The organism is Luteimonas sp. MC1750 (genome assembly GCF_016615955.1).
Classification (GTDB): Bacteria; Pseudomonadota; Gammaproteobacteria; order Xanthomonadales; family Xanthomonadaceae; genus Luteimonas.
In genome coordinates this window covers 2547883-2661628 of record NZ_CP067113.1, presented here as the reverse complement: position 1 = coordinate 2661628, position 113746 = coordinate 2547883, and the positions used below count along the sequence as shown (strand labels likewise).

At 70.7% G+C, this 113746-nt stretch carries 103 protein-coding genes, 3 tRNA genes, 3 rRNA genes, 1 other RNA gene, 1 pseudogene and 1 riboswitch (2 of these 112 running past the window's edge); of the genes and pseudogenes, 67 read left to right on the top strand and 44 right to left on the bottom strand.

Annotated features, from left to right (window positions below; translation table 11 throughout):
• The 4 genes from JGR68_RS12490 to JGR68_RS12475 all read left to right on the top strand — a co-directional run.
• Positions 1-115 carry the 3' portion of a hypothetical protein gene (locus JGR68_RS12490; protein ID WP_199362354.1) on the top strand. 362 nt of this gene lie to the left of the window's left edge, so only the last 115 of its 477 coding nucleotides appear in the window; its start codon lies off the left edge, out of view; its stop codon occupies positions 113-115.
• A gap of 67 nt (positions 116-182) precedes the next feature.
• Positions 183-992, top strand: a complete 810-nt coding sequence (locus JGR68_RS12485) for an NrdJb (protein ID WP_199362353.1) — start codon at positions 183-185, stop codon at positions 990-992.
• Positions 993-1060: 68 nt separating this feature from the next.
• Entirely contained in the window at positions 1061-2155 is a 1095-nt protein-coding gene (locus tag JGR68_RS12480) for a hypothetical protein (RefSeq protein ID WP_199362352.1), read from the top strand.
• Positions 2156-2183: 28 nt separating this feature from the next.
• Positions 2184-2648 (top strand): YbjN domain-containing protein, encoded by a 465-nt coding sequence (locus JGR68_RS12475; protein WP_199362351.1) that lies wholly within the window; start codon positions 2184-2186, stop codon positions 2646-2648.
• A gap of 45 nt (positions 2649-2693) precedes the next feature.
• Here JGR68_RS12475 and JGR68_RS12470 read toward each other — a convergent pair whose 3' ends face one another.
• Complete coding sequence (locus JGR68_RS12470) at positions 2694-2966, bottom strand: hypothetical protein (protein ID WP_199362350.1); 273 nt, start codon at positions 2964-2966, stop codon at positions 2694-2696.
• A gap of 105 nt (positions 2967-3071) precedes the next feature.
• On the opposite strand from JGR68_RS12470, the gene JGR68_RS12465 reads away from it, so the two are divergent.
• Positions 3072-3464 carry a hypothetical protein gene (locus tag JGR68_RS12465; protein ID WP_199362349.1) on the top strand — a complete coding sequence of 131 codons (393 nt, stop codon included), beginning with the start codon at positions 3072-3074 and terminating at the stop codon, positions 3462-3464.
• Here the strand turns inward: JGR68_RS12465 and JGR68_RS12460 are convergent, their stop codons facing one another.
• Complete coding sequence (locus JGR68_RS12460; protein WP_199362348.1) at positions 3465-4637, bottom strand: PQQ-dependent sugar dehydrogenase; 1173 nt, start codon at positions 4635-4637, stop codon at positions 3465-3467.
• A gap of 197 nt (positions 4638-4834) precedes the next feature.
• On the opposite strand from JGR68_RS12460, the gene JGR68_RS12455 reads away from it, so the two are divergent.
• The 11 genes from JGR68_RS12455 to JGR68_RS12405 all read left to right on the top strand — a co-directional run bounded on the left by JGR68_RS12455 (position 4835) and on the right by JGR68_RS12405 (position 14598).
• A complete protein-coding gene (locus JGR68_RS12455; RefSeq protein WP_199362347.1) occupies positions 4835-5233 on the top strand; it encodes an EF-hand domain-containing protein in 399 nt (132 codons plus the stop codon).
• 87 nt (positions 5234-5320) lie between these two features.
• Complete coding sequence (locus JGR68_RS12450; protein ID WP_199362346.1) at positions 5321-6034, top strand: HAD family hydrolase; 714 nt, start codon at positions 5321-5323, stop codon at positions 6032-6034.
• 34 nt (positions 6035-6068) lie between these two features.
• Positions 6069-6491, top strand: coding sequence for a copper resistance protein NlpE N-terminal domain-containing protein (locus JGR68_RS12445; RefSeq protein ID WP_199362345.1), 423 nt, complete (start codon positions 6069-6071; stop codon positions 6489-6491).
• Between the two features lie 12 nt (positions 6492-6503).
• Positions 6504-6980, top strand: coding sequence for a hypothetical protein (locus tag JGR68_RS12440; protein ID WP_199362344.1), 477 nt, complete (start codon positions 6504-6506; stop codon positions 6978-6980).
• A 49-nt stretch (positions 6981-7029) separates the two neighbouring features.
• Positions 7030-9321 (top strand): heavy metal translocating P-type ATPase, encoded by a 2292-nt coding sequence (locus JGR68_RS12435; protein WP_199362343.1) that lies wholly within the window; start codon positions 7030-7032, stop codon positions 9319-9321.
• Positions 9322-9355: 34 nt separating this feature from the next.
• Positions 9356-9769 (top strand): Cu(I)-responsive transcriptional regulator, encoded by a 414-nt coding sequence (gene cueR / locus JGR68_RS12430; protein WP_199362342.1) that lies wholly within the window; start codon positions 9356-9358, stop codon positions 9767-9769.
• 94 nt (positions 9770-9863) lie between these two features.
• Positions 9864-10922: a tRNA dihydrouridine(20/20a) synthase DusA gene (dusA, locus tag JGR68_RS12425; protein WP_199362341.1), complete on the top strand. Its 1059-nt coding sequence runs from the start codon at positions 9864-9866 to the stop codon at positions 10920-10922.
• Entirely contained in the window at positions 10909-11841 is a 933-nt protein-coding gene (locus JGR68_RS12420) for an arginine deiminase-related protein (protein ID WP_234446518.1), read from the top strand. The genes dusA and JGR68_RS12420 overlap by 14 nt, the downstream gene beginning before the upstream one ends.
• Positions 11842-12007: 166 nt before the next feature.
• Positions 12008-12379 (top strand): hypothetical protein, encoded by a 372-nt coding sequence (locus tag JGR68_RS14155; RefSeq protein ID WP_343224986.1) that lies wholly within the window; start codon positions 12008-12010, stop codon positions 12377-12379.
• 67 nt (positions 12380-12446) lie between these two features.
• Entirely contained in the window at positions 12447-13133 is a 687-nt protein-coding gene (locus JGR68_RS12410) for a response regulator transcription factor (RefSeq protein ID WP_199362340.1), read from the top strand.
• Positions 13134-13176: 43 nt separating this feature from the next.
• Positions 13177-14598 carry a sensor histidine kinase gene (locus JGR68_RS12405; protein ID WP_234446517.1) on the top strand — a complete coding sequence of 474 codons (1422 nt, stop codon included), beginning with the start codon at positions 13177-13179 and terminating at the stop codon, positions 14596-14598.
• 22 nt (positions 14599-14620) lie between these two features.
• Here the strand turns inward: JGR68_RS12405 and JGR68_RS12400 are convergent, their stop codons facing one another.
• Positions 14621-15427, bottom strand: coding sequence for a M90 family metallopeptidase (locus tag JGR68_RS12400; protein WP_199362647.1), 807 nt, complete (start codon positions 15425-15427; stop codon positions 14621-14623).
• Entirely contained in the window at positions 15394-15660 is a 267-nt protein-coding gene (locus JGR68_RS12395; protein ID WP_199362683.1) for a hypothetical protein, read from the bottom strand. The genes JGR68_RS12400 and JGR68_RS12395 overlap by 34 nt, the downstream gene beginning before the upstream one ends.
• Before the next feature lie 148 nt (positions 15661-15808).
• Between JGR68_RS12395 and birA the strand changes: the two genes are divergently transcribed.
• The 10 genes from birA to JGR68_RS12350 all read left to right on the top strand — a co-directional run bounded on the left by birA (position 15809) and on the right by JGR68_RS12350 (position 22794).
• Positions 15809-16804: a bifunctional biotin--[acetyl-CoA-carboxylase] ligase/biotin operon repressor BirA gene (gene birA / locus JGR68_RS12390; RefSeq protein WP_199362646.1), complete on the top strand. Its 996-nt coding sequence runs from the start codon at positions 15809-15811 to the stop codon at positions 16802-16804.
• Complete coding sequence (locus tag JGR68_RS12385; protein WP_199362339.1) at positions 16801-17541, top strand: type III pantothenate kinase; 741 nt, start codon at positions 16801-16803, stop codon at positions 17539-17541. Before birA ends, JGR68_RS12385 begins: the two co-directional genes overlap by 4 nt.
• Positions 17542-17550: 9 nt before the next feature.
• Complete coding sequence (locus JGR68_RS12380; RefSeq protein WP_199362338.1) at positions 17551-18414, top strand: SPOR domain-containing protein; 864 nt, start codon at positions 17551-17553, stop codon at positions 18412-18414.
• A gap of 27 nt (positions 18415-18441) precedes the next feature.
• Positions 18442-18517, top strand: a tRNA-Thr gene (locus tag JGR68_RS12375).
• A gap of 26 nt (positions 18518-18543) precedes the next feature.
• On the top strand, positions 18544-19464 hold the full coding sequence (rocF, locus tag JGR68_RS12370; RefSeq protein ID WP_199362337.1) for an arginase: 921 nt from the start codon (positions 18544-18546) through the stop codon (positions 19462-19464).
• A gap of 135 nt (positions 19465-19599) precedes the next feature.
• Entirely contained in the window at positions 19600-19755 is a 156-nt protein-coding gene (locus JGR68_RS12365) for an entericidin A/B family lipoprotein (RefSeq protein ID WP_199362336.1), read from the top strand.
• Positions 19756-19880: 125 nt separating this feature from the next.
• Positions 19881-20081, top strand: a complete 201-nt coding sequence (locus JGR68_RS12360; protein ID WP_199362335.1) for a CsbD family protein — start codon at positions 19881-19883, stop codon at positions 20079-20081.
• A gap of 123 nt (positions 20082-20204) precedes the next feature.
• Positions 20205-21530, top strand: a complete 1326-nt coding sequence (locus JGR68_RS12355) for a tryptophan--tRNA ligase (protein ID WP_199362334.1) — start codon at positions 20205-20207, stop codon at positions 21528-21530.
• Entirely contained in the window at positions 21527-21850 is a 324-nt protein-coding gene (locus tag JGR68_RS14075; protein WP_234446516.1) for a hypothetical protein, read from the top strand. The genes JGR68_RS12355 and JGR68_RS14075 overlap by 4 nt, the downstream gene beginning before the upstream one ends.
• Entirely contained in the window at positions 21847-22794 is a 948-nt protein-coding gene (locus JGR68_RS12350; RefSeq protein WP_234446515.1) for an MBL fold metallo-hydrolase, read from the top strand. Before JGR68_RS14075 ends, JGR68_RS12350 begins: the two co-directional genes overlap by 4 nt.
• A gap of 30 nt (positions 22795-22824) precedes the next feature.
• On the opposite strand, the gene JGR68_RS12345 is transcribed toward JGR68_RS12350, so the two are convergent.
• From JGR68_RS12345 to JGR68_RS12325, 5 genes are all read right to left on the bottom strand, one after another.
• Complete coding sequence (locus JGR68_RS12345; RefSeq protein ID WP_199362332.1) at positions 22825-23208, bottom strand: VOC family protein; 384 nt, start codon at positions 23206-23208, stop codon at positions 22825-22827.
• A 72-nt stretch (positions 23209-23280) separates the two neighbouring features.
• Entirely contained in the window at positions 23281-24771 is a 1491-nt protein-coding gene (locus JGR68_RS12340; RefSeq protein ID WP_199362331.1) for a dihydrolipoamide acetyltransferase family protein, read from the bottom strand.
• A 144-nt stretch (positions 24772-24915) separates the two neighbouring features.
• Positions 24916-25923 carry an alpha-ketoacid dehydrogenase subunit beta gene (locus JGR68_RS12335; protein WP_199362330.1) on the bottom strand — a complete coding sequence of 336 codons (1008 nt, stop codon included), beginning with the start codon at positions 25921-25923 and terminating at the stop codon, positions 24916-24918.
• Positions 25920-26993 (bottom strand): pyruvate dehydrogenase (acetyl-transferring) E1 component subunit alpha, encoded by a 1074-nt coding sequence (gene pdhA / locus JGR68_RS12330; RefSeq protein WP_199362329.1) that lies wholly within the window; start codon positions 26991-26993, stop codon positions 25920-25922. The genes JGR68_RS12335 and pdhA overlap by 4 nt, the downstream gene beginning before the upstream one ends.
• A 159-nt stretch (positions 26994-27152) precedes the next feature.
• Positions 27153-30827, bottom strand: a complete 3675-nt coding sequence (locus JGR68_RS12325) for a Calx-beta domain-containing protein (protein WP_199362328.1) — start codon at positions 30825-30827, stop codon at positions 27153-27155.
• 138 nt (positions 30828-30965) lie between these two features.
• Between JGR68_RS12325 and JGR68_RS12320 the strand changes: the two genes are divergently transcribed.
• The 5 genes from JGR68_RS12320 (at position 30966) to JGR68_RS12300 (ending at position 38205) form a co-directional block, all read left to right on the top strand.
• The gene (locus JGR68_RS12320) at positions 30966-31838 is read left to right on the top strand and encodes a tryptophan 2,3-dioxygenase family protein (RefSeq protein ID WP_199362327.1); all 873 of its coding nucleotides are present in this window, start codon (positions 30966-30968) and stop codon (positions 31836-31838) included.
• A gap of 6 nt (positions 31839-31844) precedes the next feature.
• Positions 31845-32531, top strand: a complete 687-nt coding sequence (locus JGR68_RS12315) for an energy-coupling factor ABC transporter permease (RefSeq protein ID WP_199362326.1) — start codon at positions 31845-31847, stop codon at positions 32529-32531.
• A 63-nt stretch (positions 32532-32594) separates the two neighbouring features.
• Entirely contained in the window at positions 32595-34178 is a 1584-nt protein-coding gene (locus tag JGR68_RS12310; RefSeq protein ID WP_199362325.1) for an AbgT family transporter, read from the top strand.
• A 196-nt stretch (positions 34179-34374) separates the two neighbouring features.
• The gene (locus tag JGR68_RS12305) at positions 34375-35868 is read left to right on the top strand and encodes an oligopeptide:H+ symporter (protein ID WP_234446656.1); all 1494 of its coding nucleotides are present in this window, start codon (positions 34375-34377) and stop codon (positions 35866-35868) included.
• 762 nt (positions 35869-36630) lie between these two features.
• Positions 36631-38205, top strand: coding sequence for a peptide MFS transporter (locus tag JGR68_RS12300; protein ID WP_234446514.1), 1575 nt, complete (start codon positions 36631-36633; stop codon positions 38203-38205).
• Positions 38206-38274: 69 nt separating this feature from the next.
• Here JGR68_RS12300 and JGR68_RS12295 read toward each other — a convergent pair whose 3' ends face one another.
• On the bottom strand, positions 38275-39882 hold the full coding sequence (locus JGR68_RS12295; protein WP_199362322.1) for a sulfotransferase: 1608 nt from the start codon (positions 39880-39882) through the stop codon (positions 38275-38277).
• Between the two features lie 12 nt (positions 39883-39894).
• Positions 39895-40371: a MarR family transcriptional regulator gene (locus tag JGR68_RS12290; protein WP_199362321.1), complete on the bottom strand. Its 477-nt coding sequence runs from the start codon at positions 40369-40371 to the stop codon at positions 39895-39897.
• A gap of 78 nt (positions 40372-40449) precedes the next feature.
• On the opposite strand from JGR68_RS12290, the gene hppD reads away from it, so the two are divergent.
• From hppD to JGR68_RS12270, 4 genes are all read left to right on the top strand, one after another.
• A complete protein-coding gene (hppD, locus tag JGR68_RS12285) occupies positions 40450-41550 on the top strand; it encodes a 4-hydroxyphenylpyruvate dioxygenase (protein ID WP_199362320.1) in 1101 nt (366 codons plus the stop codon).
• 372 nt (positions 41551-41922) lie between these two features.
• The gene (gene hmgA, locus JGR68_RS12280) at positions 41923-43218 is read left to right on the top strand and encodes a homogentisate 1,2-dioxygenase (RefSeq protein ID WP_199362645.1); all 1296 of its coding nucleotides are present in this window, start codon (positions 41923-41925) and stop codon (positions 43216-43218) included.
• An 86-nt stretch (positions 43219-43304) separates the two neighbouring features.
• Entirely contained in the window at positions 43305-43931 is a 627-nt protein-coding gene (locus JGR68_RS12275) for a lectin (RefSeq protein ID WP_207750184.1), read from the top strand.
• 73 nt (positions 43932-44004) lie between these two features.
• Positions 44005-44958 (top strand): sodium:calcium antiporter, encoded by a 954-nt coding sequence (locus tag JGR68_RS12270; RefSeq protein WP_199362319.1) that lies wholly within the window; start codon positions 44005-44007, stop codon positions 44956-44958.
• A gap of 74 nt (positions 44959-45032) precedes the next feature.
• On the opposite strand, the pseudogene JGR68_RS12265 reads toward JGR68_RS12270, so the two are convergent.
• The 6 genes and pseudogenes from JGR68_RS12265 to JGR68_RS12240 all read right to left on the bottom strand — a co-directional run.
• Positions 45033-45344 (bottom strand): annotated as a pseudogene (locus JGR68_RS12265) (Na+/H+ antiporter subunit G); the annotation flags it as partial.
• Positions 45341-45583: a K+/H+ antiporter subunit F gene (locus tag JGR68_RS12260; RefSeq protein WP_234446655.1), complete on the bottom strand. Its 243-nt coding sequence runs from the start codon at positions 45581-45583 to the stop codon at positions 45341-45343. The pseudogene JGR68_RS12265 and the gene JGR68_RS12260, both read right to left, overlap by 4 nt.
• 68 nt (positions 45584-45651) lie before the next feature.
• Positions 45652-46095 (bottom strand): Na+/H+ antiporter subunit E, encoded by a 444-nt coding sequence (locus JGR68_RS12255; protein ID WP_199362642.1) that lies wholly within the window; start codon positions 46093-46095, stop codon positions 45652-45654.
• Positions 46096-46139: 44 nt separating this feature from the next.
• On the bottom strand, positions 46140-47690 hold the full coding sequence (locus tag JGR68_RS12250) for a monovalent cation/H+ antiporter subunit D (protein ID WP_199362317.1): 1551 nt from the start codon (positions 47688-47690) through the stop codon (positions 46140-46142).
• Positions 47690-48049 (bottom strand): Na+/H+ antiporter subunit C, encoded by a 360-nt coding sequence (locus tag JGR68_RS12245; protein ID WP_199362316.1) that lies wholly within the window; start codon positions 48047-48049, stop codon positions 47690-47692. The genes JGR68_RS12250 and JGR68_RS12245 overlap by 1 nt, the downstream gene beginning before the upstream one ends.
• A complete protein-coding gene (locus JGR68_RS12240) occupies positions 48049-50880 on the bottom strand; it encodes a monovalent cation/H+ antiporter subunit A (protein WP_199362315.1) in 2832 nt (943 codons plus the stop codon). The genes JGR68_RS12245 and JGR68_RS12240 overlap by 1 nt, the downstream gene beginning before the upstream one ends.
• Positions 50881-51036: 156 nt before the next feature.
• Here JGR68_RS12240 and JGR68_RS12235 point away from each other — a divergent pair, with 156 nt between their 5' ends.
• On the top strand, positions 51037-51909 hold the full coding sequence (locus JGR68_RS12235) for an NAD-dependent epimerase/dehydratase family protein (protein ID WP_199362314.1): 873 nt from the start codon (positions 51037-51039) through the stop codon (positions 51907-51909).
• 12 nt (positions 51910-51921) lie between these two features.
• Here the strand turns inward: JGR68_RS12235 and JGR68_RS12230 are convergent, their stop codons facing one another.
• The 3 genes from JGR68_RS12230 to JGR68_RS12220 all read right to left on the bottom strand — a co-directional run bounded on the left by JGR68_RS12230 (position 51922) and on the right by JGR68_RS12220 (position 54389).
• A complete protein-coding gene (locus JGR68_RS12230; protein ID WP_199362313.1) occupies positions 51922-52809 on the bottom strand; it encodes a DMT family transporter in 888 nt (295 codons plus the stop codon).
• 29 nt (positions 52810-52838) lie between these two features.
• Positions 52839-53324, bottom strand: a complete 486-nt coding sequence (locus JGR68_RS12225; RefSeq protein ID WP_199362312.1) for an Mpo1-like protein — start codon at positions 53322-53324, stop codon at positions 52839-52841.
• Between the two features lie 63 nt (positions 53325-53387).
• Positions 53388-54389 carry a mitochondrial fission ELM1 family protein gene (locus JGR68_RS12220; protein WP_234446513.1) on the bottom strand — a complete coding sequence of 334 codons (1002 nt, stop codon included), beginning with the start codon at positions 54387-54389 and terminating at the stop codon, positions 53388-53390.
• Positions 54390-54471: 82 nt separating this feature from the next.
• Here JGR68_RS12220 and JGR68_RS12215 point away from each other — a divergent pair, with 82 nt between their 5' ends.
• From JGR68_RS12215 to JGR68_RS12195, 5 genes are all read left to right on the top strand, one after another.
• Entirely contained in the window at positions 54472-55062 is a 591-nt protein-coding gene (locus JGR68_RS12215) for a malonic semialdehyde reductase (protein ID WP_199362310.1), read from the top strand.
• The gene (locus JGR68_RS12210) at positions 55059-55940 is read left to right on the top strand and encodes a hypothetical protein (RefSeq protein ID WP_199362309.1); all 882 of its coding nucleotides are present in this window, start codon (positions 55059-55061) and stop codon (positions 55938-55940) included. Before JGR68_RS12215 ends, JGR68_RS12210 begins: the two co-directional genes overlap by 4 nt.
• A gap of 62 nt (positions 55941-56002) precedes the next feature.
• Positions 56003-56197 carry a zinc-finger domain-containing protein gene (locus JGR68_RS12205; protein ID WP_199362308.1) on the top strand — a complete coding sequence of 65 codons (195 nt, stop codon included), beginning with the start codon at positions 56003-56005 and terminating at the stop codon, positions 56195-56197.
• A gap of 25 nt (positions 56198-56222) precedes the next feature.
• Complete coding sequence (locus JGR68_RS12200) at positions 56223-57350, top strand: glycosyltransferase (RefSeq protein WP_199362307.1); 1128 nt, start codon at positions 56223-56225, stop codon at positions 57348-57350.
• Positions 57334-58695: an O-antigen ligase family protein gene (locus JGR68_RS12195; RefSeq protein ID WP_199362306.1), complete on the top strand. Its 1362-nt coding sequence runs from the start codon at positions 57334-57336 to the stop codon at positions 58693-58695. The genes JGR68_RS12200 and JGR68_RS12195 overlap by 17 nt, the downstream gene beginning before the upstream one ends.
• Here JGR68_RS12195 and lpxL read toward each other — a convergent pair.
• Positions 58689-59594 carry an LpxL/LpxP family Kdo(2)-lipid IV(A) lauroyl/palmitoleoyl acyltransferase gene (gene lpxL, locus JGR68_RS12190; RefSeq protein ID WP_199362305.1) on the bottom strand — a complete coding sequence of 302 codons (906 nt, stop codon included), beginning with the start codon at positions 59592-59594 and terminating at the stop codon, positions 58689-58691. The genes JGR68_RS12195 and lpxL overlap by 7 nt on opposite strands.
• A 68-nt stretch (positions 59595-59662) precedes the next feature.
• Between lpxL and waaA the strand changes: the two genes are divergently transcribed.
• Positions 59663-60967, top strand: a complete 1305-nt coding sequence (waaA, locus tag JGR68_RS12185; RefSeq protein ID WP_199362304.1) for a lipid IV(A) 3-deoxy-D-manno-octulosonic acid transferase — start codon at positions 59663-59665, stop codon at positions 60965-60967.
• A 25-nt stretch (positions 60968-60992) separates the two neighbouring features.
• Here the strand turns inward: waaA and JGR68_RS12180 are convergent, their stop codons facing one another.
• The 3 genes from JGR68_RS12180 to JGR68_RS12170 all read right to left on the bottom strand — a co-directional run bounded on the left by JGR68_RS12180 (position 60993) and on the right by JGR68_RS12170 (position 63808).
• The gene (locus JGR68_RS12180) at positions 60993-62342 is read right to left on the bottom strand and encodes a TolC family outer membrane protein (RefSeq protein ID WP_199362303.1); all 1350 of its coding nucleotides are present in this window, start codon (positions 62340-62342) and stop codon (positions 60993-60995) included.
• Between the two features lie 25 nt (positions 62343-62367).
• Entirely contained in the window at positions 62368-63021 is a 654-nt protein-coding gene (locus tag JGR68_RS12175) for a protein-L-isoaspartate O-methyltransferase (protein ID WP_199362302.1), read from the bottom strand.
• Positions 63022-63151: 130 nt separating this feature from the next.
• Entirely contained in the window at positions 63152-63808 is a 657-nt protein-coding gene (locus JGR68_RS12170; RefSeq protein ID WP_199362301.1) for a TetR/AcrR family transcriptional regulator, read from the bottom strand.
• 85 nt (positions 63809-63893) lie between these two features.
• Between JGR68_RS12170 and JGR68_RS12165 the strand changes: the two genes are divergently transcribed.
• A complete protein-coding gene (locus tag JGR68_RS12165; protein ID WP_234446512.1) occupies positions 63894-64991 on the top strand; it encodes an efflux RND transporter periplasmic adaptor subunit in 1098 nt (365 codons plus the stop codon).
• Positions 64988-68179, top strand: a complete 3192-nt coding sequence (locus JGR68_RS12160) for an efflux RND transporter permease subunit (protein ID WP_199362300.1) — start codon at positions 64988-64990, stop codon at positions 68177-68179. The genes JGR68_RS12165 and JGR68_RS12160 overlap by 4 nt, the downstream gene beginning before the upstream one ends.
• A 34-nt stretch (positions 68180-68213) precedes the next feature.
• On the opposite strand, the gene JGR68_RS12155 is transcribed toward JGR68_RS12160, so the two are convergent.
• Positions 68214-69161 (bottom strand): homoserine kinase, encoded by a 948-nt coding sequence (locus JGR68_RS12155; RefSeq protein WP_199362299.1) that lies wholly within the window; start codon positions 69159-69161, stop codon positions 68214-68216.
• A 178-nt stretch (positions 69162-69339) separates the two neighbouring features.
• On the opposite strand from JGR68_RS12155, the gene JGR68_RS12150 reads away from it, so the two are divergent.
• From JGR68_RS12150 to JGR68_RS12125, 6 genes are all read left to right on the top strand, one after another.
• Positions 69340-71178, top strand: coding sequence for an FAD-dependent oxidoreductase (locus JGR68_RS12150; protein ID WP_199362298.1), 1839 nt, complete (start codon positions 69340-69342; stop codon positions 71176-71178).
• Positions 71175-73013: a 2-oxoacid:acceptor oxidoreductase subunit alpha gene (locus JGR68_RS12145; RefSeq protein WP_199362297.1), complete on the top strand. Its 1839-nt coding sequence runs from the start codon at positions 71175-71177 to the stop codon at positions 73011-73013. Before JGR68_RS12150 ends, JGR68_RS12145 begins: the two co-directional genes overlap by 4 nt.
• Entirely contained in the window at positions 73010-74065 is a 1056-nt protein-coding gene (locus JGR68_RS12140; RefSeq protein WP_199362296.1) for a 2-oxoacid:ferredoxin oxidoreductase subunit beta, read from the top strand. Before JGR68_RS12145 ends, JGR68_RS12140 begins: the two co-directional genes overlap by 4 nt.
• A gap of 163 nt (positions 74066-74228) precedes the next feature.
• Positions 74229-74327: riboswitch (TPP riboswitch) on the top strand.
• Between the two features lie 82 nt (positions 74328-74409).
• Positions 74410-76329: a phosphomethylpyrimidine synthase ThiC gene (gene thiC, locus JGR68_RS12135; protein WP_199362295.1), complete on the top strand. Its 1920-nt coding sequence runs from the start codon at positions 74410-74412 to the stop codon at positions 76327-76329.
• Between the two features lie 108 nt (positions 76330-76437).
• The gene (locus JGR68_RS12130; RefSeq protein WP_199362294.1) at positions 76438-77028 is read left to right on the top strand and encodes a DUF4136 domain-containing protein; all 591 of its coding nucleotides are present in this window, start codon (positions 76438-76440) and stop codon (positions 77026-77028) included.
• Positions 77029-77045: 17 nt separating this feature from the next.
• Positions 77046-77792, top strand: coding sequence for an ion channel (locus JGR68_RS12125; protein ID WP_234446654.1), 747 nt, complete (start codon positions 77046-77048; stop codon positions 77790-77792).
• On the opposite strand, the gene ppa is transcribed toward JGR68_RS12125, so the two are convergent.
• Positions 77774-78307 carry an inorganic diphosphatase gene (gene ppa, locus JGR68_RS12120; RefSeq protein WP_199362293.1) on the bottom strand — a complete coding sequence of 178 codons (534 nt, stop codon included), beginning with the start codon at positions 78305-78307 and terminating at the stop codon, positions 77774-77776. The two genes, JGR68_RS12125 and ppa, sit on opposite strands and share 19 nt — an antisense overlap.
• Before the next feature lie 209 nt (positions 78308-78516).
• Between ppa and JGR68_RS12115 the strand changes: the two genes are divergently transcribed.
• Positions 78517-80082 (top strand): M91 family zinc metallopeptidase, encoded by a 1566-nt coding sequence (locus JGR68_RS12115; protein ID WP_199362292.1) that lies wholly within the window; start codon positions 78517-78519, stop codon positions 80080-80082.
• A 199-nt stretch (positions 80083-80281) separates the two neighbouring features.
• Positions 80282-80827: a hypothetical protein gene (locus JGR68_RS12110; RefSeq protein WP_200672692.1), complete on the top strand. Its 546-nt coding sequence runs from the start codon at positions 80282-80284 to the stop codon at positions 80825-80827.
• 112 nt (positions 80828-80939) lie between these two features.
• Here JGR68_RS12110 and JGR68_RS12105 read toward each other — a convergent pair whose 3' ends face one another.
• Entirely contained in the window at positions 80940-82970 is a 2031-nt protein-coding gene (locus tag JGR68_RS12105; protein ID WP_199362290.1) for a sodium-translocating pyrophosphatase, read from the bottom strand.
• 214 nt (positions 82971-83184) lie between these two features.
• On the opposite strand from JGR68_RS12105, the gene JGR68_RS12100 reads away from it, so the two are divergent.
• Positions 83185-83694: a hypothetical protein gene (locus tag JGR68_RS12100; RefSeq protein ID WP_199362289.1), complete on the top strand. Its 510-nt coding sequence runs from the start codon at positions 83185-83187 to the stop codon at positions 83692-83694.
• Positions 83695-83709: 15 nt separating this feature from the next.
• On the opposite strand, the gene JGR68_RS12095 is transcribed toward JGR68_RS12100, so the two are convergent.
• A complete protein-coding gene (locus tag JGR68_RS12095; RefSeq protein WP_199362288.1) occupies positions 83710-84966 on the bottom strand; it encodes a 6-phosphofructokinase in 1257 nt (418 codons plus the stop codon).
• A 137-nt stretch (positions 84967-85103) separates the two neighbouring features.
• On the opposite strand from JGR68_RS12095, the gene JGR68_RS12090 reads away from it, so the two are divergent.
• The 3 genes from JGR68_RS12090 (at position 85104) to JGR68_RS12080 (ending at position 87708) form a co-directional block, all read left to right on the top strand.
• A complete protein-coding gene (locus JGR68_RS12090; RefSeq protein WP_199362287.1) occupies positions 85104-85670 on the top strand; it encodes an adenylate kinase in 567 nt (188 codons plus the stop codon).
• Positions 85667-87043, top strand: coding sequence for a UDP-N-acetylmuramate:L-alanyl-gamma-D-glutamyl-meso-diaminopimelate ligase (gene mpl, locus JGR68_RS12085; protein ID WP_255531852.1), 1377 nt, complete (start codon positions 85667-85669; stop codon positions 87041-87043). Before JGR68_RS12090 ends, mpl begins: the two co-directional genes overlap by 4 nt.
• Before the next feature lie 92 nt (positions 87044-87135).
• Complete coding sequence (locus JGR68_RS12080) at positions 87136-87708, top strand: LON peptidase substrate-binding domain-containing protein (RefSeq protein WP_234446511.1); 573 nt, start codon at positions 87136-87138, stop codon at positions 87706-87708.
• Here JGR68_RS12080 and JGR68_RS12075 read toward each other — a convergent pair.
• Positions 87705-89729 carry a bifunctional DedA family/phosphatase PAP2 family protein gene (locus JGR68_RS12075; protein ID WP_199362285.1) on the bottom strand — a complete coding sequence of 675 codons (2025 nt, stop codon included), beginning with the start codon at positions 89727-89729 and terminating at the stop codon, positions 87705-87707. The genes JGR68_RS12080 and JGR68_RS12075 overlap by 4 nt on opposite strands.
• A gap of 27 nt (positions 89730-89756) precedes the next feature.
• Here JGR68_RS12075 and JGR68_RS12070 point away from each other — a divergent pair, with 27 nt between their 5' ends.
• Genes JGR68_RS12070 through JGR68_RS12060 form a run of 3 tightly spaced genes read left to right on the top strand, consistent with a single transcriptional unit; the run spans position 89757 to position 92522 of the window.
• Positions 89757-90422 carry a serine/threonine protein kinase gene (locus JGR68_RS12070; RefSeq protein ID WP_199362284.1) on the top strand — a complete coding sequence of 222 codons (666 nt, stop codon included), beginning with the start codon at positions 89757-89759 and terminating at the stop codon, positions 90420-90422.
• 59 nt (positions 90423-90481) lie between these two features.
• A complete protein-coding gene (locus JGR68_RS12065) occupies positions 90482-91300 on the top strand; it encodes an NAD(P)-dependent oxidoreductase (RefSeq protein WP_199362283.1) in 819 nt (272 codons plus the stop codon).
• 1 nt (position 91301) lies between these two features.
• On the top strand, positions 91302-92522 hold the full coding sequence (locus tag JGR68_RS12060; RefSeq protein ID WP_199362282.1) for an acetylornithine transaminase: 1221 nt from the start codon (positions 91302-91304) through the stop codon (positions 92520-92522).
• A gap of 8 nt (positions 92523-92530) precedes the next feature.
• Here JGR68_RS12060 and JGR68_RS12055 read toward each other — a convergent pair whose 3' ends face one another.
• The 3 genes from JGR68_RS12055 to thiE all read right to left on the bottom strand — a co-directional run bounded on the left by JGR68_RS12055 (position 92531) and on the right by thiE (position 95248).
• Positions 92531-93145: an HAD-IA family hydrolase gene (locus JGR68_RS12055; RefSeq protein WP_199362281.1), complete on the bottom strand. Its 615-nt coding sequence runs from the start codon at positions 93143-93145 to the stop codon at positions 92531-92533.
• A complete protein-coding gene (gene hemL / locus JGR68_RS12050) occupies positions 93142-94434 on the bottom strand; it encodes a glutamate-1-semialdehyde 2,1-aminomutase (RefSeq protein WP_199362280.1) in 1293 nt (430 codons plus the stop codon). Before hemL ends, JGR68_RS12055 begins: the two co-directional genes overlap by 4 nt.
• A gap of 121 nt (positions 94435-94555) precedes the next feature.
• Positions 94556-95248 carry a thiamine phosphate synthase gene (thiE, locus tag JGR68_RS12045; protein ID WP_199362279.1) on the bottom strand — a complete coding sequence of 231 codons (693 nt, stop codon included), beginning with the start codon at positions 95246-95248 and terminating at the stop codon, positions 94556-94558.
• Between the two features lie 79 nt (positions 95249-95327).
• Between thiE and JGR68_RS12040 the strand changes: the two genes are divergently transcribed.
• Positions 95328-95513: a rubredoxin gene (locus JGR68_RS12040; RefSeq protein WP_199362278.1), complete on the top strand. Its 186-nt coding sequence runs from the start codon at positions 95328-95330 to the stop codon at positions 95511-95513.
• 64 nt (positions 95514-95577) lie between these two features.
• On the opposite strand, the gene JGR68_RS12035 is transcribed toward JGR68_RS12040, so the two are convergent.
• Complete coding sequence (locus JGR68_RS12035) at positions 95578-96030, bottom strand: DUF192 domain-containing protein (protein ID WP_199362277.1); 453 nt, start codon at positions 96028-96030, stop codon at positions 95578-95580.
• A gap of 544 nt (positions 96031-96574) precedes the next feature.
• Between JGR68_RS12035 and JGR68_RS12030 the strand changes: the two genes are divergently transcribed.
• From JGR68_RS12030 to rrf, 5 genes are all read left to right on the top strand, one after another.
• A 16S ribosomal RNA gene (locus tag JGR68_RS12030) occupies positions 96575-98119 on the top strand.
• A 96-nt stretch (positions 98120-98215) separates the two neighbouring features.
• Positions 98216-98291: transfer RNA gene (locus JGR68_RS12025), tRNA-Ala, on the top strand.
• Between the two features lie 16 nt (positions 98292-98307).
• Positions 98308-98384 (top strand) — tRNA-Ile (locus JGR68_RS12020).
• A 233-nt stretch (positions 98385-98617) separates the two neighbouring features.
• Positions 98618-101498 (top strand): 23S ribosomal RNA (locus tag JGR68_RS12015).
• 175 nt (positions 101499-101673) lie between these two features.
• A 5S ribosomal RNA gene (gene rrf / locus JGR68_RS12010) occupies positions 101674-101787 on the top strand.
• The 16S, 23S and 5S rRNA genes sit together here with 2 tRNA genes alongside, the layout of an rRNA operon.
• A gap of 759 nt (positions 101788-102546) precedes the next feature.
• Here the strand turns inward: rrf and rpiA are convergent.
• The 7 genes from rpiA to JGR68_RS11975 form a co-directional block, all read right to left on the bottom strand.
• Positions 102547-103194 carry a ribose-5-phosphate isomerase RpiA gene (gene rpiA, locus JGR68_RS12005; protein WP_199359980.1) on the bottom strand — a complete coding sequence of 216 codons (648 nt, stop codon included), beginning with the start codon at positions 103192-103194 and terminating at the stop codon, positions 102547-102549.
• Complete coding sequence (locus JGR68_RS12000) at positions 103191-103673, bottom strand: EVE domain-containing protein (protein WP_199359981.1); 483 nt, start codon at positions 103671-103673, stop codon at positions 103191-103193. Before JGR68_RS12000 ends, rpiA begins: the two co-directional genes overlap by 4 nt.
• Positions 103670-104251, bottom strand: coding sequence for a 5-formyltetrahydrofolate cyclo-ligase (locus JGR68_RS11995; RefSeq protein ID WP_199359982.1), 582 nt, complete (start codon positions 104249-104251; stop codon positions 103670-103672). The genes JGR68_RS12000 and JGR68_RS11995 overlap by 4 nt, the downstream gene beginning before the upstream one ends.
• Before the next feature lie 45 nt (positions 104252-104296).
• Positions 104297-104482, bottom strand: a non-coding RNA gene (gene ssrS / locus JGR68_RS11990) — 6S RNA.
• A 93-nt stretch (positions 104483-104575) separates the two neighbouring features.
• The gene (locus JGR68_RS11985) at positions 104576-104869 is read right to left on the bottom strand and encodes a cell division protein ZapA (RefSeq protein WP_199359983.1); all 294 of its coding nucleotides are present in this window, start codon (positions 104867-104869) and stop codon (positions 104576-104578) included.
• Positions 104866-105087 carry a TIGR02449 family protein gene (locus JGR68_RS11980; RefSeq protein ID WP_199359984.1) on the bottom strand — a complete coding sequence of 74 codons (222 nt, stop codon included), beginning with the start codon at positions 105085-105087 and terminating at the stop codon, positions 104866-104868. The genes JGR68_RS11985 and JGR68_RS11980 overlap by 4 nt, the downstream gene beginning before the upstream one ends.
• A 31-nt stretch (positions 105088-105118) precedes the next feature.
• Positions 105119-107338: a GGDEF domain-containing phosphodiesterase gene (locus tag JGR68_RS11975; protein ID WP_234446510.1), complete on the bottom strand. Its 2220-nt coding sequence runs from the start codon at positions 107336-107338 to the stop codon at positions 105119-105121.
• Positions 107339-107461: 123 nt separating this feature from the next.
• Between JGR68_RS11975 and JGR68_RS11970 the strand changes: the two genes are divergently transcribed.
• Together JGR68_RS11970 and JGR68_RS11965 are read left to right on the top strand one after the other, a co-directional pair.
• On the top strand, positions 107462-108007 hold the full coding sequence (locus JGR68_RS11970; protein ID WP_199359986.1) for a UPF0149 family protein: 546 nt from the start codon (positions 107462-107464) through the stop codon (positions 108005-108007).
• Between the two features lie 22 nt (positions 108008-108029).
• Positions 108030-109346: an aminopeptidase P N-terminal domain-containing protein gene (locus JGR68_RS11965; protein WP_199359987.1), complete on the top strand. Its 1317-nt coding sequence runs from the start codon at positions 108030-108032 to the stop codon at positions 109344-109346.
• A gap of 71 nt (positions 109347-109417) precedes the next feature.
• Here the strand turns inward: JGR68_RS11965 and pepQ are convergent, their stop codons facing one another.
• The 4 genes from pepQ to hemW all read right to left on the bottom strand — a co-directional run.
• Complete coding sequence (gene pepQ, locus JGR68_RS11960) at positions 109418-110755, bottom strand: Xaa-Pro dipeptidase (protein WP_199359988.1); 1338 nt, start codon at positions 110753-110755, stop codon at positions 109418-109420.
• A 63-nt stretch (positions 110756-110818) separates the two neighbouring features.
• On the bottom strand, positions 110819-111169 hold the full coding sequence (locus tag JGR68_RS11955; RefSeq protein WP_199359989.1) for a PilZ domain-containing protein: 351 nt from the start codon (positions 111167-111169) through the stop codon (positions 110819-110821).
• Positions 111166-113199, bottom strand: a complete 2034-nt coding sequence (locus JGR68_RS11950) for a DUF1631 family protein (protein ID WP_255531896.1) — start codon at positions 113197-113199, stop codon at positions 111166-111168. The genes JGR68_RS11955 and JGR68_RS11950 overlap by 4 nt, the downstream gene beginning before the upstream one ends.
• Before the next feature lie 514 nt (positions 113200-113713).
• Positions 113714-113746: the 3' portion of a radical SAM family heme chaperone HemW gene (gene hemW / locus JGR68_RS11945; protein WP_199359990.1), read on the bottom strand. 1119 nt of this gene lie beyond the right edge of the window; the window shows 33 of its 1152 coding nt (coding positions 1120-1152); its start codon lies beyond the right edge, outside the window; its stop codon occupies positions 113714-113716.

Below are 113746 nucleotides of genomic sequence, written 5' to 3'. Positions count from 1 at the left end.
CGCCAGGACGGCCACGCCGCCGAAGCCGGCGGCCAGGACGGTCGCGGCGAAGAAGGCCGTCGTGAAGACGGCGGCCACGAAGAAGGCGCCCGCGCGCAAGCCCGCGGGCAAGTAAGACCCTCCGGCCTCCCCCGTCACCCGGGGGAGGAGCCGGCATCCCACGAATATCAGGAACACGCGTCATGGCCGTCAGGATCGAGAAGAAAATCACCGGGTACTCCGTCGCAACCGCCGATGGCGACAAGGCCGCCGCGCGCGCCGCAGCCGCCGATACCCAGGAGGCCGCCGTCGAGCGCCCTTTGGCCGAAGTCATCCAGATGCACGAGCGCATCGAGCGCCCCGAAGTGCTGGTGGGCAGCACCTACAAGATCAAGTCGCCGCTGGTCGAGCACGCCATGTACGTGACGATCAACGACATCGTGCTCAACGCCGGCAGCGAGCACGAGCAGCGCCGCCCGTTCGAGATCTTCGTCAACTCGAAGTCCATGGAACACTTCCAGTGGATCGTGGCGCTCACCCGGATCATGTCGGCCGTGTTCCGCAAGGGCGGCGACGTCACCTTCCTGGTCGAGGAGATGAAGGCGGTGTTCGATCCGCGCGGCGGCTACTTCAAGGCCGGCGGCGTGTACATGCCGTCGCTGGTGGCCGAACTCGGCGCGATCGTCGAGGACCACCTGAAGTCGATCGGCATGATCCACGACCCGGAGATGAGCGCCGCGCAGCGCGCGCTGATCGACGAGAAGCGCCGCCAATACGAGGCGCGCTCAAAAAAAAACAGTGACGCCGGCGTAGCCGCGGCCGATGCGGGTCCGGTGGGCGAGCTGCTCGCCGACCAGGGCGCCGACCGCAGCGGCGAGGACGTGGCCGTCACCGGCGAGGGCACCAGCTTCCCGCCATCGGCCACCATGTGCCACAAGTGCAGCACCAAGGCGGTGGTGGTGATGGACGGCTGCGCGACCTGCCTGAACTGCGGCTATTCCAAGTGCGGCTGAGCGCCGGCGCGCAGGCGTCCGGCTAGAATCACGCGTCGGGCGCGGGGGGCGCCACGGGGGACAAGACCATGGAACACATCCGGCGCGCCTGCGTGGCGCTGGCGCTGCTGCTTGCGCTCGCCTGGCCCGGTACGGCCGGCGCCAGGAAGAATCCGGCCCCGGCGGCGGCCGAACCGGTCCGCTGGGTGGCGCCGTGGCACCACGGCGTGGCCCTGCGCTACGCCAGCGAGGACTACGACGTGTCGGTCGGCGAAGCCGGCAAGGCGAGATCGCGGGTCACCGCCATCGAGACCATCCGCATCACCGGGGTGCTCGAGGACGGCTTCGTCCAGGCCTGGTCGTTCGACGACAGCCGCTACGAGCAGCTGGAGGGCGACGACGGCCAGGAGGCGCTGATGCGGCAGATCCTCGAGGCGCTGCCGGACCTGGTGCTGGAGGTCGAGCTGGACGCGACCGGCAACTTCGCCGCGCTCCGCAACCTGGACCAGCTGGCGGACAGCCTGCGTCCGGTGCTCCGGCCGGCCTACGACGCCGCCTTCGAGCGCGGGGTCCTCGCCGCGGGCGGCTGGCCGGATGGTGCGGAAGGCGAGGCGGCCAGGGCGCGCGGGCGCGAGTTCGCCGCCGGCATGGTTGAGCGCATGACCCGGCCCGAGGTCCTGGGCGCGCTCATGTCGCGTGATGCCCAGCAGTACAACGACATGTTCGGGGCCGAGCTCGCCGCGGGCGTGCCCTACGCGGTCGACATCGAGATCGACAGCCCCCTGGGCGGCGGCACGCTGCCGGCCCAGGTCACCCTGCTGATGCAGCCCGGCGCGCCGGGGTCGGACGAGGCCACCCTGGAGTGGACGACGCGGATGGACCGCGAGAAGTCGGCCCAGCTGGCGCTGGCGGCGGCCGAGCAGATGTACGGCATCGGCGTGTCGGCGGAGGACCGCGCGGAGGTCGCCGCCGACATGTCGATCGTCGACACCGGTCGCGCACGGTTCCGCCGTTCGACGGGGGTGACGCTGATGCTGGAGACCCAGCGCACGGTCGAGGCTGCCGGGGAGCGGCGCATCGAGCGCAGGCGCATGCGCCTGCTCGACGACGCCCATGGGCATGCCTGGCCGGACGACGGTGAACCCCGCCCGGCGGACCCGTCGGCCGAAGGCTCATTCAGCTAATCTGCGACCACCACAGGGGAGACACACGATGCACAGACTGACCGCGGGCCTGCTGGCCCCGCTGCTTGCGCTTGCCGCCGCACCCGCGCTGGCCGACACCGGACGGGGCGTTTCCGGCGCCGAGGCCATGGCCGTGCTGCAGGCGATGGAGCTGGAGCCGGAGATGCTCGAGGACAGCGTCGGCGACCCGATGATCCGGTTCCAGACCAACGGCCTCAATGCCTACCTGAACTTCTACGACTGCAACGCCGGACGCTGCGGATCGCTGCAGCTCGAGGTCGGCCTCGACCTGGAGAACGGCACCTCGCTGCAGGTCGCCAACGTCTACAACACCCGCTACCGCTACGGGCGGATGGTGCTCGACGACGAGATGGATCCGTTCCTGCACTACGACTTCGAAGTGCTGCACGCCGACCATGCGGCGCAGATCCGCAGCCAGGTCGAGATCTTCGGCCAGCTGCTGGGCGACTTCACCCGCAGCGTCGGCTTCTGACCGGTCGCCACCGGAGCGCGGTCGCGGTCCGGTGGCGACGGTGCATCAGGGGTCGCGCAGCGCCGGGAACTGGCGCGTCATGCGCACGCCGTCGGCCAGGCCCCAGCGGATCGCGATCCGCCGCAGGCGCGCGCGGGCGTGTTCTTCCAGATGCGCGGGGGCCAGCCGCATCACCGCATCGTGGCGTTCGGCCCAGGCGTTGGCATAGGCGAACAGGTCGCGATGCTTGAGCTGGAGGTCGGCCATCGCGTTCTCCAGTTCGGTGATGGCGCGATCGAGCGCGGCCGCCTGGTCATCGATGGGTGCTGCAATGGTCATCGTGTATCGCGTGAGGGCGTCGCGACCTACTATGGCAGCCTTTCGTGTTGGCGTGATGAACGGGCCCGCGGCTCCGCGCGCGCGCACCACCCCCGGGAGATGCCTGTGCGACCGATCCTGCTGCTGTTGCCGATGCTGCTCGCCGCGTGCGGACCCGCGCCGCAGGAGGCCGCGGCGCCGTCCGCCGCCGCGCCCGCGTCCCGGCTCGACTACCCGGGGAAACTGGGCATCCCGGTGCGCCTGGACATGTTGCCCGCGGCCGAAGGTGGTCGCGCGGGGCCGATCGCCGGCGCCTGGCGTGGAGAGGTCGCGTTCGATGGTGGCGCCACGGCGCGCTGCGGGATCGACCGCGGCGGGCTGGCGGAGCTGGTCCCCGGCAGCAGCCACGAGGTGCGGCTGATCTGCGCCAGCGCCGTGCAGCTGTCCGGGGACGGCCGCCGTGGCTTCCGCGTGCTGGAGGACGGACGCCCGGTCGCCTCGGGCGTCGTCCTGCCCTGATCAGCCGGCCGGCAGCAGCTTCAGCAGCCGTCCGCCTTCGCCGTCCTCGAGCAGCCACAGTCCGCCCTCGGGTCCCTGTTCGACCTCGCGGATGCGCTGTCCCATGTCGAAGCGCTCGGCCTCGCGCGCCGTCGTCCCGTCGAATTCCACGCGCACCAGCGCCTGCGAGGACAGCCCGCCGATCAGCGCGCTGCCCGTCCACTGCGGGAAGACGTCGCCGCTGTAGAAGACCAGGCTCGACGGCGAGATCACCGGCGTCCAGCCCACGGCGGGCGCGCTGAACTCCGGGCGGGTGTCATGGTCGGGAATCGGCGTGCCGTCGTAGTGGTCGCCGTTGGACACGATGGGATAGCCGTAATTGGCGCCACGCTCGACCAGGTTGAGCTCGTCGCCGCCGGCCGGGCCCATCTCCACGTCCCAGAGCCGGCCGCCGCCGTCGAAGGCCAGGCCGAGCACGTTGCGATGGCCCAGCGACCAGACCTCGGCCGCGACGCCGCCCTGCGCCGCGAAGGGATTGCCCGCCGCCGGGCGCCCGTCGTCGTCCAGGCGCAGGACCTTGCCCATGTTGGAGGCCATGTCCTGCGCGGGATCGAACTTCTGCCGTTCGCTGGAGCTGAGCCAGAGCTTGCCTTCGCCGTCGAAGGCGATGCGGTGGCCGTAGTGGCCGCGGCCATCGACCTTGGGGACCTGGCGCCAGATCACCTCGAGCCCGTCCAGGCGCGCGCCGCCGTCCTCGCCGGTCACCAGACGGGCCCGCGCCAGCGCGGCGCCGCGACGGTCGCCGCGGCCCGCTTCCGCATAGCTCAGGTAGACGATGCCGTTGTCGGCGAACCCCGGATGCGGCACGACGTCGCCGAAGCCACCCTGGCCACCGTAGTCGACGTCCGGCACGCCGGCGACGTCCTGGCTGGCGCCGCTCTCCACGTCGACCAGCTTCAGGCGACCCTTCTTCTCGGTCACCAGCAGGCGGCCGTCAGGCAGGAAGCTCATCGCCCAGGGCTCGTCGAACACCGCGATGACGTCGACCTCGAACGGCTGCCCCGCGGCGGCGGGCGCCGTCGCGCCATCGGCACCGGCGTTGGAGGCCGCGCCGGCGGCGGAGCCCGCGCTGCCGTTGCACGCGGTGGTGGCGAATGCGAGCGCCAGGGCGCTGGCCAGCAGGTGCGGTTTCATCGCGATGGACTCCGGGACCGTGTCGGAGCCCCAGTATCGTGCAGGCCGCCGCCTCGCGCACCCGTGCCTAGCGTCCCGGCGGCCGCGAGTGGTTAAAGCGGCGTTTCCCGCCGGTCCGCGCAGCGGATGCGGTTAATGCAGGGGATTGCAGGGTGTGGACCCGGATGCCCCCGCATCCGCCCTGAGGAGATTCCCCGATGAAGAATGCAACCATGCCGATCGCCGCCGTCCTCGCCCTCGGTGCCGCGCTGGCCATGCCCGTGGCCCTGGCCCAGAGCGCCATCACCCCCGAGGTCCGCGCCGCCGAAGACGCGGCCGTCGAATCGGCCGCGACCGCCCGGCAGGCGCAGGACGGCACCCCGCAGACCCAGGACGCGACCCAGACGCAGGCCCCCACCACCGACGGGCAGCCCGCCGGCCGCCAGCTCGGCTGGAACGACGTCGATGCCGACGGCAACGGCACCATTTCCCGCGAAGAGTCCGCGGCGCTGCCGGCGCTGGCGGCCGTGTTCGACGGCGCGGATGCCGATGGCGACGGCGAGCTGACCGCCGACGAGTACCGCAGCCACGCGGCCAAGGCCGGCGGCCAGGACTGACCGCCCGGCCGCCGCGCGCGGCCACCCATATCGTGCACGACGGCGGCAGGGATGCCGCCGTCGTTGCCGTTCAGGGATAATCGCCCGATGCCCCGCATCCGGATGGTCGGCTTCGACGCCGACGACACGCTCTGGCGCAGCCAGGACTACTTCGACCAGGCCCAGCGCGATTTCGAAGCCATCATCGCCGGCTACGTCGACGGCGACCCGCGCACCAGCGAACGGCTGTATGCGGTCGAGAAGGCGAACCTCGCCGTGTTTGGCTACGGCGTCAAGGGCATGGCGCTGTCGATGATCGAGTCGGCGATCGACATCACCGCAGGCCGCATCAGCGGCGCCGACGTCCATCGCATCGTCGCGCTGGCCAAGACGCTGCTGCGCCATCCGGTCGAGCTGCTGCCCGGCGTGCGCGAAGCGGTGCAGGCGGTGGCGGCCAAGGTGCCGGTGGTGCTGATCACCAAGGGCGACCTGTTCCACCAGGAGGCCAAGGTGCGCGAGTCGGGCATGTCCTCGCTGTTCCGGCGGATCGAGATCGTCAGCGAGAAGGACGTGCCGACGTATCGCCGCCTGCTCGAGGAGTTCGAGGTGGCCCCGGCCGAGTTCGTGATGGTCGGCAACTCGCTGTGCTCGGACATCGCGCCGGTGCTCGAGCTGGGAGGCTGGGGCCTGCACCTGCCCTACCACCTGACCTGGGAGCACGAGCGCGAGGCCACGCTGTCCGCCGGCGACCAGGTGCGCATGGCGACGCTCGGATCGGCGGCCGAACTACCCGCGGCACTGCGGTCGATCCTCGCCGCCTGACGCGGAGCGGTTGCGCCTGCGGCACAATCGACGCATGCCACGCCTCCACGCGCTCCTGGTCGCACTGCTTGCCGGCGTCGCCGCGGGCTGCGTGCGCGAGCCCGATGACGCGGGGACGGCTCCGCCGGTGATCGGCGAGGGCGCGGCGGAATGGCGCGGGCGCCTGCCCTGCGCCGACTGCGAGGCGATCGATACCCGCCTGGTCCTCGAGCGGCAGGCCGGCCGGGACCGCTACCGGCTGGTCGAGGTGTATGTTGCCGTCGACGGCAGCCAGAGCTTCGACGAAGCGGGCGAATGGCGGCTCGACGGCCAGCTGCTCAGCCTCGAGCCGGGCACCGGCGGGCTGCGCCGGTATGCCCTGGTCGGCGGTGGCGCGCTGCAGGTCCGAGATCCCCAAGGGCAGGTGTTCCCGGGGCGCGAACACGACCTGCTGCTGCCGGTTGGCCGGCACCCCTGACGCGGAGACCGCATGAACCTTCGATACCCGCTGCTGCTCGCCTGCCTGCTGTGGCTGCTCCTGCCGCTGGCCGCGCTGGCGCAGGACGTCCCGACGCAGGACGCCCCGGCGACGTGGACGCCCGCCACCGGCGACGCCGTGGTCGATGCCCGCCTCGGCGACATCAACCGCTATGCCGGCCGCTATCCCGACGCCTTCGTCGACGAACTGGTGCGCTATTTCGACGCCCCGCGCCCGCTGCTGGAGGACCTGCTCGGCCGCCAGGAACGCGTGCCCGGCGACCTCTACTACGCCTGCGCGCTGGCGCGGGTGTCCGGCCGCCCCTGTCGCGGCGTGATCGAGGCCTGGTCGGCCGGGCACCCGGACGGCTGGCAGGGCATCGCGAGCGACTTCGGCGTCGAGCCTGGCAGCGCCCGGGCCAGGCGGCTGCGCGAGGGGATGGCCGACAGCTATCGCCGGTGGGGCCGGCCGCTGCCCACGGACGGCTGACCCCGGGCCGCCTTGACCTTCCAGCGGTGGGAAGGTCTAGGCTGTCCCCATGGACAGACAGCAGCAGGAAAAGGCGCGCGGCCCGGCCGGCCCGCCCATCGAACTCGCCATCGAGGGCATGACCTGCGCCTCCTGCGTCGCCCGCGTCGAGCGCGCGCTGCAGGCGGTGCCGGGCGTGACCACGGCCGCGGTGAACCTCGCGACCGAGCGCGCGACGGTGCATGGCCCGACCGACTCCGTGGCCCTGCTGGCCGCCGTCGGCAAGGCCGGCTATGCCGCGCGCGCCCTCGACGCGAGCGGACCGCGCGACGACGCGGCCGAGTCCGCGAGGCGCGAGGCAGAAAGCGCGACCCTCAAGCGCGACCTGCTGCTGGCCGTGGCCCTGGCCCTGCCGGTGTTCGTGCTGGAGATGGGCGCGCACCTGGTGCCGGCCATGCACCACTGGGTGGACCAGGGCCTGGGCCTGCAGCGCAGCTGGCTGATCCAGTTCGCGCTCACCACGGCGGTGCTGGTCGGGCCGGGGCGGCGCTTCTACACCGCCGGCATCCCGGCGCTGCTGCGGCTGGCGCCGGACATGAACTCGCTGGTCGCGGTGGGCACGCTCGCGGCCTGGGGCTATTCGCTGGTCGCGACCTTCGCGCCGCGGCTGCTGCCGGCGGGCACGGTGAATGTCTATTACGAAGCCGCGGCGGTGATCGTCGCCCTGGTGCTGCTGGGCCGCTGGCTGGAAGCGCGCGCCAAGGGCCGCACCTCGGAGGCGATCAAGCGCCTGGTGGGCCTGCAGCCCAAGCTCGCCCGGGTGGTGCGCGACGGCGTCAGCGCCGAGATTCCCATTGGCGAAGTGCGGCCGGGCGACCTGGTCGAACTGCGCCCCGGCGAGCGCGTGCCGGTCGATGGCGCGGTGGTCGAGGGCCGCAGCTACGTCGACGAATCGATGATCACCGGCGAACCGGTGCCGGTGGAGAAATCAGCCGGCGCGGCCGTCGTCGGCGGCACCGTGAACCAGCAGGGCGCGCTGACCCTGCGCGCGACCGCGGTCGGCGCGCAGACGGTGCTGGCCCAGATCATCCGCCTGGTGGAGCAGGCGCAGGGGTCGAAGCTGCCGATCCAGGGCATGGTCGACCGCGTCACGCTCTGGTTCGTGCCGGCGGTGATGCTGGTGGCCCTGCTGACCTTCGTCGCCTGGATGCTGTTCGGCCCGGAGCCGGCGCTGGGGCTGGCGCTGGTGAACGCGGTCGCGGTGCTGATCATCGCCTGTCCCTGCGCCATGGGCCTGGCCACGCCGACCTCGATCATGGTCGGCACCGGCCGCGGCGCCGAGCTCGGCGTGCTGTTCCGCAAGGGCGAGGCGCTGCAGCTGCTGAAGGATGCCGCGGTGGTCGCCGTGGACAAGACCGGCACGCTGACCGAGGGGCGCCCGGCGCTGACCGACCTCGAACTGGCCGAAGGTTTCACGCGCGGCGAGGTACTGCGCCTGGTGGCCTCGGTCGAGTCGCGCTCGGAGCATCCGATCGCGCGGGCGATCGTCGCCGCGGCCGAGGGCGAAGGCATCGCGGTGCCGGAGCCGGGCGATTTCGCGTCGGTCACCGGCATGGGCGTGCATGCGCGGGTGGACGGCCATCGCGTCGAGGTGGGCGCGGACCGCTACATGCGCGCGCTGGGCCTCGAGGTCGATGCCTTCGCCGCGGTGGCCGCGCGCCTGGGCAGCGAAGGCAAGTCGCCGCTGTACGCCGCGGTCGACGGCCGGCTGGCCGCGATCATCGCGGTGGCCGACCCGGTCAAGCCCGACACCCCGGCCGCGATCGCCGCGCTGCATGCGCAGGGGCTCAAGGTCGCGATGATCACCGGCGACAACGCGCGCACCGCCCAGGCCATCGCCGCACGCCTCGGCATCGACGAGGTGGTTGCCGAGGTGCTGCCCGAAGGCAAGGTGGAAGCGGTCCGCCGGCTCAAGGCCGAACATGGCCGCCTCGCGTTCGTCGGCGACGGCATCAACGATGCGCCCGCGCTGGCCGAGGCCGACGTCGGCCTCGCGATCGGCACCGGCACCGACATCGCCATGGAAGCGGCCGACGTCGTGCTGATGTCCGGCAGCCTGCAGGGCGTGCCGAACGCGATCGCGCTGTCCAGGGCGACCATCGGCAACATCCGCCAGAACCTGTTCTGGGCCTTTGCCTACAACACCGCGCTGATTCCTGTGGCGGCCGGCGTGCTGTATCCGGCCTTCGGCATCCTGCTGTCGCCGATCCTGGCGGCGGGCGCGATGTCGCTGTCGAGCGTGTTCGTGCTCGGCAACGCGCTGCGGCTGCGGCGCTTCCAGGCGCCGGTGGTCGCGGCATGAGCGGCGCGCCCGGGCTGGCCGGGGCGCGGCGCGCGTGAACATCGGAGAGGCCGCACGTGCGTCCGGGGTGTCGGCGAAGATGATCCGCTACTACGAGGAGGCCGGGCTGGTTCCGCCGGCCGCGCGCAGCGCCGCGGGCTATCGCCTGTATGGCGATGCCGACGTGCACCGCCTGCGCTTCATCCGCCGGGCGCGCGACCTCGGGTTCGCGGTCGCCGAGATCGGCGGGCTGCTGGGGCTGTGGAGCGATCGCTCGCGCCGCAGCGCCGACGTCAAGCGGCTCGCGCAGGCGCATATCGCGGACCTCGAGGACCGCATCGCCCGGCTGCGGCAGATGGCGGACACCCTGCAGACCCTGGCCGATGGCTGCGCCGGCGACCACCGGCCGGACTGCCCGATCCTCGAGGGCTTGGAAGCGGACGCGGCCGGGGAACCCGGCGACGCGTGAACGTGGCCGGGTGGGGCCCTGCAGGCGGGCAGGGCGGCGTGTACCCTGTCGGCCCTGCGCGGCGCCTCCCGACCCTGCCAGCGCGGTGACCGGTATGACGACGACAGCCCCCCCCGACCTCGACGCAGCGGCAGCCCCGGACGCAGCCGGCCCGCGCCGCGACAGTGCGCGCTACGCGGCGTCCATCCGCCTCTCGGTCGCCCCGATGATGGATTGGACCGACTCGCACTGCCGTGTCTTCCACCGCCTGCTGGCGCCGAACGCGCGGTTGTATACCGAGATGGTGCACGCCAATGCGGTCATCCATGGCGATCGCGCCAAGCTGCTGGCGCTGGATCCGGTGGAGCATCCGGTGGCGCTGCAGCTCGGCGGCAGCGAGCCGGCGCTGCTGGCCCAGGCCGCGCGCATCGGTGCCGATCACGGTTTCGACGAGATCAACCTCAACGTCGGCTGCCCATCCGACCGGGTGCAGGCCGGGCGCTTCGGTGCCTGCCTGATGCGCGAGCCGGCGCTGGTCGCCGAGAGCGTGGCGGCGATGCGCACGGCCTGCGACGTGCCGGTGACGGTGAAGTGCCGGCTGGGCGTGGACGACGACCACGAGTACGCGCGTTTCCTCGCCTTCATCGATACGGTCGCCGCGGCGGGCTGCCGCCTGTTCGTGGTGCATGCACGCAACGCCTGGCTGAAGGGCCTGTCGCCGAAGGAGAACCGCGAGGTCCCGCCGCTGCGCTACGACTGGGCCTACGCGCTGAAGCGCGAGCGACCGGGGCTGGCGGTGGTGGTCAACGGCGGTATCGCGGATGCGGCGGAAGCCACCGCGCACCTGGACCACGTCGACGGGGCCATGCTGGGGCGCGCCGCCTACCACGACCCCTGGCTGCTGCATCGGCTGGACGCGGCCTGGTACGGCGGTGCGGTGTCCACGCGCGCCGACATGCTGCGGGCCATGCGCCCCTACGTGGAAGCGCGGCTGGCGCGGGGCGCCCAGCTGAAGCACATCAGCCGCCACTGGCTCGGCCTGTTCCAGGGCGAACGCGGCGGCCGCGCGTTCCGCCAGGTGCTGAGCGAGGGTGCGCACCGTCCCGGCGCCGACTGGTCGCTGGTGGAACGCGCGATCGCGATGACCGCCGGTGGCGGCCGTGCTGTCGCCTGACATGGCGTCGCTGACCCGCAACCCCGCCGCCTTCCTCGCCTTCGCCCGCGGCTGCCCGCCGGACTTCGGTCCGGCGACCGCGCGCGCCGCCTTCCTGGTCGCGCCCGATGGCTTCGGCCGCGCCGACGAGTCGGCCAGCGACAACCGTTACATGGCCGAGGCCGACGGCTTCGACGCCGCGCGCGCATCGGCCCAGCACCGCGAGCTGCAGCGCGCGCTGGCGACGGTGCTGCCGACGCTGTGCTTTCCCGGCGATCCGCTGGCGCCCGATGGGCTGTTCCCCAACAACGTCTTCGCCACCGCGCCCGGCGCACTGGTGGTCGGGCGCATGCGCCACCCGGTGCGCCAGCGCGAGGCGCTGCGCGCCGACATCCGCGGATTCTTCGGCGATCTCATGGGCCACGCCGTGCGCGACCTGTCGCAGCAGCCGCATGCCTGCGAACTCACCGGCGCCCTGGTCATCGATCGCGCACGCGGCCTGGGTCTGTGCGGGCTGTCCGAGCGCTGCGACGCCGAAGGGGCGCGCCTGATGCACGAGGCCCTGGGCCTGCGCGCGACCCTGATGTTCGACCTCGCCCCCGGCGAGTACCACACCAACGTCGTGCTCGCGGTGCTCGCCGGGCGTGCGGCGCTCATCTGCCCGGCGGGCTTCGCCGATCCGGCCGTACCTGACACCATCGCCGCGCTGTATGCGCCACACGCGATCCTGCTGTCGGAGGCGGAGCAGGCGGCCTTCGCCGGCAACGCCATCGCGCTCTCGCCGGACCTGGCCTGGATGAGCGAGCGCGCCGCGCAGGCGCTCTCCGCCGCGAGCCGGTGCGGACTCGCGCAGGCGGCTTTCGCGCTGCGCGACGTCGCCCTGGATGCGATCGAGGCGGCGGGAGGCTCGCTGCGCTGCTGCGTCGCCGAGATCTACTGACGGCGTCGCAAACGCGCCGCGCGCCTGTCGAACGTGAACAGGGGCGGACCGCCTCCGGAAAAGTTAAGGGGTAATTCACCGCCTGCTTCCGAGAATCACTGCATCGCTGCGGTGCGCCACGCTGCCCGCGCCCGTAACTTTCTGTATTCTTTCGGAAATGCCGCACATGACCGTCAGTCGTCCGCTTCCGCTGCTGTGCCTGCTCGCCACGCTTGCCGTGGCCGGCACCGCGCATGGCGATGACGGCCGACCCTCGCGGCGCGGCCAGGCGCAGCCGCCGCGCGCCGAGGCGCCGATCCCCGGCCTGCCGCCGCCGGCCCAGCGCAGCGCGCGCCGCGATGCGCTGTCGGATTCAGTGCGCCGGGTGCAGAGCCGCACCGGTGGCCAGGTGCTGAGCGCCGAGCGCGTGCCGTTCGACGGTCGCGACATCAACCGGGTGAAGGTGGTCGACGATCGCGGTCGCGTGCGCGTGTACATGGACGACCCGGACGCCCGTCCGCGTCGTGCGGCACGCCCTACACGCGGCGACGACGACTGAATGCGCACCCTGAGGCAACCTCTTCGCTGCGGCGGCCCAGCCACGCGGCGGCACACCGGAGACACCGATGCGCATCCTGCTTGTTGAAGACGAAGCCCCCCTGCGCGAGACCCTGGCCGCGCGCCTGAAGCGCGAGGGCTACGCCGTCGATGCCGCCCAGGACGGGGAAGAGGGCCTGTACATGGGCCGCGAAGTGCCGTTCGACGTCGGCATCATCGACCTCGGGCTGCCAAAGATGTCGGGCATGGAGCTGATCAAGGCCCTGCGCGACGAGGGCAAGCAGTTCCCGGTGCTGATCCTCACCGCCCGCTCGAGCTGGCAGGACAAGGTCGACGGCCTGAAGCAGGGCGCCGACGACTACCTGGTCAAGCCCTTCCACGTCGAGGAGCTGCTGGCGCGCATCAACGCGCTGGTGCGCCGTGCCGCGGGCTGGAGCAAGCCGACGCTGGAGTGCGGTGCGGTGGTCCTCGACCTCGCCGCGCAGACGGTGAGCGTCAACGGCGCCAACGTCGACCTGACCAGCTACGAGTACAAGGTGCTCGAGTACCTGATGATGCACGCCGGCGAGCTGGTCTCGAAGGCCGATCTCACCGAACACATCTACCAGCAGGACTTCGACCGCGACTCCAACGTGCTCGAGGTCTTCATCGGCCGCCTGCGCAAGAAGCTGGATCCGGACGGCACCCTGAAGCCGATCGAGACCGTGCGCGGTCGCGGCTACCGCTTCGCGATCCCGCGCAGCAACGAGGGTTGAGGCCGGCGGGGCGCCACGGCGCCCGGCATGGATCGGAGGCGGCGTGGGGCAGGCGCGCAAGGATCGGAGACTCGCGTGGCGGCCGCGTTCGCTGCAGGCGCGCCAGCTGCTGGCCGCGAGCCTGGGGCTGGTCGCGTTCCTGGCGGCGGCGGGCTACGCGCTCGACCGGGCCTTCGTCGATGTCGCCAGCGAGCTGCAGCGCGACCGCCTGCGCAGCTACGCGACCTCCTATGCCCGCGACATCGAGTTCGACCGCGCCGGCAACCTGATTCCCCCGTACACCCAGCCTGACGAACGCTTCGAGCGGCCCGGCAGCGGCCTGTACGCCCTGGTCGTGCTGCCCAACGGCACCTGGTCGTCGGAGTCGACCAGCGGGCCGCAGCTGCCGGACGCGGAGCTGCTCGAGGGCGGGGTCGAGAAGTTCGAGGGGCCGCTGCCGATGACCCGCGCCGACGAGACCTATGGCGAGGTGCTGCGCTACGGCAAGGGCTTCATCTGGGACCTCGAACAGCGCCCCGAGGCCGAGTTCCCGTACACCATCTACATCATGGAAGACGCCGGCCTGCTGCCACAGCAGGTGCGCGTGTTCCGCGCCGCGCTGTGGGGCTACCTCGGCATCGCCGGCATGGTCCTGCTGCTGCTGCAGGCGCTGGTGCTGCGGTGGAGCCTGCGCCCGCTGCGGCGCGTGGTGGCCGAGCTCAACAAGGTCCAGCGCGGCCAGGCCGAACGCATGAGCGAGCTGCATCCGCGCGAGCTGGAGCCGCTGACCGAGAGCATCAACGCGCTGGTGGAGAGCGAGCGCCAGAACCTCGAGCACCAGCGCAACACCATGGCCGACCTCGCGCACAGCCTGAAGACGCCGCTGGCGGTGCTGCGCACGCGCCTGGACGGCGACGCCAGCGAAGCCGAGCTGCGCGCCGACGTCGCCGACCAGGTGCGGCGCATGAACGAGCTGGTGAGCTACCAGCTGAGCCGCGGCGCGTCGGGCGGACACCAGCTGTTCGCGGCGCCGGTGGAGATCGAGCCCTATGCGGAGGCGATCGTGCGCGGGCTGGAGAAGATCTATGCCGGTAAGGGCGCGGTCTGCGAGTTCGAGATCGATCCGGCCGCGCGCTTCCATGGCGAGCCGGGCGACCTGCAGGAGCTGCTCGGCAACCTGCTGGAGAACGCCTTCAAATGGGCACGCGGGCGCGTGCTGCTGACCGTGCAGCCCGGCGCCAGCGCGCCGCGCCGGCGGCCGGGCCTGCTGGTCGCGGTGGACGACGATGGCCCCGGCATCCCGCCCGAGCGCATCGCGCACGTGCTGCAGCGCGGCGTGCGCGGCGACGAGCGCGTCCAGGGCCACGGCATCGGCCTGTCGATCGTGCAGGACATCGTGCGCAGCTACCGCGGCGAGCTGGAGGTGTCGGCCGCGCCCGAGCTGGGTGGTGCGCGCTTCCTGGTGCGGCTGCCGCCGGGGCTCTGAGCCCGCCCGGTCGCGCGTGCGCTCAGGCGCTGGCGAAGGGCGGCGTGCCGTACAGCCGGCGGAGGTGTCCGGCGACCGCCGGCAGTTCTCGCGCCAGCAGGGCCGGGTCGCTGAAGTGGTATTCGCTGCAGACCGCGAAGAATTCCTCGGGCGCCTCGGCCGCGTAGGGATCGATGCGCGTGTGCAGGCCGCGGTCGACGCGCCCGGCGAAGCCGTCATAGGCCTGCTGGAAGTCGCGCGCCCATTCGCGCTGCCAGTCGCGCGGCAGCGGCGGGGTGCCGTCGAGCACGCCGTCCAGCGCATCGAGCTTGTGCACCATCTCGTGCACGGCCACGCAGCAGCCGTCGCGCGGGCTGGCCAGGTCGGCGCTGACGTCGGCCCAGGACAGCACCAGTGGGCCGTGCTCCCAGGCCTCGCCGGCCAGGTCGTCCTCCCACTCGTGCACCACTCCGGCCGCATCGACGTGGCTGCGGTCGACCCGGAACGCGTCGGGATAGACCAGCAGCTGCGACCAGCCATGCAGGCCTTCGGCGCCGAATTCGAGGAGCGGCAGGCAGCACAGCGCGGCGAGCGTGGTGCGGGCGGCGTCGTCGAGCACCAGTCCGGCGATGGGGGTGATGGTCTTGTCGCGCAGGAAGCGCGCGGCGAGCACGCGCAGCCGTTCGGCGCGCGCGTCATCCAGTGCAGCGACCCAGGGGACGGTGGCCTGCACCGTCTGCCAGTGGCGGGGATCGATGTCGGCGGGCGGGCGCCGGAACAGGCGCCTGATCACCCTATTGACCAGCACGCCGTCGCCTAGCGGAACATTCCCGGCAGGAAGCTGTGCCAGCGCGCCGGGCGCGAGGCGTCGGCGTCCGAGCCGGTGCCGCGCGGGATCGCCGGCTTGTCCGACTCGGGGCGCCTGGCGGCACGGACCGGGTCGACGTCGGGCCCGGTGCTGGCGGGGTAGTCGGTCGAGCACGCCGAACCGTCGCCACCCGGGCCGGACATGCGCGCCTCGCGGGCCTCCGAAGGGAGGGCCAGGGACAGCAGCGTCAGGACGAGAAGGGCGCGGACGGACATGGCAGAGGCCTGTTCGGTAACCGGGTCAACCTCCGGATCATACATGCATGCGGGCCGCTGCAAGGGGGCCGGCCGTCGACGCGCGGGCCGGTGTGATAATCCGGGCATGCCGACGCCAGACGACGCCACCACCGCCCGCGCGCCCGAACTGGTGGAAAAAGCCCTGCTGCGGCGCCTGGCCGGAGGCCCGGTGTCGGGCGACGTACTCGCCCGCGAGGCCGGACTGACCCGGGCGGCGATGTGGAAGCGGATCGAGGCGCTGCGCTCGGCCGGGATCGCGATCGCCGCGCGTCCCGGACGGGGCTATGCCCTGGAGGCGCCGGTGGACCTCCTCGAGGCGGGCGCGATCGCGGACCTGCTGCCCGACGGGGTCCGCGCCGCGATCCATGGACCGGACGTCGCCTGGACGATCGATTCCACCAGCAGCGAACTGCTGCGCCGGCGCACGCCGCCGACCGGCGTGGAGGTGCTGCTGGCGGAGCGCCAGACCGGCGGCCGCGGCCGGCTGGGCCGCGCCTGGGCCTCGCCCCTCGCCGCCAACCTGTACCTGTCGCTGGCCCGGGCCTTCGACGGCGGGCTGGCGCGGCTGGGCGGCCTGGGCCTGGTGGCCGGCGTGGCGGCGGCCGAGACCCTGCATGCCCTGGGCTACGACGCGGTCCGGCTGAAGTGGCCGAACGACCTCGTTGTCGTCGAGCCCCTGACCGGTGGGCTGCGCAAGCTCGGCGGCCTGCTGGTGGAGGGCGGCGGGGAACATGCCGGTCCGGTCCGCGCGGTGGTCGGGTTGGGCCTGAACGTGCGCATGCCGGCGACGGTGGCCGCCGCCATCGACCAGCCCTGGTGCGATCTTGCGGCGCTTGGCCCGGCCGCGCCGTCGCGCAACGCGCTCGCGGCGGCCCTGGTGGTCGGCCTGGTGCCGGCACTGGCGCAGTTCGACCGGGAAGGCCTCGCGCCCTTCCTGTCGCGCTACGCCGCGCTGGACGCGCTTGCCGGTCGCCCGGTGGAGGTGCGCGCCGGAAGCACCGTGCAGGCGGGCATCGCGCTGGGGCTCGCGCCCGACGGGGCGCTGCGCGTGGCGGTCGATGGCGTGGAGCGTCATGTCCATGCGGGCGAAGCGAGCCTGCGCGTGCGCGGGGCAGCGGCATGAGCGACTGGGCCTTCGATCTCGGCAACACGCGGCTGAAGCTGGCACCGCTGGACGCGGGCGGGGCGGGTGACGTCGCGGCGTTCGCGCACGACGGCCGCAACCTCGACCCGGCCTGGGCCGCGCACCTGCCACCGCGGATCGAAGTGGCCTGGGTCGCCAGCGTCGGCCCGGCCGCACTGCGCGCCGCCTTGCTGCAGGTGCTGGTGCCGCGCGCGAGGCGGGTGGTCGAAGTGCGCGTCGAGCGCGAGATGGCCGACGTGCGCATCGGCTACGAGGATCCGTCCCGCCTCGGCGTCGACCGCGCGCTGGCGATGGTCGGCGCGCGCGGGCGCATCCCCGGCTGGGTGCTGGTGGTAGGCGTGGGCACCGCGTTGACCGTCGACCTGGTCGATGCGGATGGGCGGCACCTGGGCGGCTGCATCGCGCCATCGCCGACGCTGATGCGCGAGGCGCTGCATGCGCGTGCGCCGCAGCTGCCGCTGGATGGCGGGACCGCGACGCACTTCGCGACCGACACCGTCGATGCGCTGGCGGCGGGCTGCCTGGGTGCGGCGCTCGGCCTGGTCGAGCGCAGCCGCGAACAGGCGCGGCAACTGGCCGGTACGTCGCCGTCGATCGTGGTGCATGGCGGCGGCGCCGCGGCGCTGCTGCCCGGGCTTGCCCGGGCCGTGCACCTGCCGTCGCTGGTCATGGACGGCCTCGCGCGGCTGGCACGCCAGCCGGCAGGCCCGGGCTAGAATCCGGGCATGCCTGCACGCGCCCTGCTTGTCCTGCTGGTCATGCTCAACTTCGGAGTCGCCACCTGGTGGGTGCTGCGGCCAGGCCCCCTGCCGCCGACGCCCTGGGCCCCCGCGGAAGGCGTGCCCACGCTGCGGCTGCCGGGCGAGCCCGTGCGCGACGGCGATGACGCCGCGTCGGGGTCGGCCGCTGCTGGCGGCGCGGGAGATGTCGCCGCTGCGGTCGGCTCGACTGGCAGCGGGGTCGCGCCGCCGGAACCCGCGTCCGGAGCCGACGGAACCATCGCGGCCGCGGGAACGGATTTGCGCGACGCCGCGATCGCCGATGCCGGCGCGAGCGGCGCGACTGGCGCCTCGAACCCCGCGGCAACGACGCCCCAGCTTCCGCCCGAATCGCCCCTGCGCTGCATGAGCTTCGGTCCCTATGCCGACGCCGCGTCGGTGGCCGCCGCGCGCGGCGCGCTGCAGCCGCTGGGTGCGACGCGCACGCGCGTGCGCGACGTCATCGATGCGCCGCGTGGCTGGCGCGTGACCATGGCGGCGCAGGCCGACCGCGCCGCGGCCGATGCGCTGGCCGCGAAGATCCGCGCGGCGGGCTTCGACGACCTGCTGGTGGTCCCGTCGGGGGACGAGGCCAACGCCATCGCCCTCGGGCGCTATGGCAGCGAGCCCGCCGCGCGCCGCCGCGAGTCCACGCTGCGCGCCGCGGGCTTCCCCGCCCGCGCGCAGCCGCTGGGCGAGGCCACGACGCGCTACTGGCTCGATCTGGCCGCGGGTCCGGCCTTCGATGCGGCCGCCGCGCGCGCCGCGGCCGGTGCGTCCGACGCCCGTACGATCGATTGCGCCGGCGTGGTCGCGGCCGCGGCGCGCTAGAATGCCGCGCGCCCTCGTGGCGCATGTGCCGGCATAGCTCAGCTGGTAGAGCAACCGCCTTGTAAGCGGTAGGTCGTCCGTTCGATTCGGACTGCCGGCACCATCTTTCCGTGCCCGCTGGAGTTCCGCATGCTGAAGCCGCAGCCCGTGTCCGTCTATGGAGTGCCCACCGACGTGGGTGCCGGCACGCGCGGCGCATCGATGGGGCCCGAAGCGTTGCGCGTCGCCGGCCTGGTCGAGGCGCTGGCGGCGCGCGGGATTGACGTGGTCGATCGCGGCGACGTCGGCGGGCCGCGCAATCCCTGGACCCGGCCGGACGGCGGATACCGCCACCTCGACGAGGTCGTGGCCTGGAACCGCGCGGTGATGGAGATGTCCGCGGCCGAACTCGCGGCCGGCCGCATGCCGGTGATGCTCGGCGGCGACCACAGCCTGGCGATGGGCTCGATCACCGCGGTGGCCCGCCACTGCCGCGCGCGCGGCAAGCGCCTGCGCGTGCTCTGGATCGACGCCCACGCCGATTTCAACACCTCGGCGATCACACCGTCGGGCAATGTCCACGGCATGCCGGTCGCCTGCCTGTGCGGACTCGGCCCGGACGTCCTGGTCAACCTGGGCGGGGAAGGGCCGATGCTCGCGCCGTCCGACGTGCGCCAGATCGGCATCCGCTCGGTGGATCCGGAGGAAAAGCGCCTGGTGCGCGAGCACGGCCTCGACATCTACGACATGCGCTACATCGACGAGGTCGGCATGAAGCAGGTGATGGAAGAGGCGCTGGCCGGCCTCGACGGCGACACCCACCTGCATGTCAGCTTCGACGTCGACGTGCTCGATCCGACCATCGCGCCGGGCACCGGGACGCGCGTGCCCGGTGGCCTCGACTATCGCGAGGCCCAGCTGATGATGGAGATGATCGCCGACGCGGGCGGCGCCGACTCGCTCGACGTGGTCGAAGTGAACCCGGCGCTGGACACGCGCAACCGCACCGCGCGCCTCGCGGTCGACCTGGTCGAGAGCCTGTTCGGCAAGTCGACGCTGATGCGCGACTGAATCCGGGACTGAACGGTCGCGCGAGCCCGGCCACGCGCGTGGCCGGCGTCAACGCGGATTTCACCTCGTGCTGCGTTTCATGTCCCTGACCGGGGCGGCTGCCGCCTGCGGCACCCTGCAAAGAAGGAGATCCACATGAAGCGTATTGCGATCCTGATGATGGTTTCGATGTTCTCGATCGGCATGCTCAGCGCCTGCAACACCGTCAAGGGCGCGGGCAAGGACGTGCAGAAGGTCGGCGAGAAGGTCGAAGGCGCGGCCGACGACACCGGTGCCACCGATCCGCGCTGAACGCACGTTGCCAAGGTGAAGGCCGGCGAACGGAATCTTGACCTGGTGGTGATGCGGGTTTCGGCACTGTGGGGGCGTACCGCAGCGATGCGGTCACTTTCCCCAAGAAGATCGAGGAGCAGCGCATGAACAAGGACATCATTTCCGGCAAGTGGAGCCAGCTCAAGGGCAAGGCCCAGGCACGCTGGGGCGACCTCACCGACGACGTGTTCGACGTCGCCGAGGGCAACGGCGAATACCTGTCGGGCAAGCTGCAGGAAAAGTACGGCTGGGAGCGCGACCGCGCCGACCGCGAGGTCCGTGACTTCGAGAAGACCCTCGGCTGATCCATCGCCCGCGTCACCCGAAGGGCCGGCACATGCCGGCCCTTTTCTGTTGTGGCGGGCCGCCCGGGGCAGCGCGGGCCGCGGGATAGAATGGGCGTCAGTCCACTGGCGTCCCGTTTCCGTATGAGCCTGCGCGTCCTCACCGGCATCAAGCCCACCGGCGTTCCCCATCTCGGCAACTATGTCGGCGCGATCCGTCCGGCGGTCGCGGCCGCGTCGGCGGCCGGCACCGAGAGCTTCTTCTTCCTCGCCGACTACCACGCGCTGATCAGCACCCAGGATCCGCTGCGCGTGCAGCGCTCGACGCTGGAGATCGCGGCGAGCTGGATCGCCTGCGGGCTGGATCCGGACACGGTGGCGTTCTATCGCCAGTCCGATGTCCCCGAGACCACCGAGCTGACCTGGCTGCTGACCTGCGTCGCCGGCAAGGGCCTGCTCAACCGCGCGCATGCCTACAAGGCGGCGGTCGACCGCAACCGCGCCGAAGGCGTGGACGACGACGCCGGGGTGACCGCGGGGCTGTACATGTATCCGGTGCTGATGGCCGCCGACATCCTGCTGTTCAACGCCCACCGCGTCCCGGTCGGCCGCGACCAGGTCCAGCACATCGAGATGGCGCGTGACTTCGCGCAGCGCTTCAACCACATCTACGGCGAGCACTTCACCCTGCCGGAGGCGCTGGTGGAGGAGCAGGTCGCGACGCTGCCCGGCCTCGACGGCCGCAAGATGTCCAAGAGCTACGACAACGTGATCCCGCTGTTCGCGCCGCGCGACGAGCTGCGCCGGCTGGTGTTCTCGATCGTCACCGATTCGCGCGCGCCGGGCGAGCCGAAGGAGACCGCGGGCTCGGCCCTGTTCCAGCTCTATCAGGCCTTTGCCGATCGCGACGAGGCCGAAGCCATGCGCGCCGCCTTCGCCGGGGGCATCGCCTGGGGCGAGGCCAAGGCCCGGCTGTTCGAACGCATCGATGCCGAGCTGGCGCCGCTGCGCGAGCGTTACCAGGCCCTGGTCGCCGACCCCGCGGGACTCGAGCGGCTGCTGCGCAGGGGTGGCGAGCGCCTGCGCGACGAGCAGGCACGGCCCTTCCTGGCGCGCCTGCGCGACGCGGTGGGGCTGCGCGACCTGTCGCTGGCAACGCGCGTCGAGGCCGGCGTGGCCGACGCATCGAAGCCCGCCCTGCCGGTGTTCAAGCAGTACCGCGAAGCCGACGGCCGCTTCCACTTCAAGCTCGTCGACGGCGACCGTCTGCTGCTGCAGGGCGACGGCTTCGCGTCGCCGCGCGATGCCGGGCGCATCGTCGGCCTGCTGAAGTCGGGCGCCGCGGCGCCGCGCGTGGACGCGAACCGGCGCATGTGGCTGGACGATGCCGCGGTCGGCGCGGTGGCCGAGGGCGTGGACGTCGACGACGTGCTGGGCGCGCTGGAGCGCTTCGCGGGTGAGGGCGGATGAACCCCCTGCTCGAGGCCAACCTCACCCTGATCCTGTTCCTGCCCTGGTTCCTGATCCTGGCGACGCTGTTCTGGTTCTGGCCGCGCGAGCCACGCGGCGCCGCGCGCCGGCTCTACGACGTCGTGGCGCTGCTGCTGTCGCTGGCCGCCTTCGTGGCCAGCCTGTACTGGGTGCAGGACATCGCCGATCCCGCGCATGGCCGGATGTGGAAGCACATCCTGGCGACCGCGCTCGGCTACGGAGTCTTCCTGGGCGCGCTGCTGGTCGCGGTGCTGGTGCGCGCGCTGCTGTTCGGCCGGCGGCGGACGCCGGTGGCGTGAGCGGCGACGTCATCCTCGTCGATACCGGCTTCGGCGATCGCCCGGCGTTCTGCGCCGCATGGCTGGTGGTCGAGCAGGGGCGCGCCGCCTTCATCGACTGCGGCACCCTGCACAGCGTGCCTCGCATGCTGGCCGCGCTGGACGCCGCCGGCGTTGCGCACGACGCGGTCGATTACGTCATCGCCACCCACGTGCACCTCGACCACGCCGGTGGCGCCGGCGCGCTGCTGCGCGAGCTGCCAACGGCCACCCTGGTGGTACATCCGCGCGGCGCGCCGCACCTGGTCGATCCGGCCAGGCTCACTGCCAGCGCACGCCAGGTCTACGGCGATGCGCTGTTCGAGCGGTCCTACGGCAGCCTGGTGCCGGCGCCTGCGGAGCGCGTGCGCGCCGCGGCGGACGGCGAGGTCGTCGAACTCGCCGGCCGTCCGCTCCTGCTGGCGCACACGCCCGGGCATGCGTTGCACCACCTCTCGGTCTGGGACGAACGCAGCCGCGCCTGGTTCACCGGAGACGCCTTCGGGATCTCGTACCGCGAGTTCGACGTCGGCGGGCGGCCGTTCGCGATCCCCACCACCTCGCCGGTGCAGTTCGACCCGCTGCAGATGAAGGATTCGATCCGGCGGCTGCTGGCGACCCGACCGCTGGCCTGCCACCTGACCCACTTCGGCACCGTGGCCGGCGATGTGCAGCGCGTCGGGCTGCGCCTGGTCGAGCAGGTCGACGCGATGGTCGCGCTGGCGCAGTTCCTGGCCGATGCGCCCGACCGGCATGCGGCGCTGGTGCGCGCGCTGACCCGGCTTTACGTCGACCGCGCGCGCATCCACGGCGTGGCGGATCCGGAGCGGCGGGTGCCGGAACTGCTGGAAATGGACATCGAGCTCAACGCGCAGGGACTGGCGGTGTGGCTCGACCGGCAAGGCCGGCGCGCCACACCCCTGTAGGAGCGGCCACGGCCGCGATCCGGACTTGGGTCATTCCCACCGGTTGACGTGCGGCCCGAAGGGCTCACGCTGCTGCCGCACCACGCAGAACCGGTGGCCGCTGGGCGCCTCCATCACCCACCAGGTGTGGACCTTGCGAACGCGCTTCGCGCCCAGGCGCTCCAGCCGGCCGGCCTCGGCCTCGACGTCGTCGGTTTCGATGTCGAGGTGGATGCGGCTGCCGTGGTCGACCTTCTGCAGCAGCAGGACCGGCTCGTCCGAGTCCGTCGACAGCCGCGCATAGCGGCCATCGCCGTCCTCGTCGGCAGCCGCCACCGGCTTGCCGAGCGCCTGGCTCCAGAATTCCACGTGTGGCGCGAGGTCCTCGACGTGGCAGTCGAGGACGAAGGTCGACAGGCGGCTGCGGTGGGCCATGTCAGGCTCCGGGGCGGGGTGTCCGATCCTCCGCCCGGGCCGGTGGCGGCGGCAAGTGCCGCCGCGGGTGCCTCAGTTCGGCAGCGCCAGGTCGTCGAGGATCGCCTTGAGGAAGCGCGCGGCCTCGCCGCCGGTGGCGGCGCGGTGGTCGAAGGTCAGCGAGATCGGCATGCGGCGGTGCATCTCGATGCCACCGATCACCGCGACCACGTCCTGGCTCAGCTTGCCCGCGCCGACGATGGCCACGCACGGCGGCACCACGACCGGGGTCGCGTAGCGGCCGGCGAACATGCCGAAGTTGGACAGGCTGATGGTGTAGCCCGACAGCTCGCTGGCCGGGATGCTGCGATCCTCGACCTGGGCGCGCAGGCGCTGGATGCCGGTGCGGATGCCGGCCGCGTCGAGCACGTCGGCGTTGCGCAGCGCCGGGACGAACAGGCCGTCGTCGGTGTCCACGGCGATGCCGATGTCGACCTGCGGGTGCAGGGTGCGGGTCAGGTTCTGGCCGTCGAACCAGGCATTGAGCGCCGGCACGGTTTTCGCTGCGGTGCAGATGGCGCGGATCAGGCGCGCGGTGATGTCCTGCTTGCCGGACCAGGCGTGCAGGTCGGCGTCGTCGACCAGGGTGGTCGGCACCACCTGCGCGTGGGCTGCGGCCATGACCCGGGCCATGTTGCGGCGCACGCCCTTGAGCTGCTCCGGCTGGCCGCTGGCGGTGACGCCTGGCGGCTGGGTGCGCATCGGCTTGCCGGAGGCCGAGAGCGCGGTGCGCTCGGAGGCGGCGCGGCTTGCAGCGGCTCCTCCTGTAGGAGCGGCCATGGCCGCGATCGGTGCTGCGGGGATCGCGGCTGTAGCCGCTCCCACAGCGCCAGCGCCAGCGCCGGAGCCGGAGCGGCCGGCACCGCCACCGCCACCGCCACCGCCGGCACCGATCGCGGCGCTGCCGTCGGCGGCCGCACGCTTCACGTCGGCCATGGTCACCGTGCCATCGGTGCCGGTGCCGCGCACGCGGCTCAGGTCGACCTTGAGCTTGCGCGCCTGCGCGCGGACGGCGGGCACCGCGCGCACGCCACCCACGGCCACGGCCTGTTCGCTGCGCACGGCGTCGGAGGACTGCATCGCGCCGACCACGGTGCCGCTGTCGGCGCGCTCGCCGCTCGCGGCGGCCTGCGGTGCCGGTTCGCCGGATTCCTCGATCGCGCCGCCTTCGTCCGAGGCGACCACGCGGTCGTCCGGCGCGGGATCCTGGCTGCCGACGCCGTGTCCGCCACCGTGGTGGTGGCCCGTGTCCTGGCCTTCGGCACGCTGCGGCAGGCTCGGGTCGATCTCGAATTCGGCCAGCATCGCGCCGGTGATCACGACGTCGCCCGCGGCGCCGGCCAGCTTCAGCACCTTGCCCGAGACCGGCGAGGGCACCTCGACCACGGCCTTGGCGGTTTCCATCGACACCAGGTTCTCGTCCAGGCGCACGGTGTCGCCCACGTTGACGAACCATTCGACGATGGTCGCGTCGGGCAGGCCCTCGCCGAGGTCGGGGAGGTGGAAGGTCTTCTTGTCGGCCATGGTGTCCTCGGGAATCCGGTGCTCGTGGGAGCGGTTGTGCCTGGCGCGGTCGCGCTGCCTGTTCGGTGTCGCGGACCGCCGTGCTTGATGGTGCAGGGCGCGGCCCGCGGGCCGCGCCGTGACGCGTGCGGAAGTGGTGCGGGCTCAGCCCGCCGCCATCGCCCGCTTCGCCGCGGCGACGATCTTGTCGACGCTCGGCAGGTACTTCATTTCCAGCCGGAACAGCGGGATGTGGGTGTCGTAGCCGGTGACGCGCTCGACCGGTGCCAGCAGGTCGTAGATGCATTCCTCGGCCAGGCGCGCGGCGATCTCGCCGCCGAAGCCCGCGGTCTTGGGCGCCTCGTGCACGATCACGCAGCGGCCCGTCTTGGCGACCGACTCGGCGATCGTGGCGAAGTCCAGCGGCTTCAGCGTGGCGACGTCGATCACCTCGGCGCTGATGCCGTCCTTCGCCAGCGCCTCGGCGGCCTCCAGCGTCTCCTTCACCTGCGCACCCCAGGTCACCAGGGTCAGGTCGGTGCCGTCGCGCAGCACGAAGCACACGTCCAGCGGCAGCGCCTCGCCGTCGTCCGGCACCACTTCCTTGTACTGGCGGTAGATGCGCTTGGGCTCGAAGAAGATCACCGGATCCTCTTCGCGGATCGCGGCCAGCAGCAGGCCGTAGGCACGCGCGGGCGACGAGGGCAGCACGACGCGCAGGCCCGGGACGTTGGTGAACAGCGCCTCGTTGGCCTCGGAGTGGTGCTCGGGCGCGCGGATGCCGCCGCCCCACGGCACCCGCAGCACCATCGGGCAGGTGAGCCGGCCGCGCGTGCGGTAACGGAAGCGCGCGGCGTGGCAGATGATGTGGTCGAGCATGGGATAGACGAAGCCGTCGAACTGGGCCTCGGCCACCGGGCGCATGCCCTGCGCGGCCATGCCGACGGTCAGGCCGGCGATGGTGGTCTCGTCCAGCGGGGTGTCGATCACGCGCTGGTCGCCGAACTCGGCATGCAGGCCCGCGGTGGCGCGGAACACGCCGCCGTTGACGCCGACGTCCTCGCCCAGCACCACGACCGAGGCGTCGTTGCGCATCTCGTAGGCGAGCGCCTGGGTAACGGCTTCGATCAGGGTGATCGCGGCCGGTGCCGCGTCCTTCGCAACGGCGCTCACGAACGCTTCTCCAGGGCGATGGCGGCGGCGCGCTGCTCGAGCAGGTCGGCCGGCGGATCGGCGTAGAGGTAGTCGAACATGGCTTCCACGGGCTGCACCTTGCTCTCCAGGTAGGCGTTGATTTCGACGTCGACCATCTGGCCGCATTCCTCGATCCAGGCCTTTTCCTGCGCCTCGTCCCACGCGCCCTGGGCGGTGAGCCAGGTGCGCAGGCGGGTCATCGGGTCGCGGGTCCAGCCGTCCTTGACCTCGGCCTCGTCGCGGTAGCGGCGGGCGTCGTCGGCGGTGGTGTGGTCATGCAGGCGATAGGTCATGAACTCGATCACGCTGCCGCCGCCGCCCGAGCGCGCGCGCTCCATGGCGCGGCGCATGCCCTCGAGCACGGCGAACAGGTCGTTGCCGTCCACCTGCAGGCAGTGCAGGCCACCGGCCAGGCCCTTCTGCGCCAGGGTCTTCGCCCCGGTCTGGGCCTTGCGCGGCACCGAGATCGCCCAGCCGTTGTTGATGATGCACTGGATGAAGGGCAGCGCATACGCGCCGGCCGAGTTGATCGCGGCGTAGGTGTCGGTCTTGGACGAGCCGCCGTCGCCGCAGCAGGTCACGGCCACGCGGTCCTCGCCGCGAAGCTTGAACGCGAGCGCGGAGCCCGCCGCGTGCAGGCACTGGGTCGAGATCGGCACGCACCACGGGAAGTCGTGCTTCGGGCCGGAGAAGTCGTTGCCGCGCTCGTCGCCGCCCCAGTACATCAGCACCTCGCGCGGCTTCACCCCGCGCATGAACTGCGCGCCGTACTCGCGGTAGCTGGGCGCGAACACGTCCTCGGGGCGCATCGAGGCGCCGATGCCGACGTGGGTCGCCTCGTGCCCGAGGCACGCGGCGTAGGTGCCGAGCTTGCCGGTGCGCTGCAGGGCGATGGCCTTGGCGTCGAAGGTGCGCACCAGCAGCATCTGCCTGAACAGCGGCAGGATGTCGGCGGCCGTGGGTGCCTCGGGCGGCAGCTCGGCCACCAGGGTGCCATCCGGGCCAAGGTACTGGAGGTATTCGATCTCGAAGCTAGCGGCAACGCTCATGCGGTCACGTGCTCGGTCATCCACGGGAGCCGGACATGATACCCGCAGGGTGCACAGGGGTCTTTGCGCGCTGCGGCAAGCGATGCCCCACGGCCAGAGGCGCGTGGCGCCCGCCGGAGCCACGGCCGCGGCCATGGCTCCTGGCGGGCCGGCGCTCGATCAGCGCACCATCCGCACGTCGAGCTCGCGGGAGTCGTTCGCCGGGACCGGGTCGGTCGAGGACGACGAGGTGCCGGCCGAGACCCGGAACTGCGGCGGCATCATCCGCGTGGACCCGTCGACGAGGAGTTGGAAAACCGCTGCAGACGGATACATGATTCCGGGTTCGGTCGTGCAGGTGGCGGCGAAGCGCTGACCAGGCGCACGGGCGCATGACCAGCCTTCCGGCGTGACGACGGTGACCCGTGCGGCGGTCAGCGTCGCCGCCAGGTGCACGTTCGGATCGATGGCGGGCGACGGTCCGCTGTTGGAAAGGAGCACGGAGTAGCGCAGCTGCTGGCCGTTGCGCCTGTACTCGGGGAATCCGTTGAGGGTGATTCTGAGGTCGGCGACCGCATCCACCGAGATGCTGGCCGAGTCGCCGTCGTTGGCCGGATCCGGATCCCGGGTCTGCGAGGTGGCGGCGGCGCTGAGCGTGACGCTGGCGCCGTCGGCCGCCAGCGGTGCGTTCGCCGAGGCGGTGAACGCGGCGGCCGACGCGCTGGCCAGGGCGTCCGCGGTGCACGCGGCGGTGGTCTCTCCGGCCGCTACGGTGGGGGCGTCGCAGACCCATCCGGAGGGCGCGGTGATCTGCAGGTCGGGCAGCGCCGCGTCCAGCGCGAAGCCGATGCCGGGAAACCGCGCGGCGTCGGGGCCGGCGTTGCTGGCGGTGACCTGCCACGTCATCCGGCCGGCCACCGGCACCGCTGTCTGCGGCGCGGTCACGACGGCCCGCATGTCGGCGAACGCCAGGGCGGGCAGTCGCAACATCAGCACCGACGGATCATGGTCGGACAGCCGCGCGGCGCTGCCGGCATCGTTGCGCGCGGTTTCCGGGAAGTCGGCGTTGAGGCGCGCATGGCTGATGGCCCAGGACTCGACCAGCGGCGAGGCGAGCGTCGCCTGGTTCACCAGGATGTGGTCGAGCGACTGCGCGTTGTTCTCGAACACGAACGAATAGCGCTCCGCGGGGTCCATCAGCCAGGTCGCGTTGACCAGGTCGGGTTCGACCAGGTCGATGCCGTCGCCGTTCACCGCGGTGGTGGCGTCGGCCGAGGGCATGCCGGTCACGGTGCCCATCACGTCGGCGTGGCCGTCGTTGAACTCGAAGGCGTTGAAGTCGCCGAGCACGACCAGGTTGCGCTCCGGGTCGTCGGCCTGCAGGCCCTGCAGCAGGTCGGCCAGGAACTCCGCCTGCAGCTGGCGCTTGCGCCGCACGCGGTCGCCCAGCGTGCCGGTGCCGGCCGGGTCCTCGCTGTTCACGTCATTGAGCGAGCGCTGATGCACGGCGACCACGGTCACCGGCAAGGCCCGCCCGTCGGCGAAGTTCACCACCGCGTCCAGCACCAGCGGCGGGCGGTCGTTGAGCAGGCTGGACTCGCCGGTGCCCTCGTAGGTCCAGGTCGCGTCCTTGCCCACCTGTTCCACCGACAGCACGTCGACGCGAGGGAGCGTCGCGCCGATGTCGCCGGCCTTGACCAGGAAGCCGACGTCGATGCCGCCGACGTCGTTGCCCTCGGCCAGGTAGGCCACGTAGCCCGGGTCGGGCCCGCCCAGCGCCACCGCGTCGGCATTGATCCTGCCGGCCAGGGCCTGCAGGGCGCCCAGGTTCTCGACCTCGCTGACGCCGATGATGTCGGGCGAATGCATGTAGGCGCGGATGCCGAGCGACGCCTTGTTGAGCCGGGCCGCGAATGCGTCGGCGGTGAGCACCGGCTCGCTGATCACGGGGTCGTTCACCGTGTCGAAGAAGCGCTGCAGGTTGTAGGTCGCGAAGCTGGCGTGGTCCGAGCCCGGCAGCACCGCGCCGCGCGGCTGGTCGAGTCCGTCGCATGCGATCGCAAGCTCAGCCTCGGGATAGACCGTGTAGCGGCGGAAGGTGTAGTCCAGCGGCCCGGTCAGCGTGTCGCCGGTCAGGATGCAGCCCGCGGCCACATCGGCCTGCGGCGCGCCGATGGTGTCGCTGTCGACCGCGATCACCTCGGAATTGAAATCCCAGCGCGGGATGGCGGTGGCGGTGGTGCCGCTGGGGTCCGGATCGGGCACCTGGATGCCCGGCTCGCGCAGCGGCCGCGCCAGGCCGGCGGCGACCACGGCGAACTGGCCGTTGCCGGTCGAGGTGGCACTGGACTCGTTGGTGAAACCGCGGGTCGGCGCGACCACGTGCGCGTCGGGCACGGTCACGCGCATGCCTTCGAAGCGCTCGAGCTGGTCGAGCCCGCCGTCGGGCGAGGCGCGCTGGGCATCGATCACCACCGGAGCCGGCAGCGCGTGGCCGGTGGAGAGCTGCGCTACGGTGGCGAAGCCGAGTTCGGTCATCGGCAGCTGGTGCGGATCGGCCGCCGGGATGTACTCGAGCACCGTGCCCTGCACGCGCACCCGATGCCCGACGGTTGCCTCCGGGCCGGGGGCGCCGGCGGTGAACACGAACAGGCCTTCGGACGTGGCCTCGTCGCCGTCGTCCTGGCCGTCCGGCGTCTGCATGAAGAAGCCGTTGGACTTGCGCGCAGTGACGATGCCGGTGGTGACCACCACCTGGTCCACCAGCGGCGAGGTCGCGCCCGGCCCCTGGATCGCGGAGATCGGCACGATGACGAAGTCGTCGTTGATGATCGTGCCGGTGCCCGCCAGGGTGCCGCCGAGCGCCCCGTTGATGTTCGACAGCACGAGCCCGAAGGTTTCTTCGGGCTCGACCACGGTGTCGCCGATCACGCTCACCGACAGGGTCACCGACATGTCGCCTTCGGCGATGTTGGCCGTGCCGCTCTTCGCGACGTAGTCCGCGCCAGCCAGCGCGGTGTCGTCCACGGTGGCGTAGTTGAAGCTGACCCCGCCGGGTCCGGCCGGCTGGCTCAGCGAGACCTGGAAGAACATCTCGGTGGGTCCGGAATCACCCTCGGCCACGCTGCCGTTTCCGATGCCGATGACCGGGACCGGTCCGCCGCCGCCGCCGGCCACCACGCGGATGTCGTCGATGCCGATCCATTCGTCGCTGCCCACGGCGTCCGCGGTCATGACCCGCAGCTCGACCAGGGCCTGGTTGTCGACCGCCGCGGGCAGGGTCACCGAGACCGGCGTGTCCTTGGTGAGCGACGGGCCGGCGCTGGCGTCGGCGACGAACGCCTCCGGCACGTTGACGAAGTCGCCGCTCCCGCCGACGCGGTACTGCAGAGATACCGGCTGCACCGAGTTGTCGGCGTTGCTGTCCAGGTCGCGCAGCAGGTAGGACACCTGGATAGCGCTCGCGCCGCGCGTGTCGAGGTGGATCCGGATGTACGGCGCGCGGGCGGTGCCGCTGCCCTGGAACGCGACGACCGGGTTGGCGACCTGGAACTCCGCCACGCCGCCGGTGTTGTTGGTGTTCGGGTTGGCCTGGTTGGCGATGACGTTGACCACGCCGGGCGCGTCGGGCGCGAGGATCGTTTGCGGATTGGCGCCGGTGCCGCTGGCCAGGCCGTCGCCGCGGAAGCCGATGATACCGGGCACGCCCGACCAGTCGTTGTTGGCCGTGATCAGCGCGGTGTCGCTCCAGTCCTGCGCGAACGGCAGTGTCTGCGGCGAGGAGTCGGCCTGCGCCCCGCCGATGGCGGCGGACAGGGCAAGGGCGAGCGCCAGGCGGCGCGGAGTCGGTTGCATGGCGTGTGGTCCCCTGGAAGATGTGGCGCGGCCCCCGCCGCGGCTTCGGGATTGTGCACCAGCCATGCGGCAGCGGGGTGACACCCGGCCAGGCGGGCGGAGGGCGGCCCGTGCCCGCCCTGCGTTACCCTTCCGCGCATGAGCATCGACCAGAACGAGCGCGCGCTGGAAGCCGGCATCCACACTGAGCTGTCGGGCCGCATGACCTATGGCGGCTACCTGCAGCTGGACCGGCTGCTGTCGGCGCAGCAGCCGGTGTCGGACCCCCCGCACCATGACGAGATGCTGTTCATCATCCAGCACCAGGTCTCGGAGCTGTGGCTGAAGCTGCTGGTGCACGAGCTGCAGGCGGCGGTCGGCCACCTGCGCGAGGGGCGGCTCGATCCCTGCCAGAAGATCTTCGCGCGCTGCAAGGCGGTGCTGCGCCAGCTGACCGCCATGTGGTCGGTGCTGGAAACGCTCACGCCCTCCGAGTACGCCGAGTTCCGCCAGTTGCTCGGGCCCTCGTCGGGCTTCCAGTCGGCGCAGTACCGCACCGTCGAGTTCCTGCTCGGCAACAAGAACGCCGGGATGCTCAAGGTGTTCGCCCACGACCCCGAGGCCCAGGCCATGCTGCGCGGCGCGCTGGAAGCGCCGAGCCTGTACGACCAGGCCCTGCGCTACCTGGCGCGCAGCGGCCACCCGGTGCCGGCGCGGCATCTCGAGCGCGACTGGACCCGCCCGCACGTGATGGATCCGGAGCTGGTGCCGGTGTTCGAGCGCATCTACGGCGAAACCTCGGGGCACTGGGAGGCCTACCACCTCTGCGAGGACCTGGTCGACCTGGAGACCGAGTTCCAGCTCTGGCGCTTCCGCCACATGCGCACGGTGATGCGCATCATCGGCTTCAAGCGCGGTACCGGCGGCTCCAGCGGCGTGGGCTTCCTCAAGCAGGCGCTGGAGCTGACTTTCTTCCCGGAGCTGTTCGAGGTGCGCACGCGCATCGGCGGGGCACCGGGCAGCGCCTACTGAGTCGCCGTGGGCGCCGGCAACGGACTGCCGCCCGGGGCCACGTCCCTGGCCTGGGTGCTGGCGCTGGCCGTGCTGGCGCTCGTGAGCCGCGGCCTGCGGCTGGAGCGCTACCGCGGTGATGGCGCAGGCGAGGCCCGGCGCGTGTTGCTGGCCGCGACCGTGGCGGTCATGGCGCTGCGCTGGTTCAACACCTCGGCCTTGCAGGGCGTGGTCCTGCACTTCCTCGGCGCCACCATCGCCACGCTGATGTTCGGCGGGCGGGTCGCCTGCTGGATGATGGCGCTGGCAAGCCTGGCCGGCGTGCTGCTCGGCGCGGCCTGGCAGGGCAGCTGGCCGTTTGATTTCCTGCTCTCGGGCGCCCTGCCGGTCGCGGTCACCGTGGCGGTCGGCATGGCCGCGACACGCTGGGTGCCGCCGAACATCTTCACCTGGGTGATGGTCAACGCCTTCGCTGCCGCCGCGCTGGCGATGGCCGCCTCGTCGCTGGCCACGGCACTGTTCGCGGCCCTCATCAGCGGTCCCGAGGCGGTCTTCGGCGGCCCGGCCACGGCCTATCTCGCGGCCACGCCGCTGATGAGTTTCGGCGAGGCCTTCCTCACCGGCGGGGTCATGGTGCTGGTGGTGGTCTATCGGCCGCAGTGGTGCCCCGGCTTCGACGACCGCACCTACCTGGGGCCCGGGCGACCGATGTAGCGCCAGGCCCCGCGTAAAACCGCCTGATAGGATCCGCGGTTTGCCAAATGGTGGACCCACAGCATGATGCAGCCCGTTCCGGAGACCGCGCCGCCGTCGCGCGGCGCCATGGCCCGCTTCCTCGACGCGATCGAGCGCGTCGGCAACCGCCTCCCGGATCCCGCGATGCTGTTCCTGCTGCTGATGCTCCTGGTCTGGGCCCTGTCCTGGGCGCTGTCGGGCATCGATTTCGCCGCGTCCGACCCGCGCACCGGCGAGCCCATCCGCATCGTCAACCAGCTGGCCGGCGAATCGCTGACCGCCTTCATGGCCAACATGGTCCGGGTCTTCCTCGGCTTCGCACCGCTGGGCGTGGTGCTGGTGGCGATGCTCGGCCTGGGCGTGGCCGAGCACACCGGCTTCATCAACGCCGCCCTGCGCCGCGCGCTGTCGGTGACGCCAAAGCAGCTGCTGACGCCGGCCCTGGTGGCGGTGGCGGTGCTGAGCCATGTCGCGGTGGACGCGGGCTACGTGCTGGTGATCCCGCTGGGCGGGGTGATCTTCTACGCCGCGGGGAGGCATCCGATCGCCGGCATCGCCGCGGCATTCTGCGGCGTCTCGGGCGGCTTCTCGGCCACGCTGTTCGTGCCCTCGTCGCTGGACCCGATGCTCGCGACCTTCACCCAGAGCGCGGCGCAGATCCTCGATCCGGCGCACGTGGTCAACCCGCTCAACAACTGGGTGTTCACCACCGCGTCCTCGTTCCTGATCATCGCCATCGGCTGGTTTGTCACCGACCGCATCGTCGAGCCGCGGCTGCAGCGCATGCAGGTCGACGGCGACACCAGCGACCTGCCGACCATGGAGCCGCTGACCGCGCCCGAGCGCCGCGGCCTGGCCTGGGCGTTGGCGGCCATGGCCATCGCCGGCCTGCTGTTCGCGCTGAGCCTGTGGCCGGACACCAGCCCCTGGCGCGCCGCGCCCGACCAGGTGCCCGACGGCAGCCACCCGCTGCTGGTCGCCGCGGCGCCGGTGATGCAATCGATCGTGGCGCTGATCTTCGTGTTCTTCCTGCTGCCGGGCGTGGTCTACGGCTACGTCGCCGGCACCGTGCAGTCGCATCGCGACATCATCGGCGCGATGACCAGGGCCATGGCGGGCATGGGCTATTACATCGTGATCGCGTTCTTCATCGCCCAGTTCCTGGCCGGCTTCAACGGCTCGGGCCTGGGTACGCTGATGGCGGTCGAGGGCGCCGATTTCCTGAAGGCACTGGGCCTGCCGATGTGGATGACGATCATCGGCCTGATCGCCATGACCGCGATCGTGAACCTGTTCATCGGCTCGGCCTCGGCCAAGTGGGCGCTGCTGGCGCCGATCATGGTGCCGCTGATGATGCAGCTGGGCGTCTCGCCGGACCTGACCCAGGCGGCCTATCGGGTTGGCGACTCGATGACCACCATCCTGACCCCGCTGATGCCGTATTTCCCGCTGATCGTGGTGTTCTGCCAGCGCTACGTGAAGTCGGCCGGCATCGGCACCCTGGTGTCGACGATGCTGCCGTACTCGGTGGCGCTGTCGGTGCTGTGGACGCTGTTCCTGCTGGCGTTCTGGGCCTTCGACGTGCCGCTCGGGATCGGCGCGAGCTACGGCTACCCGTCGGACTGAGCCATCTGCGGCCGGCCATGGCCGCAGGCAGTTCCCAAGACCCCGCCGTCCGGGATAAGTTTGCGCCCGAGACGACCGGCGAAAGCGCGGCCGTGGCGCCGCCGGAGCCCGTGCCTGGGCGTGTGCGGAAGTCCGTTGCACCCAAAGGGGAGTCACGTTGATGAGTTCAAACCGCGTCGAGCCCGCCGGGCCTGGCATGGATCCACCTGCCGCCGGCTCCGGCATCCCGGAGTTCGCCCAGGTCATGGGTCACCCGCGTCCGCTGTGGATGCTGTTCATGACCGAGTTCTGGGAGCGCTTCGCCTTCTACGGCATGCGCTGGGCCCTGGTGCTCTACATCGTGGCCCAGTTCCACGGCGGTGACGCCTCGGGCGAAGCGCCGGCCAGCGAGCTCTACGGCGCCTACCTGGCCCTGGTGTACGCGGCGGCGATCTTCGGCGGCTATGTCGCCGACAAGCTGATCGGCTACCAGCGGGCGATCCTGCTCGGCGCGGTGTTCATGGCCGCGGGCCTGTTCATGATCACCACGCCCAGCGATGCCTGGCTCAAGCTCGGCCTGGCGACGGTGATCGTCGGCAACGGCCTGTTCAAGCCGATCATCTCGACCATGGTCGGCAAGCTCTACGCCACCGGTGACCAGCGGCGCGACTCCGGCTTCACCATCTTCTACATGGGCATCAACATGGGCGCCTTCATCGCGCCCATCCTGACCGGCTGGCTGGCCGAGAAGGTCTTCGGCGCCGACGGCATGCCGGCCTACAAGGTGGTGTTCATCGCCTCGGGCATCGGCATGCTGGTCAGCCTGCTGTGGTTCTGGTTCGGCCGCGCCCAGCTCAAGGGCATCGGCGCGGCACCGGCGGACGCGCCGGGCATGGGCCGCGTGCTGGCGGTGGCGGTCGGTGCCCTGGCCGCGATCCCCGCGTTCTACGCCCTGCTGACGATCGAGGCCGGCGTGCTCAACTGGATCCTGCTGGCGCTGTTCGTGGTGCCGGCGATCATGCTGCTGGTCGAGGGCATCCGCGAAGGCTCGAAGCAGCGCGACATGGTGATCGCGATGCTGATCATCTTCGGCTTCAACGTGCTGTTCTGGATGTTCTTCGAGCAGGCCGGCAGTTCGTTCAACTTCCTGGCGCAGAACATCGTCAACCGCGACCTCGGCGGCTGGATCTTCCCGGTGGGCTGGTTCCAGTCGGTGAACTCGATCGCGATCATCACGCTCGCGCCGATCATCGCGTGGCTGTGGGTGAAGATGGGCCGCGCCAATCCCTCGATCCCGCGCAAGTTCGGCCTGGGCCTGATCTTCAATGGACTGGCCTTCCTGCTGCTGATGCTGGCGCTGTCGAGCATGGTCGACCCGGCCACGCTGAAGATCCCGTTCTGGACGCTGTTCATGGTCTACGTCATCCAGTCGATCGGCGAGCTCTGCCTGTCGCCGATCGGCCTGTCGATGACCACCAAGCTGGCGCCGTCCAAGCTCACCGGCCTGGCGATGGGCGGCTGGTTCCTGTCGATCGCGATCGGCAACAACCTGTCGGGCATGTTCGCCTCCAGCGTCAGCGGCGAAGGCGGCATGACCGTGGAATCGGCACATGCCGGTTACACGTTCGGCTTCTGGGCACTGCTCGGCGCGGGCGTCCTGCTGTTCCTGATCGCGCCGCTGATCCAGCGGCTGATGCATGGGGTGAAGTGATCGGGAGCCGGGCGCAGGCGATGTCCTGACCCGGCGCGGCGCCACGCGCGTCGCGAGGGATCCACGCAGCGGCGGCCTTCGGGCCGCCGCTTGCGTTCTGGCTGGCGCCTGGCGCAGTGCGTGGTGACGGCGGCACTTTGACTGGCGCCAAGATCGCGCGCTCCGGGCCGTGGACTTGCCGTCGCTCCGATGGGGATCGCGCGGCCCGTCCCGCACACAGGGGGTGTGCTCCCCCGTCCTGTCCGCATCCTGCTCCCAAGGCCGGCCGCCGGCCATCCATGGCCGGCTGTACGCACACCCCCTGTGCGCGGGACGGGCTGTGGCCAGTGTCGGCTTCGGGGGAAGAGCAAGGGCAACGGCTGAGTGAAAGCCGCAGCTGCAGCCAGAGCTACAGCCACAGCCACCACCACTACAGCCAGAGCTACAGCCACGCCAAGGGCGATCGCGGCTGTAGCCGCTCCTACAGGGGCAGGGGCGCGATGATTGGGATTTCGGGTCTTCCCGATCGCGGAGGTGGTGGTGCCTGCCACGGATGCAGGGGGGATGACCAGAGCCGGCCATGGATGGCCGGCGGCCGGAACTGGGAGCAGGACGCGGACATTCCGGCTGGGCATCCCCCCTGCATCCGTGGCAGGCGGCGCGGTCCTCCAAAGAGCGTGCCTCCCACGACGGCGAGGCCTGTTCAGCTTCCATGCGGCGACTTCACGCGTTAAGTTGGCCGATTCGGCTCGTGGAATGCGGGCGCAATCACGGAGTAGCGAGTTGGCCCATCCAGACCACGCCCTCGAGGCCCAGAAGACCATCCTCGGTCACCCGCGCGGCCTGTTCGTGCTGTTTTTCGCCGAGATGTGGGAGCGTTTCTCCTACTACGGCATGCGCGCGCTGCTGATCTTCTACCTCGTGCAGCACTGGATGTTCTCGGACTCCGATGCCTCGGTGATCTACGGCGCGTATACCGCGCTGGTGTACATCGCGCCGGTCGTGGGCGGCTATCTCGCCGACCGTTACCTGGGCCAGCGCAAGGCGGTGCTGTTCGGCGCCGTGCTGCTGACCTTCGGCCATTTCCTGATGGCCTTCGAAGGCACCGGCGGCCAGGACGCGCCGGAGATGAACATCTTCTGGCTGGCGCTGTCCTTCATCATCGTCGGCTCGGGCTTCCTCAAGGCCAACATCTCGGTGATGGTCGGCCAGCTGTACCCGCGCACCGACATCCGTCGCGATCCGGCGTACACGATCTTCTACATGGGCATCAACCTGGGCGCGATGCTCGGTTCGCTGATCGCGGGCTACCTCGGCCAGACCTACGGCTGGAAGTACGGCTTCGGTGCCGCCGGCGTGGGCATGCTGCTGGGCCTGGTTGTGTTCGTGATCGGCAAGCCGATGCTGATGGGCCGCGGCGAGTCGCGCGCACCCGAGCGGCTGGCGAAGCCGGTGCTCGGCGGCATCACCTTCGAGTGGGTGCTGTACGCGCTGGCCTTCCTGTCGGTGGGCCTGGTGTGGTTCATGATCCAGAACCAGAAGCTGGTCGGCTTCCTGCTCGGCGGCGCCGGCGTGGTGCTGCTGGGCTACGTGCTGGTCACGGCGGTGTTCAAGCTCAGCCGCGAAGAGCGCAACCGCATCATCGCCGCGCTCTACCTGATCGTGGGCTCGATCCTGTTCTGGGCGCTGTTCGAGCAGGCGGGCGCATCGCTCAACCTGTTCACCGACCGCTCGGTGGATCGCGCGATCTTCGGCTGGGAAGTCCCGGCCTCGATGTTCCAGTCGCTCAACTCGATGTACATCATCGCGCTGGCGCCGCTGTTCGCGATGTTCTGGCTGTGGCTGGCCAAGCGCGGCTGGGAGCCGTCGGCGCCGGCGAAGTTCGCGCTGGGCGTGGTGATGGTGGGCCTGGGCTTCCTGGTGCTGGTGTGGGGCGCGCAGGCCGCCGGCCCCGGCGCCACGCCGGTGATCTTCATCTTCCTGATCTACCTGATCCACACCATGGGCGAGCTGTGCCTGTCGCCGGTGGGACTGTCGGCGATGAACCGCCTGGCACCCGCGCAGATGGCGAGCCTGATCATGGGCGCGTGGTTCTTCGCCTCGGCCACCGGCAACTTCGCTGCGGGCCTCATCTCCGCCGCGACCGGTGGGGAGGGCGGCGGCGTGGATCGGGTGATGGAGGTCTACTTCAACGTCGGCTGGCTGGCGGTGGGCGTGGGCGTGGTGATGCTGGTGATCGCGCCGGTGGTCAAGAAGCTCATGCACCTCGAGACGCTGCGTGACGATGACCTCGCGGGGCAGAGCGAACTCGGCGAGCCGGCCGCTGCCGGGATCGACGTCACCGAGGAACGCCGCTGAGCGCCGTCTCGCGTACTCGGGCTGAATGACATGCCGCGCCCTCCGGGGCGCGGTTTTTTTGCGCGGAGTTCAGTCCAGCGTGACGCCGAGGCCTGCGGCAAGCGGGCCGAGGTGGTCGCGGTAGGGCAGCCAGTCGGGCGCGCGCGGCGCCCGCAGGCCCGAGCGCACCTGCGCGGCGCTGGCGGTGGCGACCGCGCCGCCGCTGCGTTCGGGCTTCAGTACCGCGGGATCGAAGGCCAGGCCGAGATGGCCGGTCACGCGCTGCATCGTGGCCTCGGGATCACGCAGCAGCTCGTGGTGGCGCACATCGAGCACCCTCGGGCCCAGCACGTCCCGCCAGTGCGACATCAAGGCCGCGTGCGCCTGGTGCCAGGCCGCCAGTTCGCCCTGGTCATAGGACCAGCGCGCGAAGCCGCCGTAGAGCATGCGCAGGTTGGAGAAGCACACGTCCATCGGCGCGCGCGTGGTGTGGATGAAGCGCGCCCGTGGCAGCGCGCGGGCGATGCAGCCGAGGAGCAGCGAGTTGGTCGGCAGCTTCTCGGTCCACAGCGCGCGGCCGCGGGCCCGCCACGCATTCGCGGCCATGAAGTCGCGGCCCAGTGCGGGCCAGTCGACCGCGTCCAGCCGCTCCAGCAGCGTCGTGTCGACCAGGCCCTGGGCGCGGTGGTCGGCGGCCAGGCGCAGCGCCGCGGCGAAGCCCATGCTCTCGCCGCCTTCGGACACCGACGGATGACCGCCGAGCATGCGCTCGAGCACGCTCGAGCCCGAGCGGAACAGGCCGACGATGAACACCGGCGCAGGAGCGTCACGGTCGGCCACGTGTCCCGCGCGAGCGACGAAGTCCGCATCGCAGCGCGCGCGGATCGCATCCACCAGCCGCAGGTCGTCGCCGGCGTCATAGCGCAGCGTCGCCCGCTTGGCGCGCATGCCGCGTTCGAGCTCGGGCCAGGCCTGCGCGTGTTCACCGAGGTCGTGCAGCTCGTCGAACAGCGCATGGCTGAAGTGGATGTCGTGTTCGCTGCCCGGCGCGACGCGCGCGCGCTCTTTGCGCAGCCGCGCGATGCGCACGGGCGCGCCCACGCGGTCCTCCGCGCGCAGCTGCGACAGCCGGCGGTGGGCGTGCGCGAAATGGGGCGCGGCGGCGATCGCCTGCTGCAGGTCCTCGCGCGCACCGGGCATGTCGCCCAGGAACAGCCGGACGCTGCCGCGCACGTAGCGTGCCGGCGCGTGCCCGGGCTCGCGCGTCACGGCGCGGTCCAGCCAGGCCAGCGCCTCCCGGTGCAGGTCTTCGTCGACGAGCAGATCGGCGAGGGCGACGAGGTCGTCGACGGGCGGTGCATCCGCGTGCCCGCCGAGCGTCGCGGACAGCTCGGTCAGCGCACGGGTTTCATGCAGGCCGCGCAGCAGGCGCGCGAGCGCCAACGCGTGCGGCCAGCCACGTGGTCGAGCCGCATGGGCGCGCAGGGCGGCGGCGTGCATGGCGCGATAGTGGCCGGCGCGGCCGCTGGCCCTGGCCAGTCCGATCCAGGCGCCGGCGTCATCGGGGGCGTCCGCCGCCAGCGCGGCATAGGCCGAAGCGGCGCCGGTCCAGTCGCGGGCCGCGGCCAGCGCGTTGGCGCGCTGCCGGGCGTCGGCGTGCAGGGGATCGGAATCGCCGGGGCCGGGGTCGGACGACATCAGCGCGAGGCGTCAGAGCCCGTAGCGTTCCCCGAGCCGATCGAGCATGCGCGAGAACTGCAGGCGCTCCTCGTCGCTCAGCGGTGCCAGCAGTTCGCGTTCGTAGGACAGCGCCAGCGGCGCGACCTCGGAGTAGACCTCGCGGCCGGCATCGCTGAGCTCGAGCACCGAGCGCCGACGGTCGTCGCCGTGGGTCTCGCGATGCAGCAGCCCGCGCTCGAGCAGGCGCGCGACCGCGCGGCTGACCGCGACCTTGTCCATGGCGCTGCGCTCGGCCACGCCCACCGCCGACATGCCGGGGAAACGCCCCAGCACGGCGAGGATCCGCCACTCGGTGATCGCCAGGCCGAAGCGGTCACCGTAGGCTTCGGCGATCTCCTGGCTGACGACATTCGACAACACGCTCAGCTGGTAGGGAATGAAGCGCTCGAGATCGAGGATCGCGGCGCCGTCGTCGTCTGCGGCAGGGGGCGGAGGAGTTGCGTTCATTGCTGCGTCGCGCCTTGCAACTGGTTTCATCTGAAACTATAACAGTCGACCCCTCCCCGTCCACTGCCAGGAGCCGCCATGAGCGCCCAGACCCAGGCCAGCACCCAGCCGAACCTCGGCATGCAGGTCACCACCTTCGAAAACCCGATGGGCATCAACGGCTTCGAGTTCGTCGAGTTCGCAGCGCCCGCCGGCCGCGCCGATTCGATGCGCGACTACCTGCAGAAGCTGGGCTTCACCGCTGTCGCCCGGCACCGCCAGCGCGCGATCACCCTGTACCGCCAGGGCACGATCAACTTCCTGCTCAACGAGGAGCCCGATTCCTTCGCGTCCGGCTTCGCCGCCAGCCACGGCCCCTCGGCCTGCGGCTTCGCGATCCGCTTCAAGCGTCCGAGCGCCGAAGTGCTGGAGCACGTGCTCGCCAACGGCGGCGAGAAGGCCGACCACAAGGCCGACACCGGCGCGGTCGACTTCCCGGCGATCAAGGGCATCGGCGACTGCATGCTCTACCTGGTCGACGACGGCGCCGACGTCTACGCCGACTACGAGCCGCTGCCGGGCGTGGACCAGCATCCGCGCGGCTTCGGCCTGACCTTCATCGACCACCTCACGCACAACCTGTTCCTCGGGAACATGCAGAAGTGGTCGGACTACTACGAGACGCTGTTCAACTTCCGCGAGATCCGCTACTTCGACATCAAGGGCTCCAAGACCGGCCTGCTGTCGAAGGCGATGACCGCGCCGGACGGCGTGGTGCGCATCCCGCTCAACGAGTCGTCCGACGAGAAGAGCCAGATCAACGAATACCTGCGCGACTACAAGGGCGAGGGCATCCAGCACATCGCGCTGTTCACCGACGACATCTACGAGTCGGTGGAGAAGATGCGCGAAGCCGGCATCGCCTTCCTCGACACACCGGACACCTATTTCGACGTGATCGACCAGCGCGTGCCCGACCACGGCGAGGACGTCGATCGCCTGCGCAGGAACGCGATCCTGATCGACGCCGACATGGAAACGAAGAAGCGCCTGCTGCTGCAGATCTTCGGCCAGAACGCGTTTGGCCCGATCTTCTTCGAGATCATCCAGCGCAAGGGCAACGAAGGCTTCGGCGAAGGCAACTTCCAGGCCTTGTTCGAGTCGATCGAGCGCGACCAGATGCGCCGCGGCGTGCTGTAGACACGGCTTTGGCCACGGATTTGCGCGGATAAAGGCGGACTTGCGCGGATAGAGCGGAAAGGCGGAAAAGGCGGAGAAAGCGAAGGGCGTTTGGCCACGGATGACGCGGATGACGCGGATGACGCGGATCAGTGCGGGGCCAGCGCAAACACCACGCCCCGCATCGGCTTATTCCTTCAATGGGCTTTCGGCCTCGTTCTCGCCTCGGCCAGATCCGCGCAATCCGCGTCATCCGCGTCATCCGCGGCAAAAAAAGCTTCCGCTGTTGCCCAAGCGCTTCTGCCCTATCCGTGCAAATCCGCGCCTTTCAGCGTAAATCCGTGGCAAAAAAAAGCTCGAAGTCTTTAACGGGAGACAACCGTGGTCGGATACATGTCGGGGTTTGGCAACGAGTTCGCCACCGAGGCGGTGGCCGGGGCGCTGCCGGTGGGGCGGAATTCGCCGCAGCGGGTGGCGCATGGCCTGTATGCCGAGCAGCTCACCGGGACGGCGTTCACCGCGCCGCGGCATGCCAACCGGCGCAGCTGGCTGTACCGGATCCGGCCTGCGGCGATGCATGGCAGCTTCGAGCTGGTGTCGCAGCCGCGCCTGCATGAGGACTTCTGCGCCGGGCCGGTGACGCCCGACCAGCTCCGCTGGGATCCGCTGCCGATGCCGGCCGACGGCCAGCGGGTCGACTTCGTCGACGGGCTGTTCACCATGGCCGGCAACGGCGGGTCCGCGGCCGGGACCGGCGTCGGCATCCACATGTACGCGGCCAATGCGTCGATGCAGGGGCGCTTCTTCTACAGCGCCGACGGCGAACTGTTGATCGTTCCCCAGGAAGGGCGGCTGCGCATCGCCACCGAGCTCGGCGTGCTCGAGGTCGAGCCCCAGGAGATCGCGGTGATCCCGCGCGGCGTGCGCTTCCGCGTCGAGCTTCCCGGGGCCGGGCAGGGCGGCGGCGCTGCGCGCGGCTACGTCTGCGAGAACTACGGCGCCCTGCTGCAGCTGCCCGATCTCGGACCGATCGGCTCGAATGGCCTGGCCAACCCGCGCGATTTCCTGGCCCCGGTGGCCGCGTACGAGGAGGACGAGGGCGACTTCGAGCTGGTCGCAAAGTTCCAGGGCCACCTCTGGCGCGCCGCGATCGGCCACTCGCCGCTGGACGTGGTCGCCTGGCACGGCAACTACGCGCCATACAAGTACGACCTGCGGCGCTTCAACGCGATCGGCTCGATCAGCTACGACCACCCGGATCCGTCGATCTTCCTGGTGCTGCATTCGCCAAGCGACACGCCCGGCACCAGCAACATGGACTTCGCGATCTTCCCGCCGCGCTGGCTGGTGGCCCAGGACACCTTCCGTCCGCCGTGGTTCCACCGCAACGTCGCCAGCGAGTTCATGGGCCTGGTGCACGGTGCCTACGACGCCAAGGCCGAGGGCTTCGCGCCGGGTGGCTGCTCGCTGCACAACTGCATGACCGGCCACGGCCCGGATGCCGCGACCTTCGAAAAGGCTTCGGCGGCCGACCTCTCCAGGCCCGACGTCATCAGCGACACCATGGCCTTCATGTTCGAGACCCGCGGCGTGATCCGGCCAACGCGCCAGGCGCTCGACGCCGCCCACCGGCAGCAGCAGTACCAGGCCTGCTGGGCCGGCCTGCAGCGGCATTTCCGCGCGGGGTGACGCCCGCCCCGCGCTGCCGGCGGCGTGCATGTCGCCTGCGCCCGGTTTTGTCGTAGCCTTGGGCTCCCGCTTCCGGAGCCCCACGCATGCGCCTGATCCGTACCGCCGCCCTGCCGCTCGCCCTGGTCCTTGCCCTCGCTGCCTGCAACGCCGACCGTGACACCGCCGCGGCGGTGGACGCGTCCACCGCGGCCATCGAGGCGCTCGAGCCCGGCACCGAACCTCCGGGTGCAGCGGATGCGATCCCGGCGTCCGGCGATTCGCGCATGGACGGCTACGCCGTGCTTGACTTCGGCATGTCCGCCGAAGAAGCGCGCACGGACTGGACCGGCAATCCGCTGGAGCCGGCCGGGCCCGCGGAGGATCCGATGGCCTGCCATCACCTGAGTCCGGCGGGGCAGGAGACCCCGGCGCAGCTCGCCTTCATGTTCGAGGACGACATCTTCGTCCGCTACAGCGCCGAGTCCGACCAGATCACCGCGCCCGGCGGCGGCCGCGTCGGCATGGACGAGGCCGCGCTGGCCGGGCTGTACGGCACGCGCCTGGAGTCGATGCCGCACAAGTACGTCGAGGGCGGCAAGGTGCTGATGAGCCCCGAGGACGCCGGCACGCTGCCCTCGCAGCTGGTCTTCGAACTCGACGCCGCCGGCCGCGTGACCAGCTGGCGCGTCGGGCTTGCGCCGCAGATCGGCTACGTCGAAGGCTGCAGCTGAGCGCCGCGGCCGTCACGGCCATCGCCGCTCCCGCGGGAGCGGTCCGTCTCCAACCGCGCTGAGGGGAAGCCCGATGTTCGAAGCGATCATGTTCACCCTGTTCGGCCTGCTGCTGCTGGGACTGGGCGGTGACTCCCTGGTCAAGGGCGCCTCCGGGCTCGCGCAGGGCCTGCGCATCCCGCCGTTCACCGTCGGCCTGTGCCTGGTGGCGGTGGCCACCTCGCTTCCGGAGCTGGCGGTGAACGCCCGCGCGCTGGTGTCGGGCGACCGCGCGTTGGCGCTCGGCAACGCGGTGGGCAGCAACATCGTCAACATCGGCCTGACCCTCGGCCTGGCGGCCCTCGCGGCGCCGCTGGTGCTGCGCTGGCGCGCGCTCTCGCCGTTGCTCGCGGTGCTGCTGCTGGCGACGCTGGCGGTGGCGCTGATGTCGCTGGACGGCGGGCTGTCGCGCATCGAAGGCGTCATCCTGCTGCTGGCCTTCGCGGCCGTGGTGGCCTTTACCGCCATGCGCGCCGGCGACGAATCGCCCGAGGTCCGGGCCGAAGTCGATGCCTTCATCGCCACCCGCGGCGGCACCGGCCTCAACGTGATCCGGGTGGTGGTGGCCGCGGCCCTGCTGTGGCTGGGCGCAGGGTGGATCGTCGGCCACGTGCCGATGATCGGGCACGCGCTGGGCATGGACTCGCTGGTCGCCGGCCTGGTGCTGGTGGCGATCGGGACCGCGCTGCCGGAGGCCGCCGCGGCGGTGGCCGGCGCGCGCCGCGGCCAGGGCGACATCGTGGCCGGCCACGTCATCGGCTCGAGCGTCTTCAACCTGCTGCTGGTGCTGGGCGGCATGGCGGCGGTCGGCGGCACCGTGCCGGTGCCAGCCTCGTTCGTGCGCCTGGAGCTGCCGGTGGCCTTCCTGTTCGCGCTGCTGCTGGTGCCGCTTCTGCGCGGCAACACCACGGTCAGCCGCGGCGAGGGCGGGCTGCTGCTGGCGGCCTTCGCGGCCTGGGTGGTGCTGGAGCTCGCGCTCCTGCGCTGAGGCGCGGCTCAGTATCCCTCGTCGTCGCCGCCGTCGGGACGCGGTGGCACGTGCGTGTCCTCGTCCGACTTCCCGGGCAGCTGCGGCCATTCGTCCATGCGCAGCGACAGCGCGGCCTTCGACATCAGGTGCGCGCTGATCGGCGCGGTGATCAGCAGGAAGGCGGTGATCAGCAGCTCGCGCGGCTGCGGGTCGCTGCCCAGGAACAGGTGGTAGCCGACCGACGCGGCCAGCACGCAGCCGACGCCGAGGGTGCTGGCCTTGGTCGGCGCGTGCAGGCGGCGGAAGAACTCGGACAGCTTGACCAGGCCGATGCCGCCCATCAGCAGGAAGAAGCTTCCGACCAGCAGCAGGGCCACCAGCAGCAGTTCCCAGAAGACGTTCATTCGACGATGTCCCTCCGGATGACGTACTTGCTCAGCACCACCGTGGTGACGAAGCCCAGCATCGCGATGATCAGCGCCGCCTCGAAATAGATCGCGGTCTTGAGGTACATGCCCAGCAGCATCAGCTCGGCGATGGCGGTGACGTTGAGCGTGTCCAAAGCGAGGATGCGGTCGGGCACGGTGGGGCCGCGCAAGAGGCGCCACAGCGCGAGCAGCATCGAGGCGCCGACCACGTACATCGACACGCCGATGGCGACGTCGATCAGGCTGTGGCCGAACAGGTGCAGGCCGGCGAATTCGGGCGTGTTCACGGGAAGATCTCCATCAGCGGGCGCTCGTAGCGGCGCTTGATGTCGGCCACCAGCGTCGCTTCGTCGGCCAGGTCGAGCACATGCACGAGCAGGTAGCGGCGGTCGTCGGAGAGCGCGGCGGTCACGGTGCCCGGGGTGAGCGTGATGCAGCAGGCCAGCGCGGTGATGCCGTGGATGTTGCCGATCTCCAGCGGATACCAGATGAAGCCGGAGTGGATCCGCGACTCCTTGGCCAGCACCTGCCGCGCGACGCGCACGTTGCACATCAGGATGTCCCAGAGCAGCACCACGAAGAGCTTCGGCAGCGGGCGCAGCGTGCCGAAGCGGGCGAACTCGCGGTCGATCCGGGTGGCGTAGAGCGGGATCACCAGGCCCAGCACCAGGGCCAGGGTGAACTGCGCGGCGTTGATCTCCGACACCATCAGCAGCCAGAACGCCATGATCGCCAGGGTCAGCGGCAGCGAGGGCAGGAAGGCACGGCGGTTCACGGCAGCCTCCTCGCCGGCATGGCCGCGCGCACCTGCTCGATGTAGGTCGACGGCGCCAGCAGCTGGTCCGCGGTGGCGCGGGTGTAGGCGGTCACCGGTCCGGGCGCCACCGACATCGCCACGCCGTAGCTCAGCAGGAGCATGGTGGCGACGGTCTCGGGCAGCCTCAGGCGGCCACGTGCGTTGCGCGGGAGGTCACCGGGCAGGGACGCCTGCACCGGTGCGGGCTTCCAGAAGATCCGCGTGCCGGCACGGGTCAGGCCCACGATCACCAGCATGCTGCTGCCCAGGATCGCCGGCCAGGCCCACTGGATGTCGGCCTCGGGCACCGCTTGCAGCAGCATCGTCTTGCCGATGAAGCCCGACAGCGGCGGCAGGCCGGCCACCGAGACCGCGCCCACCAGGAACATCACGCCCGCCATCACGCGCACGCCGGGCGCGGGGACGAAGGCGCGCAGCGCGTCGCCGGCATCGCCGCGCCCGCGACGCACCAGGTCGGCGATCAGGAACAGAGCCGCCGCGACGAAGGTGCTGTGCACCAGGTAATAGAGGCCCGCGGCGATGGTGCCGGCCGAACGCAGGCCGAAGGCGATGAACAGCGTCGTCGCCGAGACGATCACGATATAGGCCACCAGCACCCGCAGCCGCGAGGCGGCCAGCACGCCGAGCGTGGCCAGGGCCAGCCCGCCGACCGCGGCCGGCAGCATCCACTCCCAGCCGTAGCCGGCCAGCGGACCGGCGTGGTCGCCCAGGACCAGCGAGCCCACGCGCAGCACCGCGTAGATGCCGACCTTGGTCATGATCACGAACAGCGCCGCGACCGCCGCCGGTGCGCGCGTGTAGGCCTCGGGCAGCCACAGGTACAGCGGCAACAGGGCGGCCTTGGCGCAGAACACCGCCAGCAGCAGGCCGATGGTGGCCTTGGCCAGCGGCAGACTCGCTTCCGGCACCTCGGCCACGCGCGCCGCCAGCTCGGCCATGTTGAGCGTGCCGAAGACGCCGTACACCAGGCCCAGCGCGATCAGGAACAGGGTCGATGCGGCGATGTTGAAGGCCACATAGTGCAGGCCCGCGCTCATGCGCACGCCGCGCCCGCCCGAGAGCAGCAGTCCGTACGAGGCGATCAGCATCACCTCGAAGAACACGAACAGGTTGAACACGTCGCCGGTGAGGAAGGCCCCGTTGAGGCCCATCAGCTGCAGCTGGAACAGCGCGTGGAAGTGCGGCGCGCGCCGGTCCCAGCCCGAGCACGCATGCAGCAGGCAGGCCGCGCCCAGCAGCGAGCTGGTGAGCACCATCATCGCCGAGAGCCGGTCCACCATCAGCGCGATGCCGATCCGGGCCGGCCAGTCGCCGACCAGGTAGACCAGCACCGAGCCCTGGTGCGCGCGCGCCACCAGCAGCGCCGAGACCAGCACGGTGGCAAGCATGAACACCCAGCCCACCGAGCGCTGGACCACGGTGCCCACGCGCCGGTGCTCGACGAACAGCGACAGCGCGCCGCCCAGCAGCGGCAGCAGGATCGGGAGGATCGGCAGGTGGGTCATCAGCGCTGCTCCCGGTCGTCGCGCACGTCGCCGGCATCGACATGGTCGCTGTCGTTGTCGGCGCGGCTGCGCATGGCCAGGACGATGGCCACCGCGGTCATCGCGAACGAGATCACGATGGCGGTCAGCACCAGGGCCTGCGGCAGCGGATCGGCGTGGTTGGCCAGGGTGGCATCCAGGCCGGGCTGCAGCACGGGGGGCTTGCCCACGACCAGGCGGCCGCTGGAGAAGATCAGCAGGTTGGTGGCGTAGGACAGCAGGGTCAGGCCGAGGACGACGTCGAAGCTGCGCGCGCGCAGGATCAGGTAGACGCCGGCGAAGACCAGCACGCCGATGCCGCTGGCGATGGCCATTTCCATCAGATGGCCTCCCCGGTGATGGCCGAGCGTGTGGCCGGGTCGATCGTGCCGCGGTGGGCGATCATCTTCTTGGAGGGCTTGAGCGTGCCCATCATCGACAGGATCAGCATCGTGCTTCCGAACACCACCAGGTAGACGCCGAGATCGAACACGGCGGCGCTGGCCAGGGGGATCGTGCCCAGCAGCGGCAGCTCGAGGTCGTAATGGCCGCTGGACAGGAAGGGCAGGTCGAGCAGCATCGCCCCGGCGCCGCCGAACAGGGCGATCAGCAGGCCCAGGCCGATCGCGCGGATGTAGTCGAAGCCGAAGCGCGCCTCGACCGACGCCGCGCCCTGGATCACATACTGGATCAGCAGCGGCACCGCCAGGGTCAGGCCGGCGATGAAGCCGCCGCCGGGCGAGTTGTGGCCGCGCAGGAACAGGAAGATCGAGACCACGAGCGTCAGCGGGAACATCATCTGCGCCAGGTCGGCCGGCACCGGCAGCTTGATCGGCGGGCCGGGCATGACCTTCTCGGGCGCCATGCGCGCGCGGCGCAGCATGGCGTGCACCGCAAGCCCGGCGATGCCGAACACGGTGATCTCGCCCAGGGTGTCGAAGCCGCGGAAGTCGACCAGGATCACGTTGACGATGTTGCTGCCCCAGGCCTCGGGCAGCGCGCGCGCGGTGATCTCGGCGGCGGCGCCGTTGATCGGCGGGCGGGTCATCATCACCCAGGCCAGGGCGGCGGTGCCGGCGCCGGCCACCAGCGCGACCGCGCCATCGCGCAGGCGCCGCCAGATCGAGCGCTCTGGGGGCGAATCCTTGGGCAGGTAGTGCAGGCCCAGCAGCATCAGCGATACGGTCACCAGCTCCACCAGCAGCTGGGTGAGGGCGAGGTCGGGCGCCGACAGCGCCACGAAAGTCATGCTGACCGCCAGGCCGCAGCCGCCGATGATGATCACCGCCAGCAGCCGGTTGCGGTACAGCGCGAGCGTCGCCAGCGCGCTGCACACCAGCAGCAGCCACAGCACCCAGGCCAGGCGGACCATCGGCTGGGAGACGAACGCGACCGGCGGCCGTGGTTCGCCCCAGGCGGCGACGAAGGGCGCCGCGCCGGCGGCGATCGCCACCAGCACCAGCCACAGCAGGCTGCGCTGCATGCTGCCGTTGGCGACGGTGTGGGTGAAGCGGCGGCCGAGGCGGAACAGCGCCTCGATGTTGAGGTGGAACAGCCGGCGCCCCTGCGACTGGCGCACGATCGCATGCAGGTCGAGCACGCGGTCGAGGCCGAGGTAGAGCAGCACGCCGCAGACCACGCCGCCCAGGCTCATCAGCAACGGCGTGTTGATGCCGTGCCAGACCGCCAGGCTGTAGTCGGGCAGCGCGTCGCCGAGCACGCCGCGCGCCGCGGTCTCCAGCGCCGGGCCGACGGTCCACTGCGGCGCGATGCCCACCGCCATGCAGGTCACCACCAGGATCGCCACCGGCACCTGCATGAAGCGCGGCGGCTCGTGCACCGGCGTGTCCACGGCCCGCGGCCCGCGGCCGAGGAAGGTGTCGCGGACGAAGCGCAGGCTGTAGGCCACGCCGAAGGTCGCGAACAGGAAGGCGGCGACGGTGATGAAGCCGCGCATCTCCTCGTGCCCCTCGATCTCCAGCGCCTGGGCGAAGAACATCTCCTTCGACAGGAAGCCGTTGAGCAGCGGGATGCCGGCCATCGCCAGCGAGGCGATGATCGCCAGCGCGCTGGTGTAGGGCATCAGCCGGCGCAGGCCGCCGAGGCGGCGCATGTCGCGGGTGCCGGTCTCGTGGTCGATGATGCCGGCGGCCATGAACAGCGAGGCCTTGAAGGTGGCGTGGTTGAGGATGTGGAACATCGCCGCGACCACGGCCATCGGCGTCGACAGGCCCAGCAGCAGGGTGATCAGGCCGAGGTGGGAGATGGTCGAGTACGCCAGCACGCCCTTGATGTCGTGCTGGAAGATCGCGTTCCAGGCGCCGATCAGCAGCGTCAGCGCGCCGACGCTGGAGACCACGTAGAAGAACAGGTCGGTGCCGGCGAGCGAGGGATGCAGGCGTGCGAGCAGGAACACGCCGGCCTTCACCATCGTCGCCGAGTGCAGGTAGGCGGAGACCGGCGTGGGCGCGGCCATCGCGTGCGGCAGCCAGAAATGCACCGGGAACTGCGCGCTCTTGGTGAACACGCCGGCCAGCACCAAGCCCAGGATCCAGGGATAGAGCGCGTCGGCGCGGATCGCGTCGCCGGCCGCGAGCACCGCGTCGAGCTCGTAGCTTCCGACCACGCGTCCGATCAGCACCACGCCACCGAGCAGCGCCAGGCCGCCGGCGGCGGTGATGGTCAGCGCCATGCGCGCGCCCTCGCGGGCATCGTCGCGATGGAACCAGAAGCCGATCAGCAGGAACGAGCTGATCGATGTCAGCTCCCAGAACACGACGGTGAGCAGGAGGTTGCCCGACAGCACCATGCCCAGCATGGCGCCCATGAACACCAGCAGGAAGCAGAAGAAGCGGCGGGTCTTTTCCTGCGGGCCGAGGTAGTAGTGCGCATACAGCACCACCAGGGCGCCGATGCCCAGCACCATCAGCGAGAACATCCAGCCCAGGCCATCCAGGCGCAGGCTGAAGGCGAGGCCGGCCTGCGGCAGCCATTCGTGCATCGCGCGCGGGATGTCGCCGGCCATCACCGACGGCGTGAGCCACGCCAGCACCGCCAACGCCAGCAGCGGCGCGAGACCGGCGAGCCACGCGACCGCCCGGGCTGGCGCATCGCGCAGGATCGCGAGCACCAGCGCCAGCACGAATGGCAGGGCCAGCATCAGTTCAAGCATCAGTGTCCTTGGGTCTTGCAGGGGGACGCCGCGCTCCGCACGGCCCTGCCGATTCTAGCAGCGCGGGATGTCACGCCCCGGTGGCCGCGTCGCCTATCCTGCGTCGATGCGTTCCACTGCAGCCGCCATCGCCATGCGCCACCGGACGCCGTTCGCGTGAGCGCCACGGGCGCGCGTGCGCTGCTGTTCGGCGGCAGCGGACAGGTGGGTGCGGCCGTGCTCGCGCGCCTGCTGCACGCGGGCTGGGAGGTCGATGCGCTGTCGCGCAGCGACCAGGTGCCGGCGCCGGGACTGCGCTGGCTGCGCGGCGGGTTCGACGCCATGCCCGCGCTGGCGCGCCGCTACGATGCGATCGTCAGTTGCGGCCCGCTGGACCATTTCGCGCACTGGCAGGCGCGCACCGGCATCGACGCGTCGCGCGTGGTGGCCTTCGGGTCGACCAGCCTGGCGGTCAAGCGCGGCTCGGCGGATGACGGCGAGCGCGGACTGGCGGCGCGGCTGGCCGCGGCCGAAGGCGCGCTGTTCGCCGCCGCGAAGGCGCGCGGCACGACGGCGATCGTGCTGCGCCCGACCCTGGTCTACGGGGCCGGACGCGACCAGACCCTGACCCGCATCGCGGCGATGGCCCGGCGGGCCGGGGCGTTCCCGCTTCCGCGCGGCGCCGTCGGCCTGCGCCAGCCGGTGCACGTGGACGACCTGGCGGCGACCGCGCTGGCCGCGCTGGCCGCGCGCGGCGCCGGCGGCCGCGGCTATGACCTGCCCGGCGGCGAAACCCTGGCCTATCGCGACATGGTCGCGCGCGTCCTGGCGGCCCTGGAGCCACCCGCGCGCCTGGTGGAGCTGCCGGCGCCGCTGTTCGCGCTGCTCGCCGGCGCGCTGCGCGCCACCGGCCGGCTGCAGGGCTTCGGCGCCGAAGCGCAGGCGCGCCTGCGCCAGGACCTGGTGTTCGACCTCGCGCCGGCGGCCAGGGCGCTGGGGCACGCCCCGCGGGCCTTCAATCCCGACGCGGCGATGTTCCAGGCGCGATGAGCGCAGCGGCGCTCAGATCTCGCGCGCCGGCGGCAGCGGGCGCGCCTTGGCCAGCGCGCGCAGCGCGATCGCCGCCACGCCGCCCAGCACCAGTGCGCCACCGATCCACAGCTGCGGACCCGGCTCGTCGCCCCAGAACACGATGCCCAGCCCGACCGCCAGCAGCGGCGTCAGCAGCAGCCACGGCGTGAGCTGGGCCACCGGATGGCGCTGCAGCAGCAGGAAGTACACGCCGTGGCCCAGCAGCGAGGCCACCAGCGCCGAATAGGCCACGCCGATCCAGGCGCGCGGGCTGGCTTCGGCCAGCGCGGCCAGCCCGCCCGGCTCGAAGGCGAGGCTGATCGCCAGCAGCGGCCCGATCGCGATCAGCGCGCTCCAGCCCTGCTGGGTGACCAGGCCGATCCCGCCCAGCCGGCGCATCAGCACCGTGCCGAGGGCGAGGAACGCGGCCGAGGCGAGCATCGCCAGCATCGCCGCGGGCTTGTCGATGAGCGAGGGATCGAAGCCGATCACCATCACGCCGATGAAGCTCGCCGCGATCGCGGTGCCGGTGCGCCAGGCGAAGCGCTCGCCGAGCACCACCCATGCCAGCAGGGCGGACATCGGCACGTAGCTCTGCATCACGATCGCGACCGCGGACAGCTCGCCGGCCAGCCGCAGCGCCCAGAAGCTGAGGCCGAAATGCAGGACGTTCATGCACACGGCCACGGCCAGGAAGCGCGGCCACTGCGCGCGCCGCACCGGCTTGAGGAAGGGCGCCAGCACCAGCGCCACGATCGACATGCGCAGCGCGGTGTACAGGAAGGCCGGCAGCTCGAGCAGGGCATAGGCGGAGAACAGGAAGTTCCCCGCCCAGGCCAGGCAGATGGCCAGGACCAGCAGGAGGTCGCGAGGTGACATGCGGCATTGTCACCCGCGCGGCCCGCGGCCTACCAGCGCAGGCCGAGCCGGCGGTAGAGCTTGGCCAGCACCCAGGCGGGTCCGATCAGCAGGTAGACCAGGTCGGTCAGGAAGCTCGGCTTGCGGCCCTCGAGCTTGTGGCCGACGAACTGCGCGATCCAGGCGACGACGAACACCGCGATCGCGAGTTTCAGCAGGCCGCCTCGCCCCAGTTCGGCGAACAGCCACCAGGTCAGCGCCGAGAACGCCACGAACACCAGCAGCATGCCGACGCCGAGCGCACGCGAGCTGCGCTGGTAGAACAGCCACGCCGCGAACATCGGCAGCGCGGCCCAGATGCCCGGCTGGAACAGCGTGCCGGGCGCGGGGATGCACCACAGCAGGGCGATCACGCTCCACGCGATCGCCGGGACCGCCAGCACGTGGATGGCCTGGTTGGTGTGGTTGCGATGGTCGCCCGAATAGCTGTCGAACCAGCGGTCGATCGGGCGGTCTGCGTGTCCCTGCGCTGCCATGCGGGCTCCCCGGCGCGTGTCTCGCCAGAGCATAGGCCAAAAGCGGGCGCGGCTGGCGGGTCCTCAGCCGTCGTGGAGGGCGGCGTCCGGGATGCCCGGCCCAAGGCCCAGCCGCGCCCGGACTTCGGCGGCGACGCGCGCGGTCTCGCGCAGGGGCAGCGCCTCGAAGGGCATCGCCGCCGCGTCGAGCGGCCGGATGCGCCCGCGCGCGAGCAGGGCATCGACGAAGCGGCGCGGACGCCCGCGCATCGCCGTGGGCCGGTGGACGAAGACCGGCGCACGGGTGGCGCAGGCCTCGGACAGCATGTTGACCGAGTCGGCCGTGCAGGCCAGCAGGTCGGCCCAGGCCAGCATGCCGGCATACGGGTTGGCGCCGTCGCCCGCATCGGCCCAGCTGCGCGCGGGGACCGGCGGCGACCAGGCACGCAGCGCGGCGCGCACCGCGTCGGGCGTGCGGCGCGAGGCCACCACCATCAGGCTGCCGCCTTCGCGCAGCGCCATGGCGCCGGCGTCGCGCAGCAGCGCATCGAACTCCTCCACGCCGAAGCCGGCGTGGCCGCTGGGGCCGCCCACCAGCACCGCGATCCTCGGCGCGGGCAGGGCGGCCAGCGCGGGGAGTGCGCGGCGAGCCTCCGCCAGCCACGCGTCGTCCACCGGATGCAGGCTGCCGGCCAGGGTGATGACGTTGTCGCCGCGGAGGCCGTCGTGTTCGGGCGCCACGACCAGGTCCCAGTGGCGCGGCGGCAGGCGCGGGTCGAGCACCTGGACTACGCGTGCGCCGTGCCCGCGCAGCAGGCGGGTGGCCAGCGCCGCCTGGCGTCCACAGCCCACCGCGAGCGCCGGCGGCGCGGACAGCAGGTCACTAAACGTCGGGCCGAACGCATGGCGGTCGCCCGGACTCCTGCGCGGCGCCAGCCAGCGCCACGGCGCCCGCGGTTCCAGCACGTGGCCGGCAGCCGCGGGTGCGAGCGCCTGCGCCAGCGCCAGCGCCTGGCGCGCGTTGCCGGCGCGGCCATCGCTCAGCGCCAGGGTGCGCGGTGCAGCGCCATCTGCGGGAATCGACACCATGCGTTGCGGCCGTGGGACGTGGGAACTCCGCCGGGACTCTACACTGGCGCTCCACTGCACCGAACCACGAGGGATCCTGATGTCCGAAGCGCTGTCCGACGCCACGCTCGCGCGCCTGTTCCGCGAAGCGCGCACCCACAACGCCATCGGTGGCGAGGTGGATGACGCCACCCTGCGCGCGCTGTACGACCTGGTGAAGTTCGCGCCCACCGAGGCCAACGCCTGTCCCGCGCGCTTCGTCTTCGTGCGTTCGCCCGAGGCCAAGGCGAAGCTCGCGCCCGCACTCAGCGACGGCAACCGCGACAAGACCCTCGCCGCGCCGGTGACCGTGATCGTGGGCCACGACATGGCGTTCTTCGACAAGCTGCCGGTGCTGTTCCCGCACACCGACGCGCGCTCGTGGTTCGCGGATTCGGACGAGGCGCGGCTGGATCGCGTCGGCCTGCGCGGCTCGAGCATGCAGACCGCCTACCTGATCCTCGCCGCGCGCGCGCTGGGTCTGGACTGCGGTCCGATGACCGGCTTCGACAACGCGATGGTCGACGCCGCGTTCTTCGCCGGCACGTCGGTCCGCTCCAACATCCTGGTCAACCTCGGCCATGGCGATGCGGCGCAGCTGTTCCCGCGCTCGCCGCGGCTGTCGTTCGACGAGGCCGCGCGCATCGAATGAGCGCCGTTGCCGGACAGGTTCCGGGCGGGCCGCGGCTGCGGCGCGCCGGCGCACGCGGCCACGTCGCGGGTGCCGGTGGCATCGACGCGGTCGAAGCCTTTTCCCGCGCGGACGCGATCGATCCGGCCTGGATGGGCTGGGGCGCGCTGCGCGTGCTGTCGACCCAGTCCTGGCCGCCCGGTGCCGCGCGCGACGAGGGCCGGGTCGCCAACATGGAGCGGCTGCTGCTGGTGCTGTCCGGGGCCATGGACGCCGACTGCGGCGAACTCGGCCGCCAGCGCGTCGAGGCCGGCGCAGCCCTGTACATCGGGGCCGGCCACGGCGTGGTCGTGCGGCTGGCCAACGCCTCGTCCACGCAGCCCCTGCGCCTGGTCGAAGCCTGGCTGCAGCCCGATCGGGTCAATGCGCCGCCGCGGATCGAGTTGCGGGCCGCTTCGCCTGCGCTCGATGCGGAGCATGCGGCTCCATCCGCGTCCGCGTGGACGCTGCTGGCCGCGGGAGAGGGACCCGTGGCGGGCGCATCCGCGGCGGTCGAAACTCCGGCCGCTGCCGCTGCCGCTGCCGCTGCCGCTGCCGCTGCCGCGAGTTCGCCCGCGTCGGCCGACCCGCTGCCCATCCGTCTGCGGGCGCAACTGCTGTCGGCCTGCCTGGCCCGGGGATCCAGCCTGGACCTGCCGGTGTGCGCTGCCGGCCGGTACTGGCTGGAGGTGATCGACGGCGAGCTGGTCGTGCAGGCCCCGGCGGCCGTCGCCGATCCCGGTCTGCGCTTGCTTGCGGGAGACGGCATGGCCTGGCCCGCAGACGGGCTGGCGCCCGTGGCCGTGGCTGCCGCTGGCGATCGTCCGGCCCGCGTGCTGCTCGTCGCCCTTCCGGCCTGAGCGGACCCGCGCCGCCGGGGCAGGCTAAACTGTCGCGGTTCCCCAGCCCCGGTCACGCCACGATGTCCACCGCCCAGCCGCAGCCCGCCAACGCCGAGAAGCAGTACGAGGTGCGTCGCGCCGACCTGCCGCTGAGCTGCCCGCTGCCGGCGATGGCGCTGTGGAACTCGCATCCGCGCGTCTACCTGCCGATCGAGAGCGAAGGCGGCCAGTCCGACTGCCCGTATTGCGGCGCCCATTTCGTCCTGGTCGACTGAGCGCGGCGCCGCGGGCCGCCGGCACGTGCCCCGGCCGCTGACCGTCCTGCAGCTGCTGCCGGCCCTCGAGTCCGGCGGGGTCGAACGTTCCACCCTGGAAGTGTCCGCGGCCCTGGTCGCGGCGGGACACCGCGCGCTCGTCGCCTCGGCCGGCGGACGCCTGCTGCCCGCGCTGCTTGCCAGCGGCGCGGAGCATGTGGAACTCGACCTCGGCCGCAAGTCGCTCGCGACCCTCGGCCTGGTGCGGCCGCTGCGACGGCTGATGGCGGAGCAGGGCGTCGACATCGTCCATGCGCGCTCGCGCCTGCCGGCGTGGATCGGCTGGCGCGCGCTGCAGGGCCTGCCCGTCGCGTCGCGTCCGCGCTTCGCCACCACGGTCCACGGCCTCAATTCGCCCTCGCGCTACAGCCAGGTGATGCTGCGCGGCGAGCGCGTGGTCTGCGTCTCCGACACCGTCCGCGACTACGTCCTGCGCCACTACCCCGACACCGATCCGGCGCGGCTGCGCGTGATCCCGCGCGGGATCGATCCGGCGGCGTTTCCCCGCGCGGACTTCCCCGACCGCGCCGCGCGCGCCGCCGCCGCCCTCGAAGCGCCGAACCTGGCCGGCGATGGCCCGCTGCTGCTGCTCCCGGGGCGCGGCACGCGGCTGAAGGGCCATGCCGATGCCCTGGAGCTGCTGGCCGCGCTGCGCGCCGACGGCCTCGATGCCCGGCTGTGGATGCCCGGTGCCCGCGACCCGGCGCGCGCGGCCTACGTCGCGGAGCTCGAGGCCCGCGCGGCCGTGCTCGGCGTGGCCGGGGCGCTCGCGATCACGCCGCCCACCGCCGCGATCGCCGCGGCCTACGCCGCCTGCGACCTGGTGCTGCAGCTCTCGCGCAAGCCCGAGGCCTTCGGCCGCACGGTGATCGAAGCGCTGGCCAGCGGCCGCCCGGTGCTGGGCTGGGACCACGGTGGCGCGGGCGAGCTGCTGCGCGAGCTGCAGCCCGCCGGCACGGTCCAGCCCTTCGACGCGTCCGCGCTGCACGCCGGCGCGGGCGCGCTGCTCGCCCGCGGCGCGTCCGCAGCGGCTACGATTCCAGCGCTGCCCCGCCGCTACACGCTCCGGTCCATGCAGGACGCCACGCTCTCGGTCTATGACGAACTCCGCTGACGCCGCCATTCCACCGCACAGGAGCGCCGCCACCGGCTGGCGCTGGGCGCCGCACTGGGTACTGGCCTTCGTCGCGCTGTGGCCGGCACCGGGCTATGCCGAAGGCATCGTGGTGCTCGGCGCGCTGGCGGCGATCATCAAGCTCGCCGCCAGCCGCTTCCGCGGCGGCGCGCAGCTGCTCAGCGGCCCGGCGTGGGCGCTGACCAGCGTGCTGTTCTTCGCCTATTGGCTGCCCGAGCTGCTGTCGACGGTGGGTTCGGTCGATGCCGGGCGCGCGCTGCGCGAGGCTGCCGTCGACCTGCGCTACCTGCCGTTCCTGTGGCTGGTGGCGATCGCCGTGGCCGACGACCGTGGCCGGCGGCTGACCTTCACCGGGCTCGCGGTCATCGTCGCGATCTGGACGCTCGACGCGCTGGTCGAGGTGGCCTTCGACACCAGCCCGCTGTTCTGGGGGATCGATGCCGCCAAGCAGGCGATCAGCGGCCGGCCGATGTGCAACCTCGACGAACTGGCCGAGGCCGACCGCCTGGGCGGCGTGCTCGGGCCCTGCAACCTGAAGCTGGGCGTGGTGCTGGCGAGCCTGTCGCCGTTCGCGCTGTATGCCGCCGGCCGGCGCTGGAGCACGCTCGGCTGGGTCGTCGCGGCCGCCGCGATCGGGGTCGCGATCGTGTTCGCCGGTTCGCGCGCCTCGTGGCTCACCTATGCGCTGGTGCTGCTGCTGTCGGGCTGGCGCCTGCTCGGATGGAAGCGCCTGCTCGGCGTGTTCGCCGGCGGCGTGCTGGTGACGCTGGCGATCGCGATCACCTCGCCCGAGGTGCGCGACCGGTTCGAGCGCACCACCCAGGCCTTCCAGGCCAGCTCCACCGGGGTCGATGCCGCGCTGTCCGGGCGCACGCGGATCTGGGGCGCGGCGCTCTGCATGGTGCGCGAGCATCCGCTCAACGGCGTGGGCGCGCGCGGCTTCCGCGAAGCCTTCCCGGCCTGTGACCCCGAGGCTGGCGCACCCGCGGCCTGGGGTGCCGGCCCTGCGCTGCACGCGCACCAGATCGTGCTCGAGGTGCTGAGCGAGACCGGCATCGTCGGCCTGCTGCTGTGGCTGTCGGGCGTCGCCCTGGCGCTGCGTGCGTGGCGCTTCGCCTCGGCCGCCGCCCGCGAACGCGCGCGTCCGGCGATGCTCGCGCTGCTGGTGACGGTGTTCCCGCTCAACACCCACCTGGCGTTCTATTCCACCTTCTGGGGCGCGCTGACCCTGATGTTGGCGGCGCTGTATGCCGGCAGCCTGCTGGCGCGCGCCGGCCAGGCGCCACCGGACCCGGACGCCGCCACGCCGGCGCCCGCTCAGTAGGCCGAGCTGCCGTCCGGCTGGCGCTTGAAGCGGCGGTGGATCCACAGGTACTGCGCCGGCGCCGCGCGCGCCATGGTCTCGATCGCGGCCATCACTTCGGCGGTATCGGCGGTGGCGTCGCGCGAGGGAAAGCCCTCGGCGGCCGGGAACAGGCGCAGCGTGTAGCCGCCGTCGGCGCGGCGCGCATGCTGGAAGAACAGCACCGCGGCGCCCGACATCCGCGCCAGCTGGTGGGTCGAGGCGAGGCTGTTGGCGGGGCGTCCGAAGAACGGCACGTACACGCTTTCGCCACGGCTCGGGTCCTGGTCGGGCGCGTACCACAGCAGGCCGCCGCGCTTGAGGTGGCGCACCGTGCCGCGCAGGTCCTGCTTGGGGAACATCGCGGCGGCATAGCGCATGCGTCCGCGACGCACCGCCCATTCCATCGCCGGCTGCGCGTGCGGGCGGTACATGCCGGCCAGCGGCACGTGGTCGCACATCAGCCGCCCGCAGACCTCGAGCGTGGTGAAGTGGCCGCTCACCACGATCACGCCGCGGCCGCCGGCGCGCGCGGCCTCCATGTGTTCCAGGCCTTCGACCACCAGGCCGCGCCGCAGCGGCGCCACCGAGCCCCACCAGGCGCGCGCGAACTCGAACAGGCCGGTGCCGATGGCGGCGAAGTGCTCGCGCAGCAGCGCCTCGCGCGCGGCCGCGTCCAGTTCCGGGAAACACAGCTCGAGGTTGCGCGCGGCCACGCGGCGGCGTGCCGGCAGCACGCGCTGCAGCAGCACGCCGATCGCGCGGCCCAGCACGCGCTGCAGCGTCCAGGGCAGGCGCGCCAGCAGCGCCATCGCGCCGATGCCGATCCAGGTCGGCCAGTTCCGCAGGCCCAGCGGCGGTGTGTCGGCGTGGGTGGTCATGGCTCGATTCTACCGGCGTACGCGGCACCGGCCGCCCGCTGCCGCGGCGGCTTCGCTATCCTTGGTGCATGGAGGCCCCCCCCCGAGACCGCGCCGTCGAACGCCTGCTGCGCGGCCTGTACTCGGCCATGCTGTATGTGCTGGCGCCGGTCACCGTCTACCACCTGATCTGGCGCGGCTTCCGCCAGGCCGAATACCTCGAGCGCTGGGGCGAGCGCTACGCCGCCTACCGCACGCCGCCGCTGGACGGCTGCATCTGGGTGCACGCGGTCTCCGTGGGCGAGGTCAACGCCGCCGCGCCGCTGGTCAACGCGCTGCTCGAGGAGCGGCCGGACCTGCGCCTGCTGGTCACCACCATCACCCCGACCGGATCGATGCGCGTGCGCGCGCTCTGGGGCGACCGCGTCGAGCACGTCTACCTGCCATACGACCTCTCGGGCGCGGTGCGCCGCTTCCTGGCGCACTTCCGCCCGCGGCTGGCCCTGGTGCTGGAAACCGAACTCTGGCCGAACCTGCTGTTCTGCTGCCGCGACCACGGCGTGCCCGCCTACCTGGTCAACGCGCGGCTGTCAGAGCGTTCGCTGCGTGGCTACCGCGCGCTACGTCCGCTGGTCGGGCGCGCGCTGCGCACGCTGGCCGGGGTTGCCGCGCAGTCGGATGCCGACGCCGGGCGCTTCGTCCTGCTCGGCGCGCACCAGGAGGCGGTGTCGGTGCTCGGCAACCTCAAGTTCGACATCCGCATCGACGGAACCGCGCGCCGCACGGCGGCCGCCTTCGCCACCCACAGCGGCGGGCGCCGGGCCTGGATCGCCGCCAGCACCCACCCCGAAGAGGAGGCCGCGGTGATCGCCATGCACCGTCGGCTGCGCGCGCGCTGGCCGGACCTGCTGCTGCTGTGGGCGCCGCGGCACCCGGAACGCTTCCGGCCCGTCGCGCAGGCCTGCGTCGAGGCGGGATGGCGCGTGGCCACGCGCAAGCTGACCCAGTGGCCCGACGGCGGCGACGACGTGTTCGTGATCGACACCCTGGGCGAACTGGTGCACTTCTACGCCTGCGCCGAGGTCGCCTTCGTCGGCGGCAGCCTGCAGGCCGTGGGCGGGCACAACCTGCTCGAGCCGGCGGCGCTCGGCGTGGCGGTCGTCACCGGTCCGCACCTGCACAACTTCGCCGACATCGCCCAGCGCATGGACGAGGCCGGCGCGCTGCGCATCGGCGCCGATGCCGACGCGGTGGTGGCGGAACTCGACGCGCTGCTGGGCGACGAGGCCGCGCGCGCGGCGATGGTGGTCGAGGGGCAGCGGCTGGTGAAGGAAGGCCGCGGTGCGCTCGCGCTGACCCTGGACATGATCAGGCCGGCGTTGCCGCCGGCCTGAGCGTGCGCGGAGCGGGCGGCCGGACTCAGCCGCCGCTGGTGACCTGGGTGTCCGGCGTCGCGGCCTCGGCGGTCAGCAGGCGGTTGATCTCCTGCACGTCGTCGATCCCGAGGGTGCCGGCGGCCTGCGCCAGCAGCAGCCGGTTCTGCAGGAAGTTGTAGCGGGCCAGGGCGTACTCGCGCTCGGCGTTGAACAGGTTCTGCTGGTTGATCAGCACGTCGACGACGGTACGCGTGCCGACTTCGAGCCCGACCTGCGAGGCCTCGTAGGCGCTGCGGGCGGAGACCAGCGCCTGGCGGCGGGCGGCGATCTCGGACACGCCGGCGACCACGGTCTGGTAGGCGTTGCGGGTGTTGCGGTCCAGCGAGCGGCGGGACTGCTCGAGCTGCTGCTCGGAGATGTCGCGGCGCGACAGCGCCTGGCGGACCTGCGACTGGGTCGCGCCGCCGGCGAAGATCGGCACGGTCAGGGTCAGGCCCACGCTGTGGCCTTCGCCGGTCGAGGTGCCGCCCACGCCGCCCGGGCCGAGGTCGCCCCAGGCCGCGCCGTTGTCATAGCCCGCGCCCAGCGTCAGCCGCGGCAGGTGGCCCGAGCGCGCGGTGTTGACGCTGTGCTCGGAGGCGCTGAGGGCGTACTCGGCCGCGCGCAGCGACGGATTGTTCTCCATCGCGGTGGCCAGCCAGCGGCCCAGGCCGTCGCCCTCGGGCGCCTGCGGCTGGAAGTCCTCGGGCAGGGCGCGCAGCGTGCGCACCGGGCGCCCGGTGATTTCCGCCAGCGCCTGGTAGGCGTCTTCCAGCGCATTGCGCGACAGGATGGTGTTGGCGCGCGCGGCGTCGTACTGGGCGCGCGCTTCGTGCACGTCGGTGATCGGCGCCAGGCCGACCTCGAGGCGCTTGTCGGCGAAGTCGAACTGTTTCTGCAGCGCGGCCTCGGCGGCCTCGGACGCGGCCAGGGTCTCGATCGCCACCAGCACGTTGAAGTACGCCGCCGAGGTGCGGGTGATCAGCTCGTGGTTGGCGGCGTCGAGGTCGAAGCCGGCGGCCACGTCGAGGTCGCTCTGGGCGCGCAGGTTGGAGATCGCGCCCAGGTCGAACACCGTCTGGCTGAGGTCGACGCCGACGCTGCGGCGGCGCGCGTCGCCGTCGACGCCGGCGGCGTAGCTGCGGCTCAGCGAGGCGCTGCCGTTGATCTGCGGCAGCAGCGCCGCGCGCGCCTGGACCCGGCCTTCGCGCGAGATGTCGCGGCTGGACTCCGAGATCGCCAGCTGGGTGTCGCTGCTGCGTGCCAGCTCGTAGGTCTGCAGCAGGTCTTCGGCCGAGGCCGCGGCGGGCAGCAGGGCGAGGAGGAGCGCGAGTGCGAGGGGACGACGGGTCATCGGGGAGTCCTTGTGGGGGCGGCGGTCAGAGCGAGAACGCCGGGACGGGCGCCGCTCCGGCCAGGTAGGCGAGGTCGGTTTCGAACAACGATTCCAGGCGCGGTCCGTTGACGTCGGCATGCACCAGCACCGCCTCCATTGCCGGCGCGCGGCCGCGGACCACGAACAGGCGTCCGCCCGGGCGCAGCCAGCCGAGGAAGCGCTCGGGGATGCTGTCGACGGCACCGCCGACGACGATCGCGTCGAACTGGCGGCCCGGCTCCCAGGCGAAGGCGTCGGCCTGCGCCACCGAGACATTGGTCGCGCCCTGGGCGAGCAGCGTCGCCTGTGCAAGGGCGGCCAGGTCGGCATGGCGCTCGATCGAGGTCACCGAGCGCGCGAGGCGTCCCAGGCAGGCGGCCAGGAAGCCGCTGCCGGTGCCGATGTCGAGCACGTCCTCGGTTCCGTCCAGCGCGAGCGCCTGCAGCACGCGGCCCTCGACCACCGGCTTCATCATCGATTCGCCCTGCGCCAGCGGCAGCGCGATGTCGGCATAGGCCAGCGCACGGTGCGCCTCGGGCACGTAGGCCTCGCGCGGCAGGCGCAGGAGCACGTTGAGCACGCGCGGATCGAGCACGTCCCAGGGGCGGACCTGCTGCTCGACCATGGCTTCACGGGCTTTGGCGAAATCGAGGGTCATGGTGTCGGAGCCTGGCTGATCGGGGGGACCGGCCATTTTACGTCGAATCGCCGGGATTGGCCGGGACAGCATCGCCGCCGCGCCGGCGGCGCACTGAGTGCCGGAAGTCACCGGGCCGGCCGGCGGCGGGTCAAGGCGCCGGGCGAACGGCGTAGGCGCGCAGGAAGGTGTCGACGGTCGCCTGGATGTGGGCCTCGACATCGAATCCGGCCAGCGCATCGCAGCCCATCACCAGGCGCGGATGCAGGTCGCCGCGGAGCAGGGCGAAGAACTGGCTCGCCGCGCGCGCAGGATCGTCCACCGCGAGCTCGCCGGCCGCGGTGCGCCGCGCCAGCAACGCGGCGAAGCCCGACTGCAAGTGGCCGGCGCCGGCGCTCCAGAAGCGGTCGGCCAGGGTGCAATCCGCGCGCAGCGACGCACACATCAGGCGGAAGCCGGACACCGCTTCGGGGGAGGCCATGAGCGCGTACACCGCGCGGGCGATTCCGGCCAGCCGCTCCGGGAGCGGCTGGTGCGGCGCCGGCGTGAACAGCGTGGTCGGGACCTGGTCGTCGCAGTAGGACTCGACCGCATCGATGAACAACGCGTCCTTGTCGCCGAAATGGCTGTAGACGGTCAGCTTGGAGACCCCGGCGCGGGCGGCGATCTGGTCCATGCTGACGCCCTCGAATCCGTGTTCGAGGAACAGCGCCTTGGCCGCATCCAGGATCGCCGCGCGCTTGGCGGGATCCTTGGGACGGCCCGGCGCGGGGCGCTGTACCGCCTGGCTGTCGCTGGGCTTGGACATCGGCACTCAAATACTGGACCGTGTAGTTCTGTAACTATAGCATCGCGCTTCGCGGCAGGCCGCGGACGACCGATCAGGAGCGACGATGTCGGGGATGCGAAGGATCCGCTGGGCGGTCCCGGGTGCGATCGCGCTGGTGCTGGCCGCATGCGGCGACGGCACGGTGCCGGAGCCGCCGCCGCGCGCGGTGCTGGTGGCGCAGCCGCAGCCGGGGTCCGCCCTGGCGCGCAGCTTTCCGGGCGAGATCCGCGCGCGCGCCGAAACGCCGCTCGGCTTCCGGGTCGGCGGCGAACTGGTGCGGCGCCTGGTCGACGTGGGTGACCGGGTCGCGCGCGGCCAGCTGCTGGCGGTGATCGATCCGGCCGACTTCGAGGCCCAGGCCCGCGCCGCCAGCGCGCGACTGGCGGCGGCCGAGGCGCAGCTCACGCGCGCGGCGGCCGATCGCGCGCGCTACGCGACCCTGGCGCGCGACCAGCTGGTCAGCCGCTCGGCGCTCGACGCCCAGGACGCCGCATGGCGCGCCGCGGACGGCGAGGTGCGCGCGGCGCGCGCGCAGGCCGAGGTGGCCGGCAACCAGGCCAGCCATGCGGAGCTGCGCGCACCGGCCGACGGCGTGATCGCGAGCCGGCAGGCCGAAGCCGGGCAGGTGGTCGCGGGCGGGCAGGCGGTGTTCACCCTGGCCGGCGACGACGGTCGCGAAGTCGCGATCGCGCTGCCGGAGTCGGCCGTGGGCGATTTCAGCGTCGGCCAGCCGGTCGAGGTCGAGCTGTGGTCGGCGCCGGGCGAGCGCCTGCACGGCCGCTTCCGCGAGATCTCGCCGGCGGCCGATCCGGTGGCGCGCACCTATGCCGCGCGGGTCGCGCTGGAAGAGGCCGACGCCGCCCGCGTCGCACTCGGCCAGAGCGCGAAGGTCCATGTGACCGGTGCCGGTGCCGCCCTGTCGGTGCCGCTGTCCGCGATCCAGGCCGACCGCGACGGCAGCGCGAGCGTCTGGGTGTTCGACCAGGGCCGCGTGCGCGCGGCCAGGGTCGAAACCGGGCGGTGGGGCGCGGAGCGGGCGCCGGTGACGTCAGGCCTGGCCGCCGATGACTGGGTGGTCGTGGCAGGCGGCCACCTGCTGCGCGAAGGCCAGGACGTGCGCGCCGTGGATCTGCGCAACCGGCCGGTCGCCGCGTCGCGATGAACGCCCCGTCGCGCTTCAACCTGTCGGAGTGGGCGCTGCGCAATCGCGCGCTGGTGCTCTACGTGATGCTGGTCGCGGCCCTGGTCGGGGCCTGGTCGTACCGGCAGCTGGGCCAGTCCGAGGATCCGCCCTTCACCTTCAAGGCGATGGTGGTGCGCACGCTGTGGCCCGGCGCAAGCGCCGAGGACGTCGCGCGCCAGGTCACCGACCGCATCGAGCGCGCGGTGATGGAAACCGGTCGCTACCAGATGGTGCGCGCGTACTCGCGGCCCGGCGAATCGCAGGTGATCTTCATGGCCACCGATTCGCTGCCTTCGCGCGACGTACCCGAGCTCTGGTACCAGGTGCGCAAGAAGGTCGGCGACATCCGCGCCACCCTGCCGGCGGACGTGGTCGGGCCGTTCTTCAACGACGAGTTCGGCGACACCTTCGGCAACATCTACGCGTTGACCGGCGACGGCTTCGACTATGCCGTGCTCAAGGACTACGCCGAGCGCATCGAGCTGGAGCTGCAGCGCCAGCCTGACGTGGGCAAGGTCGAACTGATCGGCCTGCAGGACGAGAAGGTCTTCATCGAGGCCAGCAACGTGCGCCTGGCCAACTTCGGCATCGCGCCGGGCGCGATCCAGCAAGCGCTGGCGCAGCAGAACGCGGTCACCCCGACGGGCTTCGTCGAGACCGCCAGCGATCGCGTGCAGCTGCGCGTGGACGGCGCCTTCCGCTCGATCGACGACATCCGCGCGCTGCCGGTGCGCGCCGGCGACCGGACGCTGCGCCTGGGCGACGTCGCCGAAGTCACCCGCGGCTACGCCGACCCGGCCGCCCCGCGCATGCGCTTCATGGGCGAGGAGGCGATCGGCATCGGCGTGGCGCTGCGCGCGGGCGGCGACATCCTGGCCCTGGGCGAGACCCTGGCGTCCGAGGCCGCGCGCCTGGAGGCGACGCTGCCGCTGGGCATGGCGCTGCACAAGGTCTCCGACCAGCCGGCCGCGGTGCGCGAATCGGTGGGCGAGTTCGTCAAGGTGCTGGCCGAGGCGGTGGTGATCGTGCTGCTGGTCTGCTTCTTCTCGCTGGGTCTGCGCACCGGACTGGTGGTGGCGGTCTCGATCCCGCTGGTGCTGGCGATGACCTTCGCGGCGATGCACGCGTTCGGCATCGGCCTGCACAAGGTCTCGCTGGGTGCGCTGGTGCTGGCGCTGGGCCTGCTGGTGGACGACGCGATCATCGCGGTCGAGATGATGGCCATCCGCATGGAGCAGGGCGACAGCCGCTTCACCGCCGCCGGCTATGCCTGGTCGCATACCGCCTTGCCGATGCTGACCGGCACGCTGGTGACCGCCGCCGGCTTCCTGCCGATCGCGACCGCGGCCTCGTCGGTGGGCGAGTACACGCGTTCGCTGTTCCAGGTGGTGACGATCGCGCTGGTGGTGTCGTGGATCGCCGCCGTGCTGTTCATTCCCTGGCTGGGCGAGAAGATGCTGCCGGACTTCGCCGGCCGCGCGCCGCCGAAGCCGGGTTCGCTGGCCGCGCGCCATCGCGCCTGGCGCGAACGCCTGGCCGACCGCTGGCCGCAGTACGCCTTCGCGCTCGGGCCGCGGGAGCCGCACGCGCACGACAAGGACCCCTACCAGCGGCCCTTCTACCGCCGCCTGCGCCGCCTGCTCGGCTGGTGCCTGGTGCACCGCTGGCTGGTGATCACCGCGACCGTGGCCCTGCTGGTGCTGTCGCTCCTGGGCTTCCGCTTCGTGCCGCAGCAGTTCTTCCCGGATTCGCAGCGGCTCGAGCTGATGGTCGACCTCGAGCTGGCCGAGGGCGCCTCGCTGCGCGCGACCGACGCCGCCGCGCGCCGCCTGGAAACCCTGCTGGCCGGGCGCGCCGACGTCGACAACCACGTCGCCTACATCGGCACCGGCTCGCCGCGCTTCTACCTGCCGCTGGACCAGCAGCTGCCGCAGACCAACCTGGCCCAGTTCGTGGTGCTGGCGCGCGACGTCGAAGGCCGCGAGGCGCTGCGCGACTGGCTGATCGACAAGGCCGCGCCGCGGTTCCCCGAGCTGCAGCTGCGCGTGACGCGGTTGGAAAACGGGCCTCCGGTGGGCTATCCGCTGCAGTTCCGCGTGTCCGGCGAGCACGCCGACCGCGCCCGGGACATCGCCCGCCAGGTCGCGGACCAGGTGCGCGCGAATCCGCACGTGGCCAACGTCAACCTGGACTGGGACGAGCCGAGCAAGGTGGTGCGCCTGGTGGTCGACCAGGAGCGTGCACGCGTGCTGGGCGTCGACTCGCAGGGGCTGGCGCGCTTCCTCTCGGCCTCGCTGTCCGGGCAGGCGGTGGCGGTCTACCGGGAAGGCGACGCGCTGATCGAAGTGCTGGTGCGCGGCCCGCTGGACGAGCGCTCCGGGCTCGACACGCTGGGCGACCTGGTCGTGCACGGTGCCGGCGGCCGGCCGGTGCCGCTGTCGCAGGTCGCGCGGCTGGAGTACGCATTCGAGGACGGGATCATCTGGCACCGCGACCGCCTGCCGACGGTCACCGTACGCGCCGACGTGCGCGGCGACGCGATGCCGGCTAGCGTGGTGGCCGAGATCCTGCCGACGCTGGAAGGCATCCGCGCAGCACTGCCCGCGGGCTACCTGCTGGAGACCGGCGGCACGCTGGAGGACTCCGCGCGCGGCCAGGACTCGATCAAGGCCGGGATGCCGCTGTTCCTGTTCGCGGTGGCGACCCTGCTGATGCTGCAGCTGCGCAGCTTCCCGCGCAGCCTGCTGGTGTTGGCCACCGCGCCGTTGGGCCTGGTGGGCGCGGTGCTGTTCCTGCTCGTGTTCCGCGTGCCGTTCGGTTTCGTCGCGCTGCTGGGCACGATTGCGCTGGCCGGCATGGTGATGCGCAACTCGATCATCCTGGTCGACCAGATCCAGCAGGACATCGACGCCGGGCACGCGCGCTGGGACGCGGTGATCGACGCCACCGTGCGCCGCTTCCGGCCGATCGTGCTGACCGCGCTGGCGGCGATCCTGGCGATGATCCCGCTGTCGCGCAGCGTGTTCTTCGGCCCGATGGCGGTGGCGATCATGGGCGGGCTGACGGTCGCAACGGTGCTGACGCTGCTGTTCGTCCCGGCCCTGTACGCCGCCTGGTTCCGCGTGCGCCGCGACGAGCCGATTCCTGCCCGCCGCGCCCCCCTGTAGGAGCAGCTACAGCTGCGATCCGCCCTCGCCGGCTTCAATCCGCCCCAAGCAGCTCCGCCCGCGGGCCGGCCACGGGTGACACATGGGCCTGCGCCGCGCAGCCGGCCTGGTTGAAGCCGGCAACCATGGCCGGCGCCGCGGCCTCGGCTTCGGCGCGGGATTCGAACCAGGCGAAGCAGGTCGGGCCGCCGCCGGAGATGCTGGCGCCGAGTGCACGGTGGTCCATGGCGGCCTGCTTCACGGCGGCGAAGCCGGGGATGAGCGGTGCGCGCCGGGGTTCGACCAGGATGTCGCGCAGGCCTTCGGCGATCAGTGCGGCGTCGGCGCGCGCAAGGCCGGTGAGGAACACTGCCAGGTGTGCGGAATGCGCCACGACCTGCGGCAGTGGATAGGGTTCGGACAGGACGGCACGCGCGCGGCGCGTCTCGAGCACCAGGTCGGGCTGCACGGCCACGCAATGCAGCCACTCGGGGACGTCCAGTCGCAGCAGCCGTGTCTGCGTGGCCAGTGCGACGCCCCCGACCAGCATCGGCCCGACGTTGTCGCCCTGGCGGCTGTGGGTCGAGGCCCATTCGCCTTCGAGGGCGAAGGGATAGAGCGCCTCGCGCGACAGGGGCGCGTCGAGCAGGGCGTTGGCCGCCACCAGGGCCGCGACGCAGGACGCCGCCGAGCCGCCCAGGCCCGAGCCCAGCGGAATGCCCTTGTCGAGTTCGATCGCGAAGCCATGGGCGAGTCCGAGGGCCTCGCGCAGCGCCATGAGCGCGCGACCGGCGGTGTTCGCGGCCGCTTCCAGGGGAATGTCTTCGATGCCGCGGACCCTGCCGCGCACGGCGTCCACGCGCACCAGGGGTTGCTGGATCAGCCGGACGGTGGCGATGTCGCGCGGCCCGTCGATCGCGTGGCCGAGCAGGTCGAAGCCGACGCCGATGTTGCCCACGCTGGCGGGGGCGAACGCGCGGGCCTGTGTCGGGTGCAGGGTCATGCGCTGATTGTCACATCCGGCGTGCTCCCCGGCAGCCGTCGGTGCAGCGACGCCCTGCGCGGCATTGCCACGCCGCCCATGGCGTTGCTGCGCCGCCGCAAGCAGCGCCGGCGCTTGCGCCTAGACTGGGGCCGCTTGCGACGGCCGGGGCGTCCGGCCGCCAGCCACGGGGGGCGCAGTGAAGCCGACCGATATCCGCGATCCCGACACCTTCCACAAGGTCGTCGACTGCCAGTGGGCCTGTCCCGCGCACACGCCGGTTCCCGAGTACATCCGCCTGATCGCCGCCGGCCGGTTCGCCGACGCGTACATGGTCAACTGGGTGAGCAACGTGTTCCCGGGGATCCTCGGCCGCACCTGCGACCGTCCCTGCGAGCCCGCCTGCCGCCGCGGGCGGGTCGAAGAGAACAACGGTCCGCCGTCGATGCGCGACAAGCCGCAGCCGGTGGCGATCTGCCGCCTGAAGCGCGTTGCCGCCGACCACAAGGGTGATGTCAGCGGGCGCATGCCCCGGCCCGCGGTCCAGCGCAACGGCCGCCGCATCGCCTGCGTCGGCGCCGGGCCCTCTTCACTCACGGTGGCCCGTGATCTCGCGCCGCTGGGCTACGACATCACGGTGTTCGAGGCGGACCCGAAGGCGGGCGGCTTCATGCGCACCCAGGTGCCGCGGTTCCGCCTGCCGGAAGAGGTGATCGACGAGGAGACGGGTTACATCCTCGACATGGGCGTGGAATTCGTCGGTGGCCGGCGCATCGACTCGATGCGCGACCTGCTTAGGCAGGGTTACGACGTGATCTTCGTCGGCAGCGGCGCGCCGCGCGGGCGCGACCTGGACCTGCCGGGGCGGAAGGAGTGTGCCGACAGCATCCGCGTCGGCCTCGACTGGCTGGCCAACGTCTACTTCGGCCACGTCACCCGGGTCGGCCGCCGCGTGCTGGTGCTGGGCGGCGGCAACACCGCGATGGACTGCTGCCGCTCGGCGCGGCGTCTGGGCGGGGACGAGGTGACGGTGGTGGTGCGTTCGGGCTTCGACGAAATGAAGGCCAGTCCCTGGGAAAAGGAAGATGCGATGCACGAGGGCATCCCGATCCTCGACTACCGCGTGCCCAAGGCCTTCGAACACGCCAGCGGGCGGCTGACCGGCATGCGCTTCGAGCGCGTGCGCGCGGAGTACGACGAGCGCGGCCGCCGGCGGCTGGTGCCCACCGGCGAGCCGGATGAAGTGATTCCCTGCGACGAGGTGCTGATCGCCGTCGGGCAGGAGAACGCGTTTCCGTGGATCGAGCGCGATCTCGGCATCGACTTCGACGAGTGGGGCATGCCGGTGGTCGATACAGTCACCCACCAGTCGTCGCTGCCGCAGGTGCTGTTCGGCGGCGACGCGGCCTTCGGCCCGAAGAACATCATCTGGGCGGTGGCGCACGGCCACGCCGCGGCGATCTCGATCGACCGCCTGCTTGAGGGCGGGGATCCGCGCGAGCGGCCCGCGCCGGGCGTCACCCTGGCGTCGCAGAAGATGGGCATCCACGAGTGGAGCTACGACAACGCGGTCTCGCCCGACGAGCGCTTCGCGGTGCCGTGGTCGGAGGCGGCGAAGAAGCTCGACAGCATGCACATCGAAGTCGAGCTCGGTTTCGACGCCGCGACCGCGTGGAAGGAGACCCAGCGCTGCCTCAACTGCGACGTGCAGACGGTCTTCACCGATGACAAGTGCATCGAGTGCGATGCCTGCGTCGACATCTGCCCGACCGACTGCATCACCTTCACCATCAACGGCGAAGAAGAGGAGCTGCGCACGCGGCTGACCGCGCCGGCGCTCAACCTCGACCAGCCGCTGTACGTGTCGGGGCCGCTGAAGACGTCGCGGGTGATGGTCAAGGACGAGGACGTCTGCCTGCACTGCGGCCTGTGCGCCGAGCGCTGCCCGACCGGCGCCTGGGACATGCAGCAGTTCCTGCTGCGCGAAACGCACGCCGGCGGCGACCGCGCCGCGCTGAAGACGGAGGCCTTGGCATGACGCCGGCGCACGCGCCGCTGCGGGCGGTCAACGACTTCGTGGTCAAGTTCGCCAACGTCAACGGGTCCGGCTCGGCTTCGGCCAACGAGCTGTTCGCCAAGGCGATCCTGCGCATGGGCGTGCCGGTCGGCCCGCGCAATATCTTTCCCTCCAACATCCAGGGGCTGCCGACCTGGTACGAGGTCCGGGTCAGCGAGCGCGGCTGGCTGGGCCGGCGCGGCGGCGTCGACATGATGGTGGCGATGAACCCGCAGACCTGGGACGCCGACATCGCCGAGATCGAGCCCGGCGGCTACCTGTTCCACGACAGCAGCAAGCCGCTGCCGCGGTCGCGTTTCCGCGAGGACATCACCGCGATCGGCGTGCCGCTGACGGAAATCTGCAACACGCACTACAGCGATCCGCGCCAGCGCCAGCTGTTCAAGAACATCATGTACGTCGGCGCGCTGTCGGCGCTGCTGGACATCGACACGTCGGTCATCGAGGCGCTGATCGGCGAGCAGTACCGCAGCAAGCCGAAGCTTCTGGCGCCGAACATCGAGGCGCTGCACCTGGGCCGCGACTGGGTGCGCGCGCACCTGCCGCATCCCATCGGCCTGCGCGTGCAGCCGGCGGACGCGGTCGGCGACCGCATCTTCGTCGATGGCAACGACGCCGCGGCGCTGGGCTGCGTGTACGGCGGCGCGACGGTTTGCGCCTGGTATCCGATCACGCCCTCGTCGTCGCTGGCCGAGGGCTTCCAGAAGTACTGCCAGAAATACCGCGTCGACGCCGAGGGCCGTGCGCGCTACGCGATGATCCAGGCCGAGGACGAGATCGCTTCGATCGGCATGGTGGTCGGCGCCGGCTGGAACGGCGCGCGCGCATTCACCACGACGTCCGGGCCAGGCGTGTCGCTGATGAACGAATTCATCGGCCTGGCCTATTTCGCCGAGATCCCGGTGACGATCCTCAACGTGCAGCGCGGCGGGCCGTCCACCGGCATGCCCACGCGCACCCAGCAGTCCGACGTGCTGGCCTGCGCCCATGCCTCGCACGGCGACACCAGGCACGTGCTGCTGTTCCCCGAGGACCCGCGCGAGTGCTTCGACTTCGCCGCCGCGGCGCTGGACCTGGCCGACCGGCTGCAGACGCCGGTGTTCGTGATGAGCGACCTCGACATCGGCATGAACCAGCGCCTGTGCGCGCCGTTCGCGTGGGACGACGCGCGCGTGCATGACCGCGGCAAGGTGATGACCGCCGAGCAGCTGGACTCCGGCCGCGAGTTCGCGCGCTACAAGGACGTCGACGGCGACGGCATCCCGTGGCGGACCTGGCCGGGCACGCATCCCGACAAGGGCGCGTATTTCACCCGCGGCACCTCGCGCAACCCGCAGGCGCAGTACTCCGAACGTGGCCCGGACTACGTCTACAACATGCAGCGCCTGCTGCAGAAGTTCGACACCGCGAAGACGCTGGTGCCGCAGCCGGTACTGGTGCAGTCCGACGTGCCCGCCCGCTACGGCGCGATCTTCTACGGATCCACCAGCCCGGCGATGGACGAGGCCATGGAACAGCTGCGCGATGCCGGCGTCGCGCTGGATACGCTGCGGGTGCGCGCCTATCCCTTCCCGGACACGGTGCGGAACTTCATCGACACCCACGCGCAGGTGTTCGTGGTCGAGCAGAACCGCGACGCGCAGCTGCGCCTGCTGCTGATCGACGCCTTCGGCACCGATCCCGCGCGCCTGGTCGCGGTGCTGCACTACGACGGCACCCCCATCACCGCGCGCTTCATCACCGGCGCCATCGAGGCCCACATGCGCAGGCACGCGACGCAGGAGAAGGTGGCATGACCTGGCTCGCCAAACCGAAACTCCACCACCCGACGCTGCCCTGCAACGCCATCGGCTTCACCCGCCGCGACTACGAGGGCAAGATCAGCACGCTGTGCGCGGGCTGCGGCCACGACTCGATCTCGGCGGCGATCATCCAGGCCTGCTGGGAGCTCGACATCCAGCCGCACCGCATCGCCAAGCTGTCTGGCATCGGCTGCAGCTCCAAGACCCCCGACTACTTCCTCGGCCAGTCGCACGGCTTCAACACCGTGCACGGGCGCATGCCCTCGGTGCTGACCGGTGCCAACCTCGCCAACCGCACGCTCACCTACCTCGGCGTGTCCGGCGACGGCGACTCGGCCTCGATCGGCATCGGCCAGTTCGTGCATGCGATCCGGCGCGGCGTCGACATGACCTACATCGTCGAGAACAACGGTGTGTACGGGCTGACCAAGGGCCAGTTCTCGGCCACCGCCGACCAGGGTTCGGTGTCCAAGCGCGGCGTCGCCAATGCCGACAGCCCGATCGACCTGGTGACGATGGCGCTGCAGCTGGGCGCCAGCTACGTCGGCCGCGGGTTCTCGGGCGACAAGCAGCAGCTGGTGCCGCTGATCAAGGGCGCGCTGTCGCATCGCGGCGCCGCCTTCCTTGATGTGATCAGTCCTTGCGTGGCGTTCAACAACCACGCGGGCAGCACCAAGAGCTACGACTACGTGCGCGAGCACAACGAGGCCGTCAACCGCCTGGACGTGATGCCGTCGCGGACGGCGATCGAGGTGGAGCAGGAGGCCGGCACCACCATCGATATCTCCCAGCACGACGGCCGCACGCTGCGCCTGCACAAGCTCGATGCCGGCTACGACCCGCGCGACCGGATCGCCGCCCTCAATCTGATCCACCAGGGGAATGCGCGCGGCGAGGTGGTGACGGGCCTGCTGTTCGTGGATCCGGACGCCGACGATCTCCACGGCCACATCGGCACCGTCGATACCCCCCTCAACGCACTGGGCGCCGCCGAGCTGTCGCCGGGCGCGGCGGCCCTGGACAGGATCAACGCCGCCCTGCGCTGACCGGGCCTGCTGCCCGCCTCTGTAGGAGCGGCCACAGCCGCGATTGCGGAAGTGTCGGAGGATCGCGGCTGTAGCCGCTCCTACAGGGGAGGCTGCGGCACGGTGCCGTTGGCGACTTCGGTACGCCGGCATTGGCCCGGACGCATGCCGCGTGGTCAAATGCCGGCTGAAGCGGGGGTACCGCGCCATGGGCGCGGTTGAGACAGACCCTTCGAACCTGATGCGGTTGATACCGCCGTAGGGAAGCTTCGCGGCAAGCGGCCACCGTTCCCGGTGGCGGCGGCCGCGCCTTCGCTTCGTCCGGCACGCGGGATCGTCCCGCAGCCACCGACAGGACGATGCCGATGAACGCAGTGCCCTCCCAGCTGCTGCAGCAGGCGCAGCAGCTTTCCGATTCCGTCACCCGGCCGATCCCGGGTTCACGCAAGGTCTTCGTCGAAGGCTCGCGTCCCGACCTGCGCGTGGCCATGCGCGAGATCGCGCAGACCAGGACCCCGACCCTGTTCGGCGGCGAGGACAATCCGCCGATTCCGGTCTACGACACCTCGGGCGCCTATACCGACCCCGGCGCGCGCATTGACCTGTCGGCGGGCCTGCCTGCGCTGCGCGCGCGCTGGATCGAGGAGCGTGGCGATACCCACGCCCTGGCGGAGCTGGGTTCCGAGTTCGGCCGCGCGCGCGAAGCCGATCCGAAGCTCGATGCGGTCCGGTTTCCGGCCCGCCCGCAGCCGCGGCGCGCGAACGCCGGCGCCAACGTCACCCAGATGCACTACGCCCGGCGCGGGATCGTCACGCCGGAGATGGAATACGTCGCCATCCGCGAGAACCAGCGCCTTGACCTGTTGGAACAGCTACAGCTGCGATCCGTGGAGGACATCGCGGCCATGGCCGCTCCTGCACTGTTTTCCCAGCATCCCGGGCAGTCGTTCGGCGCATCGATCCCGAAGCGCATCACACCGGAGTTCGTCCGCGACGAGATCGCCCGCGGCCGCGCCATCCTGCCCTGCAACATCAACCACCCCGAGAGCGAGCCGATGATCATCGGCCGCAACTTCCTCACCAAGATCAACGCCAACATCGGCAACAGCGCAGTGTCGTCGGGGATCGCCGAGGAGGTGGAGAAGCTGGTCTGGGCGATCCGCTGGGGCGCGGACAACGTGATGGACCTGTCCACCGGCAAGCACATCCACGAGACCCGCGAGTGGATCATCCGCAACTCGCCGGTGCCGATCGGCACCGTGCCGATCTACCAGGCGCTGGAGAAGGTCGACGGCCGCGCCGAGGAGCTGACCTGGGAGATCTTCCGCGACACGCTGGTCGAGCAGGCCGAGCAGGGCGTCGACTACTTCACCATCCACGCCGGCGTGCTGCTGCGCTACGTCCCGCTCACCGCGAAGCGCGTCACCGGCATCGTCAGCCGCGGCGGCTCGATCATGGCCAAGTGGTGCCTGGCGGACCACCGCGAGAGCTTCCTGTACGAGCACTTCGAGGACATCTGCGAGATCATGAAGGCCTACGACGTCGCCTTCTCGCTTGGCGACGGCCTGCGCCCGGGCTGCATCGCCGACGCCAACGACGCGGCCCAGTTCGGCGAGCTGGAGACGCTCGGTGAACTGACGAAGATCGCCTGGAAGCACGACGTCCAGACCATGATCGAAGGCCCCGGCCACGTGCCGATGCAGCTGATCAGGGAGAACATGGACAAGCAGCTGGTCGAATGCGGCGAGGCGCCGTTCTACACCCTCGGCCCGCTGACCACCGACATCGCGCCGGGCTACGACCACATCACCAGCGCCATCGGCGCGGCGATGATCGGCTGGTACGGCTGCGCGATGCTCTGCTACGTGACGCCCAAGGAACACCTGGGCCTGCCCAACCGCCAGGACGTGCGCGACGGGATCATGGCCTACCGCATCGCCGCCCACGCCGCCGACCTGGCCAAGGGACACCCGGGCGCGCAGGTGCGGGACAACGCACTGTCCAAGGCGCGCTTCGAGTTCCGCTGGGAAGACCAGTTCCACCTCGGCCTGGATCCGGAGAAGGCGAAGGAATTCCACGACGAGACCCTGCCGAAGGACGCGCACAAGCTCGCCCACTTCTGTTCGATGTGCGGGCCGCACTTCTGCAGCATGAAGATCACCCAGGACGTGCGCGACTATGCCGCCGGCCAGGAGGAGGCCAGGATCGCGGCGGTGGAGGCAGGCATGACCGAAAAGGCCGCCCAGTTCCGCGCCGAAGGCGCGGAGCTCTACCGACCAGGCTGAACGGAAGAAAACAGTCGACGGGGCGGGTCTGCCGGCCCCGTCGGGATCACGCGTTGCCGCGCGGGCGCGTGCTAGCGTCCCGCCAAACCAGGACCAGGGAGATCCGCCATGGCACGTGTTCCCCACCCATTCCGCTGGCTGCTGGCCGCGCTGCTGCTGGCGTTGCTCGCGGCCTGCGCCACCGGCCCGCGCATCAGCTCGGACTCCGATCCGCGCGCGGACTTCAGCGCGTATCGCACCTTCGCCTTCTATTCGCCTCTGGCGATCGAGCGCGAAGGCTACGCGAGCCTGGTCAGTGGCCGGATGAAGGCCGCCGCGCGAGCCGAGATGGAGGCGCGCGGCTATCGCTACAGCGAAACCGACCCCGACCTGTGGCTCAACATCAATGCCTACATGCAGCAGCGCACCGACGTCAGCACGATTCCCGACGTCGACTACGCCTACTACTACAGCTATCGCTATCGGGGCTACGTCGCGGTGCCGTTCTGGCACGACCGCACCACGGTGCATCGCTACACCGAGGGCACCATGAACGTCGACCTCGTGGACGCAAAGCGCAACGCCCTGGTGTGGGAAGGCATCGCGGTTGGCCGGGTCAAGCGCAACCAGGATGCGGCCGCCCGCGACGCCGCGATCGATGCCACCTTCCGCGACATCTTCGCCCAGTATCCCCACCGCGCCGGCGGGACGTCCTACTGACCACCTGAGGCGTGGGCCTGCTCCGCACTCCACTGCACTGGCCGGCGATCGCGGCCCGGCATCCGTCGGCCCTGCTGCTGGCGGTGCAGCTCGCCAGCCTGCTGGTTTACCCGCTGGTCGACGGGCAGGACAGCCGCGTGCTGTTCAGCGCCTTCACGCTTGTGGCCGTGCCGCTGGCGGTGTGGGTGGTGTCGCGCAGCCATGCGGCGAACGGGGTCGCCTGGGCCCTGGCCGTGCCGGCAATGCTGCTGGCCGTTGCGGCCATTGCACTCGGGATGCCGGCGCTGGTCGTGCTGTCAGCGGTGCTCGAATCGCTGCTGTACTTCTATGCCGCCGGCGCGCTGATCGTGTACATGCTCGAGGACCACACGGTGACCGTGGACGAGCTGTTCGCGGCGGCCGCGGCGTTCACCCTGCTGGCCTGGGGCTTCGCCTACGCCTTCCTGGTCTGCCAGGCGCTGGACCCGGGCAGCTTCGCCGGCATGGTCGAGCCGGAGCGCCCGCGACGCTGGCTCGAGCTGCTGTCCCTCAGCTTCTCCACTCTTTCGGGCACCGGCAACGGCGACGTGGTGCCGCTGGCGCCGTATGCGCGCGTGCTGGTGATGCTGGAGCAGTTCGCGGGCGTCGGCTATATCGCCGCGGTGGTGTCGCGGTTGATCGCGTTGAGCATCGTGCGCCAGCGCAGCGGCCGGCGCGCCCGCAAGCGGAGGCGCGCGGGGCGTGAGCCCGGCGCGCCCGCGGAGAATCAGCCGCCGGCCTTGTAGCGCTCGATCGCCTCGAGCAGCAGGGCCTTGGCTTCGGCGGCGTCGCCCCAGCCTTCCAGCTTGACCCACTTGCCCTTCTCGAGATCCTTGTAGTGCTCGAAGAAGTGGCCGATGCGCTCCAGCCAGTGGCCCGACACCTGGCCGATGTCGGTGATGTGCGCATAGCCGGCGAACACCTTCGGCTCCGGAACCGCCAGCAGCTTCTCGTCGCTGCCGGCCTCGTCGGTCATCTTCAGCACGCCGACCGGGCGGCAGCGGATCACCGAGCCCGGCACCAGGGGCAGCGGCAGGATCACCATCACGTCGGCCGGATCGCCATCGCCGCAGACGGTCTCCGGCACGTAGCCGTAGTTGCAGGGGTAGCGCATGGGCGTGGACAGCACGCGATCGACGAAGATCGCCCCGGACTCCTTGTCGACCTCGTACTTGACGGGTTCGGCGTCCTTGGGGATCTCGATGATGACGTTGATCTCGTCCGGCGGGTTCTTGCCGGTCTTCACATGGTCCAGGCCCATGGGTGCTCCAGTGGTGGGAAGGCGGCGCCGGTGATCGGTGCCGCTGGGGAAACCGCGCATTCTACGCCCCGCTGCTGCGACGCACCAAAGGCCGGCGGCCGGCCGATGAATGGCCAGGGGCGCACCCGAGGTGGGGTACGCCCCAGCTTGGTGACGCGGGAACGGCGGCTTAAACAGTACGCCACCGTATCCACAGCGAGTCCGGCCCCATGACCATCCAGTCCGCAAGCTTCGACCCCGGCGCCAGCGCCGCCGCCCAGCTGGAGCGCGCCGGCTACTGGAACAACCCCGAGGCGCCGGGCCGCAACCACGGACCGGACGGGCTCGGCAGCGATGCCTCCGCGCCGTCGGCCACCGCCGCGGGCGGCGTCGACGACGTCATCGGCCGGCAGGACGACGCGAGCGAAGGCCGCAGGATCGATGGGTCCGCGGAGAACGCCGGCCAACGCAGCCAGCGCAGCACCCCCGATGGCAAGCCGATCGTCGTCGATCCGCTGTTCTCCGGCACCGGTGTGGAGATCGCCCGCGAGCGCACCGTTGCCGACGGCAGCTACGTCAGCAGCGACCAGCTGGTGCTCACCACGGGTGCGCGCGACGACGTCATCGGTGTCCGACAGCGCGACGATGGCACGCTCGATGTCAACGTCAACGGGGAAAGCTACGAGGTCAGGCTGGGCGAGGGCCAGGAGCTCACCCTGCGCGCGGGTGCGGGCGACGACGTGATCGAAGTGGCCGCGAACGTGAAGGTGAACATCGTGGTCGAGGGCGGCGACGGCGACGACACCATCACCACAGGTGCCGGCGACGACCGCATCGACGGCGGAGCGGGCAACGACACGATTGCGTCCGGCGCGGGCCGCGACGATGTCTTCGGCAACACGGGCAACGACGCGATCACCGGCGGCGCGGGGGTGAACATCATCCACGGCGGCGACGGCGACGACGCGATCACCGCGGGCTCCGGCACCAACTTCATCGAGGCCGGTGCCGGTGATGACCTCATCCGGGGTGGGGGCACCAGCGACATCCTGTCCGGTGGCACCGGCAACGACCGCATCGTGGTCGGCAACGGCGACAGCCGCGTCTACGCCGGCGCGGGCAAGGACACGGTCGAGAATGCCGGCACCAGGGCCACCGTCTACGCCGAGGTCGGCGACCTGGTGAACGCGGCGGCCAACGCCAGGCCGACGGTGGTGAACGTGGTGATCGACGCCAGCGCCGGCCAGAGCATCCGGGTCGAGGGCTCGGAAGGCTTCGTGCAGCGCATCCAGGCCGAGCTCGACTTCCTGCGCGCCTCCCCCGTAGGCCAGCAGATGTTGGCCGAGTTCGACCGGGCCGCGGACGTGAAGGGCAACGTGGTCACGATCAAGGAACTGGCCAACGAGCAGAACGGTTACGCCCAGACCTTCAGCGGCGACGCCGACATCCGCAACGGCCGCGCCGGCGCCGGCGGCAACGTCGACATCAGCTACAACCCGTCTTTCCACATGGACGCCTTCCCCGCACCCGTGGTCGTGCTCTACCACGAGATGTCGCACGCCTACAACGGCGTGAACGGCAGCTTCCAGCCCGGGACCTACCGCGGCGAAGGCCCGGATTCGGGCCGGGTGCCCAATGCCGAGCGACAGGCCGTCGGCCTGGAGACCAGCGCGGCTCCCTTCGATTTCGACGGCAACCCCGCCACCCCCGCCACCACGACCAATCCCGACCACCTGACCGAGAACGGCCTGCGCGAGGAGCTGGGTCTTCCGGATCGCCCGAGCTACGCGCTCTGATCCCGGCTGCCCGGCCGTCCCTGGAGCCCGCGTTCACCGCGGGCTCCACGCGTTCCAGCCATCCTGTCCCCCGATCGTCCGCTGCCGAGTCATGCCCATGAGTTTGAACCCGCGCGCCGCCGCGATGCCGACCCTCTTGTCCGCGGCGCTGCTCGCTGCGCATGCTGCCGGCGCGCAGCCGCCAATGGAGTCCACGCCAATGCATGAGGAAGACCAGGTGGCCCGGACCACCGTCGAGGGCGACGGCGCGCGCCTCGAAGTCGCGTTCGACCCGGACGGCAGCGCGCTTGCCGTCCGCTACCGCATCCGCAATACCGGCACCGCCGAGCTGGCCGTGTTCGATCGCGGCGACCGGCATGCCGTACTGACCAAGCGCCTGGTCGCCGGCGAGGTGCCGCCGCCGCGCTTCGACGCCGGGCCGGACGGTTTGGTGCTGTCGCACGCGGCGCGCGGATTGCCGCGGCCCACGCCGACCGTGCCGCCGGTTCCCCTGGCTGCGCGCCTCTCCGCTGGCGAGGCCCTGGACGGCGCCTTCGCGTTCGACCTGTCGCTGGCGTCCACGGAAGGCCCGCGACGGGTGCGCTGGTGCCTGGGCGTGGCGCCGTTCGACGGCAACCAGTTCGACGCCGCGGAGTCCGCCGGCGAGGTCGCGGTGTGGACCGCACCGTTCGGGATGGCGCAGGCGCAGCAGCGGCTGTGCACGCCGTGGTTCGACCTGGACGCGGGCACGTTCGACGCGTCCTGACATCCGCGGCGGGCGGCGCGTGCCGACAGCCGCTCACGACGAAGGCGGCCTCGCGGCCGCCTTCGTCGTGACATCCCGGGGGGCTTCTGCAGCGGACGCCCCGGCCAGCCGACTAGAGCAGCGGCACCAGCAGCAGGGCCACGATGTTGGTCACCTTGATCAGCGGGTTGATCGCCGGTCCCGCGGTGTCCTTGTAGGGATCGCCCACGGTGTCGCCGGTGACCGCGGCCTTGTGCGCCTCAGACCCCTTGCCGCCGTGGTGGCCTTCCTCGATGTACTTCTTGGCGTTGTCCCAGGCGCCGCCGCCGGTGCACATCGAGATCGCCAGGAACAGGCCGGTCACGATCGTGCCCATCAGCAGGCCGCCCAGCGCATCCGCGCCCAGCGTCAGGCCCACGATCACCGGGATCCCCAGCGGCAGCAGCGAGGGCACGATCATTTCCTTGATCGCCGACTTCGTCAGCAGGTCGACCGCGCGGTCGTACTGCGGCTTGCCGGTGCCCTCCATGATGCCGGGGATCTCGCGGAACTGGCGGCGGACTTCCTCCACCACCGCGCCGGCCGCGCGGCCCACGGCCTGCATCGCCAGTGCGCCGAACAGGTAGGGAATCATGCCGCCGATCAGCAGGCCGATCACCACGTTCGGGTTGTCGATGGAGAAGTTGACGGCGGTGCCCGAGGTTTCCAGCTTGTGCGCGTAATCGGCGAACAGCACCAGCGCCGCAAGCCCCGCCGAACCGATCGCATAGCCCTTGGTGACCGCCTTGGTGGTATTGCCCACGGCGTCCAGCGCGTCGGTGGTTTCGCGGATCTCCGGCGGCAGCCCGCTCATCTCGGCGATGCCGCCGGCGTTGTCGGTGATCGGGCCATAGGCATCGAGCGCGACGATCATGCCGGCCATCGACAGCATCGCCGTGGCCGCGATCGCCAGGCCGTACAGGCCAGCCACCGCATAGCAGGCCCAGATCGCCGCGGCGACCACGATCACCGGCGCCGCGGTCGACTTCATCGACACCGCCAGCCCCGCGATCACGTTGGTGCCGTGGCCGGTCTCGGAGGCCTTCGCCACCTGCTGCACCGGCGCGTATTCGGTGGCGGTGTAGTACTCGGTGATCACCACCAGCAGCCCGGTCAGCACCAGGCCGACGATGGCGCACCAGAACAGCGGCATGCCGACCTCGGCGCCGAACATGCTGTCGGTGACGAACCAGAACGCGATCGCCGCCAGCACGCCGGAGACGGTGAGCCCGCGGTACAGCGCGTTCATGATCTTGCCGCCCGGGCGTGCCTTGACGAAGAAGGTGCCGATGATCGACGCCACGATCGAGACCGCGCCCAGCACCAGCGGATAGACCACGCCGGTCCAGCCGTAGGTGGCGAAGAAGATGCCCGCCACCAGCATCGAGGCGATGATGGTGACCGCGTACGTCTCGAACAGGTCGGCGGCCATGCCGGCGCAGTCGCCGACGTTGTCGCCGACGTTGTCGGCGATCACCGCCGGGTTGCGCGGGTCGTCCTCGGGGATGCCGGCCTCGACCTTGCCCACGAGGTCGGCGCCGACGTCGGCGCCCTTGGTGAAGATGCCGCCACCCAGGCGCGCGAAGATCGAGATCAGCGAGGAGCCAAAGGCCAGGCCGATCATCGGCTGCAGTGCCGCCTCGACGGCCAGCGCGTCGCGCCCCTCGCCGATGACGAACATGAAGTAGCCGGCCACGCCCAGCAGGCCCAGGCCGACCACCAGCAGGCCGGTGACCGCACCGCCGCGGAAGCTGACCGCCAGCGCCTCGTTGAGTCCGACGGTGGCCGCTTGCGTGGTGCGCACGTTGGCGCGCACCGAGACGAACATGCCGATGAAACCGGCGAGTCCCGACAGCAGCGCGCCGATGGCGAAGCCGATCGCCGTGGACCAGCCCAGCGCCGGCACCAGGCCGATCACCAGGAACAGCACCACGCCCACGATCGCGATGGTGGTGTACTGCCGCCGCAGGTAGGCGCTGGCGCCTTCCTGGATCGCGGCCGCGATTTGCTGCATGCGCGCGTTGCCCGCGGGCTGCGCCAGGATCCAGCGTGCCGAAAAGATGCCGTAGATGATCGCCAGGCCGGCGCACGCCAGCGCCAGCCACAAGCCTTGTTGCTCGAGCATTGAAACCCTCCCCAGGGTGTGGACGGAAACATCTGTTGGAGCTCGTCGCGTTGGAGCTGGAACCGGCCGACTATGGCACAGGCCCCCATCCCGGTATTGCCGCGCTGCAGCGCATCAGACCGGCTGGTCCAAGGGGCTGGCGGACAGGGCGTGGAGGCCTGATTCAGGCCGGGCGTGCCAGCCTGCGCCGCACCCCACCCGTGGAGTCCATGCGATGCGCCCTGCCGTCCTGATCCTGCTCGCGCTCGCCGCCGCGGCGCCCGCCATGGCCGCCGATCCCAGGCCCGAAATCACCCGCGATGCCGTGCAGCCACAGGCCGTCGGCGTTGTCCACACGCTGCGCCAGATCCCCGAGGCCTGTGCGCGCATCGAGGGTGCCTTCACGGGCGACGCGGCCAAGCCCTACCGCTTCGCCGTGGTGCGCACCAGCCCGAACTGCCAGCCGCGCGCGCGCTTCGTCGACGCCGCCAAGGCGCGCCCGTCGGTTTCCGCTGGCTGGGTGTTCAACGACCTCCTGCGCGTGCCGAATGCCGCCTGCCCTTCGCAGCAGGCGGTGGTCCGGGTCTGGCGCAAGCCGGTCGACCAGACCATGAAGCTCGACGGCCAGGGCCAGTCGCGGATCTACGTCGAGGAATCGAAGCAGGCCGCCGCCGGCGGCAAGCTCGCCGCCATTCCGATGTTCGCCGCCGAGATGGGCGTGGAAGGGGATGCGTGTGGGTCGTGAGCCCGGTGTTTCGGCTCAGCCCTCCCAGGCCGGCAGCTTCTTCGCCACCATCACGTTCTTCAGCGCCACGTACTTCGGCAGGCCGTCGCGCCCGTAGGGCGGATACGCCTCGCCGCGGATCAGCGGCTCCAGGTAGGCGCGCGCCGCCGCGGTGATGCCGTAGCCGTCGCGGCGGATGAAGCCCTTGGGCATGGTCTTTTCGCGGTTGGCGATCCGGTTGAGCGGTGCCGGCTCGATCTTCCAGCGATAGGGCGCGTCCGAGGTGCGGATGATCGCCGGCATGGTCGCGTTGCGGCCCTCCAGCGCGTAGCGCACCGCGGCCTTGCCCACGGCCATCGCCTGGTCGAGATCGGTCTTCGATGCGATGTGGCGGGCCGAGCGCTGCAGGTAGTCGGGCAGGGTCCAGTGCACCTTGAGCCCCAGGGCGTCCTTCACCCGTCCGGCAAGGTGCGAGGCCACGCCGCCCAGCTGGGTGTGGCCGAAGGAGTCCTTGCCGCCGCCGGCGTCGGCGACGAAGCGGCCGTCCGCGGTGCGGATGCCCTCGCTGGCGACCACGACGCAATAGCCCACGCGATCCACCACCTTCTGCACGCGCGCGAGGAAGTCGGCCTCGTCGTAGGCCCGCTCGGGGAACAGGATCAGGTGCGGCGCGGCGTCGGGACCGTCTCCGGCCAGGCCCGCCGCGGCGGCCAGCCAGCCGGCGTGGCGGCCCATGGCCTCGTAGACGAAGACCTTGGTCGAGGTGTCCGCCATGGCGGCGACGTCCAGCGCGGCCTCGCGCACCGAGACCGCGGTGTACTTGGCCGCGGAGCCGAAGCCCGGGCAGCAGTCGGTGACCACCAAGTCGTTGTCGACGGTCTTGGGCACGCCGATGCAGGTCAGCGGATAGTCGAACTCCGCCGCCAGCTGCGAGACCTTGTTGGCGGTGTCGGCCGAATCGTTGCCGCCGTTGTAGAGGAACCAGCGCACGTCGTGGGCGCGCAGCACGTCGAGAAGGCGCTCGTACTTCGCACGGTCCTCCTCCAGCGACTTCAGCTTGTAGCGGCACGAGCCGAAGGCGCCGCCCGGCGTGTGTGCCAGGGCCCGCACGGTGGCGGCCGATTCCTTCGAGGTATCGAACAGCTCCTCGCGCAGCGCGCCGAGGATGCCGTTGCGGCCGGCGAGTACGCGGACCTTGCGCGCCCGGGCCTCGGTGAGGACCGCCGAAGCGGTGGCATTGATGACGGCGGTGACGCCGCCGGACTGGGCATAGAACAGGCTACCTTGGGGCATCTCGGGTCCGGGCAAGTGGTTTCGAAGCTGGGGGTTTCGAAGCAGGGGGGCGATGGGTAAGCTGGCACGGTGAAGGCCGCAGGCGGGGGATTCTACGCTCCGCCCGGTCCACGTCCTGCGATCAATTGGAGCGTTCGATGCGACTGGTACTGCTTGGTGCGCCGGGGTCCGGCAAGGGGACGCAGGCCACGCGCCTGAAGGAGCACCTGCAGGTGCCGCACGTGTCGACCGGCGACCTGCTGCGGGCCGAGGTCAAGGCGGGCAGCCCGCTCGGCGTGCAGGCGAAGGAAGTCATGGCGCGCGGCGAACTGGTTTCCGACGCGATCCTGCTCGGCATGCTCGAGGACCGCTTCTCGCGCGAGGACGTGGCCAACGGCTTCATCCTCGACGGCTATCCGCGCAACCTGGCCCAGGCGGCGGCGCTCGACGCCCTGCTGCAGCGCATCGGCCAGCCGATGGACATGGCGATCCAGCTCGAGGTCGACAACGAACTGCTGATCGACCGCCTGGCGGGGCGCGCGCAGGCCGAAGGCCGCGCCGACGACAACCCGGAGTCGGTGCGCAAGCGCCTGCAGGTCTATGACGACCAGACCGCGCCCGTCATCGGCTACTACCGCGAGGCCGGCAGGCTCGGGGTGGTCGACGGGGTCGGCAGCCTCGACGAGGTCTTCGGCCGCATCCTGGCCGCCTTCGAACGGCAGTGAAGCTCCACATCCTCGGGATCGCCGGCACCTTCATGGGCGGGGTGGCGGCGCTGGCGCGCGAGCTCGGCCACGCGGTCGAGGGCAGCGACCAGGCGGTGTATCCGCCGATGTCGACCCAGCTCGAACGGCTCGGCATCGATCTCCGCCAGGGCTACGACCCGGCGCACATCTCGCCCGGCTGCGACCAGGTGGTGATCGGCAACGCGCTGTCGCGCGGCAACGCCGCGGTCGAGCACGTGCTCGACCATGGCCCGGCCTGGACCTCGGGCGCGGAATGGCTGCGCGAGAACGTGCTGCCGGGCCGCGACACGATCGCGGTCGCCGGGACCCACGGCAAGACCACCACCACCACCATCCTGGCCTGGCTGCTCGAGGCCGCGGGCCGCGGCCCGGGCTTCCTGATCGGCGGCGTGGCCGAGGACTTCGGCGTCTCCGCGCGCGTCGGCCAGGGCCGCGAGTTCGTGGTCGAGGCCGACGAGTACGACACCGCGTTCTTCGACAAGCGCTCGAAGTTCGTGCACTACCGGCCGCTGGTCGCGGTACTCAACAACCTCGAGTTCGACCACGCCGACATCTTCCCGGACCTGGCCGCGATCCAGCGCCAGTTCCACCACTTCATCCGCACCGTGCCGCGCCGCGGCCGGCTGGTGGTCAACGGCGAGGACGCGCACCTGGCCGAGGTGCTGGCCATGGGCTGCTGGACGCCGGTGGTGCGCTTCGGCATCGACGCCGGGCCGGGCGCGCCGTTCGACTGGCAGGCGCGGCTGCTGGCCGACGACGGCAGCGCCTTCGAGGTGCTGAAGGCGGGGCAGGCGCTGGGCGAGGTGCGCTGGCCGCTCCTCGGGCGCCACAACGTGATGAACGCGCTGGGCGCGCTCGCCGCCTGCGATGCGGTCGGCGTGGATGTGGCCTCGGTCCTGCCGGCGCTGTCGGCCTTCCGCAGCGTCAAGCGGCGCATGGAACTGCTGGGCGAGGCGGGCGGCATCAGCGTCTACGACGACTTCGCCCACCACCCGACCGCGATCGCGACCACGCTGGAAGGCCTGCGCGCCAGGATCGGCGCAAGCGGCCGCATCGTGGTGGCGATGGAGCCGCGCAGCAATTCGATGCGTCTGGGCGCGCATGCCGCGGCGCTCGCGCCGTCGCTTGCGCTGGCCGACGCGGTGGTCTTCCTGCATCGCCCGGCGCTGGAGTGGGATGCCGGCGCCGTGGTCGGCGCGCTCCGTGGCGAAGGCGTGGCGGCGCCGGACGCCGATGCGTTGCTGGCACGCCTGCACGCGATGGCGCGCGCCGGCGACCATGTGGTGTTCATGTCCAACGGCGGATTCGACGGCGCTCCGCGGCGCTTCCTGGCCATGCTGCGCGGCGACTGAGCCGCCGCGCGCCGGTGGGGCGCCCGCGGGCCGCCGCCGACGGTGGCTTCGCCTCCGCCTCGCCTTGACACCCGATGGTTAGACTGTCGGTGATGTCAGAGACCCCGATGCTCCCGCTGTTTCCACTGCAGGCCGTGCTGGTCCCCGGCGCGGTCATGGGCCTGCGCGTGTTCGAGCCGCGCTACCTGGACATGGTCGGCGAATGCGGCCGCAGCGGCCGTGGTTTCGGCATCTGCCTGATCACGGAGGGCGAGGAGGTCGGCGGGCCGGCCGTCCCTTCCGAGTACGGCACCGAAGCGGTCATCGAGGACTTCGGCACCGATGACGACGGCCTGCTCACCCTGCGCGTGCGCGGCGCACGGCGCTTCCGCGTGCTGCGCAGCGCGGTGCGCGAAAACGGCCTGGTCGAGGCCGGGGTCGAGTGGCTCGGGGACGCGCCGGCGACGCGCCTGCGCCCGCAGCACGCGCTGCTGGGCACGCTCCTCGAGCGCATCTTCGACCAGGTCGGGCGCCCGCCCGGCGCCGAGGGCAGCGTCGAGGATGCGGTCTGGGTCGGCTGGCGCCTGCTCGAGATGCTGCCGATGCCGGAAGAGAGCCGAGCCGCCATGCTCGGCGTCGACGATCCACATGCGCGCCTCGACGGACTGCTCGAGCTGATCGGCTAGCGCGCGGTCCCGGGAATGCGCGGCGTCCGCAGGCGCAACACGGGCTCGCCGGACGCCGGATGCGGGTCCTCGCGCTGCTCCAGTCCCGCCAGGTCCTCGCGCAGCAGGGCGTACGCGCCGCTGGCATCCGCCTCCGGCGACCACAGTCCGAACAGGTCGAACGGCCGCGCGTGTGTCAGCGTCTGCGCGGTGCCGATCCACAGCAGTCCGCCGTCGCGCGGCTGGCGCGGCGCGCGCCACAGGCGCAGCACGATGATGCGCCCGTCCTCGAGCGTTCGGCGCATCAGCAGCGCTTCGGCGCTGGCGCCGAGCGTGGCCGGCAGCACCTTCTGCTGCAGCGCGGAGATGTCGTCGTCGAGCAGCAGCAGGGTGTCCCGCCAGTCGGCCTGCGGCTGGGTGGTCCAGCCACGGGATGCCAGGTGCCGTTCGATCGGCGCCAGCGGCCCTGCCACCTGGACGTCCAGCGGCCAGCGCCGGCTGGCGTCGCGCTCGTTGCGCTGCCAGGGCAGCTCCGCCCAGCCATCCTGCCACCAGGTGTCGATGTCGATGTTGGCCGGCGGCGGCGTGGGCGCGAAGCGCTCGAGCAGGGGATCCACGGCGCGTGGCGCATGCCACAGCGCCGCCACCATGAACGCCCCGTAGAACAGCGCCGCCAGCGGCCGCATCCAGAACGAGCGCGCGACGTGGCGGCGGTAGGCGATGCCCAGGGCCAGCAGCCAGGCGACGCCCAGCAGCATGCCGCCGACCAGGTCGGTCAGCCAGTGCGCGCCCAGGTACAGCCGCGCGAAGCCGAGGATGGCGACCACGGCGCCCGACACCAGGTAGGGCCAGACGCGCTGGCGCCCCGGCAGTTCGCGCGCGATCAGCACGGCGAAGAAGCCGAAGGTGATCGTGGTCATGGTCAGCCCGACCGCCGGGAAGCCGAAGCCGCTCAGCGCGGTCGGCGGACGCGGCATGTCGATCGCCGCCTCCAGCGCCGCGGTCAGCACCAGGCCGAAGGCCAGCGCCGCGAGCCAGTGCGCCGCCGCCATCCAGCGCCGCCGCCACAGCAGCCACAGCGTGGACAGCGCGATCGGCAGCGCCAGCACCACCGGGTCGCCGATCGAGGCCAGCGCCGCCATCAGCCGGTCGGCGAGCGGGTTGCGCAGCGCGTACATCGCCTCGTGGATGCGCAGGTCGAGTGCCAGCGGCCCGCCGCGCGCCAGCATCGTCGCCAGCAGGGTGAACCAGGCCACGCCGATCGCCAGCAGGCAGGCCGCCAGCAGCGCCAGCGAGGCCGACTCCGGGCGGTTGGGGGAAATCAGCGCGGCGCCGTAGCGGCCCAGGCGCGGGTGGTCGCGGGTCCAGCGCAGGGCGCGGGCGAGCAGGGCGTCGGCATGGTTGGCGAACCAGCGGTAGGTGTAGAGCACCAGCGCCCAGGCCAGCGCGATGGCGGCCAGCAGCGCCCCGACCACCAGGGCCAGGCGGTCGGCCACCGCGGCCACGGCCTCGTAGGCTTCGCCGAACATCCAGCCCGGGGCGAGGAACAGCACGGCCCAGGTGACCGCGGCGATCAGGCTTGCCGGCAGGTAGCGCCGCAGCGGCATCCGCGACATGCCGGCGATCGCCGGCACGAAGGGGCGCACCGGGCCGACGTAGCGCGCGATGAAGATGCCCTTGGTCTCGTTGCGCCGGAACAGCAGTTCGGCCCGCTCGAGCAGCTGCGGATACTTGCTGAACGGCCAGGTCGCGCGCAGCTGCGGTCCCCAGCGATGGCCGATCCAGTAGCTGCTGGCGTCGCCCAGGAAGGCGCCGGCGGCGGCGCAGGCGACGGCGTACGGCCCCGAGATCTCGCCCAGCCCGATCAGCACCCCGATCGCGAACAGCATCGGCAGCGCGGGCACGATGGCGCCGAGGATGATCACGGCGTCGCAGAAGGCGATGAGGAATACGGCCACGCCGGCGGCCACGGGATGGGCGCCGATCCAGGCAACGAGGCTGTCGAACCAGGCACTCACCGCCGCGATTATGGCAGCCGCCATCGCGCTTGCGCCGCCTACAATGCCGGCATGGATCACGAGGGTTCAGTCGAAGTCGCGGCGCTGAAGGCGGACAGCTTCGGACGCATCGCGCTGATGCGCGACGGCGGCGGCCTGTGTTTCGTGCGCCGCGACCTGCGCCACGTGCCGGCCTGGCTGCGCCTGCCGGCGTGGTGGCTGGCGCGACGCGAGGCGCGTGGACTGCAGGCCGTGGCCGGGATGGCCGACGTGCCGCAGCTGCTGCGCTGGGACGGGCGCGTGCTCGACCGCAGCTACATGGCCGGCCATGCGATGTACCAGCGACCGCCGCACGGGGACCTCGACTACTTCCGGCGTGCGCGGCGGCTGCTGCAGCAGCTGCACCGGCACGGCGTGGCCCACAACGACCTCGCCAAGGAAGCCAACTGGCTGGTGCTGGAGGATGGCCGGCCCGCGCTGATCGACTTCCAGCTGGCGGTGCGCGGCCGGCCGCGGTCGCGCTGGATGCGCCTGCTGGCACGCGAGGACCTGCGCCACCTGCTCAAGCACAAGCGGACCTACTGTCCCGGGTCGATCACCCCGGTCGAGCGGCGGGTGCTGAAGCGCACCTCGTGGCTGCGCGACGCCTGGTTTGCCACCGGAAAGCCGGTCTACCGGGTGGTGACGCGGCGCATCCTCAAATGGGAAGACAACGAGGGGCAGGGACCGAAGCCCTGAGCGTGCCCTATCATCGGGCCGTCGCGGCCACGGCCGCTCCTGCAGTGGATGTGTTCCGAATGGCCACCCTCGCCGGCAAGACCCTTTTCATCACCGGTGCCTCGCGCGGCATCGGGCTCGCGATCGCGCTGCGCGCCGCGCGCGACGGCGCCAACGTCGCCATCGCCGCCAAGTCCGACGTGCCCAATCCGAGCCTGCCGGGCACCATCCACAGCGCCGCCCAGGCCGTCACCGAAGCCGGCGGCCAGGGCCTGGCGCTGAAGTGCGACATCCGCGAGGAGGACCAGGTGCGCGCGGCAGTGGCGGCCACGGTCGACACGTTCGGCGGCATCGACATCCTGGTCAACAACGCCAGCGCGATCTGGCTGCGCGGCACGCTGGACACGCCGATGAAGCGCTTCGACCTGATGCAGCAGGTCAACTCGCGCGGCAGCTTCCTGTGCGCGCAGGCCTGTCTGCCCTACCTGCTGGAGGCCCCCAACCCGCACATCCTGACGTTGGCGCCGCCGCCGTCGCTCGACCCGAAGTGGTGGGGACCGCACACCGGCTACACGCTGGCGAAGATGGGCATGAGCTTCGTGACCCTGGGCCTGGCCGCGGAGTTCGGGCCGAAGGGCGTGGCGGTGAACGCGCTGTGGCCGCGCACCATCATCGCGACGGACGCGCTGAACATGATTCCCGGCGTCGAGCCCGGCAACGGACGCCGCCCGGAGATCATGGCCGACGCCGCGCATGCCGTCCTGGTGCGCGAGGCGAAGGGATTCAGCGGCCGCTTCCTGATCGACGACGAGGTGCTGGCGGAGGCCGGCATCACCGACATGGACCCGTACGCCGTGGACCCTGCCGGCCGGCTGCTGCCGGACCTGTTCCTGGACTGACATGGCGTCCGTCCACGACCTGCTGGCCATCGGCCGCGACCATTATCTGCCGGTCTACCGCCAGCGGGCGCTGGTGCTCGAGCGCGGGCAGGGCGCCCGGGTCTGGGACAGCGAGGGCCGCGACTACATCGACTTCTCCGCCGGCATCGCGGTCTGCAGCCTGGGGCACGGCGATCCCGACCTGGTCGCGGCCCTGGTCGAGCAGGCCGGCCGGCTCTGGCACACCAGCAACGTCTTCCACAGCGAGCCGCCGCTGCGGCTGGCGCAGGAGCTGGTGGACGCCTCGCGCTTCGCCGAACGGGTGTTCCTGTGCAACTCCGGCACCGAGGCCAACGAGGCCGCGATCAAGCTGGTGCGCAAGTGGGCCACCGCCCAGGGCCGCGAGCCCGCGCGGCGGGTGATCGTCACCTTCCGCGGCAGCTTCCACGGCCGCACCCTGGCCGCGGTCACCGCGACCGCGCAGCCGAAATACCAGGCCGGCTACGAGCCGCTGCCCGGTGGCTTCCGCCATGTCGACTTCAACGACGTGGACGTGCTGGAGGCCGCGATGGCCGGCGGCGACGTGGCCGCGGTCATGCTCGAACCGATCCAGGGCGAGGGAGGCGTGCTGCCGGCCGCGCCGGGTTTCCTGCAGGCGGTGCGCGCGCTGTGCGATCGCCACGGCGCGCTGCTGGTGCTGGACGAGATCCAGAGCGGCATGGGACGCACCGGACAGCTGTTCGCGCACTGGCACGACGGCGTGGTTCCGGACGTGGTGACCCTGGCCAAGGCCCTGGGTGGCGGATTTCCGATCGGCGCGATGCTGGTGGGGCCGAAGGCGGCGGATGCCATGCAGTTCGGCGACCACGGCACGACCTTCGGCGGCAACCCGCTCGCGGCGGCGGTGGCGCGCGTGGCGCTGCGCAAGCTGGCGTCGCCGGCGATCATCGCCAACGTGGCGCGCCAGGAAGCCGCGCTGCGCGCCGGCCTGGAGGCGATCAACGCCGAGCTCGGCCTGTTCTCCGGCGTGCGCGGCCGGGGACTGATGCTGGGCGCGGTCCTGGCGCCCGCGCATGCGGGGCGCGCCGGCGACATCCTCGACCTGGCCGCGGCGGAAGGGCTGCTGATGCTGCAGGCGGGTCCGGACGTGCTGCGCTTCGTGCCGGCACTGAGCATCAGCGACGAAGAGCTGGCGGAAGGCCTCGCGCGGCTGCGCACGGCGCTTGCATCGATGGCGCGCTGAGCCGCGGCTCAGGCCAAGCGGTAGCGGACCAGGACGCGACGCAGCGCGCGCGCGTCGCCTGCGGTGTCGGCATGCAGCCCGGCCTTGCGCGCGCCCTGCACGTTGGCGAACGTGTCGTCGATGAACAGCGTGCTGCGGGCGTCCCAGCCGAGCAGGCCAAGCGCGCGCTCGAAGACGCGCGGATCGGGTTTGCGCATGCCCAGGGTGCCGCTGACCAGGACCGTATCCACGAGCCGCGCCGACAGCGGCGCGACGATGCGCGGGATCAGGTCCTGCATCAGCGCGCCGTTGTTGGTCAGCACGCCCAGCGCGACGGACGCGTCGACCGCGTCGAGGCAGGCCAGCGCCTGCGCATCGGCCACGGTGCCGGCGAGCCGCGCGGCGGCCCACGCCTCGTGGTCCACGCGGCAGGCCAGCGCGCCGCCGAGCCGTTCAAGGTAGCCGCCGGTGTCGACCCGCCCGCTGTCGTATTCCGCTTCCAGCCCGGAGGCGAACAGCGCCGCGTCCACGCGTGCCGGCTCGCAGCCGGCGTGCGTGGCCAGGTACGCCAGGCGCCGCCGGTGGTCGTAGCGTGCGAGCACGCCGTCGAAATCGAGCAGCAGCTGGCGGATGCGCGGCTTCACCCCGCGGCGACCACCCGGAACGCGTCTCGCGCGGCGACCAGCGTCGCCTCCACCACGTCCCCGGTGTGGGCGCTGGAGACGAAGCCGGCTTCGTACGCCGATGGCGCCAGGAACACGCCGCGCTCCAGCATCGCGTGGAAGAAGCGGTTGAACGCCGCGGTGTCGCAGGCGGTGGCGTCGGCGTAGGTGTCGACCTTCCGGTCGGTGAAGAACAGACCGAACATCGCGCCGACGCGGTTGGTGGTCAGCGGCACGCCGGCCGCCCGGGCGGCGTCCTCGAAGCCGTCGCAGAGCAGGTTGGTCGTCTGTTCCAGCCGGTCGTGGAAGCCGGGTTCCTGGACCAGTTCCAGCATCGCCAGCCCCGCGGCCATGGCCACCGGATTGCCGCTGAGCGTGCCGGCCTGGTAGATCGGGCCGGCGGGTGCGATCTGCTCCAGCAGGTCGCGGCGGCCACCATAGGCGCCGACCGGCATGCCGCCGCCGATGATCTTGCCGAAGGTGGTGAGGTCGGGCACGACGCCATAGCGCGCCTGCGCCCCGCCCAGCGCGACCCGGAAGCCGGTCATCACCTCGTCGAAGATCAGCAGCGCGCCGTGCTTCGTGCACAGCTCGCGCAGATGCTGCAGGTAGCCCTCGCGCGGAGGCAGGCAGTTGGCGTTGCCGACGACGGGCTCGATGATCACCGCCGCGATCTCGCCGCCGATGTCGTCGAACAGCTGCGTCGCACCGTCGAAATCGTTGTAGCTGATGGTCGTGGTGAGTTCGCTGAGGCCGGCCGGCACGCCGGGCGAGGTCGGAACGCCCAGGGTCAGCATGCCGCTGCCGGCCTTGACCAGGAACGAGTCGCCATGGCCGTGGTAGCAGCCCTCGAACTTGACGATGCGCTGGCGGCCGGTGGCGCCGCGCGCGAGGCGGATCGCCGACAGCGTGGCCTCGGTGCCCGAGTTGACCATGCGCACCATCTCGCAGGACGGCACCAGGCGGGTGAGGGTCTCGGCCATCGTGACCTCGGCGGCGCAGGGCGCGCCGTACGACAGCCCGCGGCCGATCGCGTCCGCCACCGCGTCGCGCACGCGGGGATGGTTGTGGCCGACGATCATCGGTCCCCAGGACCCGACGTAGTCGACGTAGCGGTTGCCGTCGACGTCATGCAGGTACGCGCCGTCGGCACGTTCGACGAAGAACGGTTCCCCGCCCACCGACTTGAACGCGCGCACCGGTGAATTGACGCCGCCGGGGATCAGCGTCGTGGCGCGGGCGAAAAGGGCCTCGGAGTGTTCGTGTTTCATCGGGCTGGATCCTCGGGTCGGCGGGCGACCGGTTTCATGGGTGTGGGGAGCGCGGGGCGCGGCTGGCGTCGTGCGGCTTTCCGCTGTCGGTGGTCCGCAGCCGCGTGTCGCGAGGCGGCGGTCAGGCGGTGGGTGCGGAGCCGTCCGACGTGTCCGGCGACCGGCCCGGGACTTCGTCGAAGGCCCGGAGGTAGGCGCGTGCTGCCTGGACCGGATCCGGCGCGTCGAACACGCCGCTGATCACTGCCACGAGGTCGGCGCCGGCCTCGACCACGCGTGGTGCATTGTCCGGCGTGATGCCACCGATGGCCACCACCGGCAGGCCGAGGGCGCGTGCGTCGTGCAGCAGGGCGGGTGCCGCGCGGCGCGCCTGTGGCTTGGTCGGGGATGGGAAGCAGGCGCCGAACGCGACATAGCTGGCGCCTGCCGCGGCGGCGGACTGCGCCAGCTCCAGGCTGTCGTAGCAGGAGGCTCCCAGGATCGCCCGGGCCCCCAGGACGGCACGCGCCATGGCCAGGTCGCCGTCACGCTCGCCCAGGTGGGCGCCATCGGTGCCGTGGCTGGCGGCCAGGCGCCAGTCGTCGTTCACCAGCAGGGGCACGCCATGTGCCCTGCACAGCGGCAGCAGCGCGGCCACCTGTGCATCCGCCAGCGCCGCGTCCGCGCGCTTGTTGCGGTACTGGAGCAGCGATGCATGGTCGATCACCGCGGCCACGCGGTCGAGCAGGCGCGGCGTATCGCATTCGTCCGGCGTCAGCAGGTAGAGCCCGCGCCGGATGCGGCGCGGCGACTCGGCGGCGGCATGTTCGCCCATGGCGTGAGTGTCCTGTTGCCGGAGGGGATGTGAGAATGGCCACCCGCGTCGCGTACGCAGCTGCCACAGCCATTATCCGATGAACGACTCCACCACCGCCCTCCGCACCTGGATGTGCGTCGTCTGCGGTTTCATCTACGACGAAGCCCTCGGGCTGCCCGAAGAGGGCATCGCCCCGGGCACGCGCTGGGAGGACGTCCCGGACACCTGGACCTGTCCCGACTGCGGCGTGACCAAGGATGACTTCGAGATGATGGTGGTCTGAGCGCCCCGGGCGCTGCCGGCAGTCCCGGCGCGCCCGGTCCCGCGGTTTCGGGTTGGCCTGGCGGTCAGCGCTGCGCGGCGATTGCCGGGGCCAGCTCCATGACCGTCCCGTCGCGCAGCCCCAGCCGCCGCGCTTCCCCTGCATTCAGCTCCAGGACGTACAGCGCCGGTGCATTGCTGGGGTAGGGCGGGCAGCGGTCGCCGGCCGAGCACGGCGGCACGTCGCGCTGCTGCGACACGAGCCGCAGCGACCCGTCGAAGTACAGGATGTCGAGCGGAATCCGCGTGTTCTTCATCCAGTAGGCCTGTCGCTCCTCCTGGTCGTGGATGAACAGCATGCCGTGTCCGTCCGCGAGCGCATCGCGGAACATCAGCCCGCGCGCCCTCGAGGCGTTGTCGTTGGCGACTTCCACGGTGAAGCGCTCGCCGCCCACCTCGACCCAGGGCTCGTCGCCTGCGCATGCGGTCGCCAGCGCGCTCGCGCACAGCAGAGTGAGGTAGAGGCCAAGTGCACGCATGGCGGTTCCCGCAGGGGTGGAGACGGCCACACTCGGGGAGGCGCGCGGTCGGGTCAAGGGGTCCGCGTCAAGCCCCTTCCCGGATCCTCCGCGGACAGGCACAATGCGCGCCCCGCATGACATGGCCGGCGACGCGCCACGGCATGCGGGGTCGAAGAAGATCCTTCACAGGGTGTTGACGTTCTTCGAAACCGCGCTAATATGTGCGGCTCCCCGGCGGACACGGCCAACACGGCGCGGCGGCGGGGGAGGCGGAAGTTTCCACCCACAGGGTGTTGACGGACGCGAAAGTCGCGCTACAATGTGCGGCTCACCCCGGCGGAAACGGCGGGGCTGAAGGAAGGAGGCGCTGAGGCCACTTCCGAAGATCTTTGACAGTGTGCGCAGGTGACTTGTGCGGGCGTCTGGCCGGTGGATGGTTGTCCATCTTGCAGACGTTCGTACCAAGAGCAACAACGATTCAAATGCATGCAAATGCAAGCGGGTAATTGGAGCTCGGGACGACGACTGCACTCAAGAGTTTGGACTTCGGTCCATGCAATTTTAAGTGAAGAGTTTGATCCTGGCTCAGAGTGAACGCTGGCGGCAGGCCTAACACATGCAAGTCGAACGGCAGCACAGGAGAGCTTGCTCTCTGGGTGGCGAGTGGCGGACGGGTGAGGAACACATCGGAATCTGCCTATTTGTGGGGGATAACCTCGGGAAACCGGGACTAATACCGCATACGACCTACGGGTGAAAGCCGGGGACCTTCGGGCCTGGCGCAGATAGATGAGCCGATGTCGGATTAGCTAGTTGGCGGGGTAAAGGCCCACCAAGGCGACGATCCGTAGCTGGTCTGAGAGGATGATCAGCCACACTGGAACTGAGACACGGTCCAGACTCCTACGGGAGGCAGCAGTGGGGAATATTGGACAATGGGCGAAAGCCTGATCCAGCCATGCCGCGTGAGTGAAGAAGGCCTTCGGGTTGTAAAGCTCTTTTGTTGGGAAAGAAAAGCAGCTGGTTAATACCCGGTTGTTCTGACGGTACCCAAAGAATAAGCACCGGCTAACTTCGTGCCAGCAGCCGCGGTAATACGAAGGGTGCAAGCGTTACTCGGAATTACTGGGCGTAAAGCGTGCGTAGGTGGTTTGTTAAGTCTGATGTGAAAGCCCTGGGCTCAACCTGGGAATTGCACTGGATACTGGCGAGCTAGAGTGCGGGAGAGGATGGCGGAATTCCTGGTGTAGCAGTGAAATGCGTAGATATCAGGAGGAACATCCGTGGCGAAGGCGGCCATCTGGACCAGCACTGACACTGAGGCACGAAAGCGTGGGGAGCAAACAGGATTAGATACCCTGGTAGTCCACGCCCTAAACGATGCGAACTGGATGTTGGGGACAATTGAGTCTTCAGTATCGAAGCTAACGCGTTAAGTTCGCCGCCTGGGGAGTACGGTCGCAAGACTGAAACTCAAAGGAATTGACGGGGGCCCGCACAAGCGGTGGAGTATGTGGTTTAATTCGATGCAACGCGAAGAACCTTACCTGGCCTTGACATGTCGCGAACTTTCCAGAGATGGATTGGTGCCTTCGGGAACGCGAACACAGGTGCTGCATGGCTGTCGTCAGCTCGTGTCGTGAGATGTTGGGTTAAGTCCCGCAACGAGCGCAACCCTTGTCCTTAGTTGCCAGCACGTAATGGTGGGAACTCTAAGGAGACCGCCGGTGACAAACCGGAGGAAGGTGGGGATGACGTCAAGTCATCATGGCCCTTACGGCCAGGGCTACACACGTACTACAATGGGAAGGACAGAGGGCTGCGAACCCGCGAGGGCAAGCCAATCCCAGAAACCTTCTCTCAGTCCGGATCGGAGTCTGCAACTCGACTCCGTGAAGTCGGAATCGCTAGTAATCGCAGATCAGCATTGCTGCGGTGAATACGTTCCCGGGCCTTGTACACACCGCCCGTCACACCATGGGAGTCTGTTGCACCAGAAGCAGGTAGCTTAACCTTCGGGAGGGCGCTTGCCACGGTGTGGCCGATGACTGGGGTGAAGTCGTAACAAGGTAGCCGTATCGGAAGGTGCGGCTGGATCACCTCCTTTAGAGACTAAAGACAGCTAATTGCCTGTCAGGCGTCCGCACAAGTGACCTGCATCCAGGAGTTCCACGGCGCAAGCCGGGGGACCGACCCCGTTTTTGGGGCCTTAGCTCAGCTGGGAGAGCACCTGCTTTGCAAGCAGGGGGTCGTCGGTTCGATCCCGACAGGCTCCACCACGCTGGGGAAGACATTGGGTCTGTAGCTCAGGTGGTTAGAGCGCACCCCTGATAAGGGTGAGGCCGGTGGTTCGAGTCCTCCCAGACCCACCATTCCTGGATGATCTGCGCACACACATCAAGATTTGAAGCGGGGCGGCATTGTGGCTGGCCCGTGTTCTTTGAAAACCAGGGACGTAGCGAGCGTTTGAGACGAATATCCAGACGTGTCGTAGAGGCTAAGGCGGGGCCCTTGAGGCCCTAGAGATTGAGTGTATGTTTCGCGCTGCGGGGATTTGTACCCCTGGTGGCACGACGTATGGCTCCGAGGCGACTTGGGGTTATATGGTCAAGCGAATAAGCGCACACGGTGGATGCCTTGGCGGTCAGAGGCGATGAAGGACGTGGCAGCCTGCGAAAAGTGTCGGGGAGCTGGCAACAAGCTTTGATCCGGCAATGTCCGAATGGGGAAACCCACTCCGCAAGGAGTATTGCATGGTGAATACATAGCCATGCAAGGCGAACCCGGGGAACTGAAATATCTAAGTACCCGGAGGAAAAGAAATCAACCGAGATTCCCCCAGTAGCGACGAGCGAACGGGGAGCAGCCCAAAAGTTGTTCCGGTTCTAGCAAAACAGTCTGGAAAGACTGGCCATAGAAGGTGACAGCCCTGTATGCGAAAGGGCCGGAATGATGAAAAGTGAGTAGGGCGGGGCACGAGAAACCCTGTCTGAACATGGGGGGACCATCCTCCAAGGCTAAATACTCCTGACCGACCGATAGTGAACCAGTACCGTGAGGGAAAGGCGAAAAGAACCCCGGTGAGGGGAGTGAAATAGACCCTGAAACCGTGTGCGTACAAGCAGTAGGAGCCCTTCGGGGTGACTGCGTACCTTTTGTATAATGGGTCAGCGACTTACTGTTCGTGGCGAGCTTAACCGTATAGGGGAGGCGAAGGGAAACCGAGTCTGATAAGGGCGCATAGTCGCGGGCAGTAGACCCGAAACCGGGTGATCTAGTCATGCCCAGGGTGAAGGTACCGTAACAGGTACTGGAGGCCCGAACCCACTCCCGTTGCAAAGGTAGGGGATGAGGTGTGATTAGGAGTGAAAAGCTAATCGAACCCGGAGATAGCTGGTTCTCCTCGAAAGCTATTTAGGTAGCGCCTCGCACGAATCTTCTTGGGGGTAGAGCACTGTTATGGCTAGGGGGTCATTGCGACTTACCAAACCATTGCAAACTCCGAATACCAAGACAGACTATGCGGGAGACACACGGCGGGTGCTAACGTTCGTCGTGAAAAGGGAAACAACCCAGACCCACAGCTAAGGTCCCAAATTCCATGCTGAGTGGAAAACCATGTGGAAAGGCACAGACAGCCAGGAGGTTGGCTTAGAAGCAGCCATCCTTTAAAGAAAGCGTAATAGCTCACTGGTCGAGTCGGTCTGCGGGGAAGATTTAACGGGGCTAAGCATGGAACCGAAGCTTGGGGTGCATCACTTCGTGATGCGCGGTAGAGGAGCGTTCCGTAAGCCGGTGAAGGTGGATTGAGAAGTCTGCTGGAGGTATCGGAAGTGCGAATGCTGACATGAGTAACGATAATGGGGGTGAAAAGCCCCCACGCCGAAAGCCCAAGGTTTCCTTGCGCAACGTTAATCGACGCAGGGTGAGTCGGCCCCTAAGGCGAGGCAGAAATGCGTAGTCGATGGGAAGCTGGTTAATATTCCAGCACCTCGCACAAGTGCGATGGAGGGACGGAGAAGGTTAGGTCTACCAGGCGTTGGTTGTCCTGGGGAAAGGCGGTAGGTTTGGGTCTTTGGCAAATCCGGGACCCTTCAAGACCGAGCACCGAGACGAGCTCATTAGAGCGAAGTGACTGATACCACGCTTCCAGGAAAAGCTCCTAAGCTTCAGCTTGTGCAGACCGTACCGTAAACCGACACAGGTGGGTAGGATGAGAATTCTCAGGCGCTTGAGAGAACTCGGGTGAAGGAACTAGGCAAAATGGTACCGTAACTTCGGGAGAAGGTACGCCCTTGTTCGTGGCTGCATGCGCAGCTGAGCGAGCGAGGGCCGCAGATACCAGGCCGCTGCGACTGTTTATCAAAAACACAGGACTCTGCAAACACGAAAGTGGACGTATAGGGTCTGACGCCTGCCCGGTGCCGGAAGGTTAATTGATGGGGTCAGCCGCAAGGCGAAGCTCTTGATCGAAGCCCCGGTAAACGGCGGCCGTAACTATAACGGTCCTAAGGTAGCGAAATTCCTTGTCGGGTAAGTTCCGACCTGCACGAATGGCGTAACGATGGCGGCACTGTCTCCACCCGAGACTCAGTGAAATTGAAATCGCTGTGAAGATGCAGCGTTCCCGTGGCAAGACGGAAAGACCCCGTGAACCTTTACTATAGCTTTACACTGAACGTTGAGTTCGTCTGTGTAGGATAGGTGGGAGGCTGTGAAACCCTGGCGCTAGCTGGGGTGGAGCCAACCTTGAAATACCACCCTGTCGTGCTTGACGTTCTAACCTAGGTCCGTGATCCGGATCGGGGACCGTGTATGGTGGGTAGTTTGACTGGGGCGGTCTCCTCCCAAAGAGTAACGGAGGAGCTCGAAGGTACGCTCAGCGCGGTCGGACATCGCGCACTGTGTGCAAAGGCATAAGCGTGCTTGACTGCAAGATCGACGGATCAAGCAGGTAGGAAACTAGGACTTAGTGATCCGGTGGTTCTGTATGGAAGGGCCATCGCTCAACGGATAAAAGGTACTCCGGGGATAACAGGCTGATACCGCCCAAGAGTTCATATCGACGGCGGTGTTTGGCACCTCGATGTCGGCTCATCACATCCTGGGGCTGTAGTCGGTCCCAAGGGTATGGCTGTTCGCCATTTAAAGTGGTACGCGAGCTGGGTTCAGAACGTCGTGAGACAGTTCGGTCCCTATCTGCCATGGGCGTTGGAGATTTGAGAGGGGCTGCTCCTAGTACGAGAGGACCGGAGTGGACGAACCGCTGGTGTTCCAGTTGTCTCGCCAGAGGCATTGCTGGGTAGCTACGTTCGGAAGCGATAACCGCTGAAAGCATCTAAGCGGGAAGCGCGCCTCAAGATGAGATCTCCCGGGACACAAGTCCCCTGAAGGAACCATCAAGACCAGGTGGTTGATAGGCTGGGTGTGTAAGTACAGCAATGTATTGAGCTAACCAGTACTAATGATCCGTGAGGCTTGACCATATAACCTCAAGTGGCCTTGGACTCGACGACGCGTCGATGTTCGACCCAAAAGTTCGCTACGTCCCTACCTTATTCGCCAACGGCGGAGCTGTGTTCAAGCTCCGTTCCGAGGCAACCCAACGAGAGCGTGTGCGCGTCAAGCCAGCACCACCGGCCCGCGACCCTCCACCCTCTCCCTGGTGACAATAGCTTCATGGAACCACCCGATCCCATTCCGAACTCGGAAGTGAAACGTGAACGCGCCGATGGTAGTGTGCATTCAGCATGCGAGAGTAGGTCATCGCCAGGGTTTTTACCCCAAAACCCCGCAGCCTCGGCTGCGGGGTTTTTCTTTTGGGCGCCGCGGCGCTTCGACGCATGGCCTGCTGCCGCTCATGTCCCCCGATGCCGGCCTCTAGGCCGGCATCTCCTCCTTGACTTCCCGTCAGCAGGCCACGCGCCAAAGCAATGCGGGGCTGCGGGCGATCTGCGGTAGGGCCAAGGCGATGCAAGGCCGCGGGCGCTTCGCAGAAATGCCGAAGCGATGCAGGGCCGGGGGCGCTTCGCGCAAAGCCAAAGCGATGCAGGGTCGGCGGTACGCCGCACAAGGGCCAAAGCCGGGTCCCGCGCCGATCATCTGCGCGGCGTCTCGCGTCTCGCGCCCTGCGGTCAGAGGTCAGAGGTTCAGCGGTCAGCGGTCAGCGGCCGATTCATCCGGACTGCGGTGCGATGCCTGCTGACGGGAAGTCAAGGAGGAGGCTCCGGCCGCAGGCCGGGGACGGGGGACATGAGCGGCAGCAGGCATCGCATCGCAGTACCGCCAAGCGTCCCGCGAGACGACGTTCCGGAAACCGGCCGACGTGGACGCCCCGGGTTTCGCCAGAGAGACTACTTCGGCTTCTTCCGGGACTTGGAAGAAGAACCTATTCCCTGGGCGAACTTAGAAGGCGGGACGCGTTGGACGAATCAAACCTGGCTGCGATCTGGCCTGAGTGCGCCCTCACAGTGCGGCCTGGTAGTCCGCGCATAGCCGGCCGCTTCCCTGTGTCCGTGTGAAGCCGCGGGCAGGTCAGCGGACCCGGGGCGCCGGGCCGCCCACGATCACCACGTCGGCCGGCCGGCGGGCGAACAGTCCCACGGCCACGACGCCCGGAATCTGGTTGATCGCGCGTTCGACGACCACCGGGTCGCTGATCGCCAGGCCGTGGATGTCGAGCACCCAGTTGCCGTTGTCGGTTACCGTGCCCTGGCGCCAGACCGGCTGGCCTCCGGTCATGGCGAGGATCTCGCGCGCGACCAGGCTGCGGGCCATCGGAATCACCTCGACCGGAAGCGGGAAGCGCCCGAGCGTGTCGACTTCCTTGGACGGATCGATGATGCAAACGAAGGTGGCGGCCGCCTCGGCGATGATCTTTTCGCGGGTGAGGGCTGCCCCGCCGCCCTTGATCAGGCGCTTGCCGGGATCGCACTCGTCGGCGCCGTCGACGTAGAGGGGGATCGGGCCGCAGGCGTTGAGGTCCAGGACCTCGATGCCATGGCCACGCAGGCGCTCCGTGCTCTGCTCCGAGCTCGAAACGGCACCGGCGATGCGATCACGCATGCCCGCCAGCGCATCGATGAAATAGGCCACCGTGGAACCGGTGCCCACGCCGACCACCATGCCGTCTTCGACGTATTCGATGGCCTTTTCGCCGGCCAGGCGCTTGGCGTCGCTCATTTCGGCTCCATGGCCAACAGGATCTTCCACTGCGCGGCGGTGACCGGCAGCACGGACAGGCGGGTGCCCTTGCGGATCAGGGCGAACTCCTCGCCGAGCGCATCGGCGCGCTCGCGGATCGCCGCAAGCGTCACCGGCGCCCGAAGCTTGCGCACGAAGCCGACGTCGACCAGCATCCAGCGCGGTTCCTCGGGGGATGCCTTGGCGTCGAAGTACTTCGACTTGCGATTGAACTGGGTGGGATCCGGATAGGCGGTACCGGCGACTTCGGCGATGCCGTAGATGCCCGGCACGTCGCAGTTGGAGTGGTAGAACAGCACGCCGTCGCCCGGCTGCATGCCATCACGCATGAAGTTGCGCGCCTGGTAGTTGCGCACGCCCGTCCAGGGTTCGGTCCCGACGCGCTCGAGGTCGTCGATGGAGAAGTCCTCGGGCTCGGACTTCATCAGCCAGTAACGCTTGCGCTTGCCAGTGCTCATGGTGCTCGTGAAAGGGTGGAAAGGTCGGTGCAGACGGCGTCGAGCTGCACGTCCCAGTCCTTGCTGGGCAGTGCTCCATCGACCTGCTGGAACGCGAACGCGGCGCCGACCAGGCGCGGCGGCGCGGGTCGGTGCTGGCGGAACGCGAAGCTGCGATCGTACCAGCCGCCCCCCATGCCGAGCCGGTGGCAGCGGTGGTCGAAGCCCACCAGCGGCACGACGACCAGGTCCAGGGATTCGGGCGACAGCAACGCAGCCGGGTCCACGACGGGCTCCGGAATGCCATAGCGGTTCGGCTGCACGGGCTCGCCGGCGTTCCACGGTGCGAACCGCAGGCAGCCGTCCTCATGCAGGACCGGAAGACAGTAGGTGACGTCGGGCGAAAGCCGCAGCTGCCAGACATGCAGCGGGATCTCGCCGTCGGCGGCCCAGTAACCCGCGACGCGGGATCCAGGTGCGAGCGGCTGCGCAAGGAGCTGGGCCGCGAGTCCGCCGGCGGCGCCGATGCGCGCGGCTGCGGGCACGTCGCGCCGGAGTTCGCGCAGCTGTCGACGGAGACCGACCCGCCCGGCGCTCAAGCCATCACCGTGTGGATGGTCGCGGCCGGAAAGGCGAAAAGGGATACGTCCTCCACCATGTCGATGCGTGCCAAACGACCTTGAACCCGGGGTTCAAGTGGGAACGCTTGTCGGCCTTCGGGCTTTCCGCTCGGGGGCGGACATGCGCGCCAGGCTTCCGTGGCATTCCCGTGGTCGTCATTAAGGGACAAGGCGTATGTTTGTGCACGCCGTCGGTCAGGGCAGAGGACGCAGGCGCAGTATACCGCGTGCCTGCGGAGCGACGCGGCCACCCGTCGGCGGGCGTTCACCTTGTGCAGGAGCGCGCGGGCATCGCGCGCGGATTCAGACATCGAGCAGGGCGTCGACCCGGGCCTGAAGCGATGCCAGCGTGCGTGCGATCTGGCGATCGCGCTGTTCGCTCTCGCGCTTGAGCTGGTCGAGCTCGTGCGCGAGGTTGAGCGCGGCCAGCACCGCCACACGGTCGATCGCCGCCATGCGGTTGGCCCCGCGCACTTCGCGCATGCGCGTGTCGAGAAGGCGCGCGGCGGCCATCAGGCCGTCGACTTCGCCGGTGCCCACGCCCACGGTGTATTCGCGGTCGAGCACGCGGATGCTGACGGCCTTGGGTTCGCTCACGTGTGCTGCTCCAGCGACTTCAGACGCGCGATCATCGCCTCGACGCGGCTGCGTGCCTGTTCATTCTTGGCCAGCAGCTGCGAGCGCTCCCCCGACACATGGTCGTGCTGCAGGCGCAGGCTGCGATTCTCCTCGGCCAGCCTGCGGGTGCGCGCAGCCAGCTCGTCGAAGCGTTCGGAGAGCCGCTGCAGCTGGGCGAGCACGTCGTCGGTGTCCATCACGGCACGATAGGCAGCCGCAGGGGGGTGGTCAAGGCGCGGCGGCGGGCAGCGGTTCCGCGGCGCGGGCCGGCGGGTGGCGGTTGCGGATGAAGGCCATGCAGGCCACCGCGTCGAGCGGTCGCGAGACCCAGTAGCCCTGGATCTCGTCGCAGCGGTGCCGCGCCAGGAACGCCGCCTGCGCCTCGTTCTCCACGCCCTCCGCGACCACCGTGAGCCCGAGGCCGTGCGCCATCGCGATCACCGTGGTGGTGATCGCCGCACCTTCGGGGTCGTGGCCGAGGTCGGCGATGAAGGTCTGGTCGATCTTGATCGTGGTGATCGGCAGGCGCTTGAGGTAGGCCAGCGAGGAATAGCCGGTGCCGAAATCGTCGATCGCCAGCGACACGCCCAGTTCGCGGAAGGCCTGCAGCTTGACCGCGGTCTGCGCGGCGTTGGCCATCAGCACGCTCTCGGTGAGCTCCAGCTCGAGCGCCTGCGGCGGGATATCGGTGTCATGCAGCACGCGCCGCACGACTTCGGCGAAATCACCGCGCAACAGCTGCAGGACCGACATGTTCACCGACATCGTGAGCGACGTCAGGCCATGCTGCCGCCAGCGCTGAAGCGCCAGGCAGGCTTCGCGCAGCACCCACTCGCCGATCTCGAGGATCATCCCGTTTTCTTCGGCCAGCGGGATGAAGTCGGTCGGCGCGATCTCGCCGTGCTCGGGGCTGGACCAGCGCAGCAGGGCTTCGGCGCCGGTGATGCGCGCGTCCGCGAGCGCCAGCCGCGGCTGGAACACCACGCGCAGCTCGCCGCGGTCGAGCGCCTTGTGCAGCGCGCCGGCCAGCGTCGCGCGACGCCGGATCGAGGCCTCCATGCTGTCGTCGTAGCGCATGTAGGTGCGGCGGCCGGCGGCCTTGGCCTGGTACATCGCGGCGTCGGCGCGCTTGAGCAGCTCGGTCGGCACCTGGGCATGGTCCGGATAGAGGCTGATGCCGATCGATGGCGACACCGAGACCTCCTGCCCGTCTTCCGGCACCAGCGGGGCCTCGAAGGCCATGATGATCTCGCGCGCCACGCGCTCGGCGTCCTCGGGGGCGGCCAGGTCCTCGAGGATGACGGTGAATTCGTCGCCGGCCAGGCGCGCCACCGTCTGGCCGTGGCCCACCGCCTGCTGCAGCCGGGCGGCCACGGCGCGCAGGATGCGGTCGCCGGTGGCGTGGCCAAGCGAATCGTTGATGTCCTTGAAGCGGTCGAGGTCGAGGAACAGCACCGCCACGCGAGAGCCTTCCCGTCGCGCACGCACGATGGCGCGCGACAGCCGCTCGGCGAGCAGCGACCGGTTGGGCAGGTTGGTCAGCGAGTCGAAGTTGGCGAGGTAGCGCAGCTCCTCCTCGGCGCGCTTCTGCAGCGTGATGTCGCTCAGCATCACCACGTACATCCGCTCGCCCCGCGCGTCGTCGGCCGCGCGCACGGTGGCGGCCTCGATCGCGCAGAGGAACTCCTCGCCGTTGCCGTGGCGCTGCCAGAGCTCGCCCGACCAGCGGTCCTCGCGCTCGACGGCGTCGCGCATGCCGCGGCCGCGGGCGGGTTCGTGCTGCACGCTGTCGAGGATCTCGGCGCCGCGCCCGACCACCTCCGCGGCGCTGTAGCCGGTGATGCGGGTGAAGGCGGGATTGACCGAGAGGAAGCGGAAATGCGCGTCGAGCACCGCGACCGCCTCGTTCATGCTGCGCAGCACCTCGCTGGCGATGCGGTTCTCGCGCTCGACCGCGCGGTTGCGGTCGATGTCGAGCGACGTGCCGGCCAGACGCAGGACCGTGCCGTCCACGTCGTGTTCGACCGCGCGCCCGCGGGCCCGGATCCACACCCATTCGCCGCGCGTGGCCGCCGGGCTGTCGGCGCGGACCCGGTGTTCGGACGCGAACTCCGCCGTTTCGCCGGCGACGTAGCGGTGCATGCGATCGACCACGCCCGGCAGGTCATCCGGGTGGATGACCGCGGCCGGGTCGGCGTGTTCGGAGCTGAAATCGTGCTCGGCCCCCTGCCGGTCCTGCCTGGCGACCAGGTAGCGCAGGCAGGCGCTGGGGACGTGGAAATCCCAGTAGCGCTGGTTGCTGGCCCAGAGCGCCATGCGGAAGCCGCGCTCGCGTTCGCGCAGCGCGTCCGCGCCCCGGCGCGCCGCGCGCACGCGCGCCAGCAGCGCCAGGCAGGTGGCCGCGAGCAGGACGATGACGGCGAGTGCCAACGCGGTTTCAGCGGCCACGCGCAAGAGACTGCTCCCCATCCGCCTCCCCAGGCGTGTCCTGCAGTGTAGGCGGCGCCACGCGCCGGCAACAAGCGCGGCGCGCGGTACACTGGCGTGGTCACTTTTCCGCCTGACCACGCCATGCCAGAGTCGTTGCCTCCCGTGACCGAAGTCGAGCAGGCCTGCCGCGAGGCGGGGCTGGCCACGCCCGCGCCCGAGCTCCACGGCGGCCTGTGTGGCTGGCTCGCCGGCGGTGGCGACAGCTCCGGCAACTGGCTGGCGAACGTGATGGTCGATGACGCCCTGCCGGCCCCCGCCGAAGGGTCGGTCCTTGCGCGCCTGGCGTCGGTGACCTCGGCCCAGTTCGAGGATCGTGCCTTCGGCCTCGAGCTGCTCGCTCCCGGCGAGGACGCCTCGCTGGCCGAGCGCAGCGGGGCGCTGTTCGACTGGTGCCGCGGCTTCGTCGGCGCATTCGGACTCGCTGCCGGCGGTGGGCCGCGGCTTTCGGAAGAGGGCAGCGAAGCCCTCGCCGACCTCGCCCGGCTGGCCCGCGCCACGGCGCAGGACGACGGCGACGAAGAGGACGAGGCGGCGCTGGCCGAGATCGAGGAGTTCGTCCGCGTGGCGGCCCTGCTGCTGCACGGCGACTGCGCAATGGCTGCGCGCCACCGCAGCCGCCTCAACTGAGCCCGCCGCGCCGGACGCCTGGATGACGCCCGCCACCGCGCTCGCCAGCTACAGGCGCCGTCGCCGCCAGCTCATGCGGATGGCCGGCGAGGACGCGATCCTGATCCTCCCCGCCGCGCCCGAGCGCGTGCGCAGCCGCGACACCTGTTATCCCTACCGCCAGGACTCCGACGTCCTGTACCTCAGCGGCTTCGAGGAGCCCGAGGCCGTGCTGGTCCTGGTGCCCGGGCGCAGCCACGGCGAGAGCCTGCTGTTCTGCCGCGAGCGCGACCCGGAACGCGAGGCCTGGGACGGTCCGCGCGTCGGACCCGAGGGCGCGCCTGACGCATTGGGCATGGACGATGCCTATGCGATCGACGACATCGACGAGATCCTGCCGGGGTTGCTCGAAGGCCGTACCCGCGTCTACTACCACTTCGGCCGCGACACCGACTTCGACCTGAAGCTGATCGGCTGGCTGAACCGCGTCCGAGCCCAGGTGCGGCATGGCGCGCAGCCGCCGCACGAGTTCCTCGAGCTCGGCCACCTGCTCGACGAGATGCGCCTGGTCAAGGGCGCCGAGGAACTGAAGCTGATGCGGCGCGCCGCCGCGATCAGCGTCGAGGGCCACCAGGCGCTGATGCGTGCCGCGCGCCCGGGCATGCGCGAGTACGCCCTGCAGGCCGAACTGGAGCGCGTGTTCCGTGCGTCCGGCGCGCAGCCGGCCTACAGCAGCATCGTCGGCGCCGGCGCCAACGCCTGCGTGCTGCACTACCGCGCCAACGACGCGCTGGCGCGCCGCGGTGACCTGGTGCTGGTCGACGCCGGCGCGGAGTACCGCGGTTACGCCGCCGACATCACCCGCACCTTCCCGGTCGGCGGGCGCTTCAGTCCGGAACAGCGCGTGCTGCACGACCTGGTCGATGCCGCCCATGCGGCGGCGATGGCGCAGGCGCAACCGGGACTGCCGTGGGAAGCGGGGCACAACGCGGCGGTCGAGGTGCTGGTCGACGGCATGCTGTCGCTGGGCCTGCTCAAGGGTTCGCTGAAAAAGGTCATCGCGGAGGGCAGCTACCGGCGCTACTACCCGCACAAGACCGGCCACTGGCTGGGCCTGGACGTGCACGACGTCGGCGACTACCGCATCGACGGCGAGTCGCGCCTGCTCGAGCCGGGCATGGTCTACACCATCGAACCGGGCATCTACATCCCGCCCGGCGATACCGGGGTCGCGGCCAAGTGGCGCGGCATCGGCATCCGCACCGAGGACGATGTCGCGATCACCCGCGACGGCCACGAGGTGCTGACCGCGGGGCTCGCGCGCAGCGCGGACGAGATCGAAGCCTTCATGGCGGCCTGAGGCCGCCTGCAGTCGCGTGCGGCCGCTCCCGGTCGCGTGTGTCCCCTTTTGCCGCCGCCCCCGACCGCGGACTACGCCAGCTCCGCGAAGGCCTCGCGCGTCAGGTTCACCGGCGCGTCGTCGGTGCAGACCACGTTGTCCTCGATGCGCACGCCGCCGAACGGACGCAGGGCTTCCACGCGCTGCCAGTCGACCAGGCGCGCGTTGTCGCTGGCCTGCAGGTCCTCGATCAGCATGTCGGCGAAGTACAGCCCCGGCTCGATGGTGACCACCATTCCAGGCGCCAGCGTGCGGGTCATGCGCAGGTAGGGGTGGCCCTCGGGCTTGTCGATCGTGCCGCCGGCGTCGGACGCGGCGAAGCCTGCGACGTCGTGCACCTGCAGGCCGATGCCATGGCCGATGCCGTGCGGGAAGAAGCTCGCGCTCAGGCCCGTGGCCACGGCCTCTTCGGCCCCGCAGGTCACGATGCCGAACTCCTTCAGCACGCCGGACAGCGACAGGTGTGCGTCGAGGTGCAGCTGGCGGTAGTCGACGCCGGAGCGGACCTGGTCGCACATCGCCAGTTCCGCCGCGTCGATCGCGTCGATGAAGGCCTGGAACTCGCCGTCGCGGTCCATCGCGTGGGTGCGGGTGATGTCGGCCGCGTAGCCGCCGTGGCCGGCGCCGGCATCGAGCAGGAAGCTGCGGACCGGCTTCGGCGGCAGGCGGTCGAGTTCGGTGTAATGCAGCACCGCGCCGTGCCGGTTCAGCGCCACGATGTTGCTGTAGGGCAGCTCGCTCGCGTCCTGGCCGACCGCCTGGCAGTAGGCCAGGTGGATGCCGAACTCGCTGGCACCGGCACGGAACGCACGCTCGGCGGCCCGGTGCCCGCGCACGGCGCGGCGCTGGGCCTCGCGCATCATCGCCAGCTCGTAGGGCGTCTTGTAGGCGCGGTGGTACTCGAGGTAATCGATGACCGGCTGCGGGTTGTTGGGCGCGAACGCGCCGTAGCGGCCCAGCGCGCTCTGCGGCTCGCCGAGGATGGCGCAGCGGGTGGCGTTGCGCGGCAGGTGGTGCAGGGCCTCGTCCGCGGTGCGGATCACCTCGATGTCGAAGTGCTCCACCCAGTCGCCCGAAGGCGCCTCCGGCACCACGTGCCAGTAGTCGCGCGGCTGCAGGTAGACCAGCTTCGGGCGCTGTCCGGGCGTGACCACCAGCCAGCTGCCCGGGTTGCGCACCAGTGGCACCCAGTGCTTGAACGGCGGGTTGACCGCGTAGGGATAGTCGCGGTCGTCGAAGACCTGGTAGTGCAGGGTGCCGCTGGGCACCACCAGGTGGTCGAAGCCGCCGCGCTCCAGCGCCGTCGCGGCGCGCGTGGCCAGCACCTCGAGGTGCGCGGCGTACAGGGTGGCAGGCGAGTCGGTGGTCATGGCGGTCCGTCGGGCGGGGGATGCGGCCATTTTGCCGGATCCGCCCGCGCGGGGCCGCCGGGCCTACTCGTAGCGGCTTCCGGGTGCGTCGATCCAGGCGCGCATCGGGGCTGCCTGCTGTTCGGTGAGGCCGATGAAGCGGAAGCCCGCCCAGGCCTGGCCGGGCGCGCTGGCCTGGTCCACCCACAGCAGGTGGGCCCCGATCTCGACCGTGGTCTCGCTGCCGGCCTCTGCCGGCAGGGTGAAGCGGAACTGGTACAACGCGTCGTCGACCAGCGGCGCCCCGGCCATGAGCAGCATGCCGGTCTGGGACAGGTTGCCGATGCGGCCCACGACCCGCTCGGTCATGGCATCCATGACCAGGATGGTGTCGGGGGCCTTGCGGCGCCGCGCGCGGCGGAACTCGTTGATCATGCCTGGTGTTCCCCGGAAATCGGCAGGGTGTCGCCGCGCCCGGCGAAGCTGCGCAGGGTGCGCAGCGCGGCCTGCCAGGCACGGTCGACCAGGCGGCCGCGCTCGGCGGTGACGATGCGCGCCTGCCCCGCCGTGATCATCCGTGCCAGCGAATCCAGCGAGTGCTCGCCGATGCGCTGGCCGCGCTGGTTGACGAACAGCGCGTTGTCGGTGACCGGGCTGAACCAGGACATGCGCCGCCGGACGACGTCACCCTGCTGGTTGGTGGTGAATTCGATCCACGTGCCGAAGGGCAACACCCGCAGCTGCTCGTAGCGCGCCTGTTCCTCCGGCGTGCGCGGCGGCAGGTCCGGCCGGCGCGCGCGCTCGGCATCCTCGCCCAGGCGGGTGCGCGCCTTGAGCTTCATCGCCAGCTCGGTGCGCGATGCCGGATCGTCCTCGTCGCTGCGGCTGCTGGTCAGGCGGGCGGCGATGATGCCGGCCTCGTCGGCGTGGTAGCCGACCTGCGACAGGGCGGCCTCCACGTGCGCGGCCAGTGCCGGGTCGGCGGCGTCCTCGCCCTTCGCGCAGGCGGTGATGATGCGGCGCGTGGCATCGAGCTGCGCCTGCCACTCCGGCGAGTCCTCGCCCTGGCGCAGCAGGGTCAGCGTGAGCACGTCGGCCCAGGCCTGGCTGAGCAGCGCGCGCGAGAACTTCGGCATGCGCTGGTCGCCAACCAGCTTCTCGAGCATGGCCGAGGAGCGCAGCTTGGCGACCTCGAGCTTTTCCTTGCCGCGGGCGGCCTCGATGTGCCGGCGCTCGAGCATCTCCGCCTTGCGCACCTGGGCCTGCAGGTGGCCCTGCAGCTGTTCGTTGCTGGCCTCGAAGACCGCGGTGTCGCCGTCGTACTTCTCGACGACGTGGGTGACGGCCTCCTGCAGCGGCAGCAGCAGCTGGGGGTCGAGGTCGTCCTTGTCGAGCCAGCCCGCGGCGGTTTCCGCGACCGTGTTCAACAGTTCGCGCGCCGGGTGCGTGGCCTGGACGAAGAAGGCCTGGTCCTGCAGCGCCACGCGCAGCAGCGGCAGCTGCAGGCGCCGGATCAGCGCCGCGGCCGGTGCATCCGAGCGGATCTCGCCCTCGAGCTGGCCGTACAGCAGGTGCAGCAGCTCGAAGGTGTCGTTGTCCTGCTGCGAGAGCGCCGCGCCCTTGCCATGGCGCTGGCGCGCCTGGGCGAGCAGCATCTGGCGCACGTCCATGAGGCTCGGTGGTGCGCCGCCCGGACCGTTGGGCTGGCGCTGCAGCGCGCCGAGGGCGCTCATGACTTCGCCGGTGTCGAGCGTCGCCTTGCCGCCGGCCGGGCGCGCGGAACGCAGCTTGCCGATCAGCGCCCTGCGTCCGGCGAGCAGCTGTTGCAGCGCGACGTAGGACGCTTCCTCGTCGCTGCCCGACAGGGCGGTCGTGGTTTCCGCCATCCAGGCGGTGTGCGGTCGACCAGCGCCTGCCGGCCCACCGGCGGGCGGACGGGCATCGCCGGCCCGGCCGCGGCCCGCGCCCTGGGTCGAGCCCTGACCGGCCACGCCTGGGCCGGCGCCGCCCTGCGCAGCGCCACCGCCGGCGACGTGGCCACCGCCCGCGCCTTCGGCCGGACGATCCCCGCGTGCCGTCGCCGCCTCCCGCGGGCGGGCCGAGGCCTGGCCCGGCGCCGAGCCCTCGGCGGCGTCCAGCGCCTCCTGGCGCGACGACGCGCGCAGGCGGACCGGCACATAGGTCAGGCCCTTGAGGATCCCGGCCTGGTCGAGCGTTGCGTCGAGCTTTTCCAGCACCGGCGCGTAGTGCGCCATGACCACGCGGTCGAACAATCGGTAGAGGAGTTCGCGCGCCTCGGAGCCGACCTGCAGCGACCGGCAGGCCTTGCGCAGCGCGCGGCAGACGGCCTGCGGACCCAGCGGCAGGCGCTCGGCGTCCATCGCCGGGGTTCCGGCCAGCACGCCGAAGCGCTGGCCGAGCAGATGCATCGGCAGGCTGGCGCGGCCCTCCTGGCGGGTGGCGATCTCGCGCAGCAGCGTGTCTCGTCGATCATCGAGTCGTCGACGAGGCTCAGCACCCGGCCCGCCACCGGCTTGGCGACGGCGGGCGCGGGAACCGGCATGCCCGCGGAGCGGATGCCCGCGAGACCGGCCTCGAGCTCGAGCATGAACTGCGGCACCAGGTCCGAACGTCCGGCGCGGAAGGTGCGCAGCGCCTGGACGTAGGCCGATTCGCTGCCCGGATGGCGCGCGCGTTCGGCGAGCCGGAACAGCTCCTGCTCGTACTCGTCCAGCAGCGCCGACAGGTACGGGTCGAGCTCGGCGGACACCAGCCGGAGCGCCGCGTCCAGCGCCTTGCGGACGCGACGCGGAAGGTCGGTCGCGGCAAGGTTGCGCCGGGCGTGGCCGTCGTTTGGATGTGTCGTCAGTGACATGTTCGCGTGGCCAATTCCCCTGCCCGCTTCATATCACGCGCAGGATGTGACGGCCAGCACGGAGTCCCTGCCCCAGGCCGGCAATCCATCGCCGGTGGAGGCGTTCACGGCAGGAACAGCGAGACGACGTCGTTGCC

Coding starts and splice junctions, on each gene's coding strand:
- JGR68_RS12485 (WP_199362353.1), top strand. CDS start 183: ATGGCCGTCAGGATCGAGAAGAAAATCACCGGGTACTCCGTCGCAACC.
- JGR68_RS12480 (WP_199362352.1), top strand. CDS start 1,061: ATGGAACACATCCGGCGCGCCTGCGTGGCGCTGGCGCTGCTGCTTGCG.
- JGR68_RS12475 (WP_199362351.1), top strand. CDS start 2,184: ATGCACAGACTGACCGCGGGCCTGCTGGCCCCGCTGCTTGCGCTTGCC.
- JGR68_RS12470 (WP_199362350.1), bottom strand. CDS start 2,966: ATGACCATTGCAGCACCCATCGATGACCAGGCGGCCGCGCTCGATCGC.
- JGR68_RS12460 (WP_199362348.1), bottom strand. CDS start 4,637: ATGAAACCGCACCTGCTGGCCAGCGCCCTGGCGCTCGCATTCGCCACC.
- JGR68_RS12455 (WP_199362347.1), top strand. CDS start 4,835: ATGAAGAATGCAACCATGCCGATCGCCGCCGTCCTCGCCCTCGGTGCC.
- JGR68_RS12450 (WP_199362346.1), top strand. CDS start 5,321: ATGCCCCGCATCCGGATGGTCGGCTTCGACGCCGACGACACGCTCTGG.
- JGR68_RS12445 (WP_199362345.1), top strand. CDS start 6,069: ATGCCACGCCTCCACGCGCTCCTGGTCGCACTGCTTGCCGGCGTCGCC.
- JGR68_RS12440 (WP_199362344.1), top strand. CDS start 6,504: ATGAACCTTCGATACCCGCTGCTGCTCGCCTGCCTGCTGTGGCTGCTC.
- JGR68_RS12435 (WP_199362343.1), top strand. CDS start 7,030: ATGGACAGACAGCAGCAGGAAAAGGCGCGCGGCCCGGCCGGCCCGCCC.
- dusA (WP_199362341.1), top strand. CDS start 9,864: ATGACGACGACAGCCCCCCCCGACCTCGACGCAGCGGCAGCCCCGGAC.
- JGR68_RS14155 (WP_343224986.1), top strand. CDS start 12,008: ATGACCGTCAGTCGTCCGCTTCCGCTGCTGTGCCTGCTCGCCACGCTT.
- JGR68_RS12410 (WP_199362340.1), top strand. CDS start 12,447: ATGCGCATCCTGCTTGTTGAAGACGAAGCCCCCCTGCGCGAGACCCTG.
- JGR68_RS12395 (WP_199362683.1), bottom strand. CDS start 15,660: ATGTCCGTCCGCGCCCTTCTCGTCCTGACGCTGCTGTCCCTGGCCCTC.
- JGR68_RS12385 (WP_199362339.1), top strand. CDS start 16,801: ATGAGCGACTGGGCCTTCGATCTCGGCAACACGCGGCTGAAGCTGGCA.
- JGR68_RS12380 (WP_199362338.1), top strand. CDS start 17,551: ATGCCTGCACGCGCCCTGCTTGTCCTGCTGGTCATGCTCAACTTCGGA.
- rocF (WP_199362337.1), top strand. CDS start 18,544: ATGCTGAAGCCGCAGCCCGTGTCCGTCTATGGAGTGCCCACCGACGTG.
- JGR68_RS12365 (WP_199362336.1), top strand. CDS start 19,600: ATGAAGCGTATTGCGATCCTGATGATGGTTTCGATGTTCTCGATCGGC.
- JGR68_RS12360 (WP_199362335.1), top strand. CDS start 19,881: ATGAACAAGGACATCATTTCCGGCAAGTGGAGCCAGCTCAAGGGCAAG.
- JGR68_RS12355 (WP_199362334.1), top strand. CDS start 20,205: ATGAGCCTGCGCGTCCTCACCGGCATCAAGCCCACCGGCGTTCCCCAT.
- JGR68_RS14075 (WP_234446516.1), top strand. CDS start 21,527: ATGAACCCCCTGCTCGAGGCCAACCTCACCCTGATCCTGTTCCTGCCC.
- JGR68_RS12345 (WP_199362332.1), bottom strand. CDS start 23,208: ATGGCCCACCGCAGCCGCCTGTCGACCTTCGTCCTCGACTGCCACGTC.
- JGR68_RS12340 (WP_199362331.1), bottom strand. CDS start 24,771: ATGGCCGACAAGAAGACCTTCCACCTCCCCGACCTCGGCGAGGGCCTG.
- pdhA (WP_199362329.1), bottom strand. CDS start 26,993: ATGAGCGTTGCCGCTAGCTTCGAGATCGAATACCTCCAGTACCTTGGC.
- JGR68_RS12325 (WP_199362328.1), bottom strand. CDS start 30,827: ATGCAACCGACTCCGCGCCGCCTGGCGCTCGCCCTTGCCCTGTCCGCC.
- JGR68_RS12320 (WP_199362327.1), top strand. CDS start 30,966: ATGAGCATCGACCAGAACGAGCGCGCGCTGGAAGCCGGCATCCACACT.
- JGR68_RS12310 (WP_199362325.1), top strand. CDS start 32,595: ATGATGCAGCCCGTTCCGGAGACCGCGCCGCCGTCGCGCGGCGCCATG.
- JGR68_RS12305 (WP_234446656.1), top strand. CDS start 34,375: ATGGATCCACCTGCCGCCGGCTCCGGCATCCCGGAGTTCGCCCAGGTC.
- JGR68_RS12295 (WP_199362322.1), bottom strand. CDS start 39,882: ATGTCGTCCGACCCCGGCCCCGGCGATTCCGATCCCCTGCACGCCGAC.
- JGR68_RS12290 (WP_199362321.1), bottom strand. CDS start 40,371: ATGAACGCAACTCCTCCGCCCCCTGCCGCAGACGACGACGGCGCCGCG.
- hppD (WP_199362320.1), top strand. CDS start 40,450: ATGAGCGCCCAGACCCAGGCCAGCACCCAGCCGAACCTCGGCATGCAG.
- hmgA (WP_199362645.1), top strand. CDS start 41,923: ATGTCGGGGTTTGGCAACGAGTTCGCCACCGAGGCGGTGGCCGGGGCG.
- JGR68_RS12275 (WP_207750184.1), top strand. CDS start 43,305: ATGCGCCTGATCCGTACCGCCGCCCTGCCGCTCGCCCTGGTCCTTGCC.
- JGR68_RS12270 (WP_199362319.1), top strand. CDS start 44,005: ATGTTCGAAGCGATCATGTTCACCCTGTTCGGCCTGCTGCTGCTGGGA.
- JGR68_RS12260 (WP_234446655.1), bottom strand. CDS start 45,583: ATGTACGTGGTCGGCGCCTCGATGCTGCTCGCGCTGTGGCGCCTCTTG.
- JGR68_RS12255 (WP_199362642.1), bottom strand. CDS start 46,095: ATGGCGTTCTGGCTGCTGATGGTGTCGGAGATCAACGCCGCGCAGTTC.
- JGR68_RS12250 (WP_199362317.1), bottom strand. CDS start 47,690: ATGACCCACCTGCCGATCCTCCCGATCCTGCTGCCGCTGCTGGGCGGC.
- JGR68_RS12245 (WP_199362316.1), bottom strand. CDS start 48,049: ATGGAAATGGCCATCGCCAGCGGCATCGGCGTGCTGGTCTTCGCCGGC.
- JGR68_RS12240 (WP_199362315.1), bottom strand. CDS start 50,880: ATGCTTGAACTGATGCTGGCCCTGCCATTCGTGCTGGCGCTGGTGCTC.
- JGR68_RS12230 (WP_199362313.1), bottom strand. CDS start 52,809: ATGTCACCTCGCGACCTCCTGCTGGTCCTGGCCATCTGCCTGGCCTGG.
- JGR68_RS12225 (WP_199362312.1), bottom strand. CDS start 53,324: ATGGCAGCGCAGGGACACGCAGACCGCCCGATCGACCGCTGGTTCGAC.
- JGR68_RS12215 (WP_199362310.1), top strand. CDS start 54,472: ATGTCCGAAGCGCTGTCCGACGCCACGCTCGCGCGCCTGTTCCGCGAA.
- JGR68_RS12210 (WP_199362309.1), top strand. CDS start 55,059: ATGAGCGCCGTTGCCGGACAGGTTCCGGGCGGGCCGCGGCTGCGGCGC.
- JGR68_RS12205 (WP_199362308.1), top strand. CDS start 56,003: ATGTCCACCGCCCAGCCGCAGCCCGCCAACGCCGAGAAGCAGTACGAG.
- JGR68_RS12195 (WP_199362306.1), top strand. CDS start 57,334: ATGACGAACTCCGCTGACGCCGCCATTCCACCGCACAGGAGCGCCGCC.
- lpxL (WP_199362305.1), bottom strand. CDS start 59,594: ATGACCACCCACGCCGACACACCGCCGCTGGGCCTGCGGAACTGGCCG.
- waaA (WP_199362304.1), top strand. CDS start 59,663: ATGGAGGCCCCCCCCCGAGACCGCGCCGTCGAACGCCTGCTGCGCGGC.
- JGR68_RS12180 (WP_199362303.1), bottom strand. CDS start 62,342: ATGACCCGTCGTCCCCTCGCACTCGCGCTCCTCCTCGCCCTGCTGCCC.
- JGR68_RS12175 (WP_199362302.1), bottom strand. CDS start 63,021: ATGACCCTCGATTTCGCCAAAGCCCGTGAAGCCATGGTCGAGCAGCAG.
- JGR68_RS12170 (WP_199362301.1), bottom strand. CDS start 63,808: ATGTCCAAGCCCAGCGACAGCCAGGCGGTACAGCGCCCCGCGCCGGGC.
- JGR68_RS12165 (WP_234446512.1), top strand. CDS start 63,894: ATGTCGGGGATGCGAAGGATCCGCTGGGCGGTCCCGGGTGCGATCGCG.
- JGR68_RS12160 (WP_199362300.1), top strand. CDS start 64,988: ATGAACGCCCCGTCGCGCTTCAACCTGTCGGAGTGGGCGCTGCGCAAT.
- JGR68_RS12155 (WP_199362299.1), bottom strand. CDS start 69,161: ATGACCCTGCACCCGACACAGGCCCGCGCGTTCGCCCCCGCCAGCGTG.
- JGR68_RS12145 (WP_199362297.1), top strand. CDS start 71,175: ATGACGCCGGCGCACGCGCCGCTGCGGGCGGTCAACGACTTCGTGGTC.
- JGR68_RS12140 (WP_199362296.1), top strand. CDS start 73,010: ATGACCTGGCTCGCCAAACCGAAACTCCACCACCCGACGCTGCCCTGC.
- thiC (WP_199362295.1), top strand. CDS start 74,410: ATGAACGCAGTGCCCTCCCAGCTGCTGCAGCAGGCGCAGCAGCTTTCC.
- JGR68_RS12130 (WP_199362294.1), top strand. CDS start 76,438: ATGGCACGTGTTCCCCACCCATTCCGCTGGCTGCTGGCCGCGCTGCTG.
- ppa (WP_199362293.1), bottom strand. CDS start 78,307: ATGGGCCTGGACCATGTGAAGACCGGCAAGAACCCGCCGGACGAGATC.
- JGR68_RS12115 (WP_199362292.1), top strand. CDS start 78,517: ATGACCATCCAGTCCGCAAGCTTCGACCCCGGCGCCAGCGCCGCCGCC.
- JGR68_RS12110 (WP_200672692.1), top strand. CDS start 80,282: ATGCATGAGGAAGACCAGGTGGCCCGGACCACCGTCGAGGGCGACGGC.
- JGR68_RS12105 (WP_199362290.1), bottom strand. CDS start 82,970: ATGCTCGAGCAACAAGGCTTGTGGCTGGCGCTGGCGTGCGCCGGCCTG.
- JGR68_RS12100 (WP_199362289.1), top strand. CDS start 83,185: ATGCGCCCTGCCGTCCTGATCCTGCTCGCGCTCGCCGCCGCGGCGCCC.
- JGR68_RS12095 (WP_199362288.1), bottom strand. CDS start 84,966: ATGCCCCAAGGTAGCCTGTTCTATGCCCAGTCCGGCGGCGTCACCGCC.
- JGR68_RS12090 (WP_199362287.1), top strand. CDS start 85,104: ATGCGACTGGTACTGCTTGGTGCGCCGGGGTCCGGCAAGGGGACGCAG.
- JGR68_RS12080 (WP_234446511.1), top strand. CDS start 87,136: ATGTCAGAGACCCCGATGCTCCCGCTGTTTCCACTGCAGGCCGTGCTG.
- JGR68_RS12075 (WP_199362285.1), bottom strand. CDS start 89,729: ATGGCGGCTGCCATAATCGCGGCGGTGAGTGCCTGGTTCGACAGCCTC.
- JGR68_RS12070 (WP_199362284.1), top strand. CDS start 89,757: ATGGATCACGAGGGTTCAGTCGAAGTCGCGGCGCTGAAGGCGGACAGC.
- JGR68_RS12065 (WP_199362283.1), top strand. CDS start 90,482: ATGGCCACCCTCGCCGGCAAGACCCTTTTCATCACCGGTGCCTCGCGC.
- JGR68_RS12060 (WP_199362282.1), top strand. CDS start 91,302: ATGGCGTCCGTCCACGACCTGCTGGCCATCGGCCGCGACCATTATCTG.
- hemL (WP_199362280.1), bottom strand. CDS start 94,434: ATGAAACACGAACACTCCGAGGCCCTTTTCGCCCGCGCCACGACGCTG.
- thiE (WP_199362279.1), bottom strand. CDS start 95,248: ATGGGCGAACATGCCGCCGCCGAGTCGCCGCGCCGCATCCGGCGCGGG.
- JGR68_RS12040 (WP_199362278.1), top strand. CDS start 95,328: ATGAACGACTCCACCACCGCCCTCCGCACCTGGATGTGCGTCGTCTGC.
- JGR68_RS12035 (WP_199362277.1), bottom strand. CDS start 96,030: ATGCGTGCACTTGGCCTCTACCTCACTCTGCTGTGCGCGAGCGCGCTG.
- rpiA (WP_199359980.1), bottom strand. CDS start 103,194: ATGAGCGACGCCAAGCGCCTGGCCGGCGAAAAGGCCATCGAATACGTC.
- JGR68_RS12000 (WP_199359981.1), bottom strand. CDS start 103,673: ATGAGCACTGGCAAGCGCAAGCGTTACTGGCTGATGAAGTCCGAGCCC.
- JGR68_RS11980 (WP_199359984.1), bottom strand. CDS start 105,087: ATGGACACCGACGACGTGCTCGCCCAGCTGCAGCGGCTCTCCGAACGC.
- JGR68_RS11970 (WP_199359986.1), top strand. CDS start 107,462: ATGCCAGAGTCGTTGCCTCCCGTGACCGAAGTCGAGCAGGCCTGCCGC.
- JGR68_RS11965 (WP_199359987.1), top strand. CDS start 108,030: ATGACGCCCGCCACCGCGCTCGCCAGCTACAGGCGCCGTCGCCGCCAG.
- pepQ (WP_199359988.1), bottom strand. CDS start 110,755: ATGACCACCGACTCGCCTGCCACCCTGTACGCCGCGCACCTCGAGGTG.
- JGR68_RS11955 (WP_199359989.1), bottom strand. CDS start 111,169: ATGATCAACGAGTTCCGCCGCGCGCGGCGCCGCAAGGCCCCCGACACC.